The sequence below is a fragment of the Ralstonia sp. NFACC01 genome, from assembly GCF_900115545.1.
In the GTDB taxonomy this organism is placed as follows: Bacteria; Pseudomonadota; Gammaproteobacteria; order Burkholderiales; family Burkholderiaceae; genus Ralstonia; species Ralstonia mojiangensis.
Map to the genome: position 1 here is coordinate 288,358 of NZ_FOWV01000004.1, position 115,343 is coordinate 403,700.

The following is a 115,343-nucleotide window of genomic DNA, read 5'->3' on the forward strand; positions in this document are numbered from 1 at the left end:
GTGAGCGCGGCACCGATGGCGCAGCCCAGCGCACCTGCGCCCAGAATCGCAATCTTCAATGGCGTCCCCTTGTCGTGTGGTTGCACGATAGAAGGCGGCACTTATACTGACAATACAATGATCCAAATACCGTTATTGCCATGGACAATAGTGCGGCGTCGCTGGCCGATCTGCCCGACTTGAAGCTGCTGCAGCTGTTCGATCTCCTCTACGACGTGCGCAACGTCAGCCGGGTTGCCGAACAGCTCGGACAGAGCCAGCCGACTGTCAGCATCTGGCTCGGGCGCCTGCGGGACTACGTGCGGGATCCTCTGTTCATCCGCACGCCGGGCGGCATGGCACCGACGCCACAGGCCGACGCGCTGATCGGGCCGTGTCGGGAAATTCTCGAATCGCTGAGGCGCTTTACTGCGTGGGAGATTGCGTTCGACCCAGCAACGGCGCAGCGGCGCTTTCGCATCTGCATGACCGATGCGAGCCACATCACCCTGCTGCCGCGCCTGCTGGCACACGTTCGCGCGCAGGCGCCCGGTGTTCGCTTGGAAGCTGCCCGGATTGACGGCAATACAGAACGCACCTTGGAATCGGGCGAGGCCGACCTCGCGATTGGCTACGTGCCCTGGCTGAGCGGCAGCATCTACCAGCAGCAGTTGTACGAGCAGGATTGGGTGTGCCTCGCCAACCGCCACCATCCCCGGATCCGCACCCGGTTTGGAGTCAAGCAATACTGTGCGGAGGGGCACATCGCCGTCACAGCAGGCACGGGGGCGCAACTCCTCCAGCAAGCACTGACGCGCGAGCGCATCGAGCGCCAGGTCGTGCTGGAACTACCGGGGTTCCTCGGGCTGGGCGCGATTGTCCAAACGACGGACTTGATTACCACATTGCCCCGCCACATCGGCGAAACCCTCGCACAGGCCAATGACCTTGCCGTGCGCGCGTGTCCGTTCCCTGTGGAGGGTTTTGCCGTTCGGCAGCACTGGCATGCTCGGTATCACCACGAAGCCGGCAACCGCTGGCTGCGCGGTGTGGTCAGTCAACTCTTTGGTGGGTCGCGCTAGCTGAAGGCGCCAGTACAAGCTTTGGCATTGGGGCTGGCAATGCGCCCTCGTGCGCGAGGCCTTGAAGCGCAGCTTGGGCGGTGTGGCAGCCGGACGGGAAGTGCTTATTCGCCGTTTCTCTGATTCGGAGGAGGACGACAACTATCCGCGGCCCTGCTCAGTCGTGAAGCGTCGACGCCGATCGTAGGGCGGCATCCGCCACGTGCTGCCGCCGCCACGAAACATCAGCGCATCCAGCGAAGTGCCGGGCTACGGCGGCGATAAAGCAATTTTCCCGTGCCTCGAACGGACGCCAATCGACTCGTCCAAAAAGCCTAATCCCCGCCAGGCTGCACGCAACTACCTGCCCAGGCAGCGTGCACCGCTGCAGCGTTTCCTCCTCGTACGGGACTGGGATGACTCCCGTCCATGACGCTCACGTTCGTCGGCCCAATTTTCAAGATTGCTCAGATAGAGAGGATTACCCCCACTTGGTCGCTACAGCATCCGGTTTCCTTGCCGTTGCAAGTTTCGAGCAGCGCCATGGGGGCCTGCCACCAACAAACGGCGCGGTAGAAAGGCCGAACGGGGAAATCACAATGAGCATCAATACTTTGACGGTGCGCGCCAAGCTCACCGTGGCGTTTGGCTTCTTGGCGGGGCTGGTATTGCTGGTGTCTGCGCTTGCGGTGCAGGCGCTCAGCGAGTCAAACGGGCGTTTTTCCAAGTACGTGAACGACATCAACGCGCGCGCCACGCTGGCCGAGGAAGTACGCACGGCAGTAGACCGCCGAGCCATTGCGGCACGCAACCTCGTACTGGTAACTAAGCCGTCCGATATCGACCTGGAAAAAGCCGCCGTTACGCAAGCGCATGAAGATGTGCAGAGCCGCCTTTCCAAGCTCAAGGAGCTGATCGCGCAGGTGCGCGATGCAGACGACCGCGCGCGGGGTCTTGTGGCCGATATCGACAGCATTGAAGCCAAGTACGGCCCAGTGGCGCTTGCCATCGTCAACGCAGCGCTGACTGGCAAGCACGAAGAGTCCATCACGATGATGAACGAGCAGTGCCGCCCGCTGCTGGCCGCACTCATCAAGGCGACCAATGCCTACAGCGATTACACGCGCGAGCGCGCGCACGAGATGGAGCAGCAGTCGGCCGAGCGCTACGCATTCCAGCGCACGCTGCTCATCGGCATTTGCCTTGCCACCGTGCTGGGCGCCCTGGCTGCCGGCATTCTCATCACCCGTGGGTTGACCCGGGCGCTGGGTGCGGAGCCTGATGCGCTGAGCGACATCACACGCCGCGTAGCCTCCGGAGACCTGAGCCCCGTGCTCGGCGGCGCAGCCGCACCGCGCGGCAGCATCCTCGCCTCCATGTCGGAAATGCAGGCCAGCCTTGTGAAACTGATCGGCCAGGTTCGCCAAGCCGCGCACGGCATTGCCAGCGATGTGGGTCAGATTGCCAGTGGCAACCAGGATCTCTCATCTCGCACCGAGCAGCAGGCGTCGTCGCTGCAAGAGACGGCCTCTAGCATGGAAGAGCTGACCTCCACCGTGAAGCAGAACGCCGACAACGCTCAGCAGGCCAGCGTGCTCGCCTCGGACGCCTCCGAGATTGCGCAACGGGGCAGCACCGTGGTCGGCAACGTGGTCGACACCATGACCGACATCCGCACCAGCTCGGCCAAGGTGGCAGACATCATCGGCCTGATTGAAGGCATTGCGTTCCAGACCAACATCCTCGCGCTCAACGCCGCAGTGGAAGCTGCGCGCGCCGGCGAGCAAGGCCGCGGCTTTGCCGTGGTGGCCAGTGAAGTCCGCAGCCTCGCGCAGCGTTCATCCAGCGCCGCGAAGGAGATCAAGGAACTCATCAGCACCTCGGTGCAGAAGATCCAGGATGGCTCCTCGCTGGTGGAGACTGCCGGCAAGACCATGACCGAAGTCACCCAGGCCGTGGCACGCGTGACCGACATCATGGGCGAGATTGCCGCCGCCTCTGTCGAACAGAGCCGTGGCATCGAGCAGATCAACCTGGCGATCACGCAGATGGACGAAGTCACCCAGCAGAATGCCGCGTTGGTCGAACAGGCAGCGGCTGCATCCACATCATTGGAAGGCCAGGGTCAGCAACTGAGCCATGCGGTGGCGTTCTTCCGGCTGCAAGGGTGAGTTCAGCGGCTTGATGCGGCAGACAATGTCGCCCGTATGGGGCGGCTATCGCCATTGAGTGGGAAATCGATTTGTAGGAACGCGGCCGTTTGACCACGGCTGCTGTCTGCGAACAGACGAGACTCGGATGTCGCGCGCGATTGTCCGCTACCAACCGTCGAACACGCCCCTTAAATCTTTCCAGGGACAAATCCATCGATGATGGCTTCGGCCATCTTCGTTGCCGCCCGTCTGGCGATACCAATGCTCTCCCAATGGTCCGCCTGCAGTGCGAAAATCCGGGAATGCTAGGTACTGGGAGGCATCCCTTCCTGGCAGATCAACACGGAGGCACGGTAAGACCGGTCAGGACGCCGCTCATGCCATTCACGAGGCGGGTCAAAGAGGTAGATCAGGGGGTAAACATCGAACCCCTTGTAGCGGCATGTCGGATAGGCATCCACAGCAATCTCCGTTGAAAGGGGCGCCTCGCTCTACACTCTTTCCATTTGCTCCATTGAACTATCCTCGAACGAGCGAATGCGAACGAAGCGGCCTTTGTGCGCCACGTGATCCCGCCGGTTTGAGATCTCCTTGCCAAGGCTGCACGTCCATATCGAGGGTATGGTCGCCTTGTGCCGTTTTCGCGTAGAGGCTGTCACGGATGACCTGTCCAATGGCTAGGCGACACAAGGTTTCAATGCCGCCCGTGGCTGCAGAGGCCAGATCCCGCGCGCTTGCCAGCACCCTGAAGGACCGCCTTCCTTCTCCCACGAAACTGGTGAACTGGACGCAGTTCGGCTGCCCATCGTGGATAAAGCCCACAGTGATGGAGTACGCCATGCCTTTTGCCGCTCCGGGGAGCGTGCAGAGAAAGCTCGTCTTGTCGGTCGCATGATTCATCTTGTTTCCTAGCCAGTCATGCGAGCAACACGCCTCGCCAACGCAATATCAAAAAGGCACGGGCTACAGGCACACGTGGCGCCCGTTACAACGATGCCACCGACTCGCCGGGTACCAGACCATTGATGACGTCCTCGCCGAACTTCAGCGCCCCGCGCCTTGCAGTGCCGACATTCTCCCAAGCGGTGGGCGTCATTCGAAAAACGCGTGAGTGCTCCGCCCCGGGTTGATGACCTTCGCGGCAGATCACTACAGACGCATTGAACGTACGATCAAGGCGCTTGCGTGGCCATGACGGGGCCGCTTCCGTCCGGTACACCAATGGATACAGGTCGAAACCCTTGTACGTGGCTGACGGGCTTGCATTCATGAGGGGCTCCAACCGAGGGTGTGCGTGGTCGATGCCCGGTTAGGCATCAACATTGACTGACAACAGCAATCCGCTGATTTGCCGGGGCAGCTATGAGTCCACCCCTAGATGATCGACGCAGATCACGAGCATCCGACCTCCACGGTCCGCTTGGGCACGCGTGCCCAACTGCGCCCGCAGAAAGCGGTCAAGCATGCACTGCAGTTGACAGAGATCTTGCCGATCTGCGTGCGTCAACTGTTTCATGACATCGTGCGTGAATGCGATCGTCAGCGTCCTGACGCGCCATATACGGCTGTCGAATTCAGGTACTTGCCAGTTCGCTCCGAGCACACTCGGCCCCGCGTTCCAGGTCCGCACATCCTGTCCGGTTATTTCATCCAGCACCGGCTTGGTAAACGCGACAAGGTCGAGCATCACGGCTCTCCATGACTTACATCGCCGGTTGGAGCATCAACGGGCACGCGTCCGTGTGCGGAACAGGAGGATGGTGCCCCACTCTACTCCTATATATGCATGGCTGCGTGTCCGAAGCCGGCACCAGACGTGCGAGCGACGAAAAAAAACCCCGCGTGGCGGGGTTTCTTATAGCGGGCGAGACGGATCAGATCGCTTCAATCTTGGTCGCGACCGGGCCTTTCTGGCCTACGCCCGACACAAAACTGACCTTCTGCCCCTCTTGGAGCGACTTGAACCCGTTGCCCTGGACTTCAGAGAAATGAGCGAACAGATCATTGCCGCCTGCGTCCGGCGTGATGAAGCCGAAGCCTTTGGAGTCGTTGAACCACTTTACGATACCGGTTTCCATGTTGGATTCCTCAAATGTTCTGGTGGAGCCCATGCTCACCAGGCATGACAATCAAGGAAGGAACAAAGAGAAACAGGTGTCGCCTAGTGGGACAACCCAGAACATCGGAGTAACTGCTTGAAGAGCCTGCAACGCAAGGTGTACTGGCATCGCAAGGTTCTGTCAATTGAAAAGACGATATGTCAGAAAATAAGCGATGAATGTGGATGGGGCCGCTCTTTGCCATCGCTGCCATGTTGGCTATACACCGCCGCGTTTGGTTGTGAAAGTAGCGCAGGGACATCCCATGGTGACCCGCAATAGGAGCCATTGAGGCGCCTCACAGAGCAGCGATTGCGAGAAGCTGTTACCATGCGCAACCTTTGCCCGTTTCTCGAATCGATCGGGCTGGGTGCCTAGCAAGAAGACACATCAAGCGCTGGCCACCCGTCGGGCGTACACCCGAATCATCTTGGGCCACACGGTCCATCACCTACCTGACCGGCGGTTTATCCGCTCCGTACGCAGCGCGCATGTACTAGGCGTGCCAGCCTACGCAAGTACGGTCACCTCGTTGCCAATAGCTTGCGCCGTGCATTTGTATGCATGATCCCAAGGCGTTGGCCCTACCCATCGTGGCGTAGCTCATCAGCAGGAACTGGTTTGCTCAGGCGCTCCACGCCTGCCATCAGCTCTCGCCCGAAGCCTAGCAGTGTATTGAACAAAATCGACTCCCCGTACACGGTGTCCGTGTACCCAATTGAACAAGAACCAGGCGTCTGGTTTGCCACCTACCTCATCAATGAGTACAGGGATGGCACGGAACGCATCCTCGCCAATGTCTCGATGCGACACAACGTACATGGCACGGAAGCACTCGCAAGGAATGCCGCCCGGCTTGCAGGAAGAGCCGCCGTCGCGCGTCTGGCGCGCCATCACAAGAACTGAACCGCTCAAGCCGCCCTGCGCGGCTTTTCCGCTTGCGGCAAGTGCAGGCGCAACCCAGCAGTCAACAGGAGGGAAATCACCATGTCTGTTAGCGAAGAGTGGGAAGAACTGCATCTGACGCCCGAGGGCTGGAAAGATGGCAGCTATCGGCACGTACCTGGTGATGCCGTCATCGTCGCGCCGCCGGCCAATGATGTACTGACGGTGCGCAGGCATGTTGCTGCCGTCTATGGCGGGCCGTCACGCGTGACAGAAGACAGAACACCGCGCACCGATGACATGAGCCAGATCGAACAACTGCTGTTGAAGTACGGCGCTCCTGTCTTTGGCGTCTAGACCAAAGACGAAGCAGACGAATGCTCGCGCGCCACATCGCGCCCACGTTATTTGAGAGAGGAGTTGGCATGTCACTCTGCCGCGCTTGCCTTGCAATTGAAGTCCACCGACTTGGTGCGTCAGGCCATGCTTTCCTACGAATCACCGATACCCAGCGCATCAAGGCTTCCAAGACAGCGGCCGTCACGGTGAGCACGTTTGCATGCCGCACATGCGGCGCGAACTGGACCTATCGCGAAGGGAAGAACGTGCCCAACCCGGGATGGGCGCTCGAACAGTAAGCGCCCCCATTGTTTCGCAAGCCTCCGGCGTCTCAGCCAAGGCTCTGAGAAACGCCTGGCAGCGCGCCAGGCAACTCACTCCAGGAGTGCAACACCGTGCATCGCCCATCTCAGCTCGTTCAGCGCGCGCTACCTGTTCTCTTGAGGCTGTTTTCCTCGCTGCCGTTACCCATCATCCACGGCATCGGGCGCGCGGGCGGACGGCTGCTCTACGCCTTACCCGGTGGATATCGCCGCCATGTCCAGCGCAATGCTGCGCAGGCCGGCTTCGAAGCGCCCCGCTTTGCGCGGCAGGCAGCAGCAGAAACCGGTGCAATGATGAGCGAACTGCCAAGGGTCTGGTTTCGTAGCGATGCATGCATGGCCCAGGTGACTTGCGAGGACTGGAACGTCATCGAGGAGGCCCTGGCCGAGCGCAATGGACTCATCATGCTCACTCCCCACCTCGGTTGCTTTGAACTGGCTGCGCGCTACATGGCACTGCGCATTCCATTGACGATCATGTTTCGCCCGCATCGCAAAGCCATGCTGCGCGGCCTGCTGGATGCCGTGCGCGCGACGTCGAACTTGAAGGCGGTGCCCGCAACATCTGAAGGCGTTCGATCTTTCGTACGCGCCTTGCGTCAGGGGGACGCGGTCGGCCTTCTGCCCGATCAAGCGCCGAAGGGCGACGGTGTATGGGTTCCGTTCTTTGGCCGGCCAGCGTACACCATGACGCTGCCGGGCAAGCTTGCCAAACAGACGAACGCCGCACTGATCATCGCCGCGAGCGAGCGCCTGCCTGGCGGGCGTGGCTGGCGAATGCACGTGAAACGCCTGACGGGCACGGTTCCCGAGAGCGCCGAAGCCCAGGCCGCCTGGATCAATGCAGAAATGGAAGAGATGGTCAGGCGCTTTCCTCAGCAATACCTGTGGGGCTACAACCGATACAAGGTGCCCGCGGGCGCGCGCGCGGTGCCTACCGGGGCCGTCTGAGCGGCTTTGCTGCCAGAAGAGAGCGCTAGACCGACAAGCGCCGCCGCCCCAGGCACCTGTGGTCCCAAGCAAAGACCCGAACCCACGCCGGCGCATTCCTGGAGCCCAACCAACGCCGCATATCGAATAACATCTTCCGGCCACACAGCGACGCAAGAGCCCCTCTGCGCAGTGGCAGAAGAGTCCTCCAATGCCACGTCACCACCATCACGTCTACGTCGTCGAACTGTCGCGGCAAGTGCTGGGCGAAGCGCGCTTCGTGAAAGCCAATCCCGATTACTTCGGCGACAAACCTTGCGTTTATGTAGGCATGACAGGCCAGTCACCAGACGTGCGTTTTGACAAACACAAGGCGGGACTGAAATCGAACCGGTTTGTGCGCGAGTATGGGTTGCGTCTGATGCCGGAGCTGTACGAGTGTTTCAACCCGATGCCTTACGAGGCAGCGCGTGAGATGGAAGTGGAGCTGGCGATCGGATTGCGCGAGGAAGGATATGCCGTGTGGCAAGCGTGAATCGGTGATGGATGCGGCAGTGGTACGCGTCGGAGAGTGCGGGCGATAAGATAGCTTCCGTGCTTCATCAACCGGCGATCAACCTCTGCCACGCAAAAGATGCGTATTCCTCCAATGAAGGCGATCATCGCGTTCGAGTCCGTCGCGCGGACCAAGAGCGTGAATCGCGCCTCCGAAGAGCTGGGGCTAACGGCCTCTGCCGTCAGCCATCAGATCAGCAACCTGGAGGCGGCAATCGGCCAGCCGCTCTTTTTCCGGCAAGGCCGCGGTCTGGTCCTGACACCCGTTGGTGAGCAATACCTGCGCGACGTGACAGGGGCGCTGGCCGAGCTCAACCGCGCCACCGAACGTGCCTCCAGCCGTACCGACGTCGAGATCCTTCGCGTGCACTCCAGCCCCAGCTTCGGCCTGATGTGGCTGTTGCCCCGGCTCGCGGCATTCCAGGAGGATCACAGCGACATTCGGTTGAACGTGTCGTGTTCATATGAAGACGTGTCGTTCACCAGCGGTTTCTACGACCTCGACATCCGCTACGGACACGCGCATTGGCGCGACGTGCAGATCAGGACGCTGCGCACCGAGCACATCGCTCCGCTGGCCTCACCGGCATACCTAAAACGGCACCCCGTGCAGTCGCCGCAAGACTTGCTCGCGCATCGGCTCATTCGATCGGAGACGCCGATCGTGCAGTGGCAGCAGTGGTTTGCACGCGTTGGCGTCGAGCACATGCACGTGTCGTTCGACTTCGCCTTCGACCGTTCGTACATGTCGCTCGAGACTGCGGCGCTCGGTCTGGGCGTGGCGCTGGAGAGCACGTTGCTCGCATCGGTCCTGATCGACCAGGGCCGGCTCGTGCCGGTATTTGGCAAGAACCACGCGCTGGAGGTGGCGGGCCACCATATCGTGTTCCCACCTCAGAATGCCGAACTGCCGCGCGTGGCGCGCTTTCTCGCCTGGGTCGACCAGCAGGTCAAAACAACACCGGGCGCCTAGCCTGCCAGGGCGACATGGTGCACCGCACCAGAGGCATGCCCGGCGTCATCTGAAAATTTCTCAGCCATAGTTGAATCCAACTGCGTTGATCGAATCGCCTGCTGGCACAACACTGCAGCCAACAAGATTCCAACAGTCAGGAGACAACGATGTTGCTTGAGAACAAGGTGGTAATCGTCACGGGTGCCGCATCGCCGCGCGGTATTGGCCGGGCCACGGCAAAGGCACTTGCAGCACACGGCGCCCATGTGGTCGTACTCGACTTGCGGCTCGAAGAGGCCGAACAGGCGGCGCGCGAACTCGGTGAAGGCCATCTGGGCCTGGCCTGTGATGTGACTGATCGGGCTGCGTGCGATGCGGCTGCGCAGGCCACGCTGGCCAAGTACGACCGCATTGACGGTCTCATCAACAACGCAGGCATCACCCAGCCGCTGCGTACGCTCGACATCCAGGCGGGCAATTTCGATGCGGTGGTCGACGTCAACCTGCGCGGCACGCTGTACATGTCGCAAGCCGTCCTGCCGCATATGAAAGCGCGCAAGCGCGGCAGCATTGTCTGCATGTCGTCGGTATCTGCGCAGCGCGGCGGCGGCATCTTCGGCGGGCCCCACTACAGCGCTGCCAAGGCAGGCGTGCTTGGCCTTGCCAAGGCCATGGCCCGCGAATTCGGTGGCGACAATGTCCGCGTCAACTCCATCACGCCAGGGCTCATCCAGACCGACATCACCGGCGACAAGCTCACGCCCGACATGCGCGCCGAGATCATCAAGGGCATCCCGCTTGGCCGGCTCGGCGATGCGGCCGACGTTGCCAACGCGTGCCTGTTCCTGGTGAGCGATCTGTCTGCCTACCTGACCGGCATCACGCTCGACGTGAACGGCGGCATGTTGATTCACTGAACGATCCAACCTACACCGCCACGGCACGCACACCGGCCGTGGACTTCTTCAAGACACATGCACCCGGGCCCACCCGGGGCACATGGTAGGAGACACCATGACGACGAAGTTTGCATCGCCCCTGCCGGGCGACGAGATGGCGCCCGCCGATGCCGCCACGTTTGAAGCCCGCACGTATGCCAAGGTCGCGCGCCGGCTCATTCCATTCCTGATGATCTGCTATCTGGGTGCTTACCTGGATCGCGTCAACGTGGGGTTCGCCAAGCTGCAGATGCTCAACGACCTGCGTTTCAGCGAGACGGTGTACGGCCTGGGTGCCGGCATCTTCTTTCTTGGCTACTTCCTGTTTGAGGTGCCGAGCAATGTGATCCTGCACAAGGTCGGCGCGCGCAACTGGCTCGCACGCATCATGTTGACGTGGGCAGTCATCTCTGCAGCTTTTGCCTTCGTGAACACACCGACGTCGTTCTACGTGCTGCGCTTCCTGCTCGGGGTGGCCGAAGCCGGCTTCGCGCCGGGCGTCATCCTGTACATGACGTACTGGTTTCCGTCGCAGCGCCGGGCCAAGGCATTGTCGATTTTCTTCATGGCGATTCCGCTTGCGGGCATCGTCGGGGGGCCACTGTCGGGCTACATCCTGCACACCTTTCACGATGTGGCAGGGCTGTCCGGCTGGAAGTGGCTGTTCCTGATCGAAGCTCTGCCGTCGCTGCTGCTTGGCGTGGCCATCCTGTTCTATCTGGACAACGGCATCGCCCAGGCCAAGTGGCTGACCGACGCAGAAAAGGCGCTGCTTGAGCGCAACGTCGCCGGAGACAACGCACAGAAGACCGCACACGGTTCAGTGGGCGCCTTCGTCGCAGACCGCCGCCTGTGGCTGCTGGCCGCCATCTACTTCTGCGTGGTGCTTGGCCAATACGGGCTGACGTTCTGGCTGCCGACCCTGATCCGCAAGGCTGGCGTGGCTCATCCACTGTGGGTGGGCGTGCTCACAGCCGTGCCGTATATCTGCGCCATCGTCGCGCTGCCGTTGATTGGCATGAGCGCAGACCGCCGCCGCGAGCGCCGTCTGCACCTTGCCGTGCCGATGTTGGTTGCTGCCGCCGGGTTCGCTGCCCTGCCGCTGATTGGCAACGTTGGCGCTGCGCTGGTGTGCCTGAGCATTGCTGCCGCCGGGATCCTGTCTTCGTCATCGCAGTTCTGGTCGTTGCCCACCGCCATGCTGGGCGGCATGTCGGCCGCCGCGGGCATTGCTGCGGTCAACTGCTTCGCCAACCTTGCAGGGTTCTTCTCACCGGCCATCGTCGGGTGGCTCAACGACCTGACGGGTAAATCAACGGCTGGCCTGATCTTCATCTCCTCAGCCATCGTGCTTGGCGCCGTGCTGGTGTTCTTCGTGCCCGCAAAGACCGTCAACCGTTGAGGCGGTGACTGTTTCCGCCCCCGTGCTTCCCGCTTCATCACAGGAACCATCATGACTTCCACATCATTGCCCCCAACCGACGCTCTGCCTCTGGCCGAGCGCGCTTACCGGATCCGCCGCAACGCCCTGCTGATGGGCGAAGTGCAGGGCCAGGGCTATATCGGGCAAGCGCTCGACATTGCCGACGTGCTGGCCGTCGCCTACTTCGGCGCCATGCGCTATCGGCCCGAAGACCCCGACTGGGAAGGCCGTGACCGCTTCCTGCTCTCCAACGGCCACTATGCGATCGCGCTGTACGCCGCCCTGCTCGAAGCCGGCATCCTGCCCGCCGAGGAACTCGAGACGTACGGCAGCGACGACAGCCGCCTGCCAATGTCCGGCATGGCCAGCTACACGCCTGGCATGGAGATGTCCGGCGGCTCACTCGGCCAGGGGCTCACGATTGCCGTCGGCCGCTGTTTGGGCCTCAAACGCAAGGGCTCCGACGCGTTCGTCTACACGCTGTTCTCAGATGGCGAGCTGGATGAAGGCGCCGTGTGGGAGGGCCTACTGTCGGCCGCACACTGGAAGCTGGACAACCTCATCGCCGTGGTGGACGTGAACAATCAGCAGGCCGACGGCCCGTCGACGCAGATCATGGCGTTCGAGCCCCTGCTGCCCAAGCTCGAAGCGTTCGGCTGGTTCACCCAACGCGTGGATGGCAACGACATCGACGCGGTGAAGGCCGCGTTTGACGCAGCGCGCGCGCACAAGGGTGCGCAGCCACGCATGATCATCTGCGATACCCGCATGGGTTGCGGTGTTCCGTTCCTGGAGCAGCGCGAAAAGAATCACTTCATCCGCGTTGACGCGCACGAATGGCAGCTCGCGCTGCAAGCACTGGAAGCCGGGAGGACCGCATGAGCAGCACCGTCATCAACAAGCCCAAGCTGAAGACCTCGGCGATGATCGCCTCCATTGCGGGCGAGGGCCAGGCAACACGCCCGGCGCCGTTCGGCCACGCGCTGGCCGAGCTGGCACGCGTGAAGCCGAACGTCGTCGGCATGACTGCAGACCTGGGCAAGTACACCGATCTGCACATCTTTGCCAAAGAATTTCCCGATCGCTATTACCAGATGGGCATGGCCGAGCAATTGCTCATGGGCGCTGCCGCCGGGCTGGCCAACGAAGGCGCCCAGCCGTTTGTGACGACCTACGCTGTCTTCGCCACCCGTCGTGCCTACGACTTCATGCACCAGACGATTGCCGAAGACAACCTCGATGTGAAAATCGTCTGCGCGTTGCCCGGCCTGACCACCGGCTACGGGCCGAGCCACCAGGCCGCCGAAGACCTGGCGCTGATGCGCGCCATGCCCAACATGACCGTCATCGACCCGTGCGACGCGCTGGAGATCGAGCAAATGGTGCCAGCCATCGCAGCCCATGCCGGCCCCGTCTATGCGCGCCTGCTGCGTGGCAACGTGCCGGCGGTGCTCGACGAATACGGCTATCAGTTCGAGTTAGGCAAGGCCAAGCTGCTGCGCGACGGCGCCGAAGTGCTGGTCATTTCGTCCGGCATCATGACCATGCGGGCGCTGGAAGTGGCCAAGGCGCTGGAGGGCGACGGCATTGGCGTGGGCGTGCTGCACGTGCCGACGATCAAGCCGCTCGACACCGAGACGATCCTGCGTGAGGCTCGACGCTCGGGGCGGCTCGTGGTGGTGGCGGAGAATCACACCGTGATCGGCGGCTTGGGCGAGGCGGTTGCCGGCACCCTGATGCGCGCCGGGGTGAGCGTGCCATTCCGCCAGGTCGGGCTGCCGGACGCATTTCTCGATGCCGGCGCACTCCCCACCCTGCACGATCGCTATGGGATTTCCACGAACGTCATGGCGTCGACGATTCGTGGCTGGCTGGATTGACATACTTGGGAGGCGCTCCGCCCTCGCGAAACGCGCATCGACAACTCTCTGGAAGCCGAACACCGCATTTAGATAGGCTTCCAGAACGTCGGCGATGGCGGCGGAGCCTGCCCAATACGTGTTGGCGCTAATTGATCAAATCCTTAGCAGCCTTGGCGCCCTCTTCCATCAGCTTGGCTTGCGCGTTGGCGCGGTTCAGCACGTTCTGCAGCTCCGCACTGCGGATCATGGTCTCGGCCTGCATCTGCATGATGCGTTCCATGCGCGAGTCTGCGTCACCGTGTGCGCGAGGCAGTTCCGAGCGGGGGAGATCCGCGCGGCGTTGCTTGGCTTGGGGCTGTGCAGCGGTATCGTCACCGCTCGACTCGCGTGGGCGCTTCGTGCCGCGCGCAGACAACGCCCCAAGTTCCCCTTGCGACGTACGTGCCGCGCGCTGAGGCACCTGAGGTTGCGACGGCTTGACCGGCGACGAACCTGGCGCGTCGTTACTGCTGATGTGTGTCTGGACGCTCGGTCCGCTGATCTTCGATGGAATCGGCATGGCGGGCAGAAATGGGGCAAGAACGCTTGCATGCTAGGCGGCCCATTGCAGCGTCCAGCACAATCATGCGAAAACGCAATCGCAAACGCGAAGCCGCTCCACATGCGCCATGGCATGTCGAGCAATCGGTAGCCAACCACTCACACAATCAAATACGCGCTCGGAGGCATTGATGCACGTGCTGGACCACGAACCGCAAAGCTGGTTTCTATTTGAGGCGGATGGCGAGCTGTATCTCGATGCCAATTGCAACCATGGGGCGGTCGGCTACAGCTTCATGATTCGGCTGAGCACGGCGGAAGTTCAACGGTATCGCGATGCGGGGCGGGATTACCTGAACTGGCTGGCTCAGGACATACATAACTCCGCGCCGATTTTGGTTGCCAGTTCGTCGCCGTATAAAACCCGAAAGGCGACCAAGGAAGAGGAAGCCGAAGCGAGCACTGCGTTGGCGGCATGGCAGGCGGAGTGAATTCGGAGCCTCAAGCTCGGCGCTTGAGGCTTAAACCCCCGACTGCCGCCCCTCAACCCCCGCTAGCCGCCCTCCAAGCCCCAACCGTGGGGCTTTTTGCTCCGCGCGTGCTGCTTTTTGCAGCAATGGGTCGGACCTTTTACCTCGACGCATGGCACTCCGAACTCCACGCGTGGGGCTCTGAACTCGGAGAACGACTCTTTTTGCCTCACGCTTGCTGCTTTTTTCAGCAACACATGCTGCTTTTTTGAGCACGGTCGAGGGTCTGACCTCGACGATTGGGGTTCTGGACTCGACCGTTGAGGCTCGGAGCTCGGCATGTGGGGCTTTTTGCTCGGCGTGTGCGGTTCGGAACTCGGCGCCCCGAGTCCGGAGCCCGATGCGCGACGTTCTGGACCCCGCGAATGCGCTCTGATTTGGCCGCCGAGACAAACCGCAACTTGCCGCCGCGGCTCGCCGCCCATAAACTCACCCCCGCTCGCGCAAACCAAGCGCAGCCGGGACTGCAATCCCGAATTCAAGACAAATCCGCGAGTGCCGTTAGGCCCTTGCGTGCCGTCGTTCGCCTATATGGGCGGGCCCGGCAGGGAGGGCTTCGGCCCTGCCGATTTTTTTGGTTTGTCTTGATCGGTATTGCAGACCTTGTCGTGTGCCCGCCCACCCTCCCAGGTGGGTGGCTCCTCACTCAACCAGAGGCAAGACAATGGATCAACCGACCCAAGCTGTACCCATCCCACGCGGGCATCGCCCCGCAAACTGTCACTTCACCCGCATCGCGCAACGTCCTCCGTCCGGAGGTGCCCGATGAGCCTTGAAGACAATCTCCTGTATGCACAAGGCGCCCTGAGCGCGCGGGATTATTTGCGGCGCACCCAAATGAACATGAAGGTGCAGCGGCAGTTCAGCCCCCAGACGTTGCGCTTGGAATACCAGCATCAGGTCAAGGACAAGGCCGTTGAATACCAGGCCGGGTTTCTCGATGCGATTGGCGCTTTCATGCTGACGTCGCTGGATGGTGTGACAGTGGACTTGTACCGGTGGGAAGTTCTGAGCGTGCTTCAGCGCGCGAACAAGCTGAAATAAGAAAAACAGCAGTAAAAGCGAACCCGCGACGGGCGGGGACGCTTGCGGCCGACGCATCACCAAGCGCATTCAACATTAGCCAGCACACACCTGATTGGTAGAGCGCCGTCTTTTCCATCCAATTCGCTCTTTATCTTTTTTTTGAGTGAGACAAGGTAGAGCAGTTGCATTGGCGACTTCAATCCTGTCATAAGCGGTTCGCGTTTCACTTCAGGCAAAGAACCGATATGGTCCATAATGAATCGTTCATCGCTCTCTATGAGGCACCCGATGTTCGATAGCGTCCCAGGCATCACTGTCAATACAGGCGAAGCGGAGATATTTCTCAAGCGATTCGGATCCGGTCCACCGCTACTTTTTCTCCATGGCTTTCCTGAAACACATTTGATGTGGAGGGCGGTTGCGCCACTGCTCTCTGATCAACATGAAGTGTTCTGTCCAGACCTACGCGGATATGGAAAGAGCAGTTGTCCTGATTCAGCCCCGGACCATGCGCCATATAGCAAACGAGCAATGGCAAGAGACATGGTTGCACTCATGCGCAGATTCGGCCATGAGCATTTCGCGGTCATCGGTCATGATCGAGGCGCTCGCGTTGCACACCGTATGGCGTTGGATTTTCCGGCTTGTGTCCGCCGCCTTGCTGTGCTCGATATCTTGCCGACGGAGGTTGTCTGGGACAGGGCTGACGCGAAATTGGCCTTGGCCTTCTGGCCATGGTCACTACTATCTCAGCCAGCGCCGCTCCCAGAGCGACTGATTTCGGCAGCGCCAGACGCGATTATTGATAATGCATTGAGCGGTTGGGGAACCAGACGCGACACGTTTTCGATAGACGTGCGAGATGCATATATTGATGCTTTAAGCGATCCCGCACGCATTCATGCAATTTGTGAAGAATACAGAGCGGCGGCAACTATAGACCGTGAACATGATGTTGCCGATATTTCAGTAAATAAAAAGGTGACCTGCCCGTTACTCGCTGTTTGGAGTAAAAACGGTGGAATAGAAAAGTGGTATCAGGACGATGGTGGGCCACTAGAAATCTGGCGGGGTTTTGCATGTGACGTTGAAGGTCATGCGCTCGATGGCGGCCACTTTTTTCCGGAGGAAATTCCGGAACAGACCGCAGATATTCTTCGCAAGTTCCTACGGAAAACTACCTAACGATTGCCCGCGAATCTCCGGTACGGCTACGAAATCTCGGTGGGTGACTTACAAAACCTGCTTTCTCAGGCCCACGCCTCCACCCCCGGCACCGGCATCCCCTCCACCTCCGGCAAGTCAATCCCAAAGTACTCAGCCAACAACCCCCGCAACGCCCTCCGGTCTTCCAATTCAAACCTGTGCGGCGTATTCCCGCGCCAGATCGTGGCGTCCCGATTCATCACCGTCACGCGCCCTTCGTCGGTCAATGCCCGCATGAGGATGCGGTTCATGAACGGCGACGCCGGATACGTGCTCGTGTAGTGGTTCGCCATTTCGAAATCGATCGGGTAGTCCCGCTCCATCGTGGTGACCCAGGCGTCGACGGGCGTGTCGCTGCGCACCTGTGCGCGGAGTATCCAGCGGTCTTCATCGCGCGCCATCCAGTGCAGTTCGCCGTCGATATTGGCCTGCGTGCCGTCCAGCGGCACAGGCACACGCGGGGCGAGCGCGCCAAAACCTGGGTCGACGACGAAGGTGCCTTCGGGCAACGGCACCGTCAGAAACATGTGGGTGCGCGGCGCCTCCGTGCGCGGGGCGAGCAATACCACGCGCGACGAGTGACGGGTCGGCTGAAAGCCAAGCTGCTCCAGCACGGCGGCAAACAAGGTGGCGTGCTCAAAACAGTAGCCACCGCGGCGTGCGTGAACGAGCTTGTTCTGCAGGCTTTCCAGGTCGATCCGGATGCCGCGCCCGAGCAGCACGTCGAGGTTCTCAAACGGAATGTGCCGCATGTGCGCGTGCACCAACTGCGCGAGCGTGTCGTAGCTGGGGCGGGTGCCGCCGCCCCACTGGATGCGGTTGAAGTAGGCGTCCAGATTGAGTTGCGATGTCACGTGCGGTCTCCTTGTGCGCCGGGGGTGACGCAACGTCAGCCCTGTTTGCGGCGGCGGAATTGCTGTTCGGTTACGGTGCTGCCCCACTGCGTTCCGGCTTCTTCATGCGTAAGTTGAAAGCCGAACGATTCGTACAGGTGGCGGGCAGCATCCAGGCCCTTGAAGGTGTTGAGGTAAGTCTCGTCAAAGCGCTCGTCGACAAAGCGCATGGCCTGCGACATGAGCTTACGGCCAATACCGGTGCCACGCAGTGAATCATCCACGATGAACCAGCGCAGGTGTGCAACGCGCGTGTCCGAGTTTCCGTCAATGGCGAGCGATGCGAGGCAGCGGTTGTTCTCCACACACAGCCAGAGTGCCTTGTTGGCGTCGGGCAGGGATTGCGCAAAGTCGGCCAGTTCCTTGGCGACGCGGCGCTCGAAGAACACGCCAAACCCCCAATGTTGCGCGTAGAACCGGCCATGCAGGCTGGCGATATCGCCAATGCAGCCGGGCACGTAGCCTTGCACGATCTGGGGGCCCGCGTCAGCGGGGGCTTGCGCGGGCTTGTGGTCGTTGTCGTCGGCCAGCGCGCTGACGTATTGCGACAGCGATGCAACCAGCCGTTGCTGGTCTGCGGGCGTCAGGTGTCGCAGCGCATTGGAGACTTGGCCGGAAGCGAAGGCGTCGATCTTGCGCCGCAATTGCTGGCCGTCTTTGGTGAGGTGCAGTTCGGAAGATCGGGCGTCGTCTGCACAGGTGCGGCGCTCGACCAGGCCGGCGGATTCCAGCCGGGTGACCTGGCGGCTGGTGCTCGATTTGTCCAGCCGCAGGCGTTCGGCCAGGTCGCGTGCCTGAATGCCCGGCGAGCCGGCAATCTCCAGGATCGCGTGCACTGCAGAGGGCGGCAGATCGCTCTCAGCCAGCGTGTTGCGCATGAAGCCAAGCTCGCGAACGAGCTTGCGCGAAATCTCCCGCAGCTCGCGGATGGTCTGCTCGCGTGATTGCGTGGGCGCTTCAATGAAGTCCATACCGGCCTCGATTAGTTGTTTCGCGCAACCAATATAGTTGCACGAAACAACCTTTTCAAGGCCCGGCGGTGCCGTAGCGGGCAGCGCCTAAGAGGCTTGTCACCGGTGCTCAGGCAAACGCGGGCCCGCTGGCGCCATCCGACAGACGGAATACCGATACGGCGCGCCGCAGCGTCGTCGCCTGTTCTTCCAGCGATTGCGCTGCCGCTGCGGCCTGCTCGACCAGCGCGGCGTTCTGCTGTGTGACTTCGTCCATCTGCGTGACGGCCTGATTGACCTGCTCGATGCCCCGGCTTTGCTCGGCAGAGGCGGCGGCAATCTCGGCCACGATCTCCGATACGCGGCGGATGGCATCCTTCACTTCGCTCATGGTCTCGCCCACCGCAGCCGCCTGTTGCGAGCCCGCCTGCACCACGGCAACGGAGTCGCCAATCAGCCCCTTGATCTCCTTGGCGGCAGAAGCGGAGCGTTGCGCAAGCGTGCGAACCTCACTGGCAACAACGGCAAAGCCCCTGCCCTGCTCGCCAGCGCGCGCGGCTTCCACCGCGGCATTCAACGCGAGGATGTTGGTCTGGAACGCGATGCCTTCGATCAGCCCCGTGATCTCGGAGATCTTGCCCGAGCTGGTGCTGATCTGGTCAATCGTGCCGACCATGGCCTGCACGGCTTCGTTGCCTGCCTGCGCGATGGTGCTGGCGCTGGAGGCGAGGCTGTCGGCCTGGGCGGCGTTCTCGGCGTTCTGCTTCACGGTCTCGGTCAACTGCGTCATGCTCGACGCGGTTTCCTCAAGCGATGCGGCCTGCTGCTCCGTGCGGGCAGACAGATCAATGTTGCCGGCTGCAATCTCCTTGGACGCCACCGTCACGGATTCGGCCGATACCTTGATGCCGCGCACCGTGTCGGTCAACTGCTGATCCATTGTGCGCAGTGCGGCCAGCAGCTCACCAAACTCGCCCTGCGTGTCGATCACGATGTTGTTCTCCAACCGCCCACCGGCAATATGGTTGGCAACGTCCACCGCTCGGCTGAGCGGCCGAGAGATCGCACGCAGCAGATACCAGCACATGCCCACGCCCACCGCAAACCCAGCGCACACCAGCACAACAGCCATGCTGAAGATGGAGTGATAAGTTGCTTCGCTATCGTCGACGGCCAACTTGGCCTGTTCCAGATTGATGGCAATGTCTTTTGCCAGCAGTTCGCTCACGGCCTGGCCGGATTGGGCGTGGTGGTTGATGATCTGCGAGGCAGCATCATGGTGACCTGCCTGCAACGCTTCAATCGCTTCGTTCGTGGCGGTGTTGAATTGCGGCAGGGCGTCGTTGATCTTGCTGGCGACCTCGCGTTCCTGTTCGCTCGTCACGCTGGCGGGGTAGTACTGCTTCCACGCGCCGTTGATCTGGTCCATATCCGCACGCATGGTGCGCACGGCCGCTGCGACCTGCGATGCGTCGTCCTTGAAGACCTGCGCGCGGCGCAATTGCAGGCGTACATCCAGTTGCGCCGTCCGAAGCTCGGCAAGCTGCGCGATAGGCAGCGTGTTGCCCGTGTAGGCGTCGCCAATGTTGGCGTTCAGGCGCATCAGGCCCCGCACCCCAAACACACCTGTGGCCAGCAGCAGCACCAGACACAGACCAAACGCCCCAAGCAATTTGAAGCGCACCGAATGCACGATAGACGGCATGATTTCCCCCGACCTGTTTATCCGGAGGCACGTGCTCCGGAATGTTGGATGTTCTGAATCTGCATATCGGTAGGCCGCGAGATACCTTAAGTGCGTGAGTCAAAGCGCTCACATTGCGCTCTGCATCAGTGCGTGCTTTGGCGATTCGGGTGCGTGAGGGGAGACATCCGAGAGCCGGTCCGTACGCGCGACGGACCGACTTCAAGCTGCGTGAGCGTGCCTGCCTAGTTGAACGGCGGCATGGCGTGTGATCGCATGACGATGGCCGAAGCAGGTGTGTCCTTGGCCGTTTCAGTCGGGCGCTGAACCGGCTTGTGTGGGCTGGACGGCGGTACGGACACCCCGCGTTGCGCGCGCCCTAGGAAACGCTGCATGAGGCAGAACACGCACAGCAACACCCCAATGGCGATGCGCGCCCACCAGGAGCTGAGCGTGCCGTCAAAGGTGATCAACGACTGGATGACGCCGAGCAACAGCACGCCCACCACGCTACCGCTGATCAGCCCCACGCCACCTGTGAGCAACGTGCCACCGACCACGGTGGCGGCAATGGCGTCCAGTTCCATGCCCTGGGCATGCAGTCCGTAGCCGGAGAGCATGTAGAACGTGACCAGCACGCCGCCCAGTGCCGAGCAGAAACCGCTGAGCACATAGACGAGGATGCGCGTGCGCGCCACCGGCAAGCCCATCAGCAAAGCCGAGCGTTCATTGCCGCCCAGCGCATAGACCGTGCGGCCGAAGCGGCTGCAATGTGCAAGCCACGCCGCGGTAGCAAACACCACCAGCGCAATCACCACGCTGGGCGACACGTAGTTGCCGCCGCCCACCTGGATCTTGTATTGCGACAGCGTGGTGTAGATCGGGTCCGTAATGCTGATCGAATCAATGCTGATGAGGTAGCACAGCCCCCGCGCGAGGAACATGCCGCCCAGCGTGACGATGAACGGCTGGATGCGGAACACCTGGATCAGCACGCCCATCATCAAGCCGAACAGGCACCCGACAACGAGCACCAGCGGCACCACCACGCCAATCGACCAGCCGTGATGTTCGACCAGCGCGGCGGAGATCATGGTGGTAAGGGCCACCACCGCGCCCACCGACAGATCGATGCCGCCCGACAGAATGACGAACGTCATGCCAATGGCGACGACCATCAGGAACGCGTTGTCGATCAGCAGATTGAGAAACACCTGCACGCTGAAGAAGCCCGTGTAAGTCACAGACCCAAAGCCGAACAGCAGCGCAAACAGGAACAGCGTGACGTAGAACGGCAAGCGCCGTGGATTGACTCTCATGACTGCGCCCCTGCACGGCTTTGGCGTTGAAAGAACATGCCGCGAAACGCTTCCGATTGCGCCAGGCACACGGCAAACACCACCACGGCTTTCACCACGAGGTTGATCTCGGGCGGCACGCCCATCGAGTAGATCGCATAGGTGAGCGTCTGAATGATCAGCGCGCCAATCACGCTGCCCCACAGGCTGAACTTGCCGCCCGCCAGCGAGGTACCGCCCAGCGTGACGGCCAGGATGGCGTCAAGCTCCAGCAGCAGCCCGGCGTTGTTGCCGTCCGCGCTCTTGACGTTGGAGCAGATGATGAGCCCCGCAACGCCGGCCATGGCACCGCAAAATCCATAGATGCCAAACAGCAGCGCCTTGGTGTTGAGCCCCGCAAGCCGCGCGGCCACCGGGTTGATGCCGACGGCCTCGATAAACAGCCCCAGCGCCGTGCGATGCATCAACAGGAGCAACAGGCCCAGCACAGCGGCCGCGATGTACAGGCCGAACGGCAGCCCGAACAGATAGCCGTTGCCCACAAAGAAGAACGGCTCGTAGTAGACGGTGATGATCTGGCCACCGGTAATGAGTTGCGCCACGCCGCGCCCGGCCACCATCAGGATCAGCGTGGCAATGATGGGCTGCATGCCTGCACCCGCCACCAGCAGGCCATTCCACAGGCCGCATACCAGCGCTACGCCCACGGCAGCCAGCAGCGCCAGCAGCAGCGGCACCTTGGTCACGTAGACAGGCAAGCCGTTCTGTACCACCAGCGTGCCGCCGATGAGCGACGCCGCAATGGCGCCGGAGATGGCCACCACCGCGCCCACTGAAATATCGATGCCGCCCACGGCAATCACCAGCGTCATGCCCAGGGATATGAGCATCAGCGGCGCGGCACGGTTGAGGATGTCGATCAGGCTGCCGTACAGGTGTCCACCGCGAATGTCGAGGTGAAAGAAATGCGGGTTGAACCACGCGTTGAGCAGACACAGCAGGAGTAGCGTCACGCACGGCCAGAACAATCTGTGGCCGGTGAGCGCTCGCAGGTTGGCGGAGTTCATGCTGCGCCTCCGGTGGTGTTGGACTGGGTGTTGGACTGACCGGCAGGCACGTCGCCGCCGGCAATCACGTGGCACAGGTTGTCTTCGGTCACATCGGAGCCGGCAAGCTCGCCCACCTTCTTGCGATCGCGCAGGATCGCCAGCCGGTGGCTCACACGCAGCACTTCCGGCAGCTCGCTGGAGATGAACAGGATGGCCATACCCTTGCGGCACTGCGCGATCACCAGGTCCATGATGTCGAGCTTGGCGGCAATGTCGATGCCGCGCGTGGGCTCGTCCAGGATCAGCATGGCCGGGTCGGTCGCCAGCCAGCGTGCGAGCACGGCCTTCTGCTGGTTGCCGCCCGAGAGCTGGCCGATGGGCTTTTCAGCGTCGGGCGTCTTGATGCCGAGCTGGGCGATGTACTGGTCGGCAATCTCGCGCTGGCGCTTCTTGGGCAGATAGCGGAACAGCCCACGCTTGGCCTGCAGCGCGAGGATGATGTTCTCGCGAATCGACAGCTCGGCAATGATGCCCTCGGTCTTGCGGTCTTCCGGGCAGAAGCCGATGCCCTGACGGATGGCGTCACGTGGGGAACTGAACTGATGCGACTGGCCCTGCACGTTGATCGAGCCCGCATCGTTGCGATCAACGCCAAACAGCAGGCGCGCGGTCTCGGTGCGGCCCGAGCCCAGCAGCCCGCCCAGGCCCAGCACCTGCCCGGGGCGGACGTCCAGATCGAGCGGCTGCACGACACCACGGCGGCCCATGCCACGCGCGCTCAGGAACGCTGGCGCGGAGTCATCCACCGCCGGCACCTCGGTGCGCTCGAAGCGGCTTGCATCAATGTCGCGCCCGACCATCTTGTTGATCAATTGCAGTTGCGGCAGATCGCGCGCGGCGTATTCGCCCTCCAGCCGGCCGTTGCGCAGCACGGTAATGCGGTCGGCAATGGCGTAGGTCTGCTCCAGAAAATGTGTGACGAACAACACGGCCATGCCGCGCGCCTTGAGCGTGCGAATGGCGGCAAACAGGCGCGCCACTTCGTCGTCGTCCAGGCTGGACGTTGGCTCGTCCAGGATCAGGATGCGGGCTTCGGTGGATAGCGCGCGCGCAATTGCCACCATCTGCTGAATGGCCACCGGATAGAGCGACAGCGGCAGCGTCACGTCGATGTGGATGTTCAGATCGGCCAGCAGCGCCTGCGCGGCGCGGTTGGTGGCGCGCCAGTCGATGCTGCCCATGCGCATCGGGAAGCGGCCGATGTGGATGTTCTCTGCCACGGTCAGGTTCGGACAGAGATTGACCTCCTGATACACCGTGCTGATGCCGAGCTTCTGCGCGTCCAGCGGCGAGCTTGGCGCGATGGGCTGACCGCCGAGCACGATCTCGCCCGCATCGGGCGCCTCAACGCCAGTCAGCACCTTGATAAGCGTCGACTTGCCGGCGCCGTTCTGCCCCATCAAGGCATGCACTTCACCGGGAAACAAGCGGAAATCGACCGCGGCCAGCGCCTGCACGCCGGGAAAGTTCTTGGAAATGCCGCGCATGTGAAGCAACGCGCCACGGGCATCTGTGGCGGCGGCATGATCAACGTGATCCAACATGGATGTCACCTGTTAACGTGGCGCAGCCGGCATGGCGAAACAAAGTCGCCCTGCCGGCCCGCTCGGAACCTGTTCATGATCCGTAGCGAGCGGCCCGAGGTTGGCAGGACGAGTTGTCCAAATCGGCAGCCGTACATAAATACGGCGAGTACGAATTTGGCAAACCGGGTGCCAAGATCGGGCCGTGCAGCAGGATCAGTACTTGCGGTTCGGAAACTCCTTGGCCGCCACGTCCATCGGGAAGATGCCTTCCTTGGTGACGATACGCTTGGGCACGGTCTTGCCCGCCAGCACGGCGCGCGCGGTATCCATCAGTTGCGGCCCGAGCAGCGGGCTGCATTCCACCGTGACGTTGAGCTTGCCGGCCATCATGGCTTCAAACGCGCCCTTCACGCCGTCGATGGAGATGATGGTGATGTCCTTGCCCGGCTTGAGCCCGGCCTCTTCAATGGCCTGGATCGCACCGATCGCCATGTCGTCGTTGTGCGCGAACAGCACGTTGATCTTCTTGCCCTCGGCCTTGAGGAAGGCTTCCATCACCTCCTTGCCCTTGGCGCGGGTGAAGTCGCCGGTTTGCGAGCGGATGATCTTGTAGTGCGGATCGGCCTTGATGATTTCTTCAAAGCCGCGCTTGCGGTCGATGGCAGGCGCGGAGCCGACGGTGCCTTGCAGCTCGACGATGTTCACGTCGCCGCCCTTGGGCTTGACGTTCTCAAGCAGCCAGCGTCCCGCCTTGCGGCCTTCCTCGACAAAGTCCGAGCCGATGAACGTGGTGTAGAGCGACGTGTCCTTGCTGTCGATACCGCGGTCGGTCAGGATGACTGGAATCTTCGCGGCCTTGGCCTCCTGCAGCACGGTGTCCCAGCCGGATTCCACCACCGGAGAGAACGCAATCACATCGACCTTCTGCGCGATATACGAGCGAATCGCCTTGATCTGGTTTTCCTGCTTCTGCTGCGCGTCGGAAAACTTCAGGTTCACGCCCTGCGCCTTGGCCGTCGATTTGATGGACTCGGAATTGGCGGTGCGCCATTCGCTCTCGGCACCCACCTGGGCAAAACCCATGGTGAACGACTTGTCAGCCGCGTGAGCCGCGGTGGTCAGGCCCGTGGCCAGCAGCACGCCGGCCGTGGCCAGCAAGCTCAACACGGTCCGTCTGGCGCACGAAGCGCTGGTTTTTTTCATCGTTTGTCTCCGTTATGGTGGAGCGCAGCCGGTAACTGCCCCCGGGGCTGCGCACGTCGTCTTTGCAACGCGGTACACGAGTCAAACTCAGCAGGGGCGACCGTCTTCCCCTGCCGGCGATTCGTGGTGAGCCATGGTATTGACAGCCTGACATGACCGTCTAATGTTTTTTTGGGGGCCAACCGATATCGCTTTTGATATCAGACAGGGTGTTTGCATATCGTGCAGCGCACCAAAATCGCGCGCAACGATGGCAGCCCCCCAGTCTGCTCAGCGAGATTCCGCCAGCGATGCCGCCACGTGCGAAAACGCCACGCGCTGGCGGCGGAAGTCATTGGGCGACAGGCCCTGGCGGCGGCGGAAGACCAGCGCAAAGTGGCTCGCGCTCTCAAAGCCCACCGCGGTTGCGATCTCCAGGACGGACATGCGCGTCTCGGTCAGCAGACGGCTGGCAAGTTGCAGGCGGCGTTCGGTCACGTACTGGTGCGGCGTGCGGCCGCTGGCTTCTTTGAAGCTGCGGGCGAAGTGATGCACGCTCAAGTCTGCAATGTCGGCCATGTCGCGCACGCTGATCGGCTGCGTCACGTTGGCTTCCACAAACTCCATCACGCGGCGCAGGACGTGCGCGGGTAGCGATGCGCGCGTGGCAATCTCCTTGTTGCGCTGAGCGCTGTCGCGGGCTTCTTCCAGATGCGTGCAGGCACGCACGATGATGCGCATGGCGCCGCCCATCACCGTGTCGTTCATCCAGGCACGATCGGGCTTGGATGAAGACAGGCTGCAGAAGACGATCCAGGTGGAGCGCGGCGTCATCTGATGGCGCAATGGCGCGCCCCACACGATGCCGCTATTCAGGTTGAAGCGCACCAGGTCGGCAAAGAAGGTTTCAATGCGAGGGTCGGCATGGTCGGCGCATACGCGCTCACGCAGGTAAGGGATGTCCCATGCCAGGGGCAAGCCGCAGTCCCCCTGCAGTGCGATGCGCGGGTCGATCTCGAAATGGCGCTGCTCCAGATAGCGCTCTTCCCAGCCGGCGGGGGAGTTGGTGTTGTAGAGCACGCGTTGCTCGCCCCGCTGCTTGCCCGCCTCGCCGATGTATTCCATCAGGCCAAACGAGAGCCACTCGAAGTCGACGTCGTGCATGGCTTGCCGCAATGTGTCAGCAAAGCCGGCGGAAAAATCTTGCAGGCGTGCGCCCTGGTCCATCACCCGTATCCGTTGTTTTCGTGCGCCGTCTGAGACGCGGCGCTCCGTACATCTGATGCCGGCCCGCGTGCGCGGCGCGCGGGGGGCTTAAAACAATCTCGCAACTATAGCGGCCGTGCGTGTCAGAAACCGAGCATGCATATCGAAAAAGCTTCGTTCCGCTGCATACGTCTGCTTTTTACACTGGGCGCACTTGTTATGACGAGTTGCGCCCATCGATGACCACCTCTAATTTGCACCGCCAACCTGCCCCGCCGCTCTATGAGCGCATCAAGGGCGCGCTGCGCGAGGGCATTCGCAACGGTCACTACGCGCCAGCATCGCTGCTGCCGTCAGAAGCGGCGCTGGGCGCGCATTTCAACGCCAGCCGCATCACCGTGCGTCAGGCGTTGGCAGATCTGCAGAACGAAGGGCTGATCTTCCGCCGTCACGGAAAAGGCTCGTTTGTGAGCCAGCCAAAGGCGTTTCAGAACGTGACTGCGCTGCAGGGCTTTGCCGAGGCGATGTCGGCACACGGTCACGCCATTCGCAATCGCGTGCTGAAGCTGCAAACGGTGCCTGCGCCAACCGATGTGGCGCAGGCGCTGCAACTGGCGCCCGATACGCCCGTCACGGAATTGCATCGCCTGCGGTTGCTGGATCAGGTGCCGGTGTCGCTTGAGGTGACGTGGCTGCCGGACGCACTTGGCAGCATCGTCGCCCGGGCGGACCTCGCCACGCGCGATGTGTTTCTCGTGCTGGAGCAGGACGCGGGTGTGGCGCTGGGCCATGCCACGCTCGCCATCGATGCGGCATTGACCGATCACGCCACGGCCACCGCGCTCGACACGGGCGCAGGCGCAGCGCTGCTGCGTGTGGAGCGCCTGACGCATGACGCACAAGGCACGCCCATCGACTTTGAACGCCTTTATTTTCGCGGCGACGCCTTCCAGTACCGGCTCCGACTGGATCGGCAAGTGGCGACGCATGCGCAATCCATCCTCCCTTTGCAAGGCACCGTATGAACACGTTGGAACTGGAGTACGACCTCGTCGTCGTGGGCGGCGGCACGGCCGGCCCGATGGCGGCCATCAAGGCAAAAGAACGCAACCCCGCGCTGCGTGTGCTGCTGATCGACAAAGCGCACGTGAAGCGCAGCGGCGCCATCTCGATGGGCATGGATGGGCTGAACAACGCCGTCATTCCCGGGCATGCCACGCCCGAGCAATACACGCGCGAAATCACCTTGGCCAACGATGGCATCGTCGATCAATCGGGCGTGTATGCCTATGCGCAACACAGCTTTGCCACCATCGAGCAGCTCGACCGCTGGGGCGTGAAGTTCGAGAAGGACGAAACCGGCGACTACGCCGTCAAGAAGGTCCACCACATGGGCAGCTACGTGCTGCCGATGCCGGAGGGGCACGACATCAAGAAGGTGCTGTATCGCCAGCTCAAGCGTGCGCGGGTGGAGATCACGAACCGCATCGTCGTCACGCGTGTGCTGACGGATGCCGATGGGGCGGCCTGCGGCGTGCTCGGCTTCGACTGCCGAACGGCAGATTTTCTCGTGGTGCACGCAAAGGCCGTGGTGCTGAGTTGCGGTGCGGCTGGGCGGCTCGGTTTGCCGTCGTCCGGCTACCTGATGGGCACATACGAGAACCCCACCAACGCCGGCGATGGCTACGCGATGGCGTATCACGCGGGCGCGGAGCTTTCCAACCTGGAATGCTTCCAGATCAACCCACTCATCAAGGATTACAACGGCCCCGCCTGCGCATATGTGACCGGCCCGCTGGGCGGCTACACGGCCAACGCCCGCGGCGAGCGCTTCATCCAGTGCGACTACTGGAGCGGCCAGATGATGTGGGAGTTCTACCAGGAGCTGCAGGGCGGCAAGGGCCCGGTGTTTCTCAAGCTCGACCACCTGGCCGAAGAAACCATCCAGACCATCGAGACGATTCTGCACACCAACGAGCGCCCGAGCCGCGGCCGCTTCCACGCGGGGCGGGGCACCGATTACCGCACGCAGATGGTGGAGATGCACATCTCCGAAATCGGCTTCTGCAGCGGGCACAGCGCGTCTGGCGTGTATGTGAATGCGCGCGCGGAAACCACCGTGCCAGGCCTTTACGCGGCGGGCGACATGGCTGCGGTGCCGCACAACTACATGCTCGGTGCGTTCACGTACGGCTGGTTCGCGGGCCAGAACGCGGCGGACTACATCGCCGGCCGGCAAGGCGACGCCCGCATCGACGCCGAACAGATCGCCCGCGAGCGCGCGCGCATCTTTGCGCCGCTGCAGCGCGACCACGGCCTCGCCCCCGCGCAGGTGGAATACAAGCTGCGCCGCATGGTGAACGATTACCTGCAACCGCCCAAGGTCACGCGCAAGATGGAAATCGGCCTGCGCCGCTTCGACGAGATTGCCGAAGACATCACGCACCTGCACGCGAGCAACCCGCACGAGCTGATGCGCGCGATGGAAGTCAGCTTCATCCGCGATTGCGCCGAGATGGCCGCGCGCGCCTCGCTCTTCCGCACCGAAAGCCGCTGGGGCCTGTATCACCATCGCGTGGATTACCCCGAACGCGACGACGCCAACTGGTTCTGTCATACGCGCCTGTACAAGGACGCACACGGCGCCATGGCCAGCCGCAAGCAGGCTGTTGAACCGTACGTCATCCCAGTCGATGTGCTCGGCACCGATTCCTACGCGCACATGCGCATTCCGAAGGCTGCATGACCATGCAACAGACGACCGTTCATTTCACCCACACGCCGCACGACATCACCTCCCGCAGCAGCGCGCCCGTCACCATCGACGAAGCCAAGTGCATTGCCGACAAGGGCTGCACCGTGTGCGTCGATGTCTGCCCGCTCGACCTGCTCGCCATCGACCTGACCAAAGGCAAGGCCTTCATGCAATTCGACGAATGCTGGTACTGCATGCCCTGCGAGCAGGACTGCCCGACCGGCGCGGTGAAGGTCGACATTCCGTATCTGCTGCGCTGAGGTAGCGATGACGACAACCCTCCTGGCGCGCCTGCACGACGCAGACGCCGCCACCCGCCGCGTCGCCCTCCTCCAGCTTGCCGATGCGGAAGACGCCGACGCGCTGCCCGATGTGATTGCGCTGCTTGCGCAGGACCCGGCGCCGGAAATCCGGCTCGAAGCCGCGCGCATCCTGGCGACCTGGGAACAGCCGGACACCGTGGCCGCCCTTGCCCGTGCGCTGGAAGACGCGGATGGCACCGTGCGTGACGCAGCGGCAATCGGCCTGGCGGATTTGAAATCGCCCGACTCGGCGCCCGCGCTGTTGCCTTACGTCGACCATGCCAGCGCCTTTGTGCGCGCCGCCGCGTTGCGCGGTTTGCGTGAGCTGCGCGTGCCCGAGAGCGAAGCGCCCGCGCTTCACGCGCTGCAAGACGTTGACGCCGCCGTGCGCCGCGAGGCCGTTGCGGTGCTCGGCTGGCGCAAGCATGTGGGCGCATTGCCTGCGCTGGCGGAACGCGCACGTCATGACGCAGATGTCGATGTGCGCCGTGCCGCAGTTGGCGCCCTCGGCCTCGCCACCGATGCCGCCGTGCTGCCCGCGTTGCTCGCTGCGCTGCGCGACACCGCCTGGCGCGTGCGCGAGGAGAGCGCCAGCACGCTCGGCAAGCTGCGGGCGCTCGCTCCCGATGCGCATGTCACGCAAGCGTTGGTCGAGGCGCTGGCCGATGCGTATTGGCAAGTCCGCCTGCAGGCCGCCCGGGCGCTCGGCCGGTGGCGCGCTGCGCATGCCGTCGATGCGCTCGCCGCGCTGCTCACGCACCCGATCAGCAATCTGCGCAAGGAAGCCGCGCTCGCCTTGGGCGAAATCGGTGAACCCTCTGCCCTGCCCGCCCTGCGCAGCGCAGAAACCGACGGCGACCCTGAAGTCGTCAAGGCGGTGCGGATCGCCTTGGCACAAATCGAGAGCGCCCGTGCAACCCCCTGAGCGCATCGACAACGACGTCGCACAAGGCCGGCTGCGGCTGCACTGGACAGACGCCGTGGTCTCACTCGACCACGCGGCATTGCGCAAGGCGTGCCGCTGCGCGGAGTGCCAGTTCAAGCGCCATCACGGCACGCCGATCAACGTGCCGGCGGCCGTGCGCGTCACCACCATCGCGCCTGCGGGTTACGGCGTGCAACTGGTTTTCAGTGATGGACATGCGCGCGGCATCTATCCGTGGGCGTATCTGGCGGAGCTTGCCGCCACTGCAGCGCCGGGTTGACGTTGGCGGCGTCTATCCACATGCAATCTTGTTCGTTCCTTCGTGCGTGTGCTGTCCGTAGCATCAGCTGCGCAACACAGACGACGCAGGAGGAACCATGCAAAGCCATTCGCCCCACACCACCCCATCTGGCCGCCGACGCTGGCTGGCCGCATTGCTTGGCGCCGGCATAGCGCTGTGCGCAGGCCTGACGCAGGCCGCCGACCCGACCACGGTGCGTATCGGGTTTCAGAAAGCCGGACTGCTGGCGGTGCTGAAAGCGCAAGGCGCGCTCGACAAACCGCTGGCCGAGCTTGGCTACAAGGTGGAATGGAAGGAATTCCCTGCCGGGCCTCAACTGCTGGAGGCGCTCAACACCGGCAGCATTGAGTTCGGCTACACCGGCGCGCCGCCGGCCGTGTTTGCGCAGGCCGCAGGCGCACGCCTTGTCTATGTGGGGGCCGAGCCGGGCGGCAAGACCAACGAGGCGCTGTTCGTGCTGGACAACTCACCCGCGCACAGCGTGGCTGACCTGAAAGGCAAGCGCATCGCGCTGCAGAAGGGCTCCAGCTCCAACTACCTGCTGGTGCAGCTGCTTCGTCGCGCCAACCTCACGGTGCAGGATATTCAGCCGATCTACCTGCCACCGGCCGAGGCGCGGGCCGCCTTTGAGAGTGGTGCGGTCGATGCGTGGGTCGTTTGGGATCCGTATTACGCGCTGGCACAGAAGGCGTTGAAGACACGCACGCTGGGCGATTTCAGCGAGCTGCCGGTATTCAACTTCTACGAAGCCACGCCGGAGTTCGTGAACACGCATCCGCGCGCGGTCAACGCCATCCTGGCCCAGTTGCGCACGGCCGGGCTGTGGGTGAATCAGCATCCGCAGGAAACCGCCGCCCTGCTGGCACCCAAGCTCGGCATCCAACAGCCGGTTGTGGAGACCTGGCTGCGCCGCGTGCCCTACGGCGTCACGCCGGTCACGCCACAGATCGTGGCTTCGCAGCAGCAGATTGCAGACCTGTTCCTGCAGCAGAAACTGATTCCGAAACCGGTGAACGTGCAAAGCGCTGTCTGGCAGGCGAGCTTCCCCGTCGCGGGGTTGTGACCGCATCTGCCGTGGGTTGTCGTTGTCATGCAGTGCTAAGGTGCGGCACCGACACGTAATCGGAGCCGCATCGTGATTTCGAGAATCCCGTTTCTGGCAGCGCTCTTGGCGCTGTGCACCGCCGGCACCGTCTGCACCGTCGGCACGGCAAGCGCTGCAGACATCAGCGTCCTCACGGCCGGGGCATTCCGGCCCGTGCTGGACGCGCTGGCACCGTCGATCGAACGCACGGCCGGTGTCCACCTGATCATCGCCAACGGCACGGCGGGCGAACTGACCAAGCGCATTCAGAACGGCGAAGCCTTTGACGTGGCGATCCTGCCCGAGCCCGTGGCAAAGGCCCTCAGCGCGTCCGGCAATCTGGCACCCACGCTCAGCAGCGTGGCCCGCGTCGGCATTGGTGTGGCGGTGCCCGAGGGCGCCTCCAGGCCCGATATCTCGACGGTCGAGCAGTTCAGACAGACCTTGTTGGCGGCGCCCTCGGTGGCGTATCTGGACCCGGCAGCCGGTGGATCGTCTGGCATGTATCTATCGAAGCTCTTCGAGACGCTCGGCATTGCGCAGGCGATTGCGCCGAAGGCTGTGCTTGTTCACGGCGGGCTGGTGGGCACGCGGCTCGTCGATGGCAGCGCCGCGCTGGCCGTGCATCAGATCAGCGAACTGCTTGCGGTGCCGCGCATCCAGTACGTCGGGCCCTTGCCCGCAGCCGTTCAAAACTACACCGTGTATGCCGCGGGCGTGAGTCCCCATGCGAAGAACCGTGCAGACGCACAGGCGCTGATACAGGCGCTGCATGGCAAGGACGCGGCTGCCCTCCTCGAGCGCAAGGGCATGGAACCGGCCGCGCCACGGTAAGCGCGGCGGCCAGCGTCTTCTCTTCAGAAGTTGCCGAAGCGGCCAATCCAGGCGGCGGCGCCTTTGCTGTGCCCCTTGATGGCTGCGTCGAGTTCAGCCCGCGTAAGCCCATTGGGCAACGCGTCCGGCGCCAGATCCGTGGCGATCAGCACAAAGACGTAGTGGTGCATGCCCGTGCCCTTGGGCGGACACGGCCCGAGATACGCCGGCTTGCCGATGGCGTTCTGGCCCATGCGCAGCGCGCTGTCGGAGCCGGCGCCTTCCGGCAGGCTCGTCTGCGTGGCCGGGATGCCGTAAGCCATCCAGTGGTTCACGCCCAGGCCGCCCGCGCCCTGCGGGTCGGTGGCAATCAGCACGAGGCTGTTGGTACCGGGCGGGACGTTGGACCAGTGCAGCGGCGGCGAGACGTTGTCGCCCGTGCAATTGGCGTTGGCGGGGTTCTTCCCGGCGTACTTGCGGTCCATGACGCCGTTGTCGGCAAAGGCAGGCGATTCGACGGCGAACGTGGTATCGGCCTGCGCATGCACATGCGGCACCGCAGACAGGCACGCCAGCGACAACAACGCGCGAAACAGGGTGGGCTTCAAGGCAGGTCTCCTCACAGGGAAAACAGCGAACGGGCACCACAATACGCGAATGCGCCGCGGCTGCGCAGAGGCATCGGCGCACAGATCCCCGTCAGATTGCCGTGCGACAATACCGCGCCCCAGCACGCGCGTTTGCCGCGCGCTTTTGCCCGACCTGACCATAGGAGAACCGGACGCATGTTCGGCGATATCACGCGTTTTCTGCTCGACACGATCTTCTCGCTCTTTGGCGCGGCGCTGCTGCTGCGCGCCTGGACGCAAGCGGTGCGGCTGTCACCGCGCAATCCGCTGTCGCAGGCCATCTTCCAGCTGACCGGCTGGCTGGTGCACCCGCTGCGCCGGGTGATTCCCGCCACGGGCTATATCGACTGGTCGTCGCTGGTGGCCGCGTATGCCACGGCACTCGTGTATCTGTTCCTGCTGCTCGCGTCGGTGGGCTTGAGCCCGGTGGCGCTTGTGCCGATGGGCTTTGTGGCGGCGCTGTTCACGGTGCTCAAGTGGGCGTTCAACGTGCTGGTGTGGGTGACGATTGCGTCGGCCGTCCTGTCGTGGATGGGTCCGGCATCGCCGATGGGCGCCGTGCTTAACACGCTGGTCGACCCGCTCTTGCGCCCGATCCGCCGCGTGGTGCCGCCGCTCGGTGGGCGGCTCGATCTGTCTCCGCTGATCCTGCTGGTGATCGCGCAGGTGATCGTGATCGCGCTGTCGCATCTATCGCTGTCACCGCTGTTCATGTGAGCGCGGCACGCGCCTTGCTCGACTGAGGGATATGCCGGCCGCTGCTTCTGGCCGGCGACTCAGGAGGACATCATGAACGCATGGAAAACAGCGCTGGTCTGCGCGATTGCCGTGCTGGCTCCCACGCTCACGGCGTGTACGGCAGGCGGTGCAGTGGCAGGCGGTGTGGCCGGCCACGAACTGACGCATAGCACGGCCGGGACGATCGGGGGTGCCGCAGCCGGCGCCGTCATCGGCCACGAGCTGAGCAAGTAACCAACACAGCGGCTCATCAGCCGCTTTTTTTAGGCTTGCGCAAACAAGGCGCGGTAAGCGCTGGGCGACGTGTGATACGTCCGGCTGAAATGCTGCCGCAACGATACCGCGCTGCCGAAGCCAGCAAGTTGCGCAATCGCTTCGACCGGCTGACGCGTGGTCTCCAGCATGCGCTGCGCATAGGCCAGACGCTGCCCCAGCAACCATTGGCCGACGGTGGTGCCAGTCAACTCACGGAAGCGCCGCGTGAAATTGCGCCGGCTCATGGCGGCGCGCTCCGCCAGCGAGTCGAGCGAATGCGGCTGCGCCAGGTTGGCCACCGTCCAGTTCAGCAGATCCGACAGGCGATCGCCGCCGGGGGCATCGTGCAACGGTTGCTCGATGTATTGCGCCTGGCCGCCCTGCCGGTGCGGCGCGACCACCAGCCGCCGTGCAATGCGGTTGGCCACCTCTGCGCCATGCCAACGGCGCACAAGGTGCAGACAGCAGTCCAACCCGGCGGCCGTGCCTGCGGAGGTCACCAGACGGCCGTCGGCAGCGTCCAGATAGAGCACATCCGGCACAAGCTTCACGCGCGGGTAGCGCTGCGAGAACGCATCGGCGGCGCTCCAGTGCGTGGTCGCCTCATGGCTGTCGAGCACGCCTGCTTCGGCCAGCACAAACGCGCCCAGGCACAGTCCGACCACCGTTGCGCCGCGCGCATAGGCATCGCCCACCGCGTTCACCATCGCCGCCGGCGGACGCTCGTCCGTGTCACGCCATGACGGCACGATCAGCACGTCGGCGCGGGCGGCATCTTCGAGCATGAACTCCGTCTGCACGGCAAACCCGGCTGTGGTGCGCAGGCCGCCCTTCCTCGCGGGCTCGCCGGCGCAGATCCGCAGGTTGTAGGACGGCAGCCCTGCCCAGACGCGGTCTTCAAACACAAGACACGGCACGGACAGGTGAAACGGGCTGATGTCGTTGAAGGCCAGAACGGCGACTTGCTGGGGATGCTGGGGTGGTTGAGATGACTGGGCTTGCATACAGGCTCCGCGCTTTGGCCCGATTCTTTCGATAAACGTCTTTCGGGCCACTGTCGGGAAGGATAGTCATTCGCGAAGATGCTGTCCACGGGCTCACGCAAATGCCCGATCCAACCGACCTTGAGGAGTCAGCCATGACCACGAACACCGCCCCGAAGCGCGCCCTGATCGTCATTGATGTGCAGAACGAATACTTCACCGGCGGCCTGCCGATCGAGTATCCGGACCCGCAGCAGACTGTGGCCAACGTTGGTGCTGCCATGGACGCGGCACGCGAGGCGGGCATTCCGGTGATCGTCGTGCAGCAGACCTCGCCGGCCAGCTCGCCGCTGTTTGCCATCGACACCGACGGCTGGCAACTGCACCCCGTGGTGGCGTCGCGCCCGCATGATCACTATCTGCGCAAGCTTCTGCCGAGCGCCTATCCAGAGACGGATCTGGCGCAATGGCTGGAAGCACGCGGCATCGATACGCTCGCCGTGGTCGGCTACATGACGCACAACTGCGATGCATCCACGATCAATCACGCCCTGCACAACGGCACGGCGGTGGAGTTCCTGCACGATGCGTCGGGCGCGGTGCCATATCAAAACCAAGCCGGCTTTGCGAGTGCGGAAGAGATCCACCGCGTGTTCAGCGTGGTCCTGCAATCGCGCTTCGCGGCGGTGATGTCGACCCAGGAATGGGTGCACAGCGTGAAGACCGGCGCGGTGCCCGTGCGCGACAACATCTACAAGTCGAATCAACGGGCGCGGGGGCTGCTCAAGGACGGGGTGGCGCAGCAGGCAGCGTGAGGCTGCACGCGCAGGCTCAGCGCGGGCTGGTCCGATGCCTTAATCACGGCCCGTCGTGCGAGATTCAATGGCTTGGAAGGCAAAATCTTCACCGCGCCTGATCACCTGGCCGATACCGGGAAAGTCGAGATGCGCGCCCGCCACGTAGTAGTCCGGGCGCGCTGTTTTTTCCAAGATCGCCTTGCGCGTAGCACGTGCCTGGGGCTGGCTGTCATCAAGCTCCCAGGTCAGTTCCGGACGCCCGAACTGAATGGACGGTACGTGAATGATGTCGCCCCACACCAGAAGGTGCCCGGCACTGCTTCTGACTTCATAGACGGTGTGCCCTTGCGAATGCCCTGCGGCCCGCACGGCGGTGATCCGATCGCTGACGATCAGCCCATCGTCAACCGGTGCCACACGATCGCGCACTGGCGCGAGCCGCCCGGTGATTTCCGATACCTCTTCCTTCGGGATCAGGATGCGTTCCGCCTTGGGAAATGCCTCCGAACCATCCGGAGCAATGAGCCCGTGCACATGGTCTTCATGCGTGTGCGTGACCGCTACCTGAGTGATGGTGTTTCTGTCGATGCCGCACTCCTGCAATCCGCTTAGGAGGCCGCCCATCGAATCGTCGAGTGCGTTCGATGCGCCGGCATCAATCAGCACAGACGTGCCCTTGTGGACGACCAGGAATGCGTTGACTGACAACCGCAGCTGACCGTTCACGACGGGAACGCCGGCAGGCAGCGTGTCGAGGGGCTCGCCGGATGCCTGGCACAGCCGCGTCGTCGGCACGTCGATGTAGCCATCGCGCAGCGCGACGACCTGGACATCGCCGAATTCAAAGGCAGCGTAGCGCTGGCCTTGCGAAATCAGTTTCATGCTGCCCATGCTTCGCCTCCCATTGGGTTATTCCTGAGAAATCTATCTTCTATAGAAGATATTTGCAAGAAAAAACGGCATTTCATCTTGGACGTTCTTCCATCGTGGACATAATGTCAGCCCGGCGAGTTTGCGTCGGTAAGGCAAAGGAGGCGTGTTGGCAAAGCAGGATGAAGACTTGAGGCCGCAAGATGACGACGAGGCGTCGTCGCGTGCCTTTGGTGCGCGTGTGCGCAAGCTGCGGGAGGCCGCCGGGCTGACGCTGGAACAGTTTTCCCAACGCTCGGGCGTCAGCCGGGCGATGCTGTCCAAAGTGGAGCGCGGAGAAAAAAGCCCGACCATCGGGATTGCAGCCAAAATCGCCCATAACCTGCAGACCTCGTTGACGGAACTGGCCGGGGGCGGTGCATCAGAAGGCGCGGTGGTGCGCATGCGCCGAGCGGAGCGGCCCGTCTTCCGCGATCCGGAAACCGGCTTTGAGCGGCATATCGTTTCACCGGCAACGGGCGGCGGGCGCGTCGAACTCCTCTATCACTACCTTCCGCCCGGCGTCTCAACCGGGATACTGCCCGGCTACCCTGCCGGGGCCGAAAAGCAGATCGTGGTAACCATCGGCAACCTCGTCGTCGAGTTCAAAAACGCCAAGGAATACCTGGGGCCCGGCGACTCACTCTTCTTTGAGGCGAACGTGGAGCACGGTTTTGCCAATCAAACGGCGGAGCCCTGCGGGTACTTCATGGTCGTGTCGCGCCGCGCGTAAGCAAGACTCTTAGCCGGCCACGCTTTCTTCGGCCGGCAGAAACCCACGGAACGACACTTCCACCTGCTCCACCATCGACGCCGATGTGGCTTCACGCAGAGCCGCCAGCAACGCATCGAACGCGCTTTCCACAGAGGCGCGGTCGGTGGCCTCGACCAGGCGCTGGCGGACTGGATGCTCAGCCGAGCTGAACGTGCGTGCCGCAATGTCCATGAGATACATGCGCGCCGCCGCCAGCGAACGCTTGCGCGCCGGTGCGGCAGGCTTGAGCGTCTCGGGTTGCGGCTGGGCCACCTGAACGAAGACAGGCTCGCCGGCAACATCGGTTGCGCTTTGAATGAAACCTGCCTGCACCAGCTCGAACACGGCCTGCGCTTCCAGGCCGAGCTGACCGGCACGCACGGCAAGGTCCTCGCCCGTGACCTGCCCGTCCACCATGATGAGCAGCGCGCGGCTTGAGCGGCTGAGCACGCCGCCGCGCGTGGCGATTTCACGTCTTCCTGCATCAGTCTTTTCGAATCGTGCAGATAACCCCTGCATGGCAGCCCCCTATCCTCCCCCGAAGATCGGCACAACATAGGGCGGGTTGTTTGCAGAATCGTGAAATCGCAGGCCGCCCCCCCCACCAGCCGGGGGCGGCAAACGCTTGCGCTCAGGCGACTGTCGGCAAATCCAAACACCCTCCTCGAAAGTGGGGCTGACAACGCGGGCTATTGCCTGCGCCAGCTTCCGGCCCTACCATGCTTTGTTACCGGTACCAACATAGCTGCAGGCCTCCGGAAAGCACCACGCCGATTCCCCGCAGAGGGAACTCTGTTCCACATAACAACCGAGACACCATGCCCACCCAACCTCCACGCAGACTGCGCAGCCAGCTTTGGTTCGACGATCCGAACCATGCAGACATGACTGCCCTCTATGTCGAACGCTTCATGAACTACGGCCTGACGCGCGAAGAGTTGCAGTCGGGCCGGCCGATCATCGGTATTGCACAAACGGGTAACGATCTGGCGCCGTGCAACCGGCACCACCTGGAGCTGGCGCAGCGCGTGAAGGCCGGCATACGCGACGCGGGCGGCATCCCGATGGAGTTTCCGGTTCACCCGCTTGCCGAGCAAAGCCGCCGCCCGACCGCCGCGCTCGACCGCAATCTCGCCTATCTCGGGCTGGTCGAGATCCTCCACGGCTTCCCGCTTGACGGCGTTGTGCTGACGACCGGTTGCGACAAGACCACGCCCGCCTGCCTGATGGCCGCCGCCACCGTCGACCTGCCGGCAATCGTCCTGTCAGGCGGGCCGATGCTGGATGGCTGGCACGACGGCAAACGGGTCGGCTCCGGCACCGTCATCTGGCATGCGCGCAACCGGCTGGCTGCCGGCGACATCGACTACGAAGGCTTCATGGAATTGACCACCGCGTCGTCACCGTCGATCGGCCACTGCAACACGATGGGCACCGCGCTTTCGATGAACAGCCTGGCCGAAGCGCTGGGCATGTCGCTGCCTGGGTGCGCCAGCATTCCGGCGGCGTATCGGGAGCGTGGGCAGATGGCCTACGCCACCGGCAAGCGCATCGTCGACCTGGTGCACGAAGACATCCGGCCTTCGAAGATCATGACGCGCGCGGCGTTCGAAAACGCCATCATGGTGGCCTCGGCGCTTGGTGCGTCCACCAACTGCCCGCCTCACCTCATCGCCATCGCGCGCCACATGGGCCTGGAACTGAGCCTCGAAGACTGGCAGCGCCACGGAGAATCGGTTCCGCTTCTGGTGAACTGCATGCCGGCAGGCGAATACCTGGGCGAGAGCTTTCACCGCTCGGGCGGCGTGCCGGCCGTGTTGCGCCAGCTCAGCGCGGGCGGCTTGCTGCGGCGCGATTGCCCCACCGTGTCGGGCCGCACGATCGGCGCGATTGCCGATGCCGCCCCCGAGGCCGACCGCGATGTGATTTTTCCTGTAGACGCACCGCTCAAGCACCGCGCAGGGTTCATCGTGCTGTCGGGCAATTTCTTCGACAGCGCGATCATGAAGATGTCGGTGGTGGGCGAGGCATTCCGGCAGACCTACCTGAGCGAACCCGGCGCGGAAAACGTCTTCGAGACGCGAGCGATCGTCTTCGATGGCCCGGAGGACTATCACGCCCGCATCAACGATCCGGCGCTGGCGATCGACGAGCGCTGCATCCTCGTCATCCGCGGCTGCGGAACGGTCGGCTATCCGGGCAGCGCGGAGGTCGTCAACATGGCGCCGCCCGCGGCGCTGGTCAAGCAAGGGATCGAATCGCTGCCGTGCATGGGCGATGGCCGGCAGAGCGGCACCTCCGCGAGTCCATCGATCTTGAACATGTCTCCGGAGGCGGCTGCCGGTGGCGGCCTTGCGCTGCTGCGCACGGGCGATCGCATCCGCGTAGACCTCAATGCGCGCAAGGTCAATGTATTGGTCGACGCGGAAGAGCTTGAGCGCCGGCGTGAAACCGCAACATTCAGCGTGCCGCAGTCACAAACGCCTTGGCAGGAAATCTACCGGAAGTTCGTCGGGCAGCTTTCAACGGGCGGATGCCTCGAGCCGGCAACGCTGTATCTGAACGTGATCGAGACGCGCGGCAATCCACGGCACTCGCATTGATGCATGAAAAAGCATGAAACAGCCGGCGGCGCGCTGCCGGCTACGCGCTCTCGCGCTCGACAATGCTGAAGTCGATGCGCGAAAGCTTGCGCGCGCCCGTGACCTCGCCAACGCCGAGCGCATCGAGCAAGACCTCGCCCGTGCGCAGGCCGATGCCATAGGCATCCACGGAAATCGTCGTGATGGTCGGGTGGCAACACCACGCGACTTCAAAATTGCCGAAGCCCGCAACGGCAATGTCGCCGGGCACGGAGAGGCCGCGCCGGTGGCATTCCATGATGGCGCCGAATGCGGACATGTCACTCACGCACATCACGGCATCGGTATCGGGCCAGGCTTCGAGCAACGCGGCCATGGCCGGGCCGCCGTGGCTCATGGTGATGGGCGAGTCGCCCAGGCGGATCACGCGCGGCTCGCCAAGGCCAAGCGCCTTGATTCCGTTCGCGTATCCGCGCATGCGGTCTGTGCCACGGCGGTCCAGCTCGCTTGCGCCGCACAGGAAACCGATACGCCGGTAGCCCCGTTCGTGCAGGTGGCGCAGCATCGCGAGCGACGCCTTGGCGTTCGAGAACCCAACCGCCCTATCGATCGGGCGCTCAGGCAGATCCCACATCTCCACGATCGGGATGCCGGCGCGCTCCAGTAGCGCGCGCGTGCCTGCACTGTGGTGGCGCCCTGTCAATGCGATGCCGCGCGGCTGATGGCGCAGCAGCGACTTCACCAGCGCCTCTTCCTGGTCGAGGTGGTAATCGGTGTCACCCAGCAGCAATTGCAGGCCATGCGGCGCAAGCGCATCCGTCAGCCCGCGCACGGTGTCGGCAAAGTTGGAGCTGGCCAGCGAAGGCACCAAGGCAGCCACAAATTCCGACCGGCCGCTGGACAGCATCCCGGCCGCAGCCGTAGCGACGTAGCCGAGTGCGTCGATGGCCTGTTGCACACGGGCACGGGTTGCAGGCGACACGCTGCCGCCTGCCAGCACCCGCGATACCGTCATCTTCGACACGCCGGCCGCGCGCGCAACATCGGCCATGCGAGGGGGTGTTGGGCCAGTGGTCATTGAGAAACGTCTACGCGCAAGGGGAAAGAGGAGTGGCGATCATAGCGGAACCTGCCACGAAAACAGCCGAGCGCTACGCCTGCGCCAGCGCGCGGCCGATGCGGTCCGCCATGCCAGCAACACCGACAATGAGACGCTTCTCCCTGCGTGCGTCCAGCCGGCTGATGGGCACGCTGGAACTCACGGCAACGTGCTTTCCCAGCGGCGTGACACCGACGAACGCAGCAAAGCAGGCCAGCCCCGCCACCACCTCCTCACGCTCCGTCGCCAGCCCCCGCACGCGAATGCTTTCAAGCTCGTGGAGGAGATCGGCCCGGCGCGTGGTGGTGCGTTCCGTCATGGCGGTTAGGCGGGCAGGCAGGAGCGCGCACACCGCTTCGTCATCAAGGCTGGCGAGAAGTGCCTTGCCCAGCGCGCAGCAATGCGCGGGCAGGCGCAGGCCGACATCCGACACAAGGCGGACGGGCCGCGGCGCATCCTCCCGTGCGATGTACACGACTTCCGTGCCGTCGAGCACGGCAAGCTGGACGACTTCGTTGTGTGTGGCCACGAAGGCAGCGGATTCGCGCCGGAACGCTGCCAACAAGCTGTCGTGGCGGAAATAGGCATTACCCAGCTCAAACAAGGTCAGGCCGATCAGATAGCCATCGGCCCGCTTCTCGATCCAGCGGCGCTTTTCCAGAGACTCCAGCAGCAGGTACAGCGTGCTTCTGGACATGCCCGTCGCCTGCGCCAATGCGGCCGGACGGACGGGAGACGTCGCCGCGCAAAGTATTTCCAGCACGTCATGAATGCGCTTGAGTGCTGGCACCTCGTAGTCTGTCTTCACTGGAAACCTGCTCCGCTCATGATTGGCTCGATTGTCCAACAGGTTGGAAATTACGTCACCGTGTTGGACACCCCGCACCGCCATCTCTACGATCACGCGGGTTCCTTGGCAACAAGGGTGTCCAATTTCCGGAGTACACATGACCGCCATCGCCAACTACTTGCCGCACGATCTGGAGCAGTCAACGCTCGTTGGTCGGGTCTGGCGTACGACTGCCAGCGGCGAGGGGCCTTCTGTCGTGGTGGTGCGCAACGGTGTCGTGTTCGACATCACGGAAGCCGTGCCCACGGTGGCAGATCTGTTCGAGCATCCTGACGCACTGGCCGTGGCCCGGCAGGCACCGGGCGAAAACCTGGGCCGCGTCGAAACGCTTGTCGAACGCTCCCTGGCCGCCGATCGCACGGGCAGTGCACCAACCCTGCTTGCGCCGAACGACCTCCAGGCAATCAAAGCCTGCGGTGTGACGTTTGCGGTCAGCCTGATCGAGCGCGTGATCGAAGAACAGGCTGGCGGCGATCCGGCCAAGGCTCGCGACGTGCGCGAGTCGATTGTGGGTGTGGTGGGCTCGGACCTCTCCAAGATCAAGCCCGGCTCCGATGCCGCCATGCGGCTCAAGGAGGAACTGCAGCGCCGGGGCGCATGGTCGCAATACATGGAAGTCGGCATCGGCCCCGATGCGGAAGTGTTCTCCAAATCGCAGCCGATGTCGGCGGTCGGCTTCGGCGCCGACGTGGGCCTGCATCCGGCCTCGCGCTGGAACAACCCGGAGCCGGAGATTGTGCTGGCGGTCAGCAGCGCCGGCCATGTCGTCGGAGCAGCGCTCGGCAACGACGTGAACTTGCGCGACATCGAAGGGCGCTCCGCATTGCTGCTGGGCAAATGCAAGGACAACAACGGCTCCTGCGCGATCGGCCCATTTGTGCGACTGTTTGACGAGCGCTTCACGATCGACACGATCCGGGCGACGCAGGTATCGCTGCGTGTTGAAGGCGCGGACGACGGCTTCACGCTCGACGGCGTAAGCCACATGAGCGAGATCAGCCGCGACCCGCTCGATCTCGTCGCCCAGACCTGCGGGCCGCATCATCAATACCCGGACGGCTTCATGCTGTTCCTCGGCACGATGTTCTCGCCGATCAAGGACCGTGACGCACCTGGTGCCGGCTTTACGCACCACCTCGGCGACCGCGTGACGATCAGCGCGCCTGCACTCGGCGCGCTCGTCAACACGGTGCGCCTGTCGACAGAGATCGCGCCGTGGACATTCGGTGTCCGTGCCCTGTATCGCAACCTGGCGGCACGCGGGCTTGTCCGTCAGGGCTGAGCTGTCGCCCAAGAAAACGCCACGGCACAGTCCGTGGAAGGAAGTCCCTTGACCGGCGCGCGAAACGTGAACAATCCGCCGGCAAGGGGCTGCTGCTGCAACGCCTCTTCCGTCAGGCCCTTTCGGGCGGTGGTTGCATAGACCGTCTGCAAGTCATCGCCGCCAAATGCGAGCTTGGTGATGTTGGAACACGGGAAGTCGACGCGCCCGATGCATCGGCCGTCGGGCGAGAACCGCTCGATCCGTCCTCCGCCAAACAGCGCGACCCACACGCACCCCTCCTCGTCAACGGCCATGCCATCCGGGTAGCCGGTGCCCTCAATCGAGGTGAAGACGCGCTTGCGTTCCAGGCTGCCGTCGTCACCAAGGTCGAAGGCATAGACCACGCGCTGCAAGGTGTCTGTGTGATACAGCGTGCGGCCATCGGGGCTCGCGGTCGGGCCATTCGTGATGACGTAGCCTGAATCGCGCACGCTGAGTCGGCCATCCAGACCGACGTGGTAAAGCTGCCCGCTCGCCTCGCGCTCCGCATCGTCCATCGAGCCGAACCACAGCGCCCCGGTGCGATCAATATAGCCGTCGTTCAGGCGGTTTCCCGGCCGATCAGTCTCGACAGGCAGCATGCGGCTGAAGGTACCGCTTGCGAAATCGAACCGGTAGAGACCGCCCTGCACGCCGCAGACCCAGCTGCCGTCAACGCAGGGCAGCGCAAAACCGATCTGGCCGGGTGCGACCCAGCTGCGGCGCACAGCGGTATCGGGGTCATATCGGTAGAGCCGTCTGCCTTTGATATCGACAAAGGCCACGCAGCGCGACGCCGCGTGCCACACCGCGCCTTCCCCAAGCGTTGCGCCGACGCCCCAGACGCATTCCGGAATGATCGGTGCCGTCATCCGCCGTACCACCCGGCATCGACAAAGTACTCACGCGCCGAGCAACGTGCGGCATCGTCCGATGCAAGAAACAGCGCCATGCGGGCTACGTGTTCCGGCTCGACACGCTCATGCAGGCATTGCTCCGCCAGCAGCTTGGCTTCGCTCTCGGGCGATTGCCAGAGCGCCATCTGCCGCGGCGTGCGCACCGCGCCGGGCACGATGCAATTGACGCGAATGCCGAATCCGCCGAGGTCGCGCGCCAAGCCGCGAGTCAGGCCTTCAATGCCGGCCTTGGCCGTCATGTAGATGGCGAGGTCCGCTTGGGCAAGATGCCACGAGATGGACCCAAGGTTCAGGATCACACCGCGCCCCAGCTTCTTCATGCTGGGCAGCGCGGCTTGCGCGCAGAAGAACTGATGGCGCAGGTTCACCTCGATGCGGTTGTCCCAATAGGTTTGCGTCACCGTTCCGATCTGATGGCGGTCGTCATTCGCAGCGTTGTTGATCAGGACCTCGATGGGGCCGGTGTCGGCCTCAATGTCCGAGAACGTGGTGTTCAGCGCGTCGATGTCGCGCAGGTCGCAATAACGGAAGATCGGCGGATGCACGCACTCGCCCAGCGACGCTGCCAGCGCTTCTGCGTCCGCACGCGCAATATCCAGAAACGTAACGCGCGCCCCCTGTTTGGCAAAGCCTTCGACGATGGCGGCACCAATGCCGCTACCGCCGCCGGTAATCACAACGTTCTTGTTAACAAGGCTCGGATAAATTGCATAAGACATAAGAGATTCCAGTTACAGCAAAAGAGATAAAGCCCGCAGCGCTGGTTCAGCGACGGCCGGAGCGCGAGATGACATCCACCCAGACGGCGAGAACGAGGATGCCGCCCTTGACGATCATCTGCCAGTAGGCGTCAACGTCGAGCATGGACATGCCGTTGTCGAGGCTGGCCATGACGAGCGCGCCGACCAGCGCACCGTAGACCGTGCCCGCGCCGCCGCGCATTGACGTGCCGCCGATGAAGCAGGCCGCAATGGCATCCAGCTCGCCCATGGTTCCGGCGGAGGGCGAGCCCGCAGCAAGCCGCGCCGTATTGACGATGCCGGCAAACGCACACATCAGGCCCATGAGCCCGAAGATGGCGAGCTTCACGCGATCGGTGTTGATGCCCGACAGGCGCGTGGCCTCCAGGTTTGAACCCACGGAGTAGATACGGCGTCCGAACACGGTCTGGCTGGCGATCCACGAAAAAATACCCAGCAGTGCCAGAACGAGGAGAACCGGCACCGGGATACCGCCATAGCTGTTGAGCGTGGCGACAAACGCAACAATGACCGCGCCCGCTGCAATCAACTTGGCGACGTCCTGCCAGAGCGGTGCGACGTCGAGCTCATAGCGGCTGTGCTCACGGCGCTGCCGGATCACCACGAAGATCAACAGGCAGAAGATCAGCACTGCCATGAGGTCACCCACCCGGCGCGGCAGATAGCCCTGGCCGATCAGCACGAAGCTGTCCGACACCGGCGCAATCGTCGAGCCATGTGTGAGGCCGAGCAGAATGCCGCGATACGCGAGCATGCCGCCCAGGCCAACGATGAAGGACGGAACGCCCCGGTAGGTTGACCACCATCCGTTGAACAGACCCATGGCCACGCCGAGCAGCAGCACCACAGGCACCGTCGCGACAATGGGCCAACCCAGTCCTTGATCCAGGATGGCAGCCACGCCGCCAAGCAAGCCCAACAGCGAACCGACGGAGAGATCGATCTCGCCCGCGATGATGACGAACACCATCCCGCAGGCCAGCATCCCCGTAATGGACATCTGCCGCAGCAGATTGGAGAGATTGCGAGGCGACGTAAACGCGCCGTCGGTCAGCATTGAAAAGAACAGCCAGATCGCGGCCACGGCGATCAGCAACGCCAGGATCTTGTAGCGTGCGAAGAGTTGCCTCAGGCGCTGGGTTGCCTTGAGCGTGCTACGCGAAGGGTCCACCCCGCCGGCGGCTTGTGGGCTCGTCTGAGAAGTCATGCGTGGCCTACCTGATGAAAAGTGGATGCGTGCCGCACCGGTTGAATGGCTGCGGTCAGAATGTGTTCCTGCGTCAGCCCATCGTTCACGAAATCGCCACGCAGCTCGCCCTCGCCGATCACCAGCACGCGATCCGAAATACCGAGCACTTCGGGCAGCTCTGATGAAATGACGATGATGGCCATACCGCGTTTGGCCAGGTCGCCGATCAGCTTGTAGATCTCGTACTTGGCGCCGACATCCACACCACGGGTCGGCTCATCCAGAATCAGGACGCGCGGCTCGGTAAGCAGCATGCGAGTGAGGACTGCCTTTTGCTGATTGCCACCCGACAGGCTGGCAATGGGCAGCATCGGATGCGCGGCACGCACGGCAAGCCGCCGCATCTCCTTGCGGATCGTATCGAGTTCGGCCGCGCCATCGATGCGCCCGAGACGCGAAAAACGCTGGAGCACGGCAAGCGTGATGTTGTGCCCGACGCTCATCAGCGAGACGATGCCGTGACGTTTGCGGTCTTCCGGCACCATCGCGATGCCCGCACGAATGGCGTCAAGCGGCGCGCGGACTTTCAACGGTTTTCCGTCAAGTACAAGCTCCACCTCGCTTGCGCCTTCGTACGCGCCAAAAACCGCCTGCATCAGCTCGGTTCGCCCTGCGCCGACCAGCCCGGCCACGCCAAGAATTTCGCCCCGACGCACCGAGAAGGACACATCGTCGACCCGCTTGCGAGTCGGGTTGTTCGCGTCGTAGCACGTCACATTGCGCGCCTCGAACACCACCTCCCCGATGGGATGGGGTTCGCGCGGGAACAGTTGCGTGATCTCGCGCCCGACCATCTGCGCGATGATGCGATCGGTGGTCAGATCGTGCATGGGTGCGGTCGACACATGGCGGCCGTCACGGATGACGGTGACCGTGTCGCACACCGCTTCCACCTCGTCGAGCTTGTGCGAGATGTAGACACACGCAATGCCGCGCGCCTTCAGATCGCGCACGATATCGAGCAGGATGCGCGTTTCAGCCGCCGTAAGCGACGACGATGGCTCGTCCAGAATCAGCAGCCTGGCGCGCTTGTTGAGCGCCTTTGCGATTTCAATCAGTTGCTGATGGCCGCCGCCGTAGTGCATCACGGGCAACGCGACGTTGATGCCCTGGATGTTCAGGTCGCGCAGAAGCTTGTCCGCGCCCTGGTACATGGCCGCGTAGTTCATGCGGCCGCCGGGCAGCGTGATCTCGTTGCCAAGATAGATGTTCTCAGCCACCGACAATTCCGGCACCAGCATCAGTTCCTGGTGGATGATGACGATGCCCGCCCGCTCGGTGTCGCGAATACCGCTCGCGTGGAGCGGCTGCCCCTCCCAGAGGATTTCGCCATCCCAGGTGCCGCTCGGGTACACACCCGAAAGCACCTTCATGAGCGTCGATTTTCCGGCGCCGTTTTCGCCGCACAGGCCAACACACTCGCCCGGCCTCACGACCAGGTTGATACCGTCGAGCGCCTTCACACCGTCAAACGTCTTGACGATGCCGCGCATCTGCAACAGAGGTTCAGACATGCCTCGTCCTTGAGGTACGAACGCGGCCGGCGACAAAGCGTTGGCTCGTCGCCGGCACGAAGTGGCCCTGGCTGCGCGACCTTACTGGCCGCCGCCGATCTGAGCCTGCGTGTAGAAGCCGTCTTTCACCACCAGGTTGACGTTGTCCTTCGTGAGTTGGGTGGGTTGCAGCAACACCGTGTCGACCTTCTTCTTGCCGTTGTCGTACTGCGCGTTGTACTTGGGCTTATCACCCTTGGCGAGTGCCACCGAAAGCTGCGCGGCTTCAGTGGCAATCAGCTTGAGCGGCTTGTAGACCGTCATCGTCTGCGTGCCGGCAATCACGCGCTTGACGGCGGCAAGGTCCGCATCCTGCCCTGACACCGGTACCTTGCCGGCCAGCTTCTGCGCAGCCAGCGCCTGGATCGCACCACCGGCCGTGCCGTCGTTGGAGGCAACCACGGCATCGATCTTGTTGTTGTTCGCTGTCAGCGCATTTTCAACAATACCCAGCGCAGCAGACGCGCTCCACTCGGGCACCCATTGCGAGCCGACGACCTTGATGTCACCGCGGTCGATGGCCGGCTGCAGCACCTTCATCTGGCCCTGCCGCAGCATCTTCGCGTTGTTGTCGGTGGGGGCGCCACCCAGCAGGAAGTAGTTGCCCTTGGGGCGGACGTTGTAGACGCCCTGCGCTTGCAGTTCGCCCACCTTCTCGTTGTCGAAGGAGATATAGGCATCGACGTCGGCATCGAGAATCAGGCGGTCATACGACACCACCTTGATGCCGGCCTTCTTGGCTTCCGCCACCACATTGGTCAGCGCCTTGGAGTTGAACGGCACGATGACGATCACGTCGACGCCGCGCGAGATCAGGTTCTCGATCTGCGAGATCTGACGTTGCTCGCTGGCATCCGCCGATTGCACCGACACTTTTGCGCCAAGCTTTTCTGCGGCAGCGACAAAGTAATCGCGGTCGCGCGACCAGCGCTCCACGCGCAGGTCGTCAATACAAAAGCCAATCTCCGGATGCGCCTTGCTGGCGTGCGCCAGGGGCGCCGCAATCGACAGGCTGGCGAGCATTGCGCCGCAAAAGGCGGCCCTCAGAACACTACGGCGTTGGTTCGATTTCATGTCTCACTCCATCTTCTATTGTTGGTGGATACCCTTAGGCCGACGGTGCGCGTGGTGCGCCGCAATCGTGATCTCGCCCGGCTCGACGGCCATCGCATGGTGATGCGGCCGCTCGGCACGGGCAATTACGAAATTGCCCAACCGCCCTAACATTTCTTGCCACCCAGCTGCGATCGTCTGACAGCGCCCCATGTAGCCAATAGAATGTGCAAGCGAGCAGCACGCCCCAGCGCTGCAGCCGTTTGGCAACCCCTGCCACCGCGAGCGGCCCGAGCCACCATGCACCGTCAACCGTCCGATCCATCGCAGCACGCGCGCATTCATCGCATTGCGCTGCTGTTCAATGCCAACAAGGTGTATGACCGCGAGATCATCGCGGGCATTGGCGACTACATGCGCTCCACGCGCGTGACGTGGGACCTGTTTCTCGAAGAGGATTTCCGCTGCCGGCTGCCCGGCATCGAGCGCTTTGATGGCGATGGCATCATTGCGGATTTCGACGACCCCGCTGTCGCTGAGGCGCTGTGCGGTTGCCCGCTGCCGGTCGTGGCCGTCGGTTCATCGTATGAAGATGCAGCGCAATACCCGGCAAAGGAGCCCTATGTCGCAACGGACAACGGCAAGCTGGTCTCACTGGCATACCGGCACCTGATCGAAGCCGGCCTGCAGCACTTTGCGTTGTACAGCCTGCCCCAGGCACCGGAGAACCGCTGGGCACAGCAGCGCGAACTGGCCTTTACCCGCTTGCGCCGGCAGGACAATCCCACCGCCCCGATTGAGCAGGAGATTTACCGGGGCCTCTCGACCAGTGCGCCGACCTGGCATCAGGCGATCGGTCAGTTGATTGAATGGCTGCGGGGCTTGCCCAAGCCCATCGGCATCATTGCCGTCACCGATGCACGGGCCCGGCACCTGCTTCAGGCTTGCATGACGGCAGGGTTGGCCGTGCCCGAGGAAGTCGCCATCATCGGCATCGACAACGATCCGCTCACACGCACCTTGAGCCGCATCCCGTTGTCATCGGTCATTCAGGGCACGGTGGAGATGGGGCGCACCGCGGCACATCTGCTGCATCAGATGCTGGGCGGCGCGCGCCTGGCAGGTCGGCAGATTCTCGTGCCACCCGTGGGCATCAATGTGCTGGCGTCGTCCCGCCATCAGCCGCTTGCCAGCCCGTATGTCATGCGGGCGCGGCACTTCATTCGGCAATACGCCTGCCAAGGGATCAAGACCGAGCAGGTCGCGGACTACGTCGGTATTTCGCGCTCATCGCTCGAAGAACACTTTCGTCGTGAATTGCATTGCACCGTGCATCAGGAAATCCTTCGCCATAAGCTCGACGCGGCCAAGCACATGCTGGCCAGCCGTGATGTCGCCACCGCCGAGGTGGCGGTGCGCTGCGGTTTTACCTCTGCGCAATACATGCACGCTGTATTCCGCCGTGAGCTGGATTGCACGCCACGCGAATATCAGGAACGCACCGTCACAGAGGGCCAATCATGAGCATCGCGCCAGCGCTGTCCGCACACGCGCCGCTCGACGGCACCGTCTCGTCAGCAACATGGGGGCAATTGCCGGACGGTGAACCGGTTCGGCTGTTCACGCTGCGCAATGCCTCGGGCATGCGCGTTTCGATCAGCGATCTGGGGGCGACGCTCGTCTCCTGGCAGGCGCCGGATCGCAGCGGGCGCCTGGGCGAGATTCTTCTCAACCATGCGACGCCTGCCGCCTACCTTGAATCGGGCGGCTATCTGGGCGGCTTGATCGGGCGCTGGGCCAACCGGATTGCCGGCGCGCGCTTTACGCTCGACGGCATCGACTACGTGCTCGACCGCAACGAGGGCGGCAACCTGCTGCACGGTGGCGCGAGCGGTTTTCATCGGGCACTATGGGACGCCGAGGATCAAGACGGCGCTCTGGTCATGCGGCTCACGTCTCCGGAAGGCGATGCCGGATTCCCCGGCAATGTCGCCGTGCGGGTTCGCTATGCGCTAGACGACGATGGCACGCTGTCGATCGACTACGAAGCCCGCACCGATGCGCCCACGCCAATCAACCTGACCAGCCATGGGTATTTCAACCTGAGCGGCAGACCCGGCACCGACATCCGGGGCCACATCCTGTCGATCGATGCCGATGCCTTTCTGGAAGTCGATGCCAAGCTGATCCCGACGCGAGCAATGAACGTCGCGGGCACGGCATTCGACTTTCGGCAGGGGGCGCCCATTGGCGCGCGGCTGGACTGGCCCAACGCGCAGTTGGCGCAGGCCGGCGGGTTCGACCACTGCTTCGTCCTGCGTAATACGGCACCGGACGATCGCCCGCATGTGCGTCCGGTCGCGCGGCTGTATGAACCCGGCAGCGGCCGCGAATTGACCGTGCTCACCGATCAGCGCGGGCTTCAGTTCTATTCGGGCCACATGCTGGCAGGCACGCACGCGCAACGCAGCGGCTTGTGTCTGGAAGCGAGCGCGTTTCCGAACCAGGTCAACATGCCCGATGCGGAAGCGGTCATGCTGCGCCCGGGCCAGGTCTACCGGCAGCACACCGCATACCGCGTCTCGGTTGCCGGAGAAACCTGAGCCGCGTTGAAGCGCGGCGTTGGATGTTCAATGCGCGGCTGCGGCCGCACCGTGCATGACTTCATGCGAGCCGCGGATGCCGTTGAACCAGGCGTTCAGCACCACGGCCACCAGCGTGCCCATCACGATGCCGCTGTGGGTGATGGGGCGCGTCCAGTCCGGGAAGTGATGGAAGAAGGCCGGCGCCAGCGTCGGCATCATGCCAAAGCCGACCGACACCGCGATGATCAGGAGGTTATGGCGCTGCTGCTGGAAATCCACCATGCCCAACATGCGGATACCGGCTGCGGCCACCATGCCGAACATCACGATGCCCGCCCCGCCCAGCACGTATTGCGGCACCGATGCCACCACGTACGACAGCTTCGGAAACAGCCCCAGCACGATCAGCAGCACCCCGCCGGCCGCCGCCACATAGCGCGAGCGCACGCCCGTGATCGACACCAGCCCGATGTTCTGCGAGAACGACGTATGCGGGAACGTGTTGAACACCCCCGCCACCACCGTCGCCAGACCGTCGGCACGCAGGCCGTTGGTCAGTTCGTTGCGCGAGATCGGCTTGCCCACCACGTGCGACAGCGCGAGGAACATGCCGGTCGACTCCACCAGCGTGATCACGATCACGATGCACATCGAGATGATGGCCGACAGCTCGAACTTCGGCATGCCGAAGTAGAACGGTGTCACCAGCGTCATCAGCGGCGCCGCGCTCGCATCCGCCAGCGACACCTTGCCGAACGCTGCCGCCACCAGCGTGCCCGTCACGATGCCCAGCAGCACGGCGATGTTGCACAGCAGAGCGTTGCCGAACTTGGTCAGCAGCAGGATCGTCACCAGCACAAGCGCGGCAATGGCCAGGCCGAACGGATCGCCAAACGCCGGGTTCGGCACCATGTGCGTCACCCCATCCACCACCTGCGGAATCATCTGCTGGCCGCCCGCGGCCCAGTTGATCCCGACGCTCAGCAGCGAAAAACCGATCAGCATGATGACCGTGCCCGTCACCACGCGCGGGAACAGGCCGAGCAGCCGCCCCATCAGCGGCGCAACGGCAATGCCGAACACGCCGGAAACGATCGACGCCCCGAAGATGCCGGGCAGCCCCATGCCGGGCTCCACGCCGATGGCGATCATGGGCGCAACCGCCGCAAACGTGACGCCCATCATGACCGGCAGACGGATGCCAAAGATCAGGAAACCGAGCGATTGGATCAACGTACCGATCCCAGCCGCAAACAGGTCGCAATTAACGAGATACGAGAGATCGCTCTTCGACAGGCCGAGCGCATTGCCGACAATTAGCGGCACAGCGATCGCGCCGGCGTACATCACCAGCAGGTGCTGCAGGCCAAGCGCAAACAGGCGCGGCAATGGCAGAAACTCGTTGACGGGATCGGCAACGGCGCCGGTGATTGTCGACGAAGAGGGCGAGGGTTGGCCGGGGGATTGGCGCATTGTCTGTCTCCTGGGGCCGCCCCCGTGTCAATGCCGGGAGCGTGCTTTTGGCGGATGGGGCGGGTTCCATTCGCCAGCATTCATGCGGCGTGATGCCGCGTATTTGCCGGAATCTTGGAGGGGCGCCATTTTTCTGTCAACAATTCCATGCGTTTTTTGTGTACATATTTTGCGTTCTGAAACGTATGTGCGCTTGGAGCATCGTCGTGGCTGGATGCAAACCCGGGACGAGTGGCCGTCGAAGCGATTCCGCCGTTTTCCGTAGTCGTGAACGGCCATTGCCATCACTAGACTGCGGCCATCCCCCAACTGAGGAATTGCAATGCTGACAGCCCGTTTTCCCGACGCCGATCGCTCGCCCACCCTGGCCCGCCAACCTGCACTGGATGAGCTGGTCCAAGGCGTCAATGCCGACCTGCAGCTCAAGGCCGCCGCCGCACAGCGCGCACCATCGGACAACCAGGCCACGGCGTCCTATCAGGACGCGCTCGGCGCGGCAAAAGCGCAGCTGCTCGATGCGATGTACGCCTCGCAATGCGCCACAACGCAAAAATCCGGCAGCCCCGAATCGCCGCTTCAGCAGGGCATGGATGCGCTCGCGCAGACACTGCGTGCCGATGATCCAAACTGGCTCCTGGAGCAATTGCGGCAGCCCGACATTGCGGCTGGCTGCCGGCCGCACCTTCCCGTAGCGGAATCGGCGGGCGGTGCATACATTCAGGAACGGAGGATGCCGATTGCACCGACACGGTCGACCGCACCTCACACTCCCATCGAGGAACACGCACCCGGCGGTCTTTCCATGCGTATCAGCCGCCGTGAAGAGCCGCATACCGAGACGGCGACGCGGGCGCACCCCGCCCCGAGCTATTGAAGCGCGTCGCTTGTGCTCGCGATGAGCGGGACATCGGGCGCCGAAAAATCTCGCGTACGAGGGATCGAAACGTGCCGACCGCATCGCCAGGCCACTCCGATACCTTGTAGCCAGTGGAGGGCAGCAGGCCGCACAGCCTCGGAATGTTCGTAGGCCTGCTGCCGCCCGAGCGTGACTAGACTGGGTCGGTCATTTTTCTACACGAGCCCATCATGACGATGATCGACGGAGCCAGCATCGGCTACTGGAAAGCGCACGCCCCGGCGCCGGAAACCACGGCCGCGCTGAACACGCTGAGGACCTTCAACGCCTCGCATCCGCTGAACGGCGGGCCATCGCAAGTGCTCACGACTGCAAACCTGCTCGCCACGAAGACGTCCGAGCCCGGCGCCAGCGCGGCCATGGAGGCCGTCAATCGTGAGCGCGAGCAGGTCAGCGCGGCAGAGGATGCGTGCCGCACGCTGGTCGCCCAGGCGCGTGCCGGAAAGCTCGATACCGACATGCTGCGCGAGGTCCACTCGCAGACGCAGCAGTTTCAGGACGTGGTCAGCGCAGAGGCCAACAGCGGCAGCGAAGCCCTCAAGGCGAGGGTCCGGAACTACATGGCGGACGGCAAGCCGGCAGACTTCCTGGCCGACTTCCAAGTCGAGACCCAGCGCGCGGACGACGTCAGGAACATTGTCGGCGCACAGAACAGCAGCCCCTACACCGTGATGGACACCGACAGCTATGCGCACAACACAGTCGCACCGCTGCTGGACCAGACCCGACAGGACATGCAGGCAGTCGCGCAATACCTGCCCGGCACCCCGGAAAAAAAGGCAGCGTTGGTCAACCTGACGCGTGACCTGGACGAGCTGAAGACCACCCGGCAAACGCTCGAGCAGGATGGCACTGCCGCCGGCAACATGCAGAACCTCGGCGGTGCCCTGCAAACGCAGGCCACGCAGCACATGACGTGGGGATTCAACCAGTTGAATCAACTGGAGCCGCTCATGCGGGACGCTACTCAAGTGCAGCGCCAGGGCGTGATCGACGTGGCGATCACGCATACGCCCAATCTGGCGGGCCTGCGTGACAACGCTCTAGCCGCCGTCAATGACGTCGAGTCGGCACCCAAGAGCGTGATGGACCCATCGAATCCGGTCACGTCGGTCCAGCAGGCCTTGGGAGACGTGATCGACCCGACCACCGGCAAGGCGATGCTGCAAGCGGATCTTTACTCAAGCGGTGGACTGGAAGCGCTTATCAGCGACCCTTCGTTGAGGTGGTCGCGCTGATAGGCCCCCCGATATGAGAAGCACGGTCGCGCAGGCGGGCGGGAACGCCGCAAGCTTGCGCGACCGGCGTTTTCCCGAAGCCCTCTCCTACCGCTGCGCTCCAACATTCCCCTACTGAGTCCCCCCGGTTCCGTCGGTACTCTCCACAAGCGCTGAGCGCAGCCGCTCTTCGCAATGCCGCATCTCCCCCAGCAGTGCGCTCAGCGGGGCATCCAGTGCTTCGATGTCCTGCAGTGAATCGATCTTCATAAGATGGTCGTGCATGAACTGGACCATCCGTTTGTAGGTGGCGACCAGATCCTGCGTGACGGTCGACTCCTTGTTAATGACGACGACATCTTGGTCGCCATCCTTCTCGAAAGCCGAGCGCGATTCCTCGAGACCGCTCGCGCTGGAGGCATCGGCATAGCCCTTGATCGTCTTGCCAAATTCGGCCGTGGCTTCCTCCATCCGCGCCGCCGCGCGCCTGAGCAGTTTGTGGATGGCCGAATCCGACATGCCGCTCGCATCGGCGTTGAATACTGTCTCAAGTTCCTCGATCATTTGCCCGAGTTTTTCCCAGGCGTTTTCGATGTGGCTGATCACGTCTTCGATGGAATGCGGCTTATCAGATAGCGGTTGGGAAGCCCCCTCGGCAGGCTTGGAGCCGTCGCGTGCATATACCCTCTGGAACAACGCCAGCCTGGAAGACTCCAGATCAGCGCGCTGCGCAAGTTCCTTGCTATACGTTTGTACGGCGGCCGCCAGCTCGTTGCGCGCGCCCTCATAGGCTGCCCGCGCACGTTCGTCTGCCACGCCATCACGGGTTCTAAGCCAGCGGGACAACTGCTTGGCGCGCTGCGCAAGATCACCAAAGCGCAGTTGCTCCTTTGCAGGCAGCGTGGTCAAACTCGGCTCCGAATAGATCTTCAAGGCCGACTGGTCCAGGACTAACTGCGTTGCACTCCGCTGCTCTTCACGGCTGGAGTAAGGCTGAACGTGCTCAAGCCTTTTCTGCACAACGTTGAGCAGATTGCGGGCGGTGTTCGTCTGCGCAAGCGATCGCGCCAGCGACAAATGGGGCGGCAGCGCACACGGCTTACCGGCCGACAGCACGGCACGCTGCAGATAGCCGCTATAAGCATCCAGATATTTGCGTGCGACATCGAGGTCGCGCGTCAGCCTTGCATACCGCTCGTGCGTGTTTTCTCCAGCTTTGTTGGTCAGCGCGGAAGGGGACGCCAGTGCCCGGAGGTCCTGGAGGATCCCCTCCACGAATGCGCGATCCTGCTGTGCGAGCCCGGCAAGGCGACCTCGCCATTGCGCATCGGGCGAAGCAAGCCGCCTCGATAGCGCATCGACAACGCCCGCCGCCCGCTTGATCTGTGCTTTGCTGATCAGTTCCGAGGGCATACGCCGATGCTCAATTCCGGCTCGGATGAAGGTCACCACGGCACGTGCCAGATCACGCTGCTCGGCTTGGCGGTCTTCGGCTTGGGGCGGATTGGCGTCGGGCGCACCGACCCCATCATCGTCAGGACTAGGTTTGCTTGTGAGGTGATCGTCATTGACGCCTGTCGCTGGTGCCGACGGGGCTTCCAATTCAGGCGTACCGGCGCCACCGCCAGGCCCGTTCATTGGTTTGGGATTCGGATCTGTACCGGTGGGGCGGATGCCTGTGGGCGGGTCCGGCGGTTCAGGGTCATCGCCGGATTTGGGACTTCCCGGCGGCACGTCGGGCCCTGCATGCGTGGTCGTCTCGGGTGCGTGATCGGCCGCATACCGCTGCGCCTCGGTCAGTACCTCCGGGATAGAAAAGCCTGGATCCTCTTTCACGCGCGTACCAAGAACCAGCAACTCGTCGCCCATCCGCATCTGCCATTGCGTATCACCTAACACCCACAGGTCAGGATGACGATGATTTCGATAAAAGCCGCTGGACCCGATGAGCGTATCTGCAAAGTCCTCGCGCAGCGTACTGGCGTCGCCATTCATGCGCGTAGTCGGAAAATCGCCATGTTCCTGGATCAGTTCCAGTGCCTGCGCCATGGACGTCACAACCAATGGCGGTGCCTCGGCAGGAAGCTCGCGATTGAGATGTTCGATCAACTGAGCCAAGGGCCGGTCGAAACCAGCGCTTCTGCGGCTGAGGTTTTCCACGCTGTTTGCGATGGATGTAGTCAGCCCGGTGTCGCGCCGTAATGAGGCGAGATCCGTGCCGTGAAACAACTTCTGCACATGCAGGTGACGCCCGCCCGGCACGATCAGCTGGCCACGCGTCGCTTCGTCGAACGTGGTCGACATGATCCCCTCATAAACCGTCTCGAGAAACACGGGATCTGTGTGGCCAGCGGCCTCCAGTTGCCGCACGACCATATCGGCGGATACCCGTTCATCGTGCCCCTCCGGATTCGTCGCCATGCGGCCATGACCAAGTTGCCCATCGTGGCCGGCGTAACCGACGGCGGTGGCAACCCGGTCGTCGGCGGAAAACAGCGGCGGCAACCCTTCACGCACACGGCGGCCGTCGAGCATGTCGATATTGGACTGCGCATCTCTTACGCCCAGTCCGCTATGGGCCCAGCCGTGTGCGGCGGCGAGCGCGTTGATCTCCGCGCTGCCGCTATAGAACAGAAATTCCTCTTCACCCCTGCCAAACAAGGCATTCACCACATAGAGATTTCTGGCTGCAACCAGCAGTTCGGGGCGCTGACGAAGCTCCGGTTGCATGCACGCTCGAACAAAGTTCAGCTGGGCTGCCAGCAACTCCGGCGGCAACGCTGCCGTGCCATATAGATGCTGTCGAATCAGTTCGAGATCGCGTGCATCGCCAGGCGCCTGCCGCCTGAGCATCTGCGCGTAGGCGAGACCTGGGTCCGCCACGCGAACACCTTGATCCCAATAACCGCTGCCAGCAGCATGAATGTCTGGCAACGCCTGCCCGGCCCAAGATGTGGTTACGTGGAAACCCGGCGCGGTCAAAATGCGGGAACCATCCGGGCGTGCTTGCTCTGTCCAGCCTTCTCCTTCTCGCAGGGCTCGATAGCGTTCCTCCGACACCAGCAGGTGGGTCGGCTCGGCAGGGCGATCCGCCTGATACCCGAGCATGTCGACAACCGAATTGCCCACAACAGCGACATCGCGCTGGGGCAGCCCCAGAGAACGGACGGATCGATGGATGTCTCGGTCGCGATCGAAGGCGGCGGTGAGTGATGACGCAACACCTCTCAGCTCCCGACCGCCTTCACCGCCTTCATCGTCCGGCAAGCTCAATGGAGAGGAATCACTGGGCGGGATCACTGGCGGTGGCATATCGTGAGCGGCTCCAGGCTCGGCCGGCCCTCCCTCGCTGGGCCCATTTGTGTCACCCGTCGCGCCCCGGCTCTCGCTGCCAGCCCCCTCGCCAGCCTGATCGATTGCCACCAGATCCATGCGCAGCGCTTGGTTATCGGCCAAGACAGATTGCTGCTCTTCGCGTCTGGTGTTGAGCCGTTGGATCAGCATGGCATACGTTGCCAGAGCCTCATCATCCAAAAGCCCTGTGACTTCACGGATGTCGAGCAGATTGTCCGTGATGGACTCCGGCACACCACTTTCGGCGAGGTGAGTGCGCAACGCGCCCGCCGCAAGGATGACCGCACGCTCGCTTTCGGCCAACTTCTGATCGTGCATCGCGATAAGAAAGCGCGAGCGCAGTTCGTCGGAAACGATACCCTCTGCGCGTATCAGCTCCAGTTGGACCTCTCTGAGGCACTTATCGGCATGGTCGAGCAGATCGAGGTTGACGTTGTTGAATGCTGCGTGATCGCGCAGCAACTGCGCGGTCGGAATCTCTTCGGAAAGGATGGTGAAGCGACTGGGGGCAGGAGTCTTTGCCTGACTGACATCTTCTAACGGGACGAAAGCGCCCGCGTCCCGCTGTTGCGCATACGACTCGACAATTTGCAGGAAGGCCTCGCTCAGCACCTGGATGCCGCGCACTGGGCATCCCTGCCCAGTCATTGGCTTATTTGTGTAGGCGTAGTCGTCTGTCAGCGCATTGTTCTGCTGACGGATAGCCGACTTGAGTTTTGGATTCACCACAGGCTTTCCGTCAGTCCAGACAATCAGATCGGTGTATGCGCGTCCCTGCAGCAGCGTTGGCCCAAGCGCTCCGAAACCGAATCGCAAGGCGAGTTCATCGGGAATCTTGTGCTCGATGATCAGGCGCAACGCCTGAATCGGGTCGTCTGGCCCGCCGTTCTTCCTGGCCAGCGATTGAATGGCTGCATTGGCCACCGAGTCGATTCCATCCAGGAAAACGCCCATCGCGGTTCCCAAGTCGGTGTGAGCAATCAGCTCTCCGTCCTTTGTCTGCATTTGCAAAACCTCATGCGCCAGAAGCCGGCGGGCGGCATTCTTCATGACGACTGAGGCTCGCATGATGTCGGCGGAAAGCTGCTCTCCGTATTCCCCGACCGGGATCGCGAGGTTATCGTTGATGGACGCCTGGTGGTCACCGTCCGGGATGGGCAGGAGTGCTTCCTGAAAAGGCATGCTTGCCAACATGTCCTGCTTACCGACGGGCGCCATGGAGGCAAAGCGGCCCCGCAAGGTATCGACGTAACGCATCGCCTGCAACAGGCTGAAGCCCGTGACGCCGTCTGGGAGGACATTGCGAGGAAGCTGATTTTTGTCAAACAGCACATCGGACAGCGGCATCCTCACCATCTTCTGCATATCAAGCGGCGCGAATGGGTTGGCTTGCGAGGCGTTCTCTGCGTGGAAGACCGCGAGCTTCTCGGCCAGAGAAAAGCACAAGGCGGTGAACCCTTTGCCCAGTCGTTTGGCCTGTGCCTTTTTTATCTCTTTGGTTTCAGCCTCCGGCTGGCGCGGCTCGTCATAGCCGCTCCCCGCTTCAAACCAGGCTCGCCGAATACCTTCGGGCAACAGCTTGCCTTCTGCGCGTGTGGCGGCATCCGCCGCATCTGACAGCGCTTTCGAGAACACGTCGTCGTGAGCAAGCCGCCCAGTCCAATCCGGGTCATCGAATCCGACTTCCCGAGCAATGAACGCCAGCGCACGAATGCGCGCCAACCGCATTGCCGTGCGTTCATTGACGCTGAGATTGTCCGAATAGCGAGGCCCATACAGCGCCGTACGGCGAGCGTGGCGCTGCGCATGGACGATCTCTTCACACAACCCAGTGAGTCTCTGCTCAAACGGCGCATCCAGTGCTGCGGCATCCATCTCGATGATCCGCTCTCCCTCGTCCGTCACGTAGAACGCCATCCTTGCGGTATTACCGATCACTTTGCCTCGCTGGCCGGGGCGATGGATCAGGTGTACAGCATCAACGCAGTCACTCAATGCGCCGCCTGACATCGAAGCCTGCGTCGCTTGCCCGATCAGCTCGCGCAATGCAGGCGCCCTGTCACGGAGCGAAGCCGGCACATCGAGGTCGATGCCGTCTGCACGCAGCGCGCGCGTTCTTCCTGCCTCCAAATGCGGATGAAAGACAGCGGGATCGATCTCCGCATCAACGCGCTCAGAGGCATTCGTGTGCCGCGTCGCATCCGCACTGCTTACCGCCTCCTCCGCTTGCATGCGGGCCAGCATGGCCGGCGGCACGTGGATGTTGCTCTCGCCCAGTTGTGCATAATCGGCATGGCCCGGCACGGTGCGAACAGCGTCGGTATCGGCCCGCCCCGCATTGACTGCAACACGCCGCTCCCGCACCGCACGCACACCACCCATCAGCGGCGCCATCCCAACCATGACGGCAAAGTTCATCACCTGCATGAACAGCGCGTGATCGCGTTGCTCGGGGTCGTCCCACACGGCAGCCAGTTGCTGCAGCCCCTGCGCCGCCTGCAGCCCGCCGGCCACGCCTGACACCGCGCGCAGCCGTTGAGCGGCCCGTGCAAGAGCAGGACGCGCATCGGCGGTTGTCACGGCTTCGGCCACCCCGTCGACTGCGCCTGCCGCGCGCACACCGGACGCTTCCGACACTTCGGCACCGGAGCGCGCCGCCGCGGGCAGGCTTGCACCCCAGTCGAGCGTGCGCGCGACGGCTGCACCTCCAGCAGCGGCCACCATCAGCCCTGCGCCAATGGCCTCGCCCGAGGTAAGCGAGCGGTCATGCCCAGCCATGTTCGCAAGATTGGCCAACCCCAGCGTGGCGGTAGGCAGCGCGATCAACAATTCCGCCGCCAAACCCACAGGCCCTGTCGACAGCGCAGCCACCACGCCCAGGGCCACGCCACCGATCAGCATCGGAATGCCCGTCGTGTCGTTGATGTCATCCAGCGTCGAGTTGATGTGGCCGGCCACCGTCTCCATGGCAATCGCGCCATTGGCACCGCTGCGCGCAACGTTGCCACCTTTCGGCATGACCAGGCAGTCCTTGGTCGTCAATGCGGTCTGCGTGCGGAAGTCGTCCAGGCTGCTGGATTTGGCCGTTGGGTCGTCGGCGCTGCCGCCGCGGCTGCCGACGTAGAACGTAGTACCCCGGTCGCCCTGCACGCGCACGAGCGCCATCTGCGTCTGCCCGGACTGCTCGCCATAAGCGCGCATGGGCATGACGGTGAGCGACCACCGCTCTCGAGGTGTGCGGTTTCTGAACGCCGTGGCGTCGGCCGCCTGGATGCCATTTGCAATCGCCGTGTCGAACGCACCGATGACGTTGCCCGCGTCTGCCAAGCGGTCGCCGGTAAACCACTCCGTGGCTGCGTCGATCGGCGCTCCTGGCGTGTTGAGCCATTGGTCGACGCGGTTGGCGCGCGCCTGGGCATCGGTCGACGTACCGATGTTCGTCATGCCGAGCGACAAGCCCAGCGCATTGTGGAAAGCGGTCGACCCGGGCGTATAAGGCGTCTCGCTGATACGTCCCACCAGCGTTTGCAATTGCCCTTCCGCAGCATGGTCGGGAAGCGCTTGGTAAGCGGCCCATTGCGTCTTCGCATACGACGTCCGGTCGTCACGGGTCAGGTAGCCTTTGCCCGCAACGAAGGATTGCAACCCGCCCTGGTAGTAGTCATCCAGGCGCTGTGCCGCCTCGGGGTCGACCGGCTTGAGCGCGGTACGCAACGCTTCGGGAAGCTGCTGGTCGCCGTTGGCGCCCATCTGCTGGGCGCTGGCGAGCAAGGTATCGCGCGTGGTGTTGTCGTAATGTGCCAGCGTCGATTGCGGGCCAGTCAGCCACGTTGCAAACTCGGCGCCGCGATTTTTCTCCGGCAAAGCAGCCTGTACAAGCGCGGCAACGCCCTCGTACCAAGATCCCGCATCGGACAGTGCTTCCGGGTTGTTGTCGAACCAGTCTTCCTTGTAGTTCGCCTTGATCCAATCGAGCGCGCGGCTCGCATCTGCGCCAGACATATAGGGCGCCAACTGCTTCATGAACTGGCCGACACGCACCAGCCCAATCGTCTGCAGGCCGGTGTCACGCTCAGAAGGTTTGAGCAGTTGCCCAATCTGATCGGTCCAGAACGCGGGCCCGAACGTTGACGCCGTCATCTGATCGATGACGCCAGCGGCTGCGGGTGTGAGCGCGTTGTTTCGGTTGATGGCCACGATCTGCATGGCGGTCTGCACGGCGCCAATGTGCGATGGATCGCGCGGGTCGCCTGCGGGCGCCTGCGCATTGCAGTGCTTCTGCACCCACAGCACACGGGCATCGTCGGCGGCTGCCACCCAGCGCCCCATGATCTGCTTCTGCTCGGGCGTGGCGTGCTGTGCTGCCCACGGAAATGGATCGCGCTGCACGGCCGGGTCGTTCCAGTCGAGCGTCACGCCGGCCAGCTTCAGGATGGCGAGCTGCTGCAGCCGGCCGGCAACCTGCCCGGTGCGACGCGGGTCGGTAAACGCGGCGTCTGCGCTGGAGAGCGAGCCGAGTAACCACACGCGCTCCGCTGCAGGCAATGTCTGCACCTGGGTCAGATCAAACTGGCTTGTGCGCACCAGACCGAGCGTGACGGTGTCGCACCCGGCAAGGGTCTGCTCGAATGCCGTCAGGCCGGGGGTGCTGCGCGTGAGAGGCGCCGCCGCGCCGTCCACCTGCCCGCTCAGCGATGCGCGCGCAATGGCCTCGTCCAAGCCTTGTCCGGCATGGGCGCGCTGGGCAGCGGCAACGCCCTGGTCCCACTCCGCTTGGGGCACCTGAACGGGCTTGTTTGCCGCAGCGGCGTTCTGTTGCGCTTGGGCATCGCGCGCGGTGCGCTGCGCATCGTGAAGGCTGCCGAGGTTGTCCTGTTCTTCCGCGCGGCGCAGGCTTGCGGGCACGGCGTGCGCCGGAGATGCCGCGTGCTGTGCAGCCTGCAGCGTGGCCTGTGCATCATTCGCGTAAGCCTGTGTCGCGTCCTGCGCCACCTCGTTGCCCAGCGCCCGCTTGAAATCGGCCAATGCCCCGCTCGTCGCGCGCTGCAGGTCGGCCAGCGATGCCGCATAGCCGGAGAGTTCCGGCGTCTCGGCTGGCAAGACGACATCCTTGCCCGCCGCCGCCTGCTGCTGCGCCTGAGCGTCGGCCACCTCGGCATTCGCCTGGGTCAGTTGGTGTTGTGCCTGGTTGAATGCCGCGTTGTTGGAAGGTGCCTCGGCGCGACGCAGGCTGGCGGGCAGGTTGCGATTGCTGTCCAGCACGGCTTGCGCAGAATCCACGCAGGCCTGCGCAGCTTGCTGATGCTTCTGCGCCAATGCGACATAGGCGTCGGCAGCGCTGGCGCTGACATCCGCGGCGGCGCTCTGGTCCGCTCCCAGCAGATAAAGCGCCATGGTGGAGTGACGCGTGGCAGGCGCCTCCGCCAGCACCGCCTGCATGGCTTGATGGCAGGTGTCGCTCAACTGTTGACGCAACTCCGGTGTGGCCGCTGCCACGCATGCCCGACCGAACGCATCGACCAGGCCCGCAGCTGCGGTGCCATCGGGCGCGTTATCGGCAACGCACCGCATGCCGTTGATCATGGCGCGCTGCAGGCGCGTCAACGCAGCGTTGGCGCGCGTCAGCTTGCTGTCTTGCTCGTCGACAGGTGCCCCATTGCCTTCGGCGGCGCGGTAATCGGCAACGGCCTGATTGCAATCCTGTGTGCTGGCGGCAACGTCGGCTTGGGAAAACGCCAGCGTGAGCGTGGCTGCCGGAAAGGCCGCACCCAGGTCGCGCATCGCCAGCGGCAGCGCGTTGGCCACCGCGCCACCATGCTCTGCGGTACCGGCCATGAGCGCGGCCACCGCCAGGTCCAGATCGGTATCCGGCTGTTGCATCGCCTGCTCTGCGCGCAGCACATTGACGGCTTCCGTCGGCGTGGCGCCCGCCTGCATCTGCGCACGCATGCGATCGACCAGCGCTGCATCGGGTGCATGCAGCCGCGTGAGGTCGGGCTTACCGGTTGCCGACTGAACAGGACGCTTCAGCAACTGGCCCGCCTGATCGACCACTTTCGCGTCCAGCACATGCGCGTCGGCAACCTGCCTGGTGGCACGATCGATGAGATCGGTGGGTTGCTTCGTCTTCGTATTTGCGCGGGCGGATTGCTGTGCCTGCTGAGCCGCTTGCGCCGCAATGGCAGCCATCGCCATCTGTTCAGCCGTTGCCAGCGGATTGCTCGCCTGCGTGGCATGCACGGCGTCTTGCAGGCTACTGCCTTGGGCCATTCGGCCTTGCACCTGGGCAGTCAGGGAAGCGGGAGGAGGAGGCGCCGGTTCTGGCGCACGCGGCACGACAAGGCCGTCGGGGCGATAGGGAAACATGGGGACACAAGGCAACGAAAATGGCCACGGCGCGAGACGCATCCCTGGCCCGCAGCATTGTCACAAGCACGGGCACGCAGCTCGCCTACAGCCCTCCGTAAGTTCGGCGTGCGCCGCGCATGCCAGCCCAGAAAACCAGTTGGACGATCCCACTCTTTCGCTGCATGGCGTGCGGCACACGCCTTACGAATCCATGTAGTGCCAACCGGGTGTTCCGACAGCTACGCTAGGCCGTCCTTTCTGACTGCCCGCGCGCTGTGCGATGGGCTACGCCTATGCGCCGCATCGTCGAATTCCTCATCCTGGCCATCGCCATCGTGGCCATTGCACTGGCGGTGCCGACGCTGATCCACGCAAGCGAGTACGGCATCTTCCTGGAGTTGACGCACAAGCCCGGTTTCCAACCCGCGTGGGACGCCATGCTGCGTGGCGAGCCTGCCCTGCCCGCCTGGCTGCGCGGTGGTCAGGGAACGAGCAGCGAGTACACCGCGCGCGCAACTGACGGCCAGACCTACATCACGGGTGACATGTGCAAACCGCATGACTGCCCAGCGCAGCAGCTCTTCGGTGCCTTCCGCATGGATACGTCAGAACACGCCAACGCCGCCTGGGCGGTTCTGGTGGAGGTTCATTACCCGCATCCGATAGACCGGCCGGCCTCCACCTATGCAAAGCTGCGCTGGCTCGGCCATCCGGACGAGCACATCAAGGCATTGCTGATGAAGAACGTTCGTCGCGCCAACCCCGACTGGGACCACGCATCATGATCCGCTGGCCAATTGCTTCGCTCGCTTCTCTCAGCTCAGTCGCGCGATGCCTCGTCGTTGCCGCGCCGCTGTGCCTGGCTGCCTGTCAGACGCCGTACCAGCCTGACCTTGGCTACGGCGGCTTCTCTGAACAGCAGATTGGTCCGCGCACGTGGGAAGTGCGCTTCCGCGGCAACGATACAACGACCACGTCGACGGTCTACAACGGCCTGGTGCTGCGTTGCGCCCAGATTGCGGCGGCGCACGGCTACCGCTATTTCGTGCTTGAAGGCAATGCCGATGCCAGCGAGTTCCACCCGTTCTACACGCCCGACAAGGTTTATGTTGGGCGGCACGGCCGCGTGGTGGGTTACGAGCCAGGGCAAGAGCTGAGCACGGTGGCACCGGGCCAGATCTATCGCATCACGCTTACCAACACGCTCACGAAGCGCAAGCCGATGGGGGATGCACGCGCCATCCTGGCAGCGCATCCCGAATTGGCCGCCGGCCCGGCACGCATCGACTACTGACGACCTGACAACGCTGCGGTGCTCTCATCGGCCTTTTTGCGCGGCCACATCCGGTACACCCAGTTCGACATGAAATAGCACAGCAGGCCGCCAATGAACACGCCCATGGGCGTCGTGCGGCCGAGCCAGAACAAGCCGATCGTCACTGCCGCGAGCATGAACGTGCTGATGGCCGTCACGACCGCCGGCAGCACGGTGGTGATTTCGACATCGGCCTCGCCGGTGGCCTCAACGCCCTGCCCTTGAACGATCAGCCTGTCCCGCGCCAACGCAGGGTCGTATCCGCTGATCACGACATGCCCGCGCCGCGCATCCAGCCGTGCCGCACGCACCCGTGCGCCGAGCATCGTCAGCGCCATTGACAGCGTCATGGTCAGCACCGCCCACCCCATGCCGACAACCGCCATCAGCGGCGTGGATGCGCGTACCTGCGTGCGCAGGATATGCAGTGCAATCGCCCAGCAGATGACGACCCCCACCAGAAAGGCACCGCCAACCACGATCAATGCGATGTACGCCTTCCGGCGCGGCTTGCTCGAATCGTCACGTTGCATGACGGGCTCCTGCACAGTCAGAAAAGAGATCCGCCGATTCTGGCAGCGGCCCGCCCGCACGGTGCCTCCGAGAAATCGTGTCCGCCAGGGCCGAAGCGGCACGCTACGACAATCGCAGCGTAATCCGTCGCCACATGCGCAAGCTTGCGCAAGGCCGTAGTGCCTTCGATTGAACCCGCTCGCTACTCTCGCCTTAAGCGCCATTACATGCGCGATTGCGTAAAAACAGAACGCCCCATTCGCATGCCATGCGAAGCGCGGCGAGAGAGGAAACCCACGGCATGACATCGACCCATCTTGGCCTGGAAGCGGAACACACGCTGCATTCCCACATGCGCGTGCCCGGCACGCGCGCAATCGTGACCGCGCTGCATACGCTGCCGGCTGCACATACGCGGCACATCTACGGCTTTGTGCGGGACCACCTGGACGCCGACGCCCGCATCGAGCACATCAGCGCCCGCGGCATGACGATCGTGCGTGCCGAATGCCATACACCGTCTGAGGCAATGCGCCTGCACCCCGACGTGCTGGCACAGGACTATCGGCTCTATCAACGGTGGGCAACCGCTTCGGCACCGAGCAACGATGTCACCTGGCACAGCGCCGCGGGGCGGCGCATGAGCGTAGCCATCCTGGTCTCACGCACGGAGCACTGCCTGCAGGCGCTGCTGCAAGCGCACGCGGCACTCACGCTGCCTTGCGACATCGCGTTCGTTGCCGGCAACCACGCTGAACGGGCCACCCTGTGCAGGCAGCATGGCGTGCCCTTCATTCACGTCGACCATCGGCACGGTCAGGAAGCGGCAGAGGCCGAGCTGGACGCCTTGCTCCAGCTTCACCATGTCGACCTGACCGTGCTCGCACGCTACATGCGCGTGCTCACGCCGGGCTTCGTCGCACGACACGCCGGCCACATCATCAACATCCACCACTCGCTGCTGCCAGCCTTTTCTGGCGCGGACCCGTACCGCCGGGCCTACGCCAGGGGCGTGCGCTACATCGGCGCGACTGCGCACTACGTGACGGCCGACCTGGACGAAGGGCCGATCATCGAGCAAGCCATGTCGCGCATTGCCTCGGACGACGGCCCCGACGCGCTGATCGCCCAGGGCGCAGCGCTTGAGTGCCAAGCGCTGGTCAACGCCACGCGCTGGCATCTGGAGCACCGCGTGGTCACCGTCGGCGCGGCCACCGTGGTGATACCCCCAACAACGATCGCCAATACGGAGGCTGTGTCATGAGCGAACGCCATCTTCCGCCGTCCACGCCCGGGCGTGTGGCGGCACGCATTGTCATTGCGGGTGCGGCCGTGGCGTTCACGGTCTGGATGTTTGCGAGCGGCCCCGTGCACATGGCGGGCGCAAGTGCCGGCGTTGCGCATGACGCGCCCCGCGAGCCGGCAGCATCAACGCACGGCGCGGCCGCAGTCTCCCGCTATTTCGGCGACGAATACGCCGACGCCGAAGCACGTCTGCAGTCGCAGCCGCAAAGCCCGCAGCCATCGACATTCTGAAGGCGTGCCATGGCTTGCGTCCCCGCCCTTGCCCCGTTCGATGCGGATTTCGGCGCCGCACCGCCGGCGCTCTTCGTGCGCTACGCGCGGCTGTACCTGCGGCTGGTCCGGCTGTTGTCGCACGCTGCAGCGGCGGTCGACGAGCCCGTGGTCATCATTGCGCTGAGCATGATCCAGCGCCGTGCGCGGGCCCGCATTGGCGCCTGCCCTGACTACGCACGCCTGCTGACCCGCCTGGTGCTCGTCTTCGGCGATGTGCTCCAACGTGCCGCTGCACTGCCGGGGCTCCCCGCAGGGGATGCGCCGCCCTTGCCGCAGGCCTGGCTGTATGCGTGGGCCGTCGCGCCCATCACCGTCTGCCCGCAAACATGCTGCGCTTCATTCGCGTGCGAACTGACGGAGCATGCGGCGGCGCTGGCTTGACGCAACCAGCCGCCCATCGTCAAGGGCACACCGCTGCGGCCGCCCCGGCCCGGTACGCCACCCACATGGCATCGGCAAACCGGCTGCTGTAATAACCGTCGTTGCGGCTGGTGCCGTGCAGCGCCGGGTAACGGCCTGTTCCATCGGAAGGGTCGGTATCCAGCGCGCCATTGCCGTGCGGTGCGTAGGGGTCAGGCTGCGTCCACGCCCCGAAGTTGACCCAGCGATCGGCATAGGCGATCAAGTCGGGGTTGTTCCAAAGACACTGCAGGTGTGGCATCAGATGCAGGATCAATGCAGTCGCCACCAGCGGCTTGGTGGTGCAGCAGAACTGGTATTCGCCGCCCGGTGTCTGGCCGCCGTCGATACGGTCGTACGGGTCACGGCAATCGCGTGAGCCCCGCGTGGTGTTCTGGTTGAACCAGTAGTCGTCGGTTGAACACGGCGCGCCCCATAGCACCTGGTTAGCCACAGGGCTGAAATGCAGGTCGCCGTCTTCCTGGTACGTGTTGTAAGGCGCGTCGTGCACGAGGGCGGCGATGTCCGCGTCATCCAGCAGCTCCGCCGCAAACGCAAGCACCACCTTGCGCCCGATACGGTGGCCACCATTGGCGACAAACTGCAGCCCGCCGTGCCGTGCGGCCGCAAGGTCGATGCCGTATTGCAAATAGCCGATCAACGCCGGCATCTTGGCCTGCAGACTGTCGGCAAGCATCAGGCGCAAGCCTGCGTCCGCCGTATCTTCGGCAACCTGCGCGCCATAGTCGGGCAGGTTCTGCACAGGGTGGATGTCGGCGCCCGTCCAGTCGTTCATGTGGTCGAGCTGTACGCGGGCGAAGCGGCTCGCGATGTCGTCCAGCGAGGGCGCGTAGTCCACCGGCGCCAGTTTCGGCAGCCGCTCGGTGTGAACACGTGTGAGCGGGATCAGCGGCTTGTCGGCGCCGAAGTACGGCGGTCGGAACAAGTTCGCCCCGCCCTCGGGGGGAATGGCGCCAAGCACCGTCAGCACAGCCGCGCTATCAAGAAAGGTGCGCCCCGCAGGTGAATCGACCAGCGAAGTGCTTTTCACCACCGATTCCCCACCGCGTGCGGCATACGGCAACGCGGGCACAAGCGTAGGGTCGAATCCCTCCGATCGGCTGTCAAAGCCTTGCCTGTCAACGTGCGCAGGGTTGACCTCAAAGCCGTTGCGCGTGCCGGTATAGGCGGGGCTGATGGCGGTGATGATGACCACGCCACCCGTAGCATCAGGCGCGACCCAGTGGTCACCGTTGGCAAAGGTGCCGCACGCATAGGCGTGATCGAACGTGAAGGTGATGCCGTACTGAGCTACCTCGCTGCACCTGGCAGTCGATTGCGGCGGCTGGCTTGGCGTGCCTGCCACAGGCGGCGCGTCGGTCCCCTGCTGGCCTGGCACCGCGCCATCGCCTCCCCCGCCGCACGACACCAGCGCAAGCAGCACCGCTGCGCTGCTCGCAAGCCGCCCCCATCGAATGCTCATGATCCCGCTCCGTCGTCTGCTAACGCGCACATGCCTGCCACTGTATGGACGATCGGGGGCGTCCCGCCCTACGGTCAACCGTAGGCAGACCGGGATATCAAGGCGCACGGGTGTCCTGGCCTGAGGCCTGCGCTGTGCACTTTCATGGCGCGGGAGTCGCCCGAAGGCAGGGCTGGGACGGGAAATCCATGCCTTTTCAGCATAAGCACTGCGGTTTTGGCTATTGCACCCAAAACCTTTGCCCACGCTTTTGCGACGCCCAATGGCAGGAACCCGACAATCGTCGCAAGAAAGCGCGCACGCCCCTCAAGCCAACGCGCTATCGTTTTCGCAGGCCCTTGTGCAGCCGTGTCTTACGAAAAGCCGGACAACTGCCCAAGTCTTGAAGACATACCCTAGCGTGGCGAATGACCGCCCTGTTTCACGATGTGTACGCGCATGGATCTGCGACAGCTTCGCTATTTCGTCACGGTTGCCACGACCGAGAACATTGCCCAAGCGTCTGAACGCCTGCATATTTCGGCGTCGCCGCTAAGCCGGCAGATCATCCGGCTGGAAGAAGCGCTGGGCGTGGTGCTGTTCGAGCGCGAGCGCAAGCGCCTCAAGCTCACCGAGGCTGGGCGCAGGCTGCTCACCGAAGCGCGGGCCCTGCTCCAGCAGGCCGATACGCTGGCCCGGCGCATCGTCCAGCCCGAACCCAGCACCGCTCAGAATGACGCACACGCCGAAACCCGCACGGCGCTGACATTCGCCTATACGCAATCGTCGCTCATGCCCGGCATGCCGGCAGCACTGCAGCGCGTGGTGACGGCCCTGTCAACGAGCGCGCCCGGCATGCGTGCCGACATGTTGGTGATGGCACCGGAACGTATCGTCGCCAACGTCATGCGTGGCGTGTTGCACGCCGGCCTGGTCGCGGGCTACGTCCCCCTGCACGACGGTCTGGATCAGGTATCGGTCGCCTACGAGCGCGTGACGCTGGTGGTCTCGGTCGACCATTGGCTGGCCCGCCAGAACGTGGTGGATGCCTGGCAGTTGGACAACGTGCCCGTGGCGCTGGACGCCGCCTTGCACGATGGCTTGTTCGGCGCACTGACCCACTGGTGCGGCCGACATGGCGCCACGCCGGGGCCGCTGCTGATCACGCCCGACGCCACCAGCGCGAGCGACCTTGCAGCCAGCGGCATCGCCGTCACCCTACAGGTGGGTCAGGCACATACCGCCTTGCCGCCTGACCTGGTGCGGGTGCAACTGGCGTGGGACGCCCCGCAGATCAACACCGCACTCGTGTACCCGAAGGCGGATTGCCATCCGGTCGTGAGCGCCGTGGTGTCAGCGCTGAGCGGCGAACGGTGCAGCAGCGCGCCGGCACCACAGCCCAAGCTCCTGTCTGTGCCCGGCCTGGGTGTATTGACGGACAAGGGCACGCCCGTTACACCGGTACCCGCCCACATCGAGCTTCCGTCCACCGCTCCATGCGGAAGCACCGTGCTGGTCGACGATCACCTCGGCTTCCTGAACTCCATGCTGGCCTGACACGGCACGTTATCCGTAGCAGGCCGCCTTCACCAACTGCACGCGCGTGGTCACGCCAAAGAGTGCACGCAGGCGGCGCAGGTGGTAGTCGACGTTGTGCGTGGTGAGTTCCAGCAGTTGGGCGATCTCGCGATCGGTCATCCCCTTGATCAGGCAGTCCAGGATGCGCTGTTGCACTTGCGACAGATTCGGATCGCCGGGCAGCGGGCGGCTCGGCACCAGATCGTAAGCACTCAGATATTCATGCACTGCCATGCCGAGTGCCAACGCCTGCCCAATCACGGCGTCAGAGATCCAGCGCCGATTGCGGTTGCTGGAATGAAAACGCACCACCACCCGCGCACGCCCTTCTGAAGCCGGCCAGCAGTACGTCACGCCGCTGGAAACGCCGAACGCCTCACAGTCGAGCAGATACGCCTGCATGCGCGCGAGGCCCGGCGTGCGCTCGGTCCAGGCGGCCAGGTCATCTGCGTCCCAGACCAGCGGTGTGCCGCTGGCCAGGCACCGTTTGAGGCACGGATCGATCTCGTGATAGCGCTGCGAGAAATAGCGATGAATCCAGTCGGCCTTGCCGTACGTCGTCAGGCTGGAAAGCACCTCCACCGTGCCGGACATCATGCGCGCCACGCTGTACTCGAAGCTGTCGAAGCCGATGCTGGTCAGCACCTCCTGCACTTTCTGGCGGCGCTGATACGGCTGCATGCTGGCGGCGAGCTGCGTGGCGAGCTGCGGCGCATGCACGGCCAGCGTGTGCGGCGGCTGGCGCGTGATGATCTTCTGGTCATCGAACAGTAGAACGCCGCCCAGCGTGCGCATGTGCACGGCATCATGCAGCCCGGCGGTAGCCGCCTGGGGCGTGAAATACGAGGCTCCGGCGTTGTCGCTGGCACTCTTCATGGTCGGTTCCCGGAAAAGCCGCAATGGCTGTACGTAGTCTTGTGGCTGCATATGCTGCTGTCCATTGCCGAATGGGAACGAGATCGGACGTGCCAAGTCCGATGTCCCGCTCAATGCCCGAGACAGCGCACGCAGGTGCCCCGGCCGCAACTGACCAGCATGACCTGTCGCCCCGCGGTGCAACCTGCAGACGATGTAATCGGGCGTGTGGACAACGGCGACGGCGTGGGCGATGGCATGGGCGCCGCAGCGGCCTGTACGCGCCGCGACGGCTCCGCCAGCGGGATCGGTTGCGCGCGTGCCGGGGCCACGTCGATCTGTGGCACGCTCGCTTGCGCATTGGCCACCACGCGGCTCACGTAGCCCTCTCGATACCCCACGCTGAAGCCCCCCGAGTAATAGCAGGACAGCGCGTGCCGCAAAGCTTGCTGCTCGATAGCGGTGCTGCGCGTGGCCCGTGTGAAGCATTCGCGCAGGATGCGCTGACTGGCTGCCAGATTGCGGCACGGGTCGAGCACCGTGGTGGTGGTCTCCCCCAGACGGGCGAGGTTGCGCCGGTTGATCTGTGCCAAGCCGAGGCTGAAGTCGTAGCCGCGTTGCTCGAGCATCTGAATGGTCGCCTGCGCTTCTTCCATCGATGCCGGCTGCCGTGCCAGCCGCGCGCCCACCACACCTATGGCGTACGGGTTGTAGCCAGACTCGGTGCGCACGAGCGCTGCCAACGTCATCACATCCACACGCGGCGCGCACTGCTGCGCCACCTGTGCGAACTCCGCGCTCGAAAGCGTGGGCCCCGCATGGGCCAGCCCGGCCGCAAACGCCAGCACACCGGTCAGCAAGCCGCAGAAGACACGAAACCGCATGGCCGCCTCTTCAGTGTTGAGGGTTCAGTGGTAAGAGAGCACTAGCCCATGGATCAGCACTGCCCAGCCGTCCAGCATGACGAACAGCAGCAGCTTGAACGGCACCGAGATCGTCGTCGGCGAGATCATCTGCATGCCCAGCGCCAGCAGCACGTTGGCCACCAGCAGATCGACGATGACGAAGACGATGTAGACGACAAAGCCGATCTGGAATGCCTTGGTCAGCTCGGTGAGCGTAAAGCTCGGCACCAGCACCGTCAGATCATCGGCCTGCAGGTTCTGGGCGCGCCCGCTGGGCCAGATGTTGGTGGCGGATTTCAGGAAGAAATTGCGCTCGCGCTCCTGCGTGTGCTTCTGCAGGAAAGCCTTGATGGGCGGCACGCCGGCGTCCACGATGGCCATGACGTCGTCCACGCTGAACTGCGCGCCGGAATTGAAGTTGCGGCCCTTGAGGTTGTTGACCATGTCGCCGCCCACGGGCGCCATGATGAACAGCGTCAGGATCAGCGCAATGCCGTTGAGCACCAGGTTGGGCGGCACCTGCTGGATGCCCAGCGCATTGCGCGTGAGCCCGAAGACGATAACCAGCTTGGTGTAGCACGTCACCATGAGCGCCGCGAACGGGATCAGCCCGATCGCGACGATCATCGCGATCATCGGTACGGGATTCGGCAGGCTAGGCATGGTCGGGCGTGTCGTGCACGAAGGCGGAGACGCGCACGGCAAGCCGGTTGCCGACGGCCACCAGTTGGCCGCTGCCCACCAGGCTGCCGTTGGCGCGGATCTGCACGGTCGTGTGGTTCAGCGGCTGCTCAAGCTCGATCACCTGCCCTGGCGCCAGATTGCGCAGCACGTGCAGCGGCAGCGCCTGCTCGGCCAGCTCAAACGTGGTCAGCACTTCGATGTCATCAAAGGACGCCACCGGGGCGCCTGCTGTGGCCGCACCCGGCAAGCCCTTGGCCTGCACCGGTTTGGCGGAGTTCCTTTCGTCGGGCATGTCGCGCTCCGTGTGGCGGACGGCGTCCACCATGATTTGTTTGCCGAGGGCATGCGCGGCGATGCCCAGCGTGGGAATGCCCGGCACCGTGCCGACGCACTCCAGCGCCGCACCGCGCGAAGTCCATTTCTCGATGGCGATGATGTCGCCCTTGGCCACGCCACGCAGTTCGGAGGCACGCAGTTGTGTCTGGCCGATCATGAAACGCACGCCGATCGCGAGGCGCTCCATCCATTGCGGGGTCGGCATTGCACGGGCGGCGCGGGGTGTATCTGCGTCTGGCGCTTCTTCCAGCGCCTGTTGCCAACGCTGCCAGCCGGCAAGATCGTCCATTGCGATGGCACCGCTGCCGCGCGCCGCGCCCTCATCGGTGCAGGCAGAAAAACTCACGGCGTTCTGCGCAAGCCATACCGCCGTCGGCTGCATGCTGAGCTCGGGCTGCCAGCGCACAGGTTGACGCAGCTGCGCCTCCACTGCGCGTGACACGTTGCCCAGCGTATCTGCCGCCAGCGCGCAGAAGATGGCATGCGGCACGTCCGGTTGCACACCGTCATCGGCCAGGCAGGTAGCCAGCGCTGCGTCTGCCAGCAGCCAGCCTTCGTGCTTGCCCACGGCAAAACGCAACGCGTGCCATCCCGGCAGCGGTACTGCCTGGTGGGATGCGGCATCCGCGCCAAGCGGCGTCCAGCGCAAACGCCATCGCTCTGCGCCCACCTGAACCGGCGGCAACAACACGTCGCCATGCGCCTGCACGTACGCCCACGACTGGGCCCGCGCAACGCCGCTGTCCAGGTGCAGGAGTCCTTCGGCCTGCGCGAGGTCAGTGACCGACACGGGCATCTCTCGCTTCACGTTCTTTCGCGGCTCGTTGGGGGTGGCTGGAAAACGGAGCCACTGTAGTGCCGATGCCCCCCCACGCCCGCTACTCGTTCTCGTAACCACGGCAAGCGCGTCCGGCTGCCGTTACGTGAGTTCGGACGCGGCGCCGCGAAGGGCCGCTCTTACACTGGGCTCGCCCTGCAGCACGCCCTGCAACGCATGTGCAGGACAACGTTCTTCAGGGCGCCGCTGCCCCCAGATAAGGAAGGTCATGCCGAGCATCCCCACCGCGCAGGAAGCCCTCGCCAAACTGCGGTCCGACCCCGGCCATGCCGCGTTTGCCAGCGGCCTGCTGCGCTATGACCTGCTCATCGCGCTGTTCATCGGGTCGGTGGTGGCGCTGTTCGTGCTGCCGCTGCCCACGGTCGTGCTCGATGGGCTGATCTCGCTTAACCTGGCGGCGAGCGTGATCCTGCTGACGATCTCGATCTACCTGCCGTCTGCGCTGTCGTTCTCATCGTTTCCCTCGCTGCTGCTGTTTACGACGCTGTTCCGGCTCTCGCTGAACATCGCCTCGTGCAAGCTGATCCTGCTGCAGGCCAACGCCGGCCACGTGATTGACACCTTCGGCAAGCTGGTGGTGGGCGGCAACGTTGTGGTGGGCGGCGTGGTGTTTACCGTCATCGCCATCGTGCAGTTCGTGGTCATTGCCAAGGGTTCGGAACGTGTGGCGGAGGTGGGCGCGCGCTTCACGCTCGATGCCATGCCCGGCAAGCAGATGAGCATCGACGCCGACCTGCGCGCCGGCATCATCACGTCGGACCAGGCCAAGCACCGCCGCGAACTGCTCGAACAGGAATCGCAATTGCACGGCGCCATGGACGGCGCAATGAAGTTCGTCAAGGGCGATGCCATTGCCGGCATCCTCATCGCCGTCATCAATATCCTGGCCGGCATTGCGGTGGGCGCGCTCATGCATGACATGTCGGTGGCCGATGCGCTGCACCGCTATGCCGTGCTCACCGTGGGTGACGGCATGGCCTCGCAGATTCCCTCGCTGATGGTGTCGATCGCGGCGGGGGTGGTGACCACGCGGGTATCGTCGCGCGAGATGAACGACCGCCACCTCGGGCAGTTGATTGGCGCGCAGATCGCCGCGCACCCTCGCGGCTTGCTGATGGGCGCCCTCGTGCTGTTTGCGTTTGTGCTGGTGCCGGGCATGCCGAAATGGGCATTCCTGTCGCTGGCCCTGCTCGCGGGCGGGAGCGCGATCCACTTCCTGCGCGAGCGCCAGGCGCCACCCATCCTCAACCTCCTATCGGTCGGCGCCGAAGGCACCGGCGCGCAGCCGGGTCGCCCGGAAGAAGTCTCTGCAGCGGCGGGCATTGCCGCGCCGGTTGCCGTGCGCCTTGCCGAGAACCTGCGCAAGGACATCAAGCTGGTGCCGCTGCAGAACGCGCTGGCACGCTCCAAGGCTGCCGTGGAAGACGACATCGGCCTGGTGTTTCCGCGCGTGCACCTGACCTACAGCGCGCAGACGCTCCCCAATCACTACCGCATCTACGTGCAGGACGTGTTTGCCTCTGAGGGCACACTGCAGGTCGCACATCGCCTCTGGACGGAAGCGGCTCCGCCTGCCGGCGTGGACGCAGAAAGCACCGCGGCGTTCGGGCCATTCACTCACGCGTGGTGGATGACGATGCCGGCATCGCAGGCCGACGAGACCGCCAAGGCTGCATGGGGCCACGCGCTGGAGCCCGAACAGGTCGTGGCGCGGCACGTGGAGGCCGTGATCCGCCGCCACGCCGCGCAGATGGTCGGCATTCAGGAAGTGCAGAACATGCTGCAGCTCGTGCGCCGCGACCGCGCCGAGCTGGTCGGCGAACTGACGCGCCTCGTGCCGCTGCAGCGCGTGACCGACGTCCTGCGCCGCCTGCTGGACGAAGGCATTCCCATCCGCAACCTGAACACGATCCTCGAAAGCCTCATCGCCCGCTCGCCGCACGAGCCCGACGACGTGACGATGCTGGTGGAACTCGTGCGCATGGATTTGCGCCGGCAGATCACCGATCACTTCTGCGGGCCCGACCGCTCGCTGAACGTCGTGCTGTTCGAGCAGAGCCTGCAGGAGCGCATTGAAGATGCGGTGGTGCGCACCAAACAGGGCAACCTGCTCGGGCTCTCGCGCGAGGTGCGCACCAACATCGCCGAGCAGGTCCAGAACGTGACCGAAGCCGCGCGCCACGCCGAGGCAACGGCCGGCCAGCCGCGCACCGCCATCATGGTGGCGATGACGTGCCGCGCCTATGTGCGCCGCCTGATCGAAGCGACCCTGCCTGACCTGCCCGTCGTCTCTCTGCAAGAGATTGAAGCCGACGTGCAGCTGCACACCGTCGGCTGGGTGCGCAACCCGCCGGAGGATCGCCCCAAGGCCGACCCTGCGGCCGCCGCCGGAGCCACCGCATGATGAACGCCGCCACCGTGATCGAGATCACGCGCCATGCGCTCACGCTGGTGCTGGTGCTGTCGCTGCCGGTAATTCTGGTGGCCGGCATCTCGGCGTTGCTGATCGCCGTGCTGCAGGCCGTCACGCAAATCCAGGACCAGAGCATCGGCCTGACGGTGCGGATGATCGCCGTGATGGTGACCGTGCTGCTCATGGCCGGATGGGCCGGCCAGGAACTGCTGCGCTACGCCGGCGGTGCATTGGAACTCGTTTTAACGGGCCGACCCGGCCTGCTTTGAGCACGCAGTCTTCCTCCACCTTTCTTGAGCACCTTTTCGTGAACCCGCACCGTCTCCTGTGCCTCGCCGCACTGCTGGCCTGCTGTACCGTCGACTTGTCCTCCTCGGCTGCCGCGGCCGAGCTGCACTGGCGCAATCGCCCTTACCAGATCGTGGCCGAGAACAAGCGGCTGACGGACTTCCTGCGCGAGCTTGCAGCGGCACAGGGCGTCACCGCCGTGGTCGACAGCAAGATCGACGCGACCATCAGCGGACGCTTCTCGGGCTCGCCCGCCAGCACGCTCAATACGGTGTGCGCCACCTACGGGCTGACGTGGTACTACGACGGCTCGTTCCTCTACATCGACCGCGCAGAAGAGGCACAGACGCAGGTCTTTCCCATCCCGAAGGGCAGCGCCGAGCAGGTCGGCCAGGTGCTGCAGTCCATGCAGATCACCGACAAACGTTTTCCGCTGCTGGTGAGCGACAAGGACAGCACGGTGTATGTGTCCGGCCCGCGCCGCTATGTCGAACTGGTCAAACAGTCGATCTCCAGCGTAGGGGACGGCGCGCATTCCGGCGAGCGTGCGGAGATTCGCGCCTTCCCGCTCAAATATGCGTGGGCGACCGACTTCCAGGTCAACCGCTCGGGCCGCTCCGTGACCGTGCCCGGCATTGCGACCATCCTGCGGCGCCTCTATGGGCAAGGCTCAAGCACGTCGAGCACCAGCGCGGCGCCGCGCCTGGGCAGTGCCACACGGCAGGTCAAGCTCGGCCAGGGCGCCATGCTGAGCATCCCGCGCATCGACACCAGCAACTACACAGAGCCGCCGGCAGATTCCGGCCCGCCGCTGCTGGCGTCGAACGGCCCCGGGCCGGACCTGCCGCGCATCGAGCCAGACCCGGGCATCAACTCGGTGGTGATCCGCGATTTGCCCGAGCGGCTGGCGCAGTATCAGAAGGTGATCTCTTCGCTGGACATCCGCCCGCGCCTGGTGGAAATCAGCCTGACCATCATCGACATCAGCGCCGATTCGCTCGACAGCCTGGGCGTGGATTGGCGCCTGCACACCACGCACGGCGACTTCCAATCGGGCAATGGGCAGAACCCGCCGCTCACCTTCAGCGTGGGCAGCACCGAGCAGGGCTCGACCGGGCCGAGCACGCCAAACGGCATTGCGCTGACCGCTTCCATTGGCGGCAGCCTTCGCAACTACCTGCTGGCGCGCATCAACGCCCTGACACAGAACGGCAACGCCCAGACGCAGGCTAAACCGAAGGTGCTGGCGCTCGACAACACCGAGGCCATCCTGGAAAACCTCACGCAGTTCTACATCCCGGTCAGCGGCTTTCAGGATTCGTCGCTCTATACGGTGCAGGCCGGCACCAGCGTGAAAGTCACGCCGCTGGTGGTGGATGAAAACGGCAACAAGAGCGTGATGCTCAGCATCAGCATCGACGACGGCAACGTCACGCAAGACACCGTGCAGAACCTGCCCGTGATCCAGCAGCGCGCCATCGTCACGCAGGCCATGGTGGAGGAAGGCAAGAGCCTGCTGATTGCCGGCTTCAACGCAGACGAACAGCGCTTTACGAAGAGCGGCGTGCCCCTGCTGTCGGACATCCCCATCCTGGGCAACCTGTTCAAGTACACGACCAAGTCGGGCAAGCACATGGAGCGCTTCTATCTGCTGACGCCGCGACTGGCCACCACGCCATTCGCGGAGGCGGATGTGCCCGCCTTCCCGCAACCGATGGAAGGCCCGAATGCGCCCCGCCCGCTACCGGTGCCGAGCAGTGACGCACCACCCGCCCCACCGGCGCCGCCGGTGCCCACACCGCCGGCGGCAGACCAACCCGCCGCGCAGGCGCCGCGCCCCGTCGCCACTCTGCTGAAGATGCCGTATGCAACCGACCGCCTCGCTGCCTAAATCGCCGTGGAGCCTGCGCTTCCTGAGCGGGCCGCTGTATGGGCGGTCGATGCCGCTCAAGCGCGGGCAGAACTGGGTCGGCTCGTCGGCCGATTGCGATGTGATCCTGCCGGACCGCGCCGTGGCAGGCCGCCACCTGTGCCTGGAAGTGGGCGACATTGCCGTGGCCGTGCGCAACGTGGCAGACACGCCCGCCGGCGCGGAGGCCACGCCCGTGCAACTGGGCGGCACACCGCTGCCGCAGGGCGTGCGGCGCACGCTATCACCCAGCGATGCGGTGGACCTGGGGCCAATCCGCTTTGGTGTCGAGCGCATCGGCGGCCCCGCGGTGGCAGCACAGGAGCCGCCCGCGCCTGCGCGCGAACGCGGCGTGCGCTGGCTCATCGACATGGCGGGCGTCGGACGTTTTCTGCGCGGGCGTGGATCCCGCGCCGCGCCCGCGCTGGTGGCGCTGTGGTGTGTCCTGGCCATGATCACGCTGCTGGCAGCGGTGCTGGCCATTCGCGGTGAGTTCCGCTTTCGCAGCGGATCCACCACCGAGCGCATCGCGCAGATTCAACAGGCGCTGGGCAATCCACGTGAAATCGTAGTGGCCCCGATGAGCGATGGCACGTATCAAGCAAGTGGGTACGTCGAAACGCAGGCCGACCGCAAGACGATCGGGGAGCGTGCCGCGCGTATCCCCAAGCTCACGCTGGGCGAGATCTATGTGGTGGGCGATCTGCTCGCCACCGCGCAGCAGTTCGTGAGCGATGGGCACCTGAAAGTGGAATACGCCGGACACGGCCGCGTGATCGTGTCCGGCGAGACAAACGATTACCGGGTGCGCGACCACCTGCGCGTATTTGCGCGGGACGCGCGCCCCGCCATCGAGGTGGTGGACAACGTGCAGTACAAGGACGGCGGCCCCGTCGAGGTGGGCCAGAACGTGGACATTGCCAAGAACAGCATCGTGGGCGTGTATGCCGATGAAGACGGCATGCGCTTTGTCACTACGCGCGACGGGCAGCATTACTTCGAGGGGTCCCGCATGCCCGACGGCGACGTGATCCGGCAGATCTCGACCACGGGCGTGACGTTCGACCACGGCGGGACGGCGTTTGTGCGGCCGATCCAGGGTGGGGGTGTGGATTTGCAGGCGGCGAGCGGCAGCGCTGCATCTACAGCCTCGGGGACTGCAGACACCCCGTCGGCCTCAGCGAGCGCGGCACCTGCAGGAGCCCAGTCACCGTGAAGACAAGCTATGGCATGGCCAAGACCAAACCCGTTCTTACCAGGCGCGCCCTACATGGGCGGGCTGGGTGAAACCTGCCTCAATCCGAGGCGCTTCTTTCTCAACAAAACCGACAGGAGTCAACTATGAGTGGACAGAACTCATCAGGCTTAACACCCATTGGCGGCAATTCCGGCATTCCTTCTTCACCGGACGATGCGGCCGCTGCCATCAACCAATCGATGCAAAGCCAGGCGATGTTTGCCGCGCTCAACGCAAAGTCCACAGCCAACACGGGCTACTGCGAGCTGATTCAAAACAACTCGAAGCAGCAGGAGCAGCTCTTGCGGGATGGCTCGGCGCCGCGTTGACGTCCGAACCGGAGAAGGATGGCTCCGTCATCTTTCTCCCTTTCCTCCGCTTAACCGGGAACGCGCTGTCACACAGCGCAGGAGCCACGTCATGGACACCATTGCCCTATCTGCTTTGCAGGCCGCCGGCGCGTCTCTGCAGCCAACGCCCACGGCGGGCCTCGGCGCCGCCCCTGCGGCAACGCAGAGCCAGCAGGCAGCCGCACAGGAATTTCATAGCCACATGATCGGTACTGCCAACGGACCCATTCAGTCCAGTCCTTTGGTCAATGGCGCGACCCACACCACTTCAGCGCAACGGCCCGCCTGGGTGGAAGACCTCTTCCGACAGGGAAAAAGCGTGTCCTCGCGTTTCGAGAACCTCGACAAGACCATTGCAAGGGCAAACCAGACCATGGCGGAAAGCGACGATCTGCGCGAAATCTACGCCGCAAGCAATAGCGCGTCATACGCAATTGCCATGGCCCTGTCTGAAGAGCAGATGAACTTCGGACTGGCGACAGGCGCCACGAACACGCTCAAGTCGATGCTGCACAACTCGGACCAGTAATCACGCATGGAAACCGGAACCGCAATACGGCGGCGCGTCTGCAGCATCGTGCTCGCATGCGCCGCCGCCCTGCTCCTCTGCAGCTGCGACAAGGAACTCGTCTCCAACCTCGGCGAGCCGCAGGCCAACGAAGTGCTGTCCGCACTCAGCAATGCCGGCATCGGCGCGCGCAAGGAAGCCGTGGACGAGCGCGGCTGGCAAGTGCTGGTCGATGACTCCGACATGGGGCAGGCGCTTGACGTGCTGCGCGCGCAAGGTCTGCCGCGCGAGCCGCTCGCGCGCCTAGGCGAGATCTTCCGCAAGCAGGGCCTGGTCGCGACCCCGGCGGAAGAGCGCGTGCGCTATCTCTACGGCATGTCGGAAGAGCTGTCGCGCACGTTGCAGGCCATGGACGGCGTGGTCACCGCGCGCGTGCACGTGGTGATTCCCGAGAACGATCCGCTGTCCGACAAGGTGCGGCCATCCTCTGCCGCGGTCTACATCAAGTACCGCGAGGGCGTGAACCTGCGCGCCATGACACCCATGGTCAAAGACCTCGTCGCGCACAGCATCGAGGGGCTGAATTACGACAACGTCTCGCTCGTGCTGCAGGGCACCGATCTGGGTGCCAACGAACGCCGCGCCCGCGCGGCCACGTCGCCGTACCTGCTGATCAATGCACGCAATCCGCTGGTCTGGCTGGTGGGTGTGCTGATTGTGCTGGGCGTGCTGGCGGTACTCGCCACGGCATTGCGCCGCGGCTGGGAGCCTCGCTGGCCCGGATCACGTGGCCTGGGTGGGCGACGTGCAGGGCAGTTTGCCAATGACGGCGACCAGGCCGGCTGAGCACGGCGATGACGGCCTCCGGCATGCTCACGCCCGACAGCGCCCGCCTGGCACGTCTGCTGTGCGCATGGAATCTGCACTTTGACCGCGTGCTGCACCCGAGCTGGCTGCCCGCGGAATGGCCGGCGCGCTTTCGCAACTGGGATCGCTTTGGCCCGCAAGGCCGGCGCGTGCTGATGCAGGAATTGCGCCGACACGAGCCCGCCCTGGATGGCTTCATCGAGTGCGTCGACTCGCGCGAGGCGCGGCTGTGCCTGCTGCCGCGTCAGGCGCTGGCGCAACTGTCCACCGCCTGCGGCATCGTCCTGCACCGGGCGTGGATTGAAGACACGGCGGGCAAGCGCCTCACGCGCGTGCTTCACCTGGCGCTGGGCAGGCCGCTGATGGAATCGGCCCTGCAGCATGCGGCCGCCTTCGATGCGGTGGCGGAAAGCCTGTCGCCGTATGCCAACACACCGCGGCAGGTGATTGATGTCTTGCAGGAGCGCGGCGCCCGCCTGCTGATTGACCTGACGATGCGCGCGGCACCCGAGCACGGCCAGCGCCTGGCGCTGACGTTCGCGCGCGCAGCGTTCGAGCGCGCGCCGTACACGCTGAACGCGCAGCAGTGGCAGCAAGTGGCCGACCTCGTTTTTCTTTGCTTCATTCCTGAACAGCTACCGGCATGGGACTGGCTTTTCTGATCAGCAGCGAACATCTGCAAATCCTCAGCGAGCGCAAGGTGCTCAAAGAGCGCGAGTACACCGCGCTGGTCGACGCCGAAGCGCTGCTAGGCGCTGCACAGGCCGACCGCAAGCGCCACGAGGCCGAAGCCAAGCGGCAGTACGCCGAACAGCGTCAGCTCGGCTACGACGATGGCTTCCAGGCTGGGCGTACCGAGGCCGCGCAATCCACCTACGCCACGGTGCTGCAGGCCGCCGCCATGCTGCAGGCTACGCGCGGCAAGATGGCAGAACTGGTGGTGCGCGCCGTCTCCGAGATCGTGGCCGACGCCGACCCACGCGCCATCATGCTGAGCGCCGCCAAGCGCATCGCGCAGTATCTGCAGGACGAGACGTATCTGCACATCCGCGTGCACCCGGGGCGCGTGCACATGATGCAAGAGATCCTTGCGGCGCTGCCGGGCGACCACCTGGAGCGGCGCACCATCCGCGTGACGGGCGATCCGGCCCTGCGCTACGGCGACTGCTCCGTGCAGACACCCTCGGGCACCATCGATGCGGGCGTCGACAGCCAGCTCGCCGCGCTGCGTAAAGCGCTGACGGGAGACGGCCGATGACCTCGCCTGACTCGCAGGGCGCGTTGCCGGACTGGAGCCGCGCATTGGGTGGAGTATTTGATGCGCAAGCGCTGGAGGCCGAACTCTCGCAGGCGCTTGATCGCTTTGCGCCGATCCAGACGCAAGGCCGCGTCACACGTGCCGTTGGGCTGCTGCTCAGCGCCTCCGGCCTGCAAGCGCGGCTGGGCGAGATTTGCGAGCTGCGCACGCCCGGCACGCCTGACACGCTGGCCGAGGTGGTGGGCTTTTCGCGCTCGGGCACCTTGCTCACACCGCTTGGCGAAACCAGCGGCCTCTCGGCTGCCACGGCCGTCATTCCCACGGGGCGCGATCACAGTTTCCCGGTCGGCCCGGCGCTGCTCGGCCGCGTGCTCGACGGCTTCGGCCAGCCGCTGGACAGCGCTGGGCCCGTAGCAGCAGTCACACGGGCCAGCGCGTACGGCGCGCCACCTAACCCGCTCGACCGTCAACTGGTCGACAGGCCGCTTGCCACTGGCGTACGCGCCATCGATGCACTGCTTACCGTGGGCGTGGGCCAGCGCGTGGGCATTCTGGCGCCTGCCGGTGTGGGCAAGAGCACGCTGCTCGGCATGATCGCGCGCGGCGCCAGTGCCGATGTGAACGTGGTCGCCCTGATTGGCGAACGCGGACGCGAGGTGCGCGAGTTCATCGAGCACCATCTGCCCAAACAGGCGCGCGCACGCACGGTGCTGGTGGTGTCCACGTCCGACCGCCCCGCCATGGAGCGCGTCAAGTCCGCATTTGTCGCCACCGCCATTGCCGAATACTTTCGTGACCAGGGGCAAAGCGTACTGCTGCTCATGGATTCGCTCACGCGCTTTGCCCGCGCACAACGCGAGGTCGGCCTCGCCAGCGGCGAGCCACCCGCACGGCGCAGCTTTCCGCCTTCCACCTTTGCCATGCTGCCGCGCCTGCTGGAACGTGCTGGCCCCGGCGCCAAAGGCTCCATCACCGCGTTCTACACGGTGCTGGTGGAGGGCGAGGAAGAGTCCGATCCGATTGCCGAAGAAGTGCGCTCCATCGTCGACGGTCACATCGTGCTCACGCGCAAGCTGGCCACCGAGGGGCAATATCCGCCAATCGACCTGCTGACAAGCATCAGCCGCGTCATGCCCAACGTGGCCGACGCCGAGCACATGGATACCGCCAGCCAGCTCAGACGATGGCTCGCCCGCTATCAGGAGATCGAACTGCTGTTGCAGATTGGCGAATACAAGCCGGGCAGCGATCCGGATGTCGACCGCGCCGTTGCCGCCCGCGACGCCCTGCGCAAGTTCTTTGCCCAGCGCACCGACGAGCGCGTTGGCTTTGACGACGTGCTGGCCCAAGCCCGCCAATTGGTAGAACGCTATGGACACGACACTGGCCATCCTGCGCCGCGTGCGTGACATCCGCCGCCGCAAGGCACTGGCGCGCACGCTGCAGGCAGCCCACGTCGTACGCGATGCGGAGGCGACCGTCAATGCGTCGCTGCAATCCATCCGCACACAGACCGACTTCCGCCACCAGCGCGCCAGGCTGCTCGATGCGGCACCGCAGGACCAAGCCTTGTCTGTGGACATGCTGGCGATTGCGCATTACGAGCAGGCCAGGCTCCGGCACATCGTGGCCAACGTGCAGACGACGCTACAAGAGCAACGCCAATCGCTGCAAAGCGGCCAGACGAAGTTGCAGGAAGCACGCACCGCCTTCGGCCGCGCGGAAGCCGCACGCAGCCGCATCCAGCACCTGGCCGAGCGCGCCAGCGCCCGGAGCGCCGCCCGCGCCGAACTGCGCGCTGAAGACCAGCTCGACGACCACAACGCCCTGGCCTACGCACGCGCACTCAGCCTTGCCGATGCCGAGGAGCCGCCCGCAACATGACTCCGTCCTTTAGTGGCTGGATGGAAACGGGGCACAGCGTCACGCTGGTGCTGCCGCGCCTGTTGCCGATGTTCTTCGTCTTGCCCGTGTTTGGCGAGCGCATGCTCACGGGCCTGGTGCGCAACGGCCTGATTGCCGTGGTGGCGATGTTCATTTCGCCGCTGGTGCCGCTGAGCGTGCTGGGCGAGCAGACGCCGGTCATCTGGATGCTGCTGTTGATCAAGGAAGCAGCGCTGGGGCTGCTGCTCGCCATGGGCGCCTCGGCCATGCTGTGGGCCGTGCAGAACGTTGGTTACCTGATCGACTTCCAGACCGGCACGGGCAACGCCACGTTCTTCGATCCGCTCTCCGGGCAGGAAAGCGGCCCGACCGCCAGCTTCCTGGGCTTTCTTGCCATCACGCTGTTCCTGACGGGCGGCGGCCTGCACGTGGTGCTGGGCGCGCTGTTCGAGTCTTACCGCGTGTGGCCCGTGCAGGCGCTGCTGCCCGATGTGCATGTGGCGCTGGATCAGTTCGCCATCCGAGAAGCCGATTCCATCATGACGTGGACGGTCAAGCTGGCCGCGCCCATCGTGCTGCTGTTGCTCGTGGTGGAGATTGGCCTGAGCGCGATCAGCCGGTCGGTGCCGCAGTTGAACATCTTCATGTTTTCGCAGCCCATCAAGAGCGGTCTGGCGATGCTGATGATGGTGCTGTTCCTGCAGTTCCTGTATGACGCCCTGCGTCAGTTCATCGACACCGACAGCGGCATGCGCGGCCTGTTGCAGCTGCTCGGCTTTCCGGCTGTCGGACCATGAGCGACAAGCCGCACCAGCCCACACGCAAGCGCCTGGAAGACCGCCGCAAACGCGGCGAAGTGGTGCGCAGTCAGGAGGTGGTGTCCGCGCTCGTCTTTACATGCATGGTGGGCGCGCTGTCGCTTACGCCCGCGCTGTGGATGGACAGCATCCGCGCAGGCCTTGCGGCCCTGGGCCGCGTGCTGGCAGCGCCCGAGCCGGGCAAGCTCATCGGCCCGCTCGTGACTGACATGGTGCTGCATGCGGCAGGGCTGGCCATCGGCATCATTGCGTTGAGCGGCGTAATCGCAGCCTTCACGGCATTCGCACAAGTTGGCGCGCTAATGAGTCTGGCAAAAGTGTCACCCGATCTCTCTCGGCTCAACCCGGCCAATGGCCTGACACGCATGTTTTCGATGCGCAATCTGGCGGGGCTCGGGCTGATGGTGCTGAAAGTGCTCTGCCTGCTCGGCATCCTGTTTGTCGTGGGCGCGGGTGCCATCGATGCGTTGCTCTCGGCCGGACGGCAGTCGCCTGCGCAGATCCTGCACGTGGGAGCGCACGTGGTGCTCGTGCTGCTGTCTTGCGTGGCCATCATGCTGCTGGTGCTGGCCGCTGCCGATTACATGGTGGTGCGCGCGCAATACCTGAAGGAAGCGCGCATGACGACCGAAGAAATCCGCCGCGAGTACCGCGAGAACGAAGGCGACCCGCACCTGCGTGCCCGGCGGCGCCAGCTTGCCCGCGAGGCGCAGTGGAGCGCCCTGCCCGACCGCATCCAGCTGGCCGTGGTGGTCGTGTACTCGCCGCAATACGCCGTAGCGCTGTGGTACGGCGGCCAGGGCACGCTGCCCGTGGTGGTGGCACGCGGAGAAGGCGAGATGGCAGAGCGCATCCGCAAGCTGGCCGAAGCGCGGCTCATTCAGACGCACGGCAACCCGGGGCTCGCAAGCAAGCTCTACGAGCACGTTCAGCTCGACGCCGCCATTGACCGAACGCTCTTCCGCGAAGTTGCCGAGACACTGCGCTGGGCTACCGGTGCGAGCCAGACCGGCGGCTGATCCGCGCACCGTCTATCCCTTCACGCTGCACATCGGACCGCAGCGGTCCGTTCTGTGTCCCAAGCGGACGTGGACGGCACATGGGCGGCCAAGTTTCAATGTACGCATTGTCGTCGCCGCCCCGCCGAAACGCGCCCCAGAACTGCGTTTTCCCGGACTGGGCGGTCGGTCAAAAGACCATGGCAATGCGCAGCAGCATCGGTTGTCGGGACCCGCGCATCGCATATCACGAACGGCAGCCCGCAAGGGCATCGGTTGGGGGATCGTTTGCACAATCAAAACATCCGCCGGAGCCACGCATGGACCTCTTGCATACGCAAGACCTGGACCGCACGTCCACCCTTCGGTTCGATTCCGCCCTACCGGATTTCGAACTGGCCACCGAACAACCGCCCATCCAATCCCACGTCCGCTTCTTTACCGAAGAAGAGTTGACCGTCTGGCGCCCCGACGAGCCACCACGTGGCACCGTCAACCTGCTGGTTGAACTGCTTTCCTGCACAAGCGCCGCCGAACGCAAGATGCTCGTGCGCCATCTGCTGTTCGACATGGGCTTCGACTCGATGGTCTATGCCACTGCGCGCGCACTCAACGCCCGCTCGACGGCCCGCACCTGCCTGGTGAGCTACACGGATGAAGACTGGGCCCGCCGCTACTTTGAAGAACGTTTCTTTGAAGTGGACCCGCGTCGCGAATGGGTGACGCGCAGCGGCATGCCGATGATCTGGGAGGCCGATGACCTGCGTCGCGCCGCCCACGCCGAGCAGGACGCCGAACGCAAGCGCGCGTTCATCGAGATGTCGCTGGAATCCGGCGTCAGCAGCGGTGTGTTCATCGCACTGCCCGGCGCACAGCACGGCACACGTGCCGTGATCAGTCTGACATCAAGCGTGCCGGGCCGGCGCTGGATGTCGGATGCGGTCACCGGTCGGGCGCTGGTGCTGGCACTTGGCATCCACCAGTTCATCTCTGACTACACGAGCATGTCGCGCACGCTGCTCGGCATGGGCCGGAGCATTTCGCAAACACAGAAGCGCGTGCTGGAGTGCCTGGCCCGAGGCATGCGCGACAAGGAGATCGCCAGCCAGCTCGACATCCCCGTGCACAACGTCGATTACCACCTGCGGCGCCTGCGTGGGGTGTTTGGCGTGCGCAACCGCGTGCAACTGATCGAAGCGGCGCTGGAGCAACTGGCGTTCTAGCAGGCGGCGTTCAAGCGCGCACGCAAGCGGACACTCGAGCGGCGCGGCACGCATATGGCACCGTATTCCAGGGCGGCTTTGTGCCAACAGCGCAGGCGCCCTTACGGAAAGTCGGCGTTGTGTGGCATGCGGCGCGGCCCCAGCATGAACCGGTGTGGCGTGCGTTGCAGATGCTCCGAGCGCACCCACTGTTCATCTAGGAACGGCGTGCATGGGACCGAACTGGCCAGACGGCATCAAACCCCCGGATAGCGTTCTCGAGGCGCAACGCGAAGCGCAGGCCGCCTATGCCCGCGCCCAGGAACAGGCAGCTGCCGCGCAACGGCAAAAGGCGGCCGAAGACGCGCACAAGGCCACGATCGACCAGCTCGGCAAGCTGAAGCAGGCCGGCAACCCGACTGCGCTGAACCAGGCCGTGAGCGCCGAAATGGCCGCGCTCTATACGCAGGCGCACAACACGCCGTACAACAGCGCCGACTCCAAGCAGTTTGCCGAAGCGCTGGCACTGCTGCAGAGCGCGCACGATAAAACCAACGCCGACACGCTGTTCGCCTCGGCCTGCGCAGATGCCGCCATCGACCGCGCAAACAAGGCCACCAATGGACCGAAGCAGGACTACGCGGCCGCCATGCGCTCGCTCGCCGGCGACCTGGACGTCAACCACGCCACGCCGGACGTCCTCAACTTCACACTCGGCGACACGCGCACGCGTGACATCGCCAACCATGCACGCGGCAGCTCCGCCGACGATCTGAAGAACATCGCCCAGGCCATCACGCGGCCCGATGCAAACGCGCCGGAACTGCTCGCCATGCTGGTCGACCAGCAGCCGCTGGAGACACTCACGAACCAGTCAGTCCGCGGTTCGGACCCTGCTGCAAAACACGACGCGCTGCTCAACGACCTGATGTTCATCAGCCAGCGCCTGCAGGGGGCGCGCAAGACCAGCTACTCGCCCAGCGGGCAGGAGTTGAACGATCGGCTGGCGCAATCGCTCGCGCATCGGCTGGAGAACGACCCGCTGCTCGACTACACCGGCAACCATCTGGACACTGCGGGTGAAACGTTTGGCATCAAGCAGCTCGTCGACAAAGGTGCTGATCCGACCCTGATGTTCAAGGTGGCGGACCAGATCGGCCGCGACGGCCAGGCGGACAAGCTCAATAGCCGGGTGGAAGGCCTGTTCGAAGGTGGCACCCGCAACATCCTGCTCAAGGAACTGGCCGGCAAGGCGCCCGACAAGCCCGCACAGGTGCCCGTTCCTGCATCGATCAATCCAACGCAGATCCAGCAGATCACCGGCAAGATGCTCAGCAACCTGCCGGGCAATGGCAGCACGCTGGCACCGGGCGTGGACCCGCTGCAATACGCGGCCATCCTCACGCGGCTGCAGGCCGGCGCGCACGTCGACCCGACGGCATTCCAGACCGCAGCAACAGCGGCGCAAGAACAGCTCAAGCCCGAAGACCCGCATATCGATGCAAACCAGCGCACCGACGATGCCATCGGGCAGGTCAGCAACCTGCACCTGTTTGCGGACACACCGGCACCGGCCATCCATCAGATGCTGGACGCGACACCGGCGCAGCAAGAGTCCCCCGCGCTGCAGGCCGATCGACATCAGACCGACCAGGCCTGGAACGACCTCACGCAAGCGCAGATCCGGCAGAAGCAAGCCGCCGACAGCCATGGCGACGTGACGAGCGCCAACCAGGCGCTGGCCACCGCCACCACGGCGTACAACAAGGCGGTCGTCCAGGAACTCAAGGACACGTATCCGCAGATTCCCGGCGACGATCTGCTGCGTTATGGCCTGAACGGCGTCTACCAGAACGACCTGCAGGCCGCCGTGCAACAGCTCTACCAGCATCACGATGCGCAGGTCCCGCAGTTGTCGGGCACCTACCTGCAGGCGGCCATCGTGACGGAGCTGGTGGACAACACCATGCGCAGCACGCCGCCGGGCCAGGGCGCGGAGGCCCCCGAATACAAGGGGCTGGAAGCGCTCAAGCAATACACGGCAGCCATGGGCAACGCGCCGGGCGGCAATACCGTACGCGACGCCATCCTCGGCGACAGCCGCATCCAGCACATGCGGCAGAACGTGGTGAACACCGTCATCGACCCCATGCGTGGTGAGCCGCAAGACCGCATCAAGGCGCTGGACCAGATGAGCCACATGCTGTCGTCGTATCTGCCGGTGGATTTCGACCACGCCATCCAGAACGCCGTGGAGAACGACCCGACCGTGCAGCACATGGTGGACGAAACCGCTCGGCTCACCACCACGCTGCCGCCGGCCGACGGCATCGCGCGCACCGCAGACCTGCTCGACAGCCTGGCCACCACGCCCAACCTGATGGCGCGGCTCTATGCGGTTATCGATCCGCCCGGCGGCAAGCCGCCCTCGGCGATGATGAACTGGATCGCAAACCACCCTCGCGACCAGAAGGCCGTGGATTACTACCGCAACCTCGCGCGCATCGGCAATCGGCTGTTCAACGGCGGGCTTATCTTGGGCAATGGCGAGAATGCACTCGTGGATGGCTACGGCCGCCTTGTCCACGCATTCCAGCAGCGCCTGACCGGCGACAAGCCCGTGCTGTCGGATTACGGCGGCACCCAGGCCGGCATGCTGAGCGTGGACATGAACCTGATGCCGACCATCAGCAAGGCGCTGGAAGCCGGGGCACCGCCCAAACTGTTCCTCTCTGCGCTCAACGGTTACAGCTACCGCGACAAGGCCGGCGCCATGACGCAAGCGGCCGCCGGCATTGCGCCGACCGACCGCGTGGTCGATCCGATGAACATGGCGCTCCAGGATGCCAAGGGCGAAGCCGCATCGGACGACAGCCCCGCCGCCAAGGTCAACCAGTCCTTCTCGTCCGAATTCCAGCAACTGGCCAAGGCCAGCGGCCTGGCACCGCGCAGCTTCGCCACGTTTTCCGATTTCAGCGACTACGTCGGCCAGCAGGCCGGCATCAGTGCGCGCACGCCCGTCACCGCGGCCGACTGGCAGGCCGTGCATGACGGCACATTCCGCTACTACGACCCCAACCAGCTCGTCTACCGCAACCAGGACGGCAGCGGCACCACGCTCGACGACCTCGCCCGTGCAGCGTGGCAGGCCGGCGGCGGCGACACCGGCCCCGTCACCGTCACCGGGCTCACCTTTGTGCTGGCCGAAGGCAGCAACGACCCGCAGCAATCCGTGCTGCTCGACGTGCGCCGCGACGGCCACGACCGCTACGTCAGCGCCAGCACCGACAAGGCCCACAAGACCCGCGTGTACGACAGTTGGAGCGACTGGGTCAGCAACAACGACTTCGGCATCGGGCAGGTGTCGTATCTCGTGGGCGGGCAGGCAACCTTTGACGACCAGGGCAACGCCATGGCGCTGGTGGCCACGCACGAGACCGGCCACGAGCCGTGGCTCACGCCCGAGACAGCGATCATGATCAGCGCGGCCGTGGTGTCGATGGTGGCGGCACCCTTTGCCGCGCCCGAGATGGTGCTGCTGGCGATGGCCGCGCGCGGCACGATGTTCGCCATCGGTGCCATGCAAACGAGCGAAGCCGCCGTCCGCGTGCTGGAACACCCCGACAACGCCGCGGCCTGGGCCGATGCCGGCTTTGCCCTGCTCATGACCGCCACCGATGGCATCGGCACGCTTGGCAAGATCGGCCGGGTGGGCATGATCGGCCGCACCGCCGACGACGCCCGCGCGCTCGAACGCTGGATGGCCGCACGCCCCGTCAAGGGCTTTGCGGACGAGGTCAACACCTTTGCAGAAGACGTGGGCCGCACGCCGCTGTTCAAGGTCGCCAAATACGGATCGATGGCCGGCATGGGCTGGAACATGATCCAGACCGGCGCGCAATGGAACCAGATGACGCACCAGCAGCGCGCCGTCGCCATCGGCCAGACCTTCGGCTTCCTGGCCGCAGGCATGATCGAACAGCCGGGCGAGGCGCTCATGCTGCGCAAGGTCGCGCGGCGCAACGGCAACGCGGTCGGCACAACGTACGCGCCGATGAACGCGGAGCAGGCGGCCGTCGCCGACAAGTGGCTCGATCAGCTCGACGCATTGACGCCCAAGTCGGGAGAGGCTCTGCACCCGATCGTCGAAAAACTCGGCGTAGATGCCTTGGATCATCTGCGGGAGGCGCTCATCCGCCGCCTGTTTGACGCGCCGGCAGTAGAGACTTTCGGCCAGCTAGCCGTCATGCACGATGAGGCTGCCGTGCTCGCCAACACCGCGGTACCCGTCGCGGCCTTGAGCGGCAACGTGATCCAGCTCGATGGCAACCAGCACGACAAGGCTGCCCATACCGAACCGGAGGTGCTTCCCAGCGATCGCTCGCGGCGTTATGGCACGCCCGGGCTGCATTTCGAGGACCTGGCCGACGCACGTGTTCCGGCTGGGGAGCGTGCTGCCATCCTCGACGACCTGCACGAGGAGATCAACCGGCTGTATCTGTACGGCGGTGAACCGCACACGGGCATGGGGATGGTCGTCTCCCGCGCCACGCCCGAAGAAGTGCAGCAGCATGGCCTGGATGCGCGGCAGATCCATCGCAACGTAACGGCCTTCGGCTTGCTGATGCACATGGAGCCGGACGAGTATCTCTACCTGCTCCCGCTGGGCAACTTGCGCGTGTCGGACGAGCCCGTGGCCGGGCGGCGCACAGAGAACGGCAGGCCCGTCGCCGACGGCCTACCAGTGGCAAGCGTGCAGCCCGCCAGCAAAGTACTTGGCTATATTCCCTCTGCAACCGCCGGCCAGGGGGGGCCAAGGATCGAGCTGAACTACAACCCCGACGGGCCCATGCAACCGTACGACGGCAGCCTCGCATTCCTGCCGAACGTCTACCGTGCCGCCAGTGCCGACACGCCCCATATCAACCTGATCGATCCGGAGTTTCCGGACTCCGCGCCGTTCCTGCTGCACTTCCCGCAGCGCCGCGCCAACCTGAGCGGCGTACCCACCGACGTGCCGATTCCGTATGGCAGCCCGGCACCGGGCAAGAGCGGTATTACGTCGGCCTATGTGATCGCCGGCGAGGTGCAACACCACGGCATCTGGCTCGATGTGGAATCGGCCTACGGGGCCATCGCGAACATCCCCGCCGGCTTGCCAATGCGACAGTCCGATCACGGGCTACAGGTGCGACTGGACGGTGTCGCGCTGGCCGAACGCGTGTGGGACGACCCAACCTTCAGCATGGAGACGACCAGCAACATCGTCGTGCTCGGCTGCGATGCCTATTCGGGGACGGTGCCCCCGTTGCTGGTCACTCTGTCGAACGAACTGGGTAACCGCATCCGTCAGTACCGCAGCGCCGCCGGTCTTGAGGCCGATACTGGCCCCGGTATCCGCGTGCACGGCCAGGACGGGATCGATTGGCTACAACGTTCCGACAGCGCAGAAGGCGGCCGCCGGCGAGTCATCAACGCCCATTTCGATGGCCAGACGCACGGGGTCATTGCGCTACCCATCGTTTCTCGTACCGATACGCTCTACGAACAGGTGAGGCAGCGCCTGGGCATGGTGCGTGACGGCGATGAGCCGCTTTTTCCAGACGGCCATTCAACAATGGCGCTGCTCAAGGGCGCCCACGACCAGATCAGGGCTGCCAACAATCTTGCACAACATGGCACACCCTCGGGGGCCTACAGAACAGTCGACGATCCGTTAGAACGCCGAGTGCCCTCGCCCATATCGCATGTGACGGATGCAGCCAATGAGCGACTGTTTGCACACGCGTGCAACGAGATTCTTTCACTGCTCAACGCGGAGCTGCCGGCTTCTGTGCTGGAGACTCGTGTTGCCGCTGCGCTGCGCAATGTTGTCGCCCATCCGAAGCCGCGCTACAGCGGGCATGTTCCTGCCATGCCCGCGCTCGGCAAACCTCGCTCCGTTTCACTGACCCTCCATGCCAAAGGCACGCCGGATCCCGCTACGCCCTCGGTCCTCGTCAACGGGCGGCCCGCCTACGACTGCACCGCTTGGGACGACTTGCCCGCGCAACCCCTGCTCATCAACGCGAGCACGGTCTTCCACGACAACATGCACTTTCCGAAGGGCATGGTTGGCGCTGCGTTCGACGGGCACGGCCCCATCGTCAACAGCGCGGACAATGCCCTCCTCACGCCGTTCGACATTGCTCGCGCGCTGATCGACACACCGTTTGATCGGATCCGTTTTGAAGGCACGACGCATACGCCCGACGCTGACGGCCCCAATGCGCAACTCACGCTGCGGCGCGTGCTGGAGATGAATCCCGAGATGGAGGCCCCCGGGTTCTTCGTTGCGCTCCAGCATGGCGGTGCGGTCATGCCGGAAGTGGCACGCTGGCTCGCCTTTCTGCTCAAGCGTGACAACGTGCGCGTGTTTGGCTTGGATGGGCAGCGCGCGCCGCTGTTTGGCGGCATGGTGAAAGACCCGGAGACCGGCAAGGCGGTCAGCGAACGTATACGCACGGTGCATGAAGACTTTAGCGAGGGCCGCATCGTCCTCTACACCGCAAAGGATGGTGCCGACGCGCCGGTGCCTCCGAAGATGATCACACCACGCGTGGCCGACATCGGCGCGCCAGCAAGCGGCGGCGCGCGATACGCCTTGCCGGACGATGTGCTGATCATCGAGGGCAAGCTGTTCGATGGCGATTCAAACGCCATCTGGCTTGACGGCGTTCATGATCAGCGCGGGGAGACCCAGCCATCGATCTTTTCCGCGAAGGAGTTGACGGATCTGATCCAGGAGCGCCTGTCGGAAAAGAGGTTCGAGCGTCCGGAAACCGTCCCGGTCGTGCTGATGGTCGACAAGGGTCTGCCGCTGGGCCAGCGCCTTTCCGAAGCGATGCCGAATCCGGTGTTCTCGACGGAACACGCCATCGACCGCTCGCAAATCCATAACCCGGATTGCCGCGTGGTGCCCAAACGGTCGGATGACCCGGCGTTTTCCGCTTCGCGCCGACCGGGTTGGACGCTGGAACCGAATGGCCGTGCGTGGCCGCCTTCCGAAGAAACGCCTTACGTAGCGCCTACCGAGGTGTCATCCGAGCCACGAACACCACAGGCAACCCGAGAAACACCGCCCGACGAAATGCCGGGCGATCCGGACGTCATCGCGCTCGACAGTGGGGGCGGTCCGGCTGCACCGCAGGCGGGTTCGTCCGCCAGCGGAACGAGCGAAAGCCCCACCACCCAGCCGGTGCCAGCGGACAAACCGCTCAGTCGGTTCAAGCGTGTAACGCGGGGGGTGCAGGACCTGCCTGCCCGCGCCGCCGTTGGTGCCATGGCCGGTCCCCGCCGCATGCTCGCCCTCATGCCGATGCGCACGGCGGCGGCGCGCGTGGAGCGCGGCCGCGCGCTGCATGTTTCCGGTGAAAACTTCCACCAGGTCGCCATGTCGCACAGCAATGGCGCGCTGGATAGCACGCGCCATTTCACCTACGCATTTGCCCGCAATGAGAACGGGCCGGATACGCTGCTCGGGCAGGTCGTCTTCGACGACAAGGGTGGGCCGTCCTGGCGTGCCCTGGATGCCGGCAAGCGCCACTTCGACGGGCTGGTCCCCATGGTGGACAGCCCGCTGGGCGCACGCACCTCCTACACGCCCGAAACCCTGTTTGTGGTCAGCCAGAGGCCACCTGCGGAAGTGGCCATCGATCAGAGCCTCAAGGAGCTGGGCCGAAAGCGCACGTATCGCGGCGCGGGGCTTGCCGAGTCGGACAAGGCATCGGTGCGACCGGAACTCGCCGCCATCGTCGAGACCGCAGGCACGCAGGGCAGCAAGATCAAGGAGCGCGGGATCCGCAACGTCGATGCGCCGGGGCTCGCGGCCGTCACGAAGCGCTCCCGTCAGAACAGCGATCTTCCGCTGCCTGCGCGCATCCGACGCACGTTCAAGGAATCGTTGTTCGTAATGCGCGACTACCCGACCGTGGGTCTGCTGCGCGAGCAGACAGCGCTCAAGCTGCTGGAGAACGCATGCAGGGTGCTCGGCGTGCCGTTCCCGCGCAAGCTTGCCCAGCACTTCAGCGTAGCCAGTACGGCAGACCGCCGCGCCGTACGCGCGTACCTGAACCTGCCGCACAAGGAACAGGATTTGGTCACGCTGGCCGCGCGCACAATCTCCCCGTCGAACATCGAGACTGCCGGCGAGGCGCTGCTGTGCAAGAACATCGGCGTGATCACCGAGATCCGGGTGGTGGCGGCGGAAAGCATGCTATCGGCCGCCGGCCTCGGGCGCCCGCTGACGCACGTGCGCCGCATGTGGCAGGCCGCAATGCGCGAGCACGGCAATGTCTCGTTCGATGAGAACGTCGGCGGGCTGGTCAACAAAGACGGTGTGATGGTCGTCGCGCTGGACTGGTTGAACCAGGACTCCGTCAACAAGATGCTGGACTTTTCAGCCAAGACCGGCGCGCAGGTCACCCTCTGGATGGACCCGGCCAACATGCGCGTCGGCACCGATGGGCGCCCGGTGCCGGGGCCGAATCGGCCCATCAACATGGTGCGGTTTGGCAAGGCTTATGAAGCCTGGATGCTCGACAATCCCGGCAAACACCCCACGGTGAATGTGTTCGGCACCGGCAACGACAACGTGCTCGATCCGGTGGAGGGCATCGCTTCGCTCAAGGTCGCGCGTACGCTGCTGGACAGCCCGTACATGACCGATGTGCACATTGCGCTCGACGGCACCTCCGACTACACGCGCTCGCAGGAGCTGACGCGTGCCACGGCGGAGTTGATCCTTGAGAACGACAACTGGAAGCGCATCCACTTCGATGCTGCGCTCGGACGGCCGTTGAACCGCCTGACAAAGGAGGACATGTCGATCCTCTACGAGCCGCTGATGAATCAGGTGCGTGAGGTCATTGAAGAGCGCAACCTGCAAGTCAAGTTTGAAGAGGTGCGTCGCGCGCTGTTCGCGGAGAACACAACGCATCGGGTCGAACAAGCGAAGTACAGCACGATCCAATGGGCACGCTCGAATCGCGACGCACTCGGCGTGCAGTCCAACCCGCGTGGGGACGCCCATGCGCAGCGCTGGCTTGATCAGTACGGCGATCGTGTGCAGCGTCGCTACGTGGCCCCGGCAGAACCTGCTCACGATGCCGTCCTGACCGAGTGGGACGGCCTGATGACCGATCCCGAACTCGACCCGGCACGCTACCAGCAGCACCGCGACCTGACACCGATTCCCGTGGCGGAAGACGATGCCGATGCCATGCTGCGCGCGCTCGGCTACGGCCCGATGCGCGCACCGACCAAGCTGCTGCAGCGCGCCGATGCGCCGTCCGCCTATGGGTCACTCAACCAGCGGGCGCTCCTGCAGATCGGCAAGGCGGTCGCGGCCGGCGCAGGCGGCGCCGCCCTCTCCGCCCTGCTCGTCAGTCTGGGTAAGGTCGACCTGCGCGATTCGGCCTCGTTGGCCCGCGCACTGCCGGCATTCGGACGCACCGCCCAGCAATGGCGCGCCATCCTCAGCTCGAGCATCCAGCGCGGCGATACCGCGATGATCGAGAACAAGCTCATCGCGTATTACGCAGGCATCGAACGCTATGCCAAGGCACGTGATGTATCGCCCGAGCGCCTGCCCCACATCCGCGCGGTCATGGAAGAGACGCTGGCTGCCATCGGCATGCTGCGCGACCGGGCCAAGCCTGGTGCGCAACCCCGTCTCAGCGAGGAAGAGCGCGATACCCACATTGCCCGTGTCACCTCCACCTGTCTGCAGCTCGTAGATGGTTACCTTGGGCTGCCCGCTTCGCAGATGCACTTCATGCATTCGGGCGTGCGCTCGGGCCAGCTTGGGCGCCTGGCATCCACGATGGGTGGCGTAGTGGGCATCGGAGCGTGGGGCGGCATGATGTTCGAAGGCATCGCACCACCGGCACTGGCCATCACGATGATGGCCGGCAGCACGCTCAACGCGTTCTATCACGGCCTGCTGCGCTACAGCTTCCGCCGCGGCTTCGACTTCAACAACAGCGATGTCGTCCGCTCGCTTGTGCACGGTGCGTACACGTTGTCTTCCACGGGCACCATCGTCTCGGCGATGACGCACCCACCAAGCGTCGCCGGGGCCGTATCGGTGGGCGGTTCGGCGATCTACCTGATGTCGACGCTCAAGGAGGTCGCACCGAATTTCATGCCAGGGGTGCTTCGTGCCGGCGCGGGGCTCACTGTGCTGGCGGAGACGACCGCGCTGATCTCGGCCTGGGTCAACTCGGTGCAAGGAGCACAACCCACGCAGCCGAATCAACCGCCGCAGCAGACCGGCCCTGCACAGCCACCGCCGCACACGCCGGTGGTGCCGCCCCCGCCCCCCGTGCCGCCCGCACCGCTGACGCACCTCGTGCCCGCAGTCACGCACGATGTGCTGGCCGGAGAATCGCTCTCGCGCATCCTGCGCAACGAGGCGGACCGCGGCACGATCGTGGTCGGCCCGACGTATCGGGAATTGCAGGTCGTGATCGACGAGGTTGCGCGACTGAACCAGATTGCCAATCCCAATCTGATTCACATCGGGCAGAACCTCATCATCGTGCCGGCGCATCAGGCGCCGGGCCCCGGCTGAGCGCAGGCCCGGCGTGTTGTCCCGTCTACGCACCCGCGTAGTCGCGCACGCGCACGGGCCACCCTACGCTGCACATTCCCCTTCCCTCCGGAGCACGCTTCATGTCGAACCACCACGCATTCCGTTCCACCCTACCCGCCCTGCGCGTCGCCTTGATGTGCGCAGCCTTGACGGCACTGACGACGGCGCCTCAGCTCGCACAGGCACAAGTTGCACCGCGCCTGGCGGTGTCGCATTACGACGTCTTGCGTACAGAGTTGTTCTCGGGCATTCCGGTCACGGCGGTCTTCTCGCCATCGCAATGTCCCAATGGACAAGGCGCCGGCGCCAAGGCAGCCGCTCCGGTGGTGCATGGCGGTTTTGCGGTGCGCGACTTCATGGAAATCGAAGGCAGCAACATCGGCTTCTCTAACCAGCATCTGACGCTGCGCCCTGACGGCACACCGGTGCTGGAACTCGCGCAGTACCGCGTGACGCCCGACGACAAGGCCACGGTAACCGTGTCGTTCCTCTCGCCGCTGACGTATCAGGCTGTGTCCGCGCCGCAGACGTTCCAGTGCGCGATCGGCGCGGGCCTGGACTTTTCGATTGGGCTGGCAGGCCTGTTGCGGCGGTAATCGGATGCGGCCTGCGCGGGCTCACCCTTTGGCGATATCGCGCAGGCCAGGCAGGTCGAGCAATTCGATCTCGCCATAGGCGACCCTGAGAATGCCGCGCGCCTGAAAATCCTTGAGCACGAGATTGACCGTCTGGCGTGACAGCGCGAGCAGCAAGGCAAGCTGCTCCTGCGGCACGCGAAGCACGCGGCGGGTGCCGAGGCGCAAATCGCCGTAGCCGGCCGCCATCAGCAGCAGGCGCCGCGCCACGCGCACGGATGCCGGCAGCAGCGCCGTTTCTTCAAGCACGGAAAAAGCCAGACGCAGCTTGTGCGTCAGGAGCAACGCAAAAGCGTGCGTGTGCTGCGGCGCACGTTCGAGCAAATCCATCAGCGCGGTTTGCGGCATGTGCAGCAACACCGTATCGCCCTCGCCCCGCGCATCATGTGTGCGCGCCTGGTTGTCGAACACGCCGATCTCGCCAAACCAGTTCACGGGTTCCAGCACGGCCAGCAGCGCCTCGCGGCCGTCGGCCGTGGTGGCGCGCACGCGAATGCCGCCTTCCACCACGCAATACAGCCCGTCGGGCGAATCGCCGCGGCGAAACAGCACCTCCCCATCGGCCAGCCGGCGCACGATCGCCATGTCGATGAGGAGTTCTTGCAGGGGCTTGCCAAGCCCGCCAAACCAATTGCTGGCGTGCAGGCGGTCTCGGTACAGCGCGGCTGAGAGCGGGCCGGACGGTGGATTGCTTCGGGCGGGGGCGGAATCCATGGGCGCGGGGCAGTGGAATGTGGCGGATGCGACAGGCTCGAGGTTCAAGGCTCGAGGCGCGAATGCGTTGTCTGCGCCACCATCCGGCACGCGACGACACGCTCAGCGCATGGCACTGTCTACGACTGGACGATGATAACGACGGCACCGCGCGGACGTCCACGCCGTACTTGCGTAAGCTATGCGCCACCAGGCATGACTTCAGACAGTCCGCCCCGCCACCCCGGAACACTTCGCCCATGAAGAATCCCGATTACAACCCTGCCAAGCCGCACCACACGCCGGACGGATTCCGCAATCGCTATCCGCACCCGCGCCCCGACGCCGATTTCTGGCAATGGCAACGCGAGCGCCGCCGCCTGAAGCTGCCCAAGCCGCCCACGCAAGACCTCTCCTGCATCGCACCCAACCTCGGCGCCATCCACCAACCGCCCGCGCTGCCGCAACTCACCTGGATCGGCCACGAAACGCTGCTGCTGCAGATCGACGGGCTGAACGTGCTGACCGACCCGGTGTTCTCCAAGCGTGCCTCGCCGCTGCCGTTTGCCGGGCCGCGCCGCCATCAGCCGCCGGGGCTGTCGCTCAAACAGTTGCCGCATATCGACCTGGTGCTGCTCTCGCACAACCACTACGACCATCTGGACCGCGCCAGCGTGCGCGCGCTGATGCGCCAGCCGGGCGGCGCACCCATGTTCTTCGTGCCGCTGGGCATCGACCGCTGGTTTGCGCGCAACGTGCGCGGCACGCGCCTGGGCGGCGACAACCCCAACGTGCGCGCGTTCGACTGGGACGACGAAGCCCGATTCGGCCCCTTCACCGCGCACTTCTGCGCCGTGCAGCACTGGTCCGCACGCGGCCTGTACGACCGCAACCACACGCTGTGGGGCAGCTGGGCGCTGCTGCATCCGCGCCTGCGTTTCTGGTTCTCGGGTGATCTGGGCTATTCGCAAGATACACGCGACATTGGTACGCGCTTCGGCTACTTCGATGTGGCCGCCATTGCCGTGGGCGCCTACGAGCCGCGCTGGTTCATGAAGGCACAGCACATCGACCCGACCGAAGCCGTGCAGGTCATGCAAGACATCGGTGCACGGCAGGCAGTGGGCATCCACTGGGGCACGTTCGAGCTGACGGACGAAGCGCTGGACCAACCCATCACAGACCTTGCCAATGCGCTGAAAGCGGCCGACGTACCTGCCGAGCGTTTCGTCCTCTTCAAGCATGGCGAGACCCGAGTGTGGGATTCCGCCGTCTCACGCCTTTTGACCGACGCCCCAAAAGAAAAAGCGCGGCCGCGAAATGACTCGCTGGCCGCGCAGTAAGAAACTGGCAGGTCAAGCACAGACCAAGCGTCGCAGGCTAAAGGCGGCGGCGCTCGGTTGACATCAGATCAGGTTGGTGTCGGCAGCCACGCGCGATCACGCAGGCGCGAGCGGATGCGGGCGATGGCCTGGCTGTGGATCTGGCACACGCGCGATTCCGACACGCCCATCACGGCGCCGATTTCACGCAGGTTCAGATCCTGCTCGTAGTACAGGCTCATCATGAGTTTTTCGCGCTCGGGCAGCGCCTCGATGGCAGCAACAACCGATTCGCGCAGGTCGTGGTCCAGCAGTTGGTCCAGCGGCGTGGCGTCGTTCTCGGGCGCGCGGTTCTCGATGAAGGCGTCAGCGTCTTCGCGGTCGAAATCTTCGTAATACAGCAGCTGGCTGCCTTGCAGGTCGACCAGTTGCTTCTGGTATTCGGCCAGCGACATGCCCAGTGCGGCGGCAATCTCGGTTTCGGTGGGCGCGCGGCCCTTCTGCTGCTGCAGCTTCTGGATCGCCTGCTCGATCGTGCGTGCGTTGCGGCGCAGGCCGCGCGGCAGCCAGTCGGAGCCACGCAGTTCATCCAGGATCGCGCCGCGAATACGCTGGGCTGCGTAGAACTCGAACTGCACACCCTGCGTTTCCTCATAGCGCGACAGCGCATCGAGCAAGCCCATCATGCCGGCCTGGATCAGGTCGTCCAGCTCAACACTGGCGGGCAGCTTGACCATCATCTGGTTGGCAATGCGACGCACCAGCGGTGCGTACATGGCCATCTCGTCGGACTTGGTCTTGCGACCGGTTGCGGTGTACATATTCATGCCTGCCTTTGACGCTTCGTTCATGCTGCGCCTCAATAAACCAATTCGGCCGCGCGTGCGGTGGCGCGGGGCGTCGCAGTCGAAGTCGATGCCGACATTGACGTTGCTTGCGCCGATTCATCTGCCGGCTCCTCAGCCGGTGCCCGCGCCGACATGACCACCCGCGACGGCGCACTGCCATCACCGGCTTGGGCCTCGGCGCTGGCCCAGCTCAACATTTCTTCGGCAAGCTGGCGGAAAGCCATGGCCGAAGGCGATGCGGGAAACGCGCTCGCTACGGGCTTGCCGAGCGAGAGCGCAAGTTCTACGTGCCGGTCCTCAGGGAGGTAGCCGGCGAAATCGATACGGGTGTTCAGGTACTGGCCCACGGTATTGGCCAGGTTGCCGAACACGCGCACGGCGGAATCCACCGAATGCGCGCCGCACACCACGGTGCGGATGCCAGCGCTGCCTTGCAGCACGGCGGTTTTCTTGAGCAGCGTGTACGCGCTCTTGATGCCTTCCGGGCCATCGGAGAAGGTCAGCAGCACGTCGTCGCAGGCTTCGGCTGCGGTGCTCAACGCACGCGTTCCGAAATGCGCCGCCACGAGCGTCACATCCGCCGTCTCGTCGTGCTGCTCGAGCACCCCGGCCATGGCCAGCATGGTCTGGGCGTTCACCACGGCCGTGTCGCGGCCCATGGCGGACAGCGCGATGCGCAGGTTGTCGACAAAGTCATCGACCTGCTCTTCCGCACCGATCACCAGCACACGGCGGGCAGCGGCATGACCGAGCATGCGCCGCAGCCCCGCGGCTTGATCCTTGGCGAATGGCGTCGTCATGGTCGCCCCCTTGTCAGGCGAAATCGAAAGCGGCCAGGCCAGGTTCGCGGTTACGCGCAGCGCCTTGCGCCACGAGCAACGATTCATCCGAATCCAGCGTGAACGACGACTGCTCCGCACCAGCCCGGAACGAGCGATGGATCAGCAGCTTCTTGTTCGGCACCGCAATGTCCTCCGGCACACGCTGGCCGTACGACACGTAGTGCAGCGGCAGGCGGCGGCGGATCATCACGTCCATCGCGTGGCCCACGGAGGCAGCCTCGTCGATCTTGGTCAGGATGCAGCCGGCCAGGTTGGCGTCGCGGTAGGCACCCACGACTTCGTCGAGCGTCTTGCCGTTGCTGGCTGCGTTGAGCAGCAGCAGGCGCTTGATCGAAGGACCCACGGCATGCAGCATCGCCATCTGCTCCGACACGGCGCGGTCGCGCTGGCTCATGCCGATGGTGTCGATCAGCACGACGTGCTTCTCGCGCAGATCGTTCAGCGCCAGGCTCAGGTCTTGCGCGTCTTTCACGGCATGCACCGAAACGCCCAGGATCTTGCCGTAGATGCGCAGTTGTTCATGGCCGCCGATCCGGTAGCTGTCTGTCGAGAGCAGGGCCACACGCGATGCGCCATGGCGCAGCACGAAGCGCGCGGCCAGCTTGGCGGTCGTGGTGGTCTTGCCCACGCCGGTCGGGCCCATCAGGGCAAACACGCCGCCCTGGTCGAGCAGGCTGTTTTCATCCGACACGGTGGTCAGGTTCTTTTCAATCGCGCGCTGCACGAAATCCAGCGCGCCTTCATACGAGTCGTGCTGCGGCATGTTCTCCAGCACGTAGCGCGTGAGCTGTGCCGAGAAGCCTGCGTTGAGCATGGTCTGGAACAGGCGCGTACGCACCGGGTCGCCCAGCTTGACGCCCAGCGAGGCCAGGCTCGACATGGCGTCGTTCAGCGTGCTCTTGAGCGTTTCGATCTCGCCGACCATGCGGCGGGTCATCACGTCGGTCTCGGCACGGATGCTTTCCTTCACGTCGGCCTGGATGGCCGAGCGCTGCAGGCTCACGTCGTCACGCGGGGCTTCGGGCTTGGCCATCGTGTCCTCCACGCGGACGAAAATGTCGGACGACTTGGGGGCGTCAGTGCGGGCGTCGGCTTGCGCCTCGATGCGCCCGTTCACGGGGGCTTCGGCCTTCTGTTGTTCTGCACGGAGGTTGCGGGCCTGGGCTTCCACGCGCTCGGCGAAGCTGCGCAGCGAAACCGGGCGGTCATCCTGCTCGCGTGCCTGTTCACGCGCTTGTTCGCGACGGGCGGCAAAGCGGGCGGTCGATTCCATCTCCGGCTCGTCGTCTTCCACAGCGGTGCGGCGGGCGATGAACTGGGCGGTGCTGGCCAGGGCCTGCGCCGCAGATTGGGCAACCTCTGCATTGGCACGGTCCAGCGACAGGCCGGCCAGCATGCGAGTGGATGCTGCCAGCGCATCTTCTTCACCGAAGGCCACGTCGTCATCCACGCGCGTTTGCAGCGTGCGGCCGGCCGGCTTGGCCACCGGAGCAACCGGTGCTGCCGGTGCCTCTTCCTGTGCCGGGGCGCGGCGCGAGGCAATGAAGCGGTTACGCAGACGGGCCAGCGCGTTGGGCGCCGGGGCCTCGACCTGCGGGGCCGCTTCAGCAGGCGCCTGAGCGGCAACGACGGCGGCGGTTGCAGCGGCAATCGGTGCGGGCTCGGGAATCGGGGCCGGTGCCATCGGACGGCGCTGTGCCGTCTTGGGCGCCGACGACTGCGTGTCGACCAGCGCATCCACGTGCGAGTCGCATGCCGCGATGATCTCGATACCACCCGGAATGGCGCGGTTCGACAGGATCAGAGCGCCATCGCCCAGTTGGTCGCGGACTTTGCGCAGGACGTCACGCGACGTCAGTCCGGTGAATCGATGCATTTTCATGCGCGGCCTCCAAGCATGGCGACAACCTTAATCGTTCGGTGATCTGGAATTTCTGCGTGCGACAGCACGCGCAGGCTCGGTGCGGCACGCTTGAACAGGCGGGCAAGCATCGGGCGCAGTGCGGGCGGCACGAGCAGAACGCCCGTCTGACCCATCTGTTCGTGCTGGCGCGACGAGTCCGCAGCCGCTTGCATGAGCGAGTCAGCCAGTTGCGGTTCGATCGGGCCGGCGTTAGAGCCAACGACGCTTTGCAGCAAGATGTTCTCCAGATTCGGGTCAAGCGTGACGACCTGCATTTCGGTCTTGTTCGGGAAGAGCTGCTGGGCAATCGCCCGGCCCAGCGCCACACGCACGGCGGCGGTGAGTTCGGCGGGGTCTTGCGTCCTGCTTCCGTGTTCCGCCAGCGTCTCGACGATGGTGCGGATGTCGCGGATATGCAGGCCTTCGTCCAGCAGGTTCTGCAGCACCTTCTGCACGGTCGCGACGGGCAACAGCTTCGGCACAACGTCTTCGACCAGCTTCGGTGCTTCCTTGCCCAAATGATCGAGCAATTGCTGGACTTCCAAACGGCCGAGAAGCTCGGTGCTATGGGTGTAAATCAACTGATTGACGTGCGTGGCGATGACCGTGCTGCAATCCACCACGGTATAGCCCTCGGCCTGCGCACGATCGCGCACATCGGCGTTGATCCACATGGCCGGCAGGCCAAAGGTCGGGTCCACGGTGGGCGTGCCGGGCAGCTGCGTGCCCAGGCGACCGCCATGACCGCCCAGGCCATCCTGGCCACCCGGGTTGATGGCGAGGAACTTGCCCTGCTGCACTTCGCCGTGGCCGATTTCCACGCCCTTGAGCGTGATGCGGTACGACGATGGGCCCAGCTCCAGGTTGTCGCGGATATGCACCACCGGCGCCAGGAAACCCATGTCCTGCGTGAACTTCTTGCGGATGCCCTTGATCCGGCGCAGCAGCTCGCCGTCCTGGCTCTTGTCGACCAGCGGGATCAGGCGGTAACCGATTTCCAGGCCCAGCACATCGACCCACGACACATCGTCCCAGCTCGCCTCGGGCGTATCCACCGGGGCAATGGCCTGCAGCACGGGTTCGACCTCGGGCACTTCGCGCTTCTTCTTGAGATACCAGCCCAGATAACCCAGACCGCCGCCAAACAGCACGAACGGGATGTGCGGCATGCCCGGCACCAGGCCCAGCAGGCCCAGCACGCCGGCGGTTGTCATCAGCACCATCGGCATGGCAAACAGCTCGCTCGACAGTTGCTGGCCGACGTCCTTGTCGGTGGAGACGCGGCTCACCATGATGCCCGCCGCGGTGGAGATCACCAGCGCGGGAATCTGCGCGACCAGGCCGTCGCCGATGGTCAGCAGCGTGTAGTTGGTGGCGGCGTGGCCCACGTCCATGCCGTGCTGGAGCACGCCCACGGCCAGCCCGCCGACGATGTTGATCAGCAGGATGGCGATACCCGCCACCGAATCCCCGCGCACGAACTTGCTGGCACCGTCCATGGAGCCGAAAAATTCAGCTTCCTGGGCGATCTCCGTGCGGCGCCTGCGGGCTTCGTCTTCGCGGATCAGGCCGGCGTTCAGGTCAGCGTCAATCGCCATCTGCTTGCCGGGCATCGCATCGAGCGTGAAGCGCGCGCTGACCTCGGCGATGCGGCCCGCGCCCTTGCTGATCACCATGAAGTTGATGATCACGAGGATGACGAACAGCACGATGCCGACGGTGTAGTTGCCGCCCACCAGGAAGTGGCCGAATGCCTCGATCACCTTGCCGGCAGCGTCGGGGCCGGTGTGACCTTCCATCAGCACCACGCGCGTGGACGCCACGTTCAGCGACAGCCGCATCAGCGTGGTGATCAGCAGGATGCTCGGGAACGACGAGAAATCCAGCGGCTTGAGCGTGTGCATGCTGATCAGCAGCACGATGATCGACAGCGCGATGTTGAACGTGAACAGCAGATCGAGGATGAACGGCGGCAATGGCAGCACCATCATCGCCAGGATCAGGATGATGAGCACCGGGCCCGCGGCGGAGCGGTAGTCGCCCTTGCGCAGGATGTCGGTGACTCGGAGCAGTGCGGCGTTCATTGGAGGGCGTGCAGCGGGGGGCTTTTCGATGGATGCCATCTTGCCGGGGGCACCGCCAAATCGAAGACGTGAGAAAGCCGCCCAAAAGGCGGCTTTTCTTTGAAATACCCTCCCACCGGGGGGTGCGCTTCTACCCCTTCACGCCGTCAGGGCAGCCGGCGGGGTGCGTCGTACCAGGCTTTCATACAGAATCGCGTACTCAAATGGGCTGGGCCCATCCTGCTCCTCAACCGCACCCCTTCGCCCCCTCGCGCTGCAGCAGCGGCCTGGTCGTATGCGCCATGCCGCCAAGGGCGCTGGGTATGGGACTTGCAAATCATCCTGAAACGCCGCCCACCAGACCCGGATCCAGGCAACACCGCACGAAGGTGGTGCAGTGTCCGGTGCGTGGATGCACCAACCCGATCATAGGCAACGTTCAATGAAGCACCCCACCTCTGGATTACCGGACATACATGGTTGTTTGCCGGACCGGCCGTTCATCCGATGAGCGGCACCATGGACCATCAGCTTCATCACGCAAGCAGCACCGTTGCAGCAAGCAGTCCCCATGCAGCCCGACACACGATGCTTGAGGACATCTACGGCATGGCCGTCGGCATGATGTTTATCGTGACGGGGGTGGTGCTGCTCAGCGCGGCCGGACTCGTGACCGGTGGCATTGCGGGGATCGCGTTGCTCGTGTCGTATGTCGCGCCGCTGTCGGTCGGCACCATTTTCACGTTGGTCAACGTGCCGTTTTTCGTGTTCGCCTATTTCGTGATGGGCCCTCGTTTTGCCATCAAGTCGACGCTGGCCAGTTGTGGCATCACCCTCCTGCTTGCGGTGACGCGGCAGGCCTTACACATCGATTTTGAGAGCCCGCTGTTTGCAGCCGTGGTGGGCGGAACGCTCAACGGCATGGGGGTGTTGGCGCTCGCCCGGCATGGCTCCGGCGTGGGCGGCACGGGCGTTCTGACTCTCTGGCTGCAGCGCACGCGGGGGATCAATGCGGGGATCGTGCAGGTGGCCATCGATTCGATGATTCTGCTGACATCGCTCCTGGTGATCCCGACTGGCCGCGTGGGGTGGTCGGCACTGAGCGCAGTCGCCATGAGCGCGATGGTGATCGCATGGCACCGCCCGGGTCGATATAACGTCGTGGTGCGGTAGCGCCTTTCGGGGCCTCACCGGCGAAAGCGTCAGCATCAACGTTGGGATTGCCGATCCCTCAGGCGTTGCTGGTGACGTCCTCATCGGCATCGTCCGGGCCGGGTTGCGGCCCCGGGTCCATATCGGCAGGCACCGGCAGGTCGGTCGGGCGCACCGGGGCACGGCCGCCCACCTGATGCAGGCGGCGCAGCTGGTAGACATAGGCGAGCACTTCGGCCACGGCGGCGTAGAGCGCTTCGGGAATCTGGTGGCCGATCTCGGTATGGCGGTACAGCGCACGCGCCAGCGGGGGCGCTTCCAGAATGGGAATCTTGTGCTCCGTCCCCAGCTCGCGAATCTTGGCGGCCACCATGTCGGCGCCCTTGGCCAGTACGCGCGGCGCGCCGCCTTCCTTCTCGGAATAGCGCAGCGCCACGGCGTAGTGCGTCGGGTTGGTGACGATCACGTCGGCCTTGGGCACGTCGGCCATCATGCGGCGCTGGGCGGCCTGGCGCTGCAGGTTGCGGATGCGGCCCTTGACGTGCGGATCGCCTTCGGACTCGCGGTGCTCCTTGCGCACTTCTTCCTTGGTCATACGGTGTTTGCGCGCGTATTGCCACAACGACAGCGGCACATCCACGGCCGCCACCAGCATCATCACCGCTGCCATGCAGAGGAAGGCCACGCCGGCCACGTGCAAGGTGTCGCGCATGGCCACGCCCAGGTCCTGCTGCGGGAGTTCGATCAGGTCACCCCGGTAATACCGGACCAGCAACCAGCCCACACCGGCAATCAAAAACAGCTTGATCAGCAGGCGGGGCAGCTCCATCAGCCCCTCCAGCGAGAACATGCGCGTCAGGCCCTGTAGCTTGAACAGGCGCGAAATATCGGGGGCCAGCGGCTTGAACGAAATGGCCCCGCGCGTGAGCGCCAGCGGCGACAGCGCGGCAATCACCAGCATCAGCATCAGCCCCCCCAGCGCCATGGCCAGCGGCATAAACTGGCCCGTGACGTAGTTCCACTGGTCCTGCCCGCTGGTGTAGTTGTAGCGGTGGAACTCCAGGCAGCGCGCCAGAAACGACGACGCAGCCCGCACAATCGAGTCACCCATCACCCACAAACCGCCCGCGGACACTGCCGTCAGGGCGAACGAAGCCAGTTCCCGTGATCTGGGAACGTCGCCTTCCTCGCGCGCCTGCTCGAGGCGCCTCGGAGAGGCTGGTTCGGTTTTTTCGAGATCGCTGTCGTCGGACATGCCGGGATGCGAGGGGTGTAGGGGGTGGAATGAACAGCATCGGCCCCATGGCCGACCCCTGCATTATTCCGGCACCCCCGTCTGGTCGAAGCGTGGAAAAAGCCGCCCCGGAGCGGGTTTTTCGATGAAATGGCGCTGGCTGCGGCGCAAACGCCGTCCATTCAGAGCTGACGTGGGGTTCGCAATGGCGCGGCAACGGCCTGCCGACCGGGAAGACGCCTGTCCGTCATATCGACCTGCGGAAAACTTCGTCGCCTTATGCAGGGGGCGTCCATAGCATGACCCCTTCTCCAAACCAGAATGCAGAACGGACCAACCGTCATGTCACCCGATCGAGCCAACTCCCCTGCCTTGCCCTTGCGCCAGCGCATGCTGGCGGCCCTGCTCGCCACCGCCCTTGCCACACTCGGTGCGTGCGGCAGCGATTCGCCGCCCGGCACGTCCACGGCCGGTACCGACAACAGCACACCGGACACACCGGCCCGCAAGCCGAACATCCTGTACATCATGGCCGACGACCTCGGCTATTCCGACATCCACGCCATGGGCGGCGAGATCGACACGCCCAACCTCGACGCGCTGGTGCAGTCGGGCCGGCTGCTGACCAACCACCACGCGGGCACCGTCTGCGCCATCACGCGCGCGATGCTCATCTCGGGCACCGACCACCACCTGGTGGGCGAAGGCACCATGGGCGCGCCCAACGATGAGCGTGCCGGCCTGCCAGGCTACGAGGGCTATCTGAACGACCGGTCGCTGTCGGTCGCGCAACTGCTCAAGGACGGCGGTTATCACACCTACATGGCCGGCAAATGGCATCTGGGCAACGGCATTGCGGGCAGCGCCGCCAACCTCGGCAAGACGCCGGACCAGTGGGGTTTCGAGCGCTCGTATGCGCTGCTGCCGGGTGCGGCCAGCAACCACTTCGGCCATGAAAACGCCAACGCCAAGAACTACACGGAAGACGGCGCCTATGTGCAACCGGGCCAGCCGGGGCAACCGGGCGGCGCGGGCGGCAGCCCGGCGGTGTTCTATTCGACGGATTTCTACACGCAGAAGCTGATCAGCTACATCGACTCGCACAAGGGCGACGGCAAGCCGTTCTTTGCCTATGCGGCCTACACGTCGCCGCACTGGCCGCTGCAGGTGCCGGACCCGTGGCTGCACAAATATGCCGGCCGCTATGACGCGGGCTACGACGTCATCCGCGATGCGCGCATCGCGCGTCAGAAGGCGCTGGGCATCATTCCGGCCGATTTCACGCCGTTTGCCGGGCTGCCCGGCACGACCACGCGTTCGGCCGCATCGCCCAACAACGGCACCGCCAATGCGCGCTACATCAACGCCAACCACGGCCCTGCGCAGGGCTATACCGACTACGGCCCCGGCTACGTCAACAAGAAGTGGAGCGACCTCACGCCGCTGGAGCGCAAGGCGCAGGCGCGCTACATGGAGATCTACGCCGGCATGGTCGAAAACCTCGACTACAACATCGGCCTGTTGATCCAGCACCTGAAAGACATTGGCGAGTACGACAACACATTCATCATGTTCCAGTCGGACAACGGCGCTGAAGGCTGGCCGATCGACTCCGGCGCCGACCCGAAGGCCACCGATGAAGCCAACGCCACCGACCCGGTCTACTCCAGGCTCGGCACCGATAACGGCCTAGCCAACGCGCAGCGCCTGCAATACGGCCTGCGCTGGGCCGAGGTGAGCGCCACGCCGTTCAACCTTGTCAAGGGCCATGCGGCCGAAGGCGGTGTCTCGGTGCCAGCCATCGTGCGCCTGCCGGGCCAGACCCAGGCGCTGCCGCCCGTCACGCGCTTCACGCATGTGACCGACAACACCGCCACCTTCCTGGCCGTGGCCGGCATTGCGCCACCCAGCACACCCGCGCAGCCGGCCGTGGACGGCAACGGTGTCGACCAGAACAAGGGCAAGGTGCAATACGGCGGCCGCGCGGTGTATCCGGTGACGGGCGTGTCGCTGCTGGCGTCGATCCGGCAACCTGCCGACGCAGGGCCCATCCACACGCAGCCCTTTGGCGACGAGTCGTACGGCCGCGCCTACCTGCGCAGCGCCGACGGCCGCTGGAAGGCGCTGTGGACCGAACCGCCGCTGGGTGCGGCCGACGGCCACTGGCAGCTCTTCGACATTGCCAGCGACCGTGGCGAGACCAACGATGTCTCTGCGCAGCACCCTGACGTGGCCGCCACGCTGTACCAGCAATGGCAGGACTACATGCGCAGCGTTGGCGGTGTGGAGCCGCTGCGCCCGCGCGGGTTCTACTGATGGGCGCCGTGGTACAGCAGCGCAGGTACCGGCGCGTGCGCTGGGTGTTGGCAGGTGCGGCGCTGGCCGCGGTGGCGACCGTGGCGTTGCACCCGGCCGGCGGCAACATGGCGGCCCGCGCTGCGAACGTGGTCACCGCGCACAGCGCCCCACGCCTGCCGCTGGGCACCACCGACGCCTGCGCACGCTACGCCGGGTTGCCGCCCGGCTGGCGGCAGGACACGCGGGCCGGCATGGTGCACATGAGCAGCGGCAGCTTCACCTTTGGCACCACGCTCGGCTACCCGGACGAACGCCCCGCGCAGCGTGGTGGCACCGCCGCCCAGACGCGCGTGCGCGGCTTCTGGATCGACCAGACGGAGGTGAGCAACGCGCAGTTTGCCGCCTTCGTGGCCGCCACCGGCTATGTGACCGACGCCGAGCGCCAGGGCGGCGCGGTGGTGTTTCACGTGCCGGATTCGGCAGAGATGCAGACACGCCCCTATGCATGGTGGCGCTGGGTCAAGGGCGCGGACTGGCGCCACCCGACAGGCGCCGACAGCAAGCTTGCCGATGCCGACAACCAGCCCGTGACACGCGTCACCCAGGCCGATGCACTGGCCTACGCCCGCTGGCTGGGCCACGACCTGCCGACGGAAGCGGAGTGGGAATACGCCGGCAAGGCCGGCCGAGACGGAGCCGATCTTGAGAAAGCCCCGCGCGATGGCAGCGGCAAACCCGGCGCCAATTACTGGCAGGGCATTTTTCCCGTGCTGGACACCGCAGAGGACGGCCGCGCCGGCATCGGCCCGGTCGGCTGCTATGCCGCCAACGACTTTGCGCTGTACGACATGATCGGCAACGTATGGGAATGGACGCGCGACGCCTATACCGGCCCGCACCAGTCGCACGCCAATGGCGACACGAGCGCCGTGGCAGCGCTCGACCAACCGCAACGCCTTGGTCAGAACAACAGCCAGCCGAATCGGCCGGTGGTGATCAAGGGCGGCTCGTTCCTGTGCTCGCCGGATTTTTGCGTGCGCTACCGGGCCTCTGCACGCGAGGCGCAGGAAGCCGATCTGCCAGCCGCGCACATCGGGTTCCGGACCATCCTGCGGGATTGAAGGCAGCGGTATTTGCGGGATTTGCCGTATTCAGCGGGTAAAACAAAGACAAAACGGGCGTTGCGCACATCGTCGCAACGCCCGTTTTGTTGTGTCCAGCGCGGGGTTCAGAACCCGAGGCTTTCCAGCAGGTCGTCGACCTGTTCCTGGTTCGCAACCACATCCGGATGGTCCGGATTGATCTGCGGGCCGTTGAGCAGCGTCGTCGCAACTTGCGCGGCTTCCACGCGCAGGTGTTCCGGCGCGTTGTCGAGCAGGATGCCCACGAGCTGGCTTTCGATCAGCTGAACCACGTCCAGCACCTTCTTGATCACCTGGCCGGTCAAGTCCTGGAAGTCCTGCGCCATCAGGATTTCCATGAGCTGCTGGTTCGTGTCGCGGGTCTTTTCCGGAACGCTGCGCAGGAAACCGTTGGTCTGGCCGACGAGTGCACGAATCTCTTCGTCGCCCAGTTGGCGGTCCATCCACGACTGCCAGCGATTGACCAGCGCCTCGGCGTCGGACTCCAGTGCATCTTGCACGGGGCGCGCCGCGTCAATGGCGTTGAGCACGCGGGTGGCCGCCTGCTCGGTCATGTTGGCGATGTAGTTCAGGCGGTCGCGTGCGTCGGGAATGGCCGAGGCGGCCTTCTCGACGCCCTTGTCCAGGCCCAGCTCGCGCATGCTTTCGCGCAGCATGCGAGTGAGGTGGCCGATGCGCTGGAGCATTTCCGGCATGTCACCGTGGTCTGCGCCTTCTGCGGCAGGAGCCTGGGCGCCATCGTGCATCTCGCTCATTACGCCCCCTTTTCGAGCTTCTCGAAAATCTTGCCCAGCTTTTCGTCCAACGTGGCAGCCGTGAAGGGCTTGACCACGTAGCCGTTAGCACCTGCCTGGGCAGCGGCGATGATGTTTTCCTTCTTGGCCTCGGCCGTCACCATCAGCACCGGCAGCTTGCTGATGGCGGTGTTGGCGTCCGCACGGATGCTCTGCAGCATCTGCAGGCCATCCATGTTGGGCATGTTCCAGTCCGAGATCACGAAATCGAACCGGCCTTCCTTGACCTTGGCCAGGCCGGCGGCGCCGTCTTCGGCCTCGTCGACGTTGGCAAAACCGAGTTCCTTGAGCAGGTTACGCACGATCCGGCGCATCGTCGGGAAATCGTCGACGACGAGGAATCGGTACTGGCTCTTGTCCATGGACACAATCTCCGCAAACTAACTGAATTGGGGGGTTTCGGGCTTCCTTGGCAATCTTATCGGCGCCTGG

The 115,343-nt window shown here is 64.3% G+C and carries 99 protein-coding genes and 2 pseudogenes (1 of these 101 running past the window's edge); 59 read left to right on the plus strand and 42 right to left on the minus strand.

The genetic code is table 11. The features are described from left to right. Nucleotides 1-59: the beginning of a ketopantoate reductase family protein gene (locus BM136_RS12365; RefSeq protein WP_092972111.1), read on the minus strand. 892 nt of this gene lie to the left of the window's left edge; only the first 59 of its 951 coding nucleotides appear in the window; it begins with the start codon at nt 57-59; the stop codon falls past the left edge of the window. An 81-nt stretch (nt 60-140) separates the two neighbouring features. On the opposite strand from BM136_RS12365, the gene BM136_RS12370 reads away from it, so the two are divergent. Together BM136_RS12370 and BM136_RS12375 are read left to right on the plus strand one after the other, a co-directional pair. After that, nucleotides 141-1,061 carry a LysR family transcriptional regulator gene (locus BM136_RS12370; protein WP_092972112.1) on the plus strand — a complete coding sequence of 307 codons (921 nt, stop codon included), beginning with the start codon at nt 141-143 and terminating at the stop codon, nt 1,059-1,061. Between the two features lie 578 nt (nt 1,062-1,639). Continuing rightward, nucleotides 1,640-3,199: pseudogene (locus BM136_RS12375) on the plus strand (methyl-accepting chemotaxis protein); the annotation flags it as partial. Between the two features lie 182 nt (nt 3,200-3,381). Here the strand turns inward: BM136_RS12375 and BM136_RS25625 are convergent. From BM136_RS25625 to BM136_RS12400, 5 genes and pseudogenes are all read right to left on the minus strand, one after another. Next, a pseudogene (locus tag BM136_RS25625) lies at nt 3,382-3,654 on the minus strand (hypothetical protein). Nucleotides 3,655-3,712: 58 nt separating this feature from the next. Continuing rightward, a complete protein-coding gene (locus BM136_RS12385; protein WP_092972114.1) occupies nt 3,713-4,093 on the minus strand; it encodes a hypothetical protein in 381 nt (126 codons plus the stop codon). Nucleotides 4,094-4,178: 85 nt separating this feature from the next. Then, complete coding sequence (locus BM136_RS12390; RefSeq protein WP_092972115.1) at nt 4,179-4,463, minus strand: hypothetical protein; 285 nt, start codon at nt 4,461-4,463, stop codon at nt 4,179-4,181. 90 nt (nt 4,464-4,553) lie between these two features. Beyond that, nucleotides 4,554-4,880 carry a hypothetical protein gene (locus BM136_RS12395; RefSeq protein WP_092972116.1) on the minus strand — a complete coding sequence of 109 codons (327 nt, stop codon included), beginning with the start codon at nt 4,878-4,880 and terminating at the stop codon, nt 4,554-4,556. A 187-nt stretch (nt 4,881-5,067) separates the two neighbouring features. After that, the gene (locus BM136_RS12400) at nt 5,068-5,271 is read right to left on the minus strand and encodes a cold-shock protein (RefSeq protein ID WP_092972117.1); all 204 of its coding nucleotides are present in this window, start codon (nt 5,269-5,271) and stop codon (nt 5,068-5,070) included. 696 nt (nt 5,272-5,967) lie between these two features. Between BM136_RS12400 and BM136_RS12405 the strand changes: the two genes are divergently transcribed. From BM136_RS12405 to BM136_RS12450, 10 genes are all read left to right on the plus strand, one after another. After that, nucleotides 5,968-6,198, plus strand: a complete 231-nt coding sequence (locus tag BM136_RS12405) for an isochorismatase (protein WP_092972320.1) — start codon at nt 5,968-5,970, stop codon at nt 6,196-6,198. Between the two features lie 81 nt (nt 6,199-6,279). Next, complete coding sequence (locus BM136_RS12410) at nt 6,280-6,534, plus strand: translation initiation factor 1 (protein ID WP_092972118.1); 255 nt, start codon at nt 6,280-6,282, stop codon at nt 6,532-6,534. A 68-nt stretch (nt 6,535-6,602) separates the two neighbouring features. Next, nucleotides 6,603-6,815, plus strand: coding sequence for a hypothetical protein (locus tag BM136_RS25630; RefSeq protein ID WP_092972119.1), 213 nt, complete (start codon nt 6,603-6,605; stop codon nt 6,813-6,815). A 96-nt stretch (nt 6,816-6,911) separates the two neighbouring features. Continuing rightward, nucleotides 6,912-7,790 (plus strand): lysophospholipid acyltransferase family protein, encoded by an 879-nt coding sequence (locus BM136_RS12420; protein WP_092972120.1) that lies wholly within the window; start codon nt 6,912-6,914, stop codon nt 7,788-7,790. Nucleotides 7,791-7,980: 190 nt separating this feature from the next. Next, the gene (locus tag BM136_RS12425; protein ID WP_024978472.1) at nt 7,981-8,304 is read left to right on the plus strand and encodes a hypothetical protein; all 324 of its coding nucleotides are present in this window, start codon (nt 7,981-7,983) and stop codon (nt 8,302-8,304) included. 99 nt (nt 8,305-8,403) lie between these two features. Then, nucleotides 8,404-9,297, plus strand: a complete 894-nt coding sequence (locus tag BM136_RS12430) for a LysR substrate-binding domain-containing protein (protein WP_092972121.1) — start codon at nt 8,404-8,406, stop codon at nt 9,295-9,297. Nucleotides 9,298-9,446: 149 nt separating this feature from the next. Beyond that, complete coding sequence (locus BM136_RS12435) at nt 9,447-10,196, plus strand: SDR family NAD(P)-dependent oxidoreductase (RefSeq protein WP_092972122.1); 750 nt, start codon at nt 9,447-9,449, stop codon at nt 10,194-10,196. A 97-nt stretch (nt 10,197-10,293) separates the two neighbouring features. After that, nucleotides 10,294-11,619, plus strand: coding sequence for an MFS transporter (locus BM136_RS12440; protein ID WP_092972123.1), 1,326 nt, complete (start codon nt 10,294-10,296; stop codon nt 11,617-11,619). A 51-nt stretch (nt 11,620-11,670) separates the two neighbouring features. Beyond that, nucleotides 11,671-12,522 (plus strand): transketolase, encoded by an 852-nt coding sequence (locus BM136_RS12445; RefSeq protein WP_045201864.1) that lies wholly within the window; start codon nt 11,671-11,673, stop codon nt 12,520-12,522. Then, on the plus strand, nt 12,519-13,520 hold the full coding sequence (locus BM136_RS12450; protein WP_092972124.1) for a transketolase family protein: 1,002 nt from the start codon (nt 12,519-12,521) through the stop codon (nt 13,518-13,520). Before BM136_RS12445 ends, BM136_RS12450 begins: the two co-directional genes overlap by 4 nt. Before the next feature lie 127 nt (nt 13,521-13,647). On the opposite strand, the gene BM136_RS12455 is transcribed toward BM136_RS12450, so the two are convergent. Then, entirely contained in the window at nt 13,648-14,061 is a 414-nt protein-coding gene (locus BM136_RS12455) for a hypothetical protein (protein WP_139219368.1), read from the minus strand. Between the two features lie 172 nt (nt 14,062-14,233). Between BM136_RS12455 and BM136_RS12460 the strand changes: the two genes are divergently transcribed. The 3 genes from BM136_RS12460 to BM136_RS12470 all read left to right on the plus strand — a co-directional run bounded on the left by BM136_RS12460 (nt 14,234) and on the right by BM136_RS12470 (nt 16,783). Further along, nucleotides 14,234-14,533, plus strand: a complete 300-nt coding sequence (locus BM136_RS12460) for a hypothetical protein (RefSeq protein WP_092972126.1) — start codon at nt 14,234-14,236, stop codon at nt 14,531-14,533. A gap of 804 nt (nt 14,534-15,337) precedes the next feature. Then, complete coding sequence (locus tag BM136_RS12465; protein WP_092972127.1) at nt 15,338-15,616, plus strand: hypothetical protein; 279 nt, start codon at nt 15,338-15,340, stop codon at nt 15,614-15,616. 270 nt (nt 15,617-15,886) lie between these two features. Beyond that, nucleotides 15,887-16,783, plus strand: a complete 897-nt coding sequence (locus tag BM136_RS12470; protein ID WP_092972128.1) for an alpha/beta fold hydrolase — start codon at nt 15,887-15,889, stop codon at nt 16,781-16,783. 65 nt (nt 16,784-16,848) lie between these two features. Here the strand turns inward: BM136_RS12470 and BM136_RS12475 are convergent, their stop codons facing one another. The 8 genes from BM136_RS12475 to BM136_RS12510 all read right to left on the minus strand — a co-directional run bounded on the left by BM136_RS12475 (nt 16,849) and on the right by BM136_RS12510 (nt 26,673). Then, entirely contained in the window at nt 16,849-17,658 is an 810-nt protein-coding gene (locus BM136_RS12475) for an arylamine N-acetyltransferase family protein (protein WP_092972129.1), read from the minus strand. A gap of 35 nt (nt 17,659-17,693) precedes the next feature. Beyond that, on the minus strand, nt 17,694-18,668 hold the full coding sequence (locus BM136_RS12480; RefSeq protein ID WP_092972130.1) for a helix-turn-helix domain-containing GNAT family N-acetyltransferase: 975 nt from the start codon (nt 18,666-18,668) through the stop codon (nt 17,694-17,696). Nucleotides 18,669-18,777: 109 nt separating this feature from the next. Beyond that, a complete protein-coding gene (locus BM136_RS12485; RefSeq protein WP_092972131.1) occupies nt 18,778-20,352 on the minus strand; it encodes a methyl-accepting chemotaxis protein in 1,575 nt (524 codons plus the stop codon). Nucleotides 20,353-20,576: 224 nt separating this feature from the next. Beyond that, nucleotides 20,577-21,650 (minus strand): galactofuranose ABC transporter, permease protein YjfF, encoded by a 1,074-nt coding sequence (yjfF, locus tag BM136_RS12490; RefSeq protein WP_092972132.1) that lies wholly within the window; start codon nt 21,648-21,650, stop codon nt 20,577-20,579. Then, entirely contained in the window at nt 21,647-22,696 is a 1,050-nt protein-coding gene (locus BM136_RS12495; RefSeq protein ID WP_092972133.1) for an ABC transporter permease, read from the minus strand. Before BM136_RS12495 ends, yjfF begins: the two co-directional genes overlap by 4 nt. After that, nucleotides 22,693-24,282: a sugar ABC transporter ATP-binding protein gene (locus BM136_RS12500; RefSeq protein WP_092972134.1), complete on the minus strand. Its 1,590-nt coding sequence runs from the start codon at nt 24,280-24,282 to the stop codon at nt 22,693-22,695. Before BM136_RS12500 ends, BM136_RS12495 begins: the two co-directional genes overlap by 4 nt. Before the next feature lie 195 nt (nt 24,283-24,477). Continuing rightward, a complete protein-coding gene (locus tag BM136_RS12505; protein WP_092972135.1) occupies nt 24,478-25,467 on the minus strand; it encodes an ABC transporter substrate-binding protein in 990 nt (329 codons plus the stop codon). Between the two features lie 270 nt (nt 25,468-25,737). After that, nucleotides 25,738-26,673, minus strand: a complete 936-nt coding sequence (locus tag BM136_RS12510; protein WP_092972136.1) for a helix-turn-helix domain-containing protein — start codon at nt 26,671-26,673, stop codon at nt 25,738-25,740. A gap of 218 nt (nt 26,674-26,891) precedes the next feature. On the opposite strand from BM136_RS12510, the gene BM136_RS12515 reads away from it, so the two are divergent. The 7 genes from BM136_RS12515 (at nt 26,892) to BM136_RS12545 (ending at nt 32,853) form a co-directional block, all read left to right on the plus strand. Continuing rightward, a complete protein-coding gene (locus tag BM136_RS12515; protein ID WP_092972137.1) occupies nt 26,892-27,677 on the plus strand; it encodes a GntR family transcriptional regulator in 786 nt (261 codons plus the stop codon). Further along, on the plus strand, nt 27,674-29,398 hold the full coding sequence (locus tag BM136_RS12520; protein WP_092972138.1) for a fumarate reductase/succinate dehydrogenase flavoprotein subunit: 1,725 nt from the start codon (nt 27,674-27,676) through the stop codon (nt 29,396-29,398). The genes BM136_RS12515 and BM136_RS12520 overlap by 4 nt, the downstream gene beginning before the upstream one ends. 2 nt (nt 29,399-29,400) lie before the next feature. Continuing rightward, nucleotides 29,401-29,667, plus strand: a complete 267-nt coding sequence (locus BM136_RS12525; protein WP_004627681.1) for a 4Fe-4S dicluster domain-containing protein — start codon at nt 29,401-29,403, stop codon at nt 29,665-29,667. A gap of 7 nt (nt 29,668-29,674) precedes the next feature. After that, nucleotides 29,675-30,634, plus strand: coding sequence for a HEAT repeat domain-containing protein (locus tag BM136_RS12530; RefSeq protein ID WP_092972139.1), 960 nt, complete (start codon nt 29,675-29,677; stop codon nt 30,632-30,634). Beyond that, entirely contained in the window at nt 30,621-30,914 is a 294-nt protein-coding gene (locus BM136_RS12535) for a DUF971 domain-containing protein (RefSeq protein ID WP_092972140.1), read from the plus strand. The genes BM136_RS12530 and BM136_RS12535 overlap by 14 nt, the downstream gene beginning before the upstream one ends. 97 nt (nt 30,915-31,011) lie before the next feature. Further along, nucleotides 31,012-31,998: a sulfonate ABC transporter substrate-binding protein gene (locus BM136_RS12540; protein WP_092972141.1), complete on the plus strand. Its 987-nt coding sequence runs from the start codon at nt 31,012-31,014 to the stop codon at nt 31,996-31,998. Between the two features lie 72 nt (nt 31,999-32,070). Beyond that, on the plus strand, nt 32,071-32,853 hold the full coding sequence (locus tag BM136_RS12545; RefSeq protein WP_175537124.1) for a molybdate ABC transporter substrate-binding protein: 783 nt from the start codon (nt 32,071-32,073) through the stop codon (nt 32,851-32,853). Between the two features lie 23 nt (nt 32,854-32,876). Here BM136_RS12545 and BM136_RS12550 read toward each other — a convergent pair whose 3' ends face one another. Then, a complete protein-coding gene (locus BM136_RS12550; protein WP_092972143.1) occupies nt 32,877-33,440 on the minus strand; it encodes a YbhB/YbcL family Raf kinase inhibitor-like protein in 564 nt (187 codons plus the stop codon). 177 nt (nt 33,441-33,617) lie between these two features. Here BM136_RS12550 and BM136_RS12555 point away from each other — a divergent pair, with 177 nt between their 5' ends. Further along, a complete protein-coding gene (locus BM136_RS12555; protein WP_092972144.1) occupies nt 33,618-34,178 on the plus strand; it encodes a YggT family protein in 561 nt (186 codons plus the stop codon). A gap of 72 nt (nt 34,179-34,250) precedes the next feature. Then, nucleotides 34,251-34,433, plus strand: a complete 183-nt coding sequence (locus tag BM136_RS12560; protein ID WP_092972145.1) for a glycine zipper 2TM domain-containing protein — start codon at nt 34,251-34,253, stop codon at nt 34,431-34,433. 29 nt (nt 34,434-34,462) lie between these two features. Here the strand turns inward: BM136_RS12560 and BM136_RS12565 are convergent, their stop codons facing one another. Continuing rightward, entirely contained in the window at nt 34,463-35,458 is a 996-nt protein-coding gene (locus BM136_RS12565) for a GlxA family transcriptional regulator (protein ID WP_092972146.1), read from the minus strand. Between the two features lie 134 nt (nt 35,459-35,592). Between BM136_RS12565 and BM136_RS12570 the strand changes: the two genes are divergently transcribed. Then, nucleotides 35,593-36,252: a cysteine hydrolase family protein gene (locus tag BM136_RS12570; RefSeq protein ID WP_092972147.1), complete on the plus strand. Its 660-nt coding sequence runs from the start codon at nt 35,593-35,595 to the stop codon at nt 36,250-36,252. 39 nt (nt 36,253-36,291) lie between these two features. Here BM136_RS12570 and BM136_RS12575 read toward each other — a convergent pair whose 3' ends face one another. After that, nucleotides 36,292-37,116 carry an MBL fold metallo-hydrolase gene (locus tag BM136_RS12575; protein WP_092972321.1) on the minus strand — a complete coding sequence of 275 codons (825 nt, stop codon included), beginning with the start codon at nt 37,114-37,116 and terminating at the stop codon, nt 36,292-36,294. A 157-nt stretch (nt 37,117-37,273) separates the two neighbouring features. Between BM136_RS12575 and BM136_RS12580 the strand changes: the two genes are divergently transcribed. Continuing rightward, complete coding sequence (locus BM136_RS12580) at nt 37,274-37,876, plus strand: helix-turn-helix domain-containing protein (protein ID WP_092972148.1); 603 nt, start codon at nt 37,274-37,276, stop codon at nt 37,874-37,876. A 9-nt stretch (nt 37,877-37,885) separates the two neighbouring features. Here BM136_RS12580 and BM136_RS12585 read toward each other — a convergent pair whose 3' ends face one another. Next, nucleotides 37,886-38,347, minus strand: a complete 462-nt coding sequence (locus BM136_RS12585; RefSeq protein ID WP_254775671.1) for a hypothetical protein — start codon at nt 38,345-38,347, stop codon at nt 37,886-37,888. Nucleotides 38,348-38,715: 368 nt separating this feature from the next. On the opposite strand from BM136_RS12585, the gene BM136_RS12590 reads away from it, so the two are divergent. Beyond that, on the plus strand, nt 38,716-40,500 hold the full coding sequence (locus BM136_RS12590; RefSeq protein WP_092972150.1) for an IlvD/Edd family dehydratase: 1,785 nt from the start codon (nt 38,716-38,718) through the stop codon (nt 40,498-40,500). Between the two features lie 40 nt (nt 40,501-40,540). Here BM136_RS12590 and BM136_RS12595 read toward each other — a convergent pair whose 3' ends face one another. Then, entirely contained in the window at nt 40,541-41,557 is a 1,017-nt protein-coding gene (locus BM136_RS12595) for a LacI family DNA-binding transcriptional regulator (protein WP_092972151.1), read from the minus strand. A 73-nt stretch (nt 41,558-41,630) separates the two neighbouring features. Beyond that, entirely contained in the window at nt 41,631-42,386 is a 756-nt protein-coding gene (locus BM136_RS12600) for an IclR family transcriptional regulator (protein ID WP_092972152.1), read from the minus strand. A gap of 139 nt (nt 42,387-42,525) precedes the next feature. Here BM136_RS12600 and BM136_RS12605 point away from each other — a divergent pair, with 139 nt between their 5' ends. Further along, nucleotides 42,526-43,710 (plus strand): fumarylacetoacetate hydrolase family protein, encoded by a 1,185-nt coding sequence (locus BM136_RS12605; RefSeq protein ID WP_092972153.1) that lies wholly within the window; start codon nt 42,526-42,528, stop codon nt 43,708-43,710. On the opposite strand, the gene BM136_RS12610 is transcribed toward BM136_RS12605, so the two are convergent. The 5 genes from BM136_RS12610 to xylF form a co-directional block, all read right to left on the minus strand. Further along, the gene (locus BM136_RS12610; protein WP_092972154.1) at nt 43,701-44,603 is read right to left on the minus strand and encodes an SMP-30/gluconolactonase/LRE family protein; all 903 of its coding nucleotides are present in this window, start codon (nt 44,601-44,603) and stop codon (nt 43,701-43,703) included. The genes BM136_RS12605 and BM136_RS12610 overlap by 10 nt on opposite strands. After that, complete coding sequence (locus BM136_RS12615) at nt 44,600-45,367, minus strand: D-xylose 1-dehydrogenase (protein WP_092972155.1); 768 nt, start codon at nt 45,365-45,367, stop codon at nt 44,600-44,602. The genes BM136_RS12610 and BM136_RS12615 overlap by 4 nt, the downstream gene beginning before the upstream one ends. A 46-nt stretch (nt 45,368-45,413) precedes the next feature. Next, on the minus strand, nt 45,414-46,616 hold the full coding sequence (locus BM136_RS12620) for a sugar ABC transporter permease (RefSeq protein WP_092972156.1): 1,203 nt from the start codon (nt 46,614-46,616) through the stop codon (nt 45,414-45,416). Further along, complete coding sequence (gene xylG, locus BM136_RS12625) at nt 46,613-48,172, minus strand: D-xylose ABC transporter ATP-binding protein (protein ID WP_092972157.1); 1,560 nt, start codon at nt 48,170-48,172, stop codon at nt 46,613-46,615. The genes BM136_RS12620 and xylG overlap by 4 nt, the downstream gene beginning before the upstream one ends. 81 nt (nt 48,173-48,253) lie before the next feature. Next, nucleotides 48,254-49,285 (minus strand): D-xylose ABC transporter substrate-binding protein, encoded by a 1,032-nt coding sequence (gene xylF, locus BM136_RS12630; protein WP_092972158.1) that lies wholly within the window; start codon nt 49,283-49,285, stop codon nt 48,254-48,256. A 279-nt stretch (nt 49,286-49,564) separates the two neighbouring features. On the opposite strand from xylF, the gene BM136_RS12635 reads away from it, so the two are divergent. Next, nucleotides 49,565-50,788, plus strand: coding sequence for a XylR family transcriptional regulator (locus BM136_RS12635; protein ID WP_092972159.1), 1,224 nt, complete (start codon nt 49,565-49,567; stop codon nt 50,786-50,788). Further along, complete coding sequence (locus BM136_RS12640; protein ID WP_092972160.1) at nt 50,785-51,867, plus strand: aldose epimerase family protein; 1,083 nt, start codon at nt 50,785-50,787, stop codon at nt 51,865-51,867. Before BM136_RS12635 ends, BM136_RS12640 begins: the two co-directional genes overlap by 4 nt. Before the next feature lie 27 nt (nt 51,868-51,894). Here the strand turns inward: BM136_RS12640 and BM136_RS12645 are convergent, their stop codons facing one another. After that, complete coding sequence (locus tag BM136_RS12645; RefSeq protein WP_092972161.1) at nt 51,895-53,322, minus strand: nucleobase:cation symporter-2 family protein; 1,428 nt, start codon at nt 53,320-53,322, stop codon at nt 51,895-51,897. Nucleotides 53,323-53,644: 322 nt separating this feature from the next. Here BM136_RS12645 and BM136_RS12650 point away from each other — a divergent pair, with 322 nt between their 5' ends. Both BM136_RS12650 and BM136_RS12655 read left to right on the plus strand, forming a co-directional pair. Then, the gene (locus tag BM136_RS12650) at nt 53,645-54,196 is read left to right on the plus strand and encodes a hypothetical protein (protein ID WP_092972162.1); all 552 of its coding nucleotides are present in this window, start codon (nt 53,645-53,647) and stop codon (nt 54,194-54,196) included. A 212-nt stretch (nt 54,197-54,408) separates the two neighbouring features. Continuing rightward, nucleotides 54,409-55,476: a hypothetical protein gene (locus BM136_RS12655; RefSeq protein WP_092972163.1), complete on the plus strand. Its 1,068-nt coding sequence runs from the start codon at nt 54,409-54,411 to the stop codon at nt 55,474-55,476. A 111-nt stretch (nt 55,477-55,587) separates the two neighbouring features. Here the strand turns inward: BM136_RS12655 and BM136_RS12660 are convergent, their stop codons facing one another. Beyond that, the gene (locus BM136_RS12660; RefSeq protein WP_175537125.1) at nt 55,588-63,714 is read right to left on the minus strand and encodes a hypothetical protein; all 8,127 of its coding nucleotides are present in this window, start codon (nt 63,712-63,714) and stop codon (nt 55,588-55,590) included. A 21-nt stretch (nt 63,715-63,735) separates the two neighbouring features. On the opposite strand from BM136_RS12660, the gene BM136_RS25170 reads away from it, so the two are divergent. Genes BM136_RS25170 through BM136_RS12670 form a run of 3 tightly spaced genes read left to right on the plus strand, consistent with a single transcriptional unit; the run spans nt 63,736 to nt 66,451 of the window. After that, a complete protein-coding gene (locus BM136_RS25170; RefSeq protein WP_175537126.1) occupies nt 63,736-65,523 on the plus strand; it encodes a hypothetical protein in 1,788 nt (595 codons plus the stop codon). Beyond that, nucleotides 65,451-65,942 (plus strand): Ivy family c-type lysozyme inhibitor, encoded by a 492-nt coding sequence (locus BM136_RS12665; RefSeq protein WP_092972165.1) that lies wholly within the window; start codon nt 65,451-65,453, stop codon nt 65,940-65,942. The genes BM136_RS25170 and BM136_RS12665 overlap by 73 nt, the downstream gene beginning before the upstream one ends. Beyond that, on the plus strand, nt 65,939-66,451 hold the full coding sequence (locus BM136_RS12670) for a CC0125/CC1285 family lipoprotein (protein WP_092972166.1): 513 nt from the start codon (nt 65,939-65,941) through the stop codon (nt 66,449-66,451). Before BM136_RS12665 ends, BM136_RS12670 begins: the two co-directional genes overlap by 4 nt. On the opposite strand, the gene BM136_RS12675 is transcribed toward BM136_RS12670, so the two are convergent. Continuing rightward, nucleotides 66,445-67,005, minus strand: a complete 561-nt coding sequence (locus tag BM136_RS12675) for a hypothetical protein (protein WP_092972167.1) — start codon at nt 67,003-67,005, stop codon at nt 66,445-66,447. The two genes, BM136_RS12670 and BM136_RS12675, sit on opposite strands and share 7 nt — an antisense overlap. Nucleotides 67,006-67,286: 281 nt before the next feature. On the opposite strand from BM136_RS12675, the gene BM136_RS12680 reads away from it, so the two are divergent. From BM136_RS12680 to BM136_RS12690, 3 genes are read left to right on the plus strand one after another with little or no spacing between them, the layout of a single operon-like run. Next, the gene (locus BM136_RS12680; RefSeq protein ID WP_175537127.1) at nt 67,287-68,249 is read left to right on the plus strand and encodes a formyltetrahydrofolate deformylase; all 963 of its coding nucleotides are present in this window, start codon (nt 67,287-67,289) and stop codon (nt 68,247-68,249) included. Then, complete coding sequence (locus tag BM136_RS12685; protein WP_092972169.1) at nt 68,246-68,521, plus strand: hypothetical protein; 276 nt, start codon at nt 68,246-68,248, stop codon at nt 68,519-68,521. The genes BM136_RS12680 and BM136_RS12685 overlap by 4 nt, the downstream gene beginning before the upstream one ends. A gap of 9 nt (nt 68,522-68,530) precedes the next feature. Then, the gene (locus tag BM136_RS12690; protein WP_092972170.1) at nt 68,531-68,944 is read left to right on the plus strand and encodes a hypothetical protein; all 414 of its coding nucleotides are present in this window, start codon (nt 68,531-68,533) and stop codon (nt 68,942-68,944) included. A 19-nt stretch (nt 68,945-68,963) separates the two neighbouring features. On the opposite strand, the gene BM136_RS12695 is transcribed toward BM136_RS12690, so the two are convergent. Next, nucleotides 68,964-70,445, minus strand: a complete 1,482-nt coding sequence (locus tag BM136_RS12695; RefSeq protein WP_092972171.1) for a hypothetical protein — start codon at nt 70,443-70,445, stop codon at nt 68,964-68,966. Between the two features lie 438 nt (nt 70,446-70,883). Between BM136_RS12695 and BM136_RS12700 the strand changes: the two genes are divergently transcribed. After that, nucleotides 70,884-71,981: a LysR family transcriptional regulator gene (locus BM136_RS12700; RefSeq protein ID WP_092972172.1), complete on the plus strand. Its 1,098-nt coding sequence runs from the start codon at nt 70,884-70,886 to the stop codon at nt 71,979-71,981. Between the two features lie 9 nt (nt 71,982-71,990). Here the strand turns inward: BM136_RS12700 and BM136_RS12705 are convergent, their stop codons facing one another. The 4 genes from BM136_RS12705 to BM136_RS12720 all read right to left on the minus strand — a co-directional run bounded on the left by BM136_RS12705 (nt 71,991) and on the right by BM136_RS12720 (nt 75,572). After that, the gene (locus BM136_RS12705) at nt 71,991-72,878 is read right to left on the minus strand and encodes a helix-turn-helix transcriptional regulator (protein WP_175537128.1); all 888 of its coding nucleotides are present in this window, start codon (nt 72,876-72,878) and stop codon (nt 71,991-71,993) included. A gap of 110 nt (nt 72,879-72,988) precedes the next feature. Then, nucleotides 72,989-73,741, minus strand: coding sequence for a lytic transglycosylase domain-containing protein (locus BM136_RS12710; RefSeq protein WP_092972174.1), 753 nt, complete (start codon nt 73,739-73,741; stop codon nt 72,989-72,991). Between the two features lie 24 nt (nt 73,742-73,765). After that, nucleotides 73,766-74,425, minus strand: a complete 660-nt coding sequence (gene sctR / locus BM136_RS12715; protein WP_065854284.1) for a type III secretion system export apparatus subunit SctR — start codon at nt 74,423-74,425, stop codon at nt 73,766-73,768. Further along, nucleotides 74,418-75,572: a FliM/FliN family flagellar motor switch protein gene (locus BM136_RS12720; RefSeq protein ID WP_175537129.1), complete on the minus strand. Its 1,155-nt coding sequence runs from the start codon at nt 75,570-75,572 to the stop codon at nt 74,418-74,420. Before BM136_RS12720 ends, sctR begins: the two co-directional genes overlap by 8 nt. Nucleotides 75,573-75,828: 256 nt before the next feature. Between BM136_RS12720 and sctV the strand changes: the two genes are divergently transcribed. The 16 genes from sctV (at nt 75,829) to BM136_RS12800 (ending at nt 100,581) form a co-directional block, all read left to right on the plus strand. Continuing rightward, nucleotides 75,829-78,024 (plus strand): type III secretion system export apparatus subunit SctV, encoded by a 2,196-nt coding sequence (gene sctV / locus BM136_RS12725; protein WP_092972176.1) that lies wholly within the window; start codon nt 75,829-75,831, stop codon nt 78,022-78,024. Then, a complete protein-coding gene (locus tag BM136_RS12730; protein ID WP_027679288.1) occupies nt 78,024-78,302 on the plus strand; it encodes an EscS/YscS/HrcS family type III secretion system export apparatus protein in 279 nt (92 codons plus the stop codon). Before sctV ends, BM136_RS12730 begins: the two co-directional genes overlap by 1 nt. A gap of 38 nt (nt 78,303-78,340) precedes the next feature. Beyond that, nucleotides 78,341-80,212 carry a type III secretion system outer membrane ring subunit SctC gene (sctC, locus tag BM136_RS12735; protein WP_254775672.1) on the plus strand — a complete coding sequence of 624 codons (1,872 nt, stop codon included), beginning with the start codon at nt 78,341-78,343 and terminating at the stop codon, nt 80,210-80,212. Next, entirely contained in the window at nt 80,187-81,446 is a 1,260-nt protein-coding gene (locus BM136_RS12740; RefSeq protein ID WP_092972178.1) for an FHA domain-containing protein, read from the plus strand. Before sctC ends, BM136_RS12740 begins: the two co-directional genes overlap by 26 nt. A 125-nt stretch (nt 81,447-81,571) precedes the next feature. Beyond that, the gene (locus BM136_RS12745) at nt 81,572-81,796 is read left to right on the plus strand and encodes a hypothetical protein (protein ID WP_092972179.1); all 225 of its coding nucleotides are present in this window, start codon (nt 81,572-81,574) and stop codon (nt 81,794-81,796) included. Between the two features lie 91 nt (nt 81,797-81,887). Continuing rightward, nucleotides 81,888-82,346 (plus strand): hypothetical protein, encoded by a 459-nt coding sequence (locus BM136_RS12750; RefSeq protein WP_092972180.1) that lies wholly within the window; start codon nt 81,888-81,890, stop codon nt 82,344-82,346. A 6-nt stretch (nt 82,347-82,352) separates the two neighbouring features. Beyond that, a complete protein-coding gene (gene sctJ / locus BM136_RS12755; RefSeq protein WP_092972181.1) occupies nt 82,353-83,171 on the plus strand; it encodes a type III secretion system inner membrane ring lipoprotein SctJ in 819 nt (272 codons plus the stop codon). Nucleotides 83,172-83,179: 8 nt separating this feature from the next. Continuing rightward, a complete protein-coding gene (locus tag BM136_RS12760; protein ID WP_092972182.1) occupies nt 83,180-83,854 on the plus strand; it encodes a hypothetical protein in 675 nt (224 codons plus the stop codon). Then, nucleotides 83,836-84,450: a type III secretion system stator protein SctL gene (gene sctL, locus BM136_RS12765; RefSeq protein WP_092972183.1), complete on the plus strand. Its 615-nt coding sequence runs from the start codon at nt 83,836-83,838 to the stop codon at nt 84,448-84,450. Before BM136_RS12760 ends, sctL begins: the two co-directional genes overlap by 19 nt. Further along, a complete protein-coding gene (gene sctN, locus BM136_RS12770) occupies nt 84,447-85,859 on the plus strand; it encodes a type III secretion system ATPase SctN (RefSeq protein WP_092972184.1) in 1,413 nt (470 codons plus the stop codon). The genes sctL and sctN overlap by 4 nt, the downstream gene beginning before the upstream one ends. Further along, nucleotides 85,822-86,334: a hypothetical protein gene (locus BM136_RS12775; protein WP_092972185.1), complete on the plus strand. Its 513-nt coding sequence runs from the start codon at nt 85,822-85,824 to the stop codon at nt 86,332-86,334. Before sctN ends, BM136_RS12775 begins: the two co-directional genes overlap by 38 nt. Continuing rightward, nucleotides 86,331-87,131, plus strand: a complete 801-nt coding sequence (gene sctT, locus BM136_RS12780) for a type III secretion system export apparatus subunit SctT (protein ID WP_092972186.1) — start codon at nt 86,331-86,333, stop codon at nt 87,129-87,131. The genes BM136_RS12775 and sctT overlap by 4 nt, the downstream gene beginning before the upstream one ends. Next, nucleotides 87,128-88,171 carry an EscU/YscU/HrcU family type III secretion system export apparatus switch protein gene (locus tag BM136_RS12785; RefSeq protein ID WP_092972187.1) on the plus strand — a complete coding sequence of 348 codons (1,044 nt, stop codon included), beginning with the start codon at nt 87,128-87,130 and terminating at the stop codon, nt 88,169-88,171. The genes sctT and BM136_RS12785 overlap by 4 nt, the downstream gene beginning before the upstream one ends. 299 nt (nt 88,172-88,470) lie before the next feature. Continuing rightward, nucleotides 88,471-89,373 (plus strand): helix-turn-helix transcriptional regulator, encoded by a 903-nt coding sequence (locus BM136_RS12790; protein WP_175537130.1) that lies wholly within the window; start codon nt 88,471-88,473, stop codon nt 89,371-89,373. A 211-nt stretch (nt 89,374-89,584) separates the two neighbouring features. Then, a complete protein-coding gene (locus BM136_RS12795) occupies nt 89,585-99,964 on the plus strand; it encodes a LysM peptidoglycan-binding domain-containing protein (protein ID WP_092972189.1) in 10,380 nt (3,459 codons plus the stop codon). Nucleotides 99,965-100,065: 101 nt separating this feature from the next. Continuing rightward, nucleotides 100,066-100,581: a VirK family protein gene (locus BM136_RS12800; protein ID WP_092972190.1), complete on the plus strand. Its 516-nt coding sequence runs from the start codon at nt 100,066-100,068 to the stop codon at nt 100,579-100,581. A gap of 21 nt (nt 100,582-100,602) precedes the next feature. Here BM136_RS12800 and BM136_RS12805 read toward each other — a convergent pair whose 3' ends face one another. Continuing rightward, a complete protein-coding gene (locus BM136_RS12805; RefSeq protein ID WP_092972191.1) occupies nt 100,603-101,334 on the minus strand; it encodes a Crp/Fnr family transcriptional regulator in 732 nt (243 codons plus the stop codon). 239 nt (nt 101,335-101,573) lie between these two features. Between BM136_RS12805 and BM136_RS12810 the strand changes: the two genes are divergently transcribed. After that, on the plus strand, nt 101,574-102,656 hold the full coding sequence (locus tag BM136_RS12810; RefSeq protein WP_092972192.1) for an MBL fold metallo-hydrolase: 1,083 nt from the start codon (nt 101,574-101,576) through the stop codon (nt 102,654-102,656). 68 nt (nt 102,657-102,724) lie between these two features. Here the strand turns inward: BM136_RS12810 and BM136_RS12815 are convergent, their stop codons facing one another. The 4 genes from BM136_RS12815 to flhA are packed head-to-tail and all read right to left on the minus strand — an operon-like array spanning nt 102,725 to nt 108,312. After that, the gene (locus BM136_RS12815; RefSeq protein WP_045201919.1) at nt 102,725-103,486 is read right to left on the minus strand and encodes an RNA polymerase sigma factor FliA; all 762 of its coding nucleotides are present in this window, start codon (nt 103,484-103,486) and stop codon (nt 102,725-102,727) included. 8 nt (nt 103,487-103,494) lie between these two features. After that, entirely contained in the window at nt 103,495-104,283 is a 789-nt protein-coding gene (locus tag BM136_RS12820) for a MinD/ParA family ATP-binding protein (protein ID WP_092972322.1), read from the minus strand. 13 nt (nt 104,284-104,296) lie between these two features. Then, nucleotides 104,297-106,207, minus strand: coding sequence for a flagellar biosynthesis GTPase FlhF (flhF, locus tag BM136_RS12825; protein WP_092972193.1), 1,911 nt, complete (start codon nt 106,205-106,207; stop codon nt 104,297-104,299). Then, nucleotides 106,204-108,312 (minus strand): flagellar biosynthesis protein FlhA, encoded by a 2,109-nt coding sequence (flhA, locus tag BM136_RS12830; protein WP_092972194.1) that lies wholly within the window; start codon nt 108,310-108,312, stop codon nt 106,204-106,206. The genes flhF and flhA overlap by 4 nt, the downstream gene beginning before the upstream one ends. Before the next feature lie 498 nt (nt 108,313-108,810). On the opposite strand from flhA, the gene BM136_RS12835 reads away from it, so the two are divergent. Continuing rightward, nucleotides 108,811-109,464: a YitT family protein gene (locus BM136_RS12835; protein WP_092972323.1), complete on the plus strand. Its 654-nt coding sequence runs from the start codon at nt 108,811-108,813 to the stop codon at nt 109,462-109,464. A gap of 58 nt (nt 109,465-109,522) precedes the next feature. On the opposite strand, the gene flhB is transcribed toward BM136_RS12835, so the two are convergent. After that, on the minus strand, nt 109,523-110,698 hold the full coding sequence (gene flhB, locus BM136_RS12840) for a flagellar biosynthesis protein FlhB (protein ID WP_092972195.1): 1,176 nt from the start codon (nt 110,696-110,698) through the stop codon (nt 109,523-109,525). A 321-nt stretch (nt 110,699-111,019) separates the two neighbouring features. Here flhB and BM136_RS12845 point away from each other — a divergent pair, with 321 nt between their 5' ends. Together BM136_RS12845 and BM136_RS12850 are read left to right on the plus strand one after the other, a co-directional pair. Further along, complete coding sequence (locus BM136_RS12845; RefSeq protein ID WP_092972196.1) at nt 111,020-112,993, plus strand: arylsulfatase; 1,974 nt, start codon at nt 111,020-111,022, stop codon at nt 112,991-112,993. Nucleotides 112,994-113,100: 107 nt separating this feature from the next. Then, nucleotides 113,101-114,096 (plus strand): formylglycine-generating enzyme family protein, encoded by a 996-nt coding sequence (locus BM136_RS12850; protein WP_175537134.1) that lies wholly within the window; start codon nt 113,101-113,103, stop codon nt 114,094-114,096. Nucleotides 114,097-114,203: 107 nt separating this feature from the next. On the opposite strand, the gene cheZ is transcribed toward BM136_RS12850, so the two are convergent. Together cheZ and cheY are read right to left on the minus strand one after the other, a co-directional pair. After that, entirely contained in the window at nt 114,204-114,872 is a 669-nt protein-coding gene (gene cheZ, locus BM136_RS12855; protein WP_092972198.1) for a protein phosphatase CheZ, read from the minus strand. Beyond that, nucleotides 114,872-115,273, minus strand: a complete 402-nt coding sequence (gene cheY, locus BM136_RS12860) for a chemotaxis response regulator CheY (RefSeq protein WP_004627759.1) — start codon at nt 115,271-115,273, stop codon at nt 114,872-114,874. The genes cheZ and cheY overlap by 1 nt, the downstream gene beginning before the upstream one ends. Nucleotides 115,274-115,343: the final 70 nt, after the last annotated feature.

Excerpts from the sequence above, each read along its gene's own strand:
- BM136_RS12370 (WP_092972112.1), top strand. The coding sequence starts at position 141 with ATGGACAATAGTGCGGCGTCGCTGGCCGATCTGCCCGACTTGAAGCTG.
- BM136_RS12385 (WP_092972114.1), bottom strand. The coding sequence starts at position 4,093 with ATGAATCATGCGACCGACAAGACGAGCTTTCTCTGCACGCTCCCCGGA.
- BM136_RS12390 (WP_092972115.1), bottom strand. The coding sequence starts at position 4,463 with ATGAATGCAAGCCCGTCAGCCACGTACAAGGGTTTCGACCTGTATCCA.
- BM136_RS12395 (WP_092972116.1), bottom strand. The coding sequence starts at position 4,880 with ATGCTCGACCTTGTCGCGTTTACCAAGCCGGTGCTGGATGAAATAACC.
- BM136_RS12400 (WP_092972117.1), bottom strand. The coding sequence starts at position 5,271 with ATGGAAACCGGTATCGTAAAGTGGTTCAACGACTCCAAAGGCTTCGGC.
- BM136_RS12410 (WP_092972118.1), top strand. The coding sequence starts at position 6,280 with ATGTCTGTTAGCGAAGAGTGGGAAGAACTGCATCTGACGCCCGAGGGC.
- BM136_RS25630 (WP_092972119.1), top strand. The coding sequence starts at position 6,603 with ATGTCACTCTGCCGCGCTTGCCTTGCAATTGAAGTCCACCGACTTGGT.
- BM136_RS12425 (WP_024978472.1), top strand. The coding sequence starts at position 7,981 with ATGCCACGTCACCACCATCACGTCTACGTCGTCGAACTGTCGCGGCAA.
- BM136_RS12430 (WP_092972121.1), top strand. The coding sequence starts at position 8,404 with ATGCGTATTCCTCCAATGAAGGCGATCATCGCGTTCGAGTCCGTCGCG.
- BM136_RS12435 (WP_092972122.1), top strand. The coding sequence starts at position 9,447 with ATGTTGCTTGAGAACAAGGTGGTAATCGTCACGGGTGCCGCATCGCCG.
- BM136_RS12440 (WP_092972123.1), top strand. The coding sequence starts at position 10,294 with ATGACGACGAAGTTTGCATCGCCCCTGCCGGGCGACGAGATGGCGCCC.
- BM136_RS12445 (WP_045201864.1), top strand. The coding sequence starts at position 11,671 with ATGACTTCCACATCATTGCCCCCAACCGACGCTCTGCCTCTGGCCGAG.
- BM136_RS12450 (WP_092972124.1), top strand. The coding sequence starts at position 12,519 with ATGAGCAGCACCGTCATCAACAAGCCCAAGCTGAAGACCTCGGCGATG.
- BM136_RS12455 (WP_139219368.1), bottom strand. The coding sequence starts at position 14,061 with ATGCCGATTCCATCGAAGATCAGCGGACCGAGCGTCCAGACACACATC.
- BM136_RS12460 (WP_092972126.1), top strand. The coding sequence starts at position 14,234 with ATGCACGTGCTGGACCACGAACCGCAAAGCTGGTTTCTATTTGAGGCG.
- BM136_RS12465 (WP_092972127.1), top strand. The coding sequence starts at position 15,338 with ATGAGCCTTGAAGACAATCTCCTGTATGCACAAGGCGCCCTGAGCGCG.
- BM136_RS12470 (WP_092972128.1), top strand. The coding sequence starts at position 15,887 with ATGTTCGATAGCGTCCCAGGCATCACTGTCAATACAGGCGAAGCGGAG.
- BM136_RS12480 (WP_092972130.1), bottom strand. The coding sequence starts at position 18,668 with ATGGACTTCATTGAAGCGCCCACGCAATCACGCGAGCAGACCATCCGC.
- BM136_RS12485 (WP_092972131.1), bottom strand. The coding sequence starts at position 20,352 with ATGCCGTCTATCGTGCATTCGGTGCGCTTCAAATTGCTTGGGGCGTTT.
- yjfF (WP_092972132.1), bottom strand. The coding sequence starts at position 21,650 with ATGAGAGTCAATCCACGGCGCTTGCCGTTCTACGTCACGCTGTTCCTG.
- BM136_RS12495 (WP_092972133.1), bottom strand. The coding sequence starts at position 22,696 with ATGAACTCCGCCAACCTGCGAGCGCTCACCGGCCACAGATTGTTCTGG.
- BM136_RS12500 (WP_092972134.1), bottom strand. The coding sequence starts at position 24,282 with ATGTTGGATCACGTTGATCATGCCGCCGCCACAGATGCCCGTGGCGCG.
- BM136_RS12505 (WP_092972135.1), bottom strand. The coding sequence starts at position 25,467 with ATGAAAAAAACCAGCGCTTCGTGCGCCAGACGGACCGTGTTGAGCTTG.
- BM136_RS12510 (WP_092972136.1), bottom strand. The coding sequence starts at position 26,673 with ATGGACCAGGGCGCACGCCTGCAAGATTTTTCCGCCGGCTTTGCTGAC.
- BM136_RS12515 (WP_092972137.1), top strand. The coding sequence starts at position 26,892 with ATGACCACCTCTAATTTGCACCGCCAACCTGCCCCGCCGCTCTATGAG.
- BM136_RS12520 (WP_092972138.1), top strand. The coding sequence starts at position 27,674 with ATGAACACGTTGGAACTGGAGTACGACCTCGTCGTCGTGGGCGGCGGC.
- BM136_RS12525 (WP_004627681.1), top strand. The coding sequence starts at position 29,401 with ATGCAACAGACGACCGTTCATTTCACCCACACGCCGCACGACATCACC.
- BM136_RS12530 (WP_092972139.1), top strand. The coding sequence starts at position 29,675 with ATGACGACAACCCTCCTGGCGCGCCTGCACGACGCAGACGCCGCCACC.
- BM136_RS12540 (WP_092972141.1), top strand. The coding sequence starts at position 31,012 with ATGCAAAGCCATTCGCCCCACACCACCCCATCTGGCCGCCGACGCTGG.
- BM136_RS12555 (WP_092972144.1), top strand. The coding sequence starts at position 33,618 with ATGTTCGGCGATATCACGCGTTTTCTGCTCGACACGATCTTCTCGCTC.
- BM136_RS12560 (WP_092972145.1), top strand. The coding sequence starts at position 34,251 with ATGAACGCATGGAAAACAGCGCTGGTCTGCGCGATTGCCGTGCTGGCT.
- BM136_RS12565 (WP_092972146.1), bottom strand. The coding sequence starts at position 35,458 with ATGCAAGCCCAGTCATCTCAACCACCCCAGCATCCCCAGCAAGTCGCC.
- BM136_RS12570 (WP_092972147.1), top strand. The coding sequence starts at position 35,593 with ATGACCACGAACACCGCCCCGAAGCGCGCCCTGATCGTCATTGATGTG.
- BM136_RS12575 (WP_092972321.1), bottom strand. The coding sequence starts at position 37,116 with ATGAAACTGATTTCGCAAGGCCAGCGCTACGCTGCCTTTGAATTCGGC.
- BM136_RS12590 (WP_092972150.1), top strand. The coding sequence starts at position 38,716 with ATGCCCACCCAACCTCCACGCAGACTGCGCAGCCAGCTTTGGTTCGAC.
- BM136_RS12595 (WP_092972151.1), bottom strand. The coding sequence starts at position 41,557 with ATGACCACTGGCCCAACACCCCCTCGCATGGCCGATGTTGCGCGCGCG.
- BM136_RS12605 (WP_092972153.1), top strand. The coding sequence starts at position 42,526 with ATGACCGCCATCGCCAACTACTTGCCGCACGATCTGGAGCAGTCAACG.
- BM136_RS12610 (WP_092972154.1), bottom strand. The coding sequence starts at position 44,603 with ATGACGGCACCGATCATTCCGGAATGCGTCTGGGGCGTCGGCGCAACG.
- BM136_RS12615 (WP_092972155.1), bottom strand. The coding sequence starts at position 45,367 with ATGTCTTATGCAATTTATCCGAGCCTTGTTAACAAGAACGTTGTGATT.
- BM136_RS12620 (WP_092972156.1), bottom strand. The coding sequence starts at position 46,616 with ATGACTTCTCAGACGAGCCCACAAGCCGCCGGCGGGGTGGACCCTTCG.
- xylG (WP_092972157.1), bottom strand. The coding sequence starts at position 48,172 with ATGTCTGAACCTCTGTTGCAGATGCGCGGCATCGTCAAGACGTTTGAC.
- xylF (WP_092972158.1), bottom strand. The coding sequence starts at position 49,285 with ATGAAATCGAACCAACGCCGTAGTGTTCTGAGGGCCGCCTTTTGCGGC.
- BM136_RS12635 (WP_092972159.1), top strand. The coding sequence starts at position 49,565 with ATGCACCGTCAACCGTCCGATCCATCGCAGCACGCGCGCATTCATCGC.
- BM136_RS12640 (WP_092972160.1), top strand. The coding sequence starts at position 50,785 with ATGAGCATCGCGCCAGCGCTGTCCGCACACGCGCCGCTCGACGGCACC.
- BM136_RS12645 (WP_092972161.1), bottom strand. The coding sequence starts at position 53,322 with ATGCGCCAATCCCCCGGCCAACCCTCGCCCTCTTCGTCGACAATCACC.
- BM136_RS12650 (WP_092972162.1), top strand. The coding sequence starts at position 53,645 with ATGCTGACAGCCCGTTTTCCCGACGCCGATCGCTCGCCCACCCTGGCC.
- BM136_RS12655 (WP_092972163.1), top strand. The coding sequence starts at position 54,409 with ATGACGATGATCGACGGAGCCAGCATCGGCTACTGGAAAGCGCACGCC.
- BM136_RS12665 (WP_092972165.1), top strand. The coding sequence starts at position 65,451 with ATGCGCCGCATCGTCGAATTCCTCATCCTGGCCATCGCCATCGTGGCC.
- BM136_RS12670 (WP_092972166.1), top strand. The coding sequence starts at position 65,939 with ATGATCCGCTGGCCAATTGCTTCGCTCGCTTCTCTCAGCTCAGTCGCG.
- BM136_RS12675 (WP_092972167.1), bottom strand. The coding sequence starts at position 67,005 with ATGCAACGTGACGATTCGAGCAAGCCGCGCCGGAAGGCGTACATCGCA.
- BM136_RS12680 (WP_175537127.1), top strand. The coding sequence starts at position 67,287 with ATGACATCGACCCATCTTGGCCTGGAAGCGGAACACACGCTGCATTCC.
- BM136_RS12685 (WP_092972169.1), top strand. The coding sequence starts at position 68,246 with ATGAGCGAACGCCATCTTCCGCCGTCCACGCCCGGGCGTGTGGCGGCA.
- BM136_RS12690 (WP_092972170.1), top strand. The coding sequence starts at position 68,531 with ATGGCTTGCGTCCCCGCCCTTGCCCCGTTCGATGCGGATTTCGGCGCC.
- BM136_RS12695 (WP_092972171.1), bottom strand. The coding sequence starts at position 70,445 with ATGAGCATTCGATGGGGGCGGCTTGCGAGCAGCGCAGCGGTGCTGCTT.
- BM136_RS12700 (WP_092972172.1), top strand. The coding sequence starts at position 70,884 with ATGGATCTGCGACAGCTTCGCTATTTCGTCACGGTTGCCACGACCGAG.
- BM136_RS12705 (WP_175537128.1), bottom strand. The coding sequence starts at position 72,878 with ATGAAGAGTGCCAGCGACAACGCCGGAGCCTCGTATTTCACGCCCCAG.
- BM136_RS12710 (WP_092972174.1), bottom strand. The coding sequence starts at position 73,741 with ATGCGGTTTCGTGTCTTCTGCGGCTTGCTGACCGGTGTGCTGGCGTTT.
- sctR (WP_065854284.1), bottom strand. The coding sequence starts at position 74,425 with ATGCCTAGCCTGCCGAATCCCGTACCGATGATCGCGATGATCGTCGCG.
- sctV (WP_092972176.1), top strand. The coding sequence starts at position 75,829 with ATGCCGAGCATCCCCACCGCGCAGGAAGCCCTCGCCAAACTGCGGTCC.
- BM136_RS12730 (WP_027679288.1), top strand. The coding sequence starts at position 78,024 with ATGAACGCCGCCACCGTGATCGAGATCACGCGCCATGCGCTCACGCTG.
- BM136_RS12740 (WP_092972178.1), top strand. The coding sequence starts at position 80,187 with ATGCAACCGACCGCCTCGCTGCCTAAATCGCCGTGGAGCCTGCGCTTC.
- BM136_RS12745 (WP_092972179.1), top strand. The coding sequence starts at position 81,572 with ATGAGTGGACAGAACTCATCAGGCTTAACACCCATTGGCGGCAATTCC.
- BM136_RS12750 (WP_092972180.1), top strand. The coding sequence starts at position 81,888 with ATGGACACCATTGCCCTATCTGCTTTGCAGGCCGCCGGCGCGTCTCTG.
- sctJ (WP_092972181.1), top strand. The coding sequence starts at position 82,353 with ATGGAAACCGGAACCGCAATACGGCGGCGCGTCTGCAGCATCGTGCTC.
- BM136_RS12760 (WP_092972182.1), top strand. The coding sequence starts at position 83,180 with ATGACGGCCTCCGGCATGCTCACGCCCGACAGCGCCCGCCTGGCACGT.
- sctL (WP_092972183.1), top strand. The coding sequence starts at position 83,836 with ATGGGACTGGCTTTTCTGATCAGCAGCGAACATCTGCAAATCCTCAGC.
- sctN (WP_092972184.1), top strand. The coding sequence starts at position 84,447 with ATGACCTCGCCTGACTCGCAGGGCGCGTTGCCGGACTGGAGCCGCGCA.
- BM136_RS12775 (WP_092972185.1), top strand. The coding sequence starts at position 85,822 with ATGGACACGACACTGGCCATCCTGCGCCGCGTGCGTGACATCCGCCGC.
- sctT (WP_092972186.1), top strand. The coding sequence starts at position 86,331 with ATGACTCCGTCCTTTAGTGGCTGGATGGAAACGGGGCACAGCGTCACG.
- BM136_RS12785 (WP_092972187.1), top strand. The coding sequence starts at position 87,128 with ATGAGCGACAAGCCGCACCAGCCCACACGCAAGCGCCTGGAAGACCGC.
- BM136_RS12790 (WP_175537130.1), top strand. The coding sequence starts at position 88,471 with ATGGACCTCTTGCATACGCAAGACCTGGACCGCACGTCCACCCTTCGG.
- BM136_RS12795 (WP_092972189.1), top strand. The coding sequence starts at position 89,585 with ATGGGACCGAACTGGCCAGACGGCATCAAACCCCCGGATAGCGTTCTC.
- BM136_RS12800 (WP_092972190.1), top strand. The coding sequence starts at position 100,066 with ATGTCGAACCACCACGCATTCCGTTCCACCCTACCCGCCCTGCGCGTC.
- BM136_RS12805 (WP_092972191.1), bottom strand. The coding sequence starts at position 101,334 with ATGGATTCCGCCCCCGCCCGAAGCAATCCACCGTCCGGCCCGCTCTCA.
- BM136_RS12810 (WP_092972192.1), top strand. The coding sequence starts at position 101,574 with ATGAAGAATCCCGATTACAACCCTGCCAAGCCGCACCACACGCCGGAC.
- BM136_RS12815 (WP_045201919.1), bottom strand. The coding sequence starts at position 103,486 with ATGAACGAAGCGTCAAAGGCAGGCATGAATATGTACACCGCAACCGGT.
- BM136_RS12820 (WP_092972322.1), bottom strand. The coding sequence starts at position 104,283 with ATGACGACGCCATTCGCCAAGGATCAAGCCGCGGGGCTGCGGCGCATG.
- flhF (WP_092972193.1), bottom strand. The coding sequence starts at position 106,207 with ATGAAAATGCATCGATTCACCGGACTGACGTCGCGTGACGTCCTGCGC.
- flhA (WP_092972194.1), bottom strand. The coding sequence starts at position 108,312 with ATGAACGCCGCACTGCTCCGAGTCACCGACATCCTGCGCAAGGGCGAC.
- BM136_RS12835 (WP_092972323.1), top strand. The coding sequence starts at position 108,811 with ATGGACCATCAGCTTCATCACGCAAGCAGCACCGTTGCAGCAAGCAGT.
- flhB (WP_092972195.1), bottom strand. The coding sequence starts at position 110,698 with ATGTCCGACGACAGCGATCTCGAAAAAACCGAACCAGCCTCTCCGAGG.
- BM136_RS12845 (WP_092972196.1), top strand. The coding sequence starts at position 111,020 with ATGTCACCCGATCGAGCCAACTCCCCTGCCTTGCCCTTGCGCCAGCGC.
- BM136_RS12850 (WP_175537134.1), top strand. The coding sequence starts at position 113,101 with ATGGCGGCCCGCGCTGCGAACGTGGTCACCGCGCACAGCGCCCCACGC.
- cheZ (WP_092972198.1), bottom strand. The coding sequence starts at position 114,872 with ATGAGCGAGATGCACGATGGCGCCCAGGCTCCTGCCGCAGAAGGCGCA.
- cheY (WP_004627759.1), bottom strand. The coding sequence starts at position 115,273 with ATGGACAAGAGCCAGTACCGATTCCTCGTCGTCGACGATTTCCCGACG.